This window comes from Nodosilinea nodulosa PCC 7104 (assembly GCF_000309385.1).
Taxonomy (GTDB): Bacteria; Cyanobacteriota; Cyanobacteriia; order Phormidesmidales; family Phormidesmidaceae; genus Nodosilinea; species Nodosilinea nodulosa.
Window position 1 is genome coordinate 741,047 of sequence record NZ_JH976537.1, and the last position, 112,796, is coordinate 853,842.

The 112,796-nt window shown below is 58.6% G+C and carries 100 protein-coding genes, 1 tRNA gene and 4 pseudogenes (2 of these 105 running past the window's edge); 45 read left to right on the forward strand and 60 right to left on the reverse strand.

The features are described 5' to 3' along the window. Positions 1–450: the 3' portion of a class I SAM-dependent methyltransferase gene (locus LEPTO7104_RS0103165; RefSeq protein ID WP_017297095.1), read on the forward strand. 417 nt of this gene lie to the left of the window's left edge; 450 of the gene's 867 nt are visible here — the last part of the coding sequence; the start codon falls outside the window, past its left edge; its stop codon occupies positions 448–450. A gap of 195 nt (positions 451–645) precedes the next feature. Then, on the forward strand, positions 646–2,553 hold the full coding sequence (locus LEPTO7104_RS0103170; protein ID WP_017297096.1) for a GTPase family protein: 1,908 nt from the start codon (positions 646–648) through the stop codon (positions 2,551–2,553). Here the strand turns inward: LEPTO7104_RS0103170 and LEPTO7104_RS0103175 are convergent. Both LEPTO7104_RS0103175 and LEPTO7104_RS0103180 read right to left on the reverse strand, forming a co-directional pair. Further along, the gene (locus LEPTO7104_RS0103175) at positions 2,526–2,840 is read right to left on the reverse strand and encodes a nucleotidyltransferase family protein (protein ID WP_017297097.1); all 315 of its coding nucleotides are present in this window, start codon (positions 2,838–2,840) and stop codon (positions 2,526–2,528) included. The two genes, LEPTO7104_RS0103170 and LEPTO7104_RS0103175, sit on opposite strands and share 28 nt — an antisense overlap. Continuing rightward, on the reverse strand, positions 2,840–3,250 hold the full coding sequence (locus LEPTO7104_RS0103180) for an HI0074 family nucleotidyltransferase substrate-binding subunit (RefSeq protein ID WP_017297098.1): 411 nt from the start codon (positions 3,248–3,250) through the stop codon (positions 2,840–2,842). Before LEPTO7104_RS0103180 ends, LEPTO7104_RS0103175 begins: the two co-directional genes overlap by 1 nt. A gap of 161 nt (positions 3,251–3,411) precedes the next feature. On the opposite strand from LEPTO7104_RS0103180, the gene LEPTO7104_RS0103185 reads away from it, so the two are divergent. Next, positions 3,412–3,927: an NADPH-dependent FMN reductase gene (locus tag LEPTO7104_RS0103185; RefSeq protein ID WP_017297099.1), complete on the forward strand. Its 516-nt coding sequence runs from the start codon at positions 3,412–3,414 to the stop codon at positions 3,925–3,927. 13 nt (positions 3,928–3,940) lie between these two features. Here the strand turns inward: LEPTO7104_RS0103185 and LEPTO7104_RS39845 are convergent, their stop codons facing one another. Next, positions 3,941–6,532 carry a ligase-associated DNA damage response DEXH box helicase gene (locus LEPTO7104_RS39845; RefSeq protein WP_051158470.1) on the reverse strand — a complete coding sequence of 864 codons (2,592 nt, stop codon included), beginning with the start codon at positions 6,530–6,532 and terminating at the stop codon, positions 3,941–3,943. 557 nt (positions 6,533–7,089) lie between these two features. Between LEPTO7104_RS39845 and LEPTO7104_RS39270 the strand changes: the two genes are divergently transcribed. The 3 genes from LEPTO7104_RS39270 (at position 7,090) to LEPTO7104_RS37885 (ending at position 9,738) form a co-directional block, all read left to right on the forward strand. Next, complete coding sequence (locus tag LEPTO7104_RS39270) at positions 7,090–8,802, forward strand: SUMF1/EgtB/PvdO family nonheme iron enzyme (RefSeq protein ID WP_017297101.1); 1,713 nt, start codon at positions 7,090–7,092, stop codon at positions 8,800–8,802. A 100-nt stretch (positions 8,803–8,902) separates the two neighbouring features. Further along, positions 8,903–9,316, forward strand: a complete 414-nt coding sequence (locus LEPTO7104_RS0103200; RefSeq protein ID WP_155523498.1) for a hypothetical protein — start codon at positions 8,903–8,905, stop codon at positions 9,314–9,316. Continuing rightward, positions 9,313–9,738, forward strand: coding sequence for an HNH endonuclease (locus tag LEPTO7104_RS37885; RefSeq protein ID WP_071527171.1), 426 nt, complete (start codon positions 9,313–9,315; stop codon positions 9,736–9,738). The genes LEPTO7104_RS0103200 and LEPTO7104_RS37885 overlap by 4 nt, the downstream gene beginning before the upstream one ends. Positions 9,739–9,743: 5 nt before the next feature. On the opposite strand, the gene LEPTO7104_RS0103205 is transcribed toward LEPTO7104_RS37885, so the two are convergent. Continuing rightward, the gene (locus LEPTO7104_RS0103205) at positions 9,744–10,007 is read right to left on the reverse strand and encodes a hypothetical protein (RefSeq protein WP_017297103.1); all 264 of its coding nucleotides are present in this window, start codon (positions 10,005–10,007) and stop codon (positions 9,744–9,746) included. A 24-nt stretch (positions 10,008–10,031) separates the two neighbouring features. Next, entirely contained in the window at positions 10,032–10,910 is an 879-nt protein-coding gene (locus tag LEPTO7104_RS0103210; protein WP_017297104.1) for an S-methyl-5'-thioadenosine phosphorylase, read from the reverse strand. Between the two features lie 321 nt (positions 10,911–11,231). Here LEPTO7104_RS0103210 and LEPTO7104_RS36620 point away from each other — a divergent pair, with 321 nt between their 5' ends. After that, positions 11,232–12,887, forward strand: coding sequence for an FG-GAP repeat domain-containing protein (locus LEPTO7104_RS36620; RefSeq protein WP_017297105.1), 1,656 nt, complete (start codon positions 11,232–11,234; stop codon positions 12,885–12,887). Positions 12,888–13,010: 123 nt separating this feature from the next. On the opposite strand, the gene LEPTO7104_RS0103220 is transcribed toward LEPTO7104_RS36620, so the two are convergent. From LEPTO7104_RS0103220 to mfd, 7 genes and pseudogenes are all read right to left on the reverse strand, one after another. Then, on the reverse strand, positions 13,011–13,268 hold the full coding sequence (locus tag LEPTO7104_RS0103220; RefSeq protein ID WP_017297106.1) for a hypothetical protein: 258 nt from the start codon (positions 13,266–13,268) through the stop codon (positions 13,011–13,013). Between the two features lie 13 nt (positions 13,269–13,281). After that, on the reverse strand, positions 13,282–13,494 hold the full coding sequence (locus LEPTO7104_RS37890) for a type II toxin-antitoxin system HicB family antitoxin (RefSeq protein WP_071527172.1): 213 nt from the start codon (positions 13,492–13,494) through the stop codon (positions 13,282–13,284). Continuing rightward, complete coding sequence (locus LEPTO7104_RS0103225; RefSeq protein ID WP_017297107.1) at positions 13,484–13,744, reverse strand: type II toxin-antitoxin system HicA family toxin; 261 nt, start codon at positions 13,742–13,744, stop codon at positions 13,484–13,486. The genes LEPTO7104_RS37890 and LEPTO7104_RS0103225 overlap by 11 nt, the downstream gene beginning before the upstream one ends. Continuing rightward, positions 13,741–13,992 carry a DUF4926 domain-containing protein gene (locus LEPTO7104_RS0103230; protein ID WP_017297108.1) on the reverse strand — a complete coding sequence of 84 codons (252 nt, stop codon included), beginning with the start codon at positions 13,990–13,992 and terminating at the stop codon, positions 13,741–13,743. The genes LEPTO7104_RS0103225 and LEPTO7104_RS0103230 overlap by 4 nt, the downstream gene beginning before the upstream one ends. Next, positions 13,989–14,204, reverse strand: coding sequence for a hypothetical protein (locus LEPTO7104_RS0103235; RefSeq protein WP_017297109.1), 216 nt, complete (start codon positions 14,202–14,204; stop codon positions 13,989–13,991). The genes LEPTO7104_RS0103230 and LEPTO7104_RS0103235 overlap by 4 nt, the downstream gene beginning before the upstream one ends. Further along, positions 14,185–14,448, reverse strand: a pseudogene (locus tag LEPTO7104_RS43470) (BrnT family toxin); the annotation flags it as partial. The gene LEPTO7104_RS0103235 and the pseudogene LEPTO7104_RS43470, both read right to left, overlap by 20 nt. Before the next feature lie 32 nt (positions 14,449–14,480). Continuing rightward, a complete protein-coding gene (gene mfd / locus LEPTO7104_RS0103240; RefSeq protein ID WP_026072331.1) occupies positions 14,481–18,029 on the reverse strand; it encodes a transcription-repair coupling factor in 3,549 nt (1,182 codons plus the stop codon). Positions 18,030–18,394: 365 nt separating this feature from the next. Here mfd and LEPTO7104_RS32525 point away from each other — a divergent pair, with 365 nt between their 5' ends. After that, a complete protein-coding gene (locus LEPTO7104_RS32525) occupies positions 18,395–18,994 on the forward strand; it encodes a Uma2 family endonuclease (protein WP_017297111.1) in 600 nt (199 codons plus the stop codon). A gap of 28 nt (positions 18,995–19,022) precedes the next feature. On the opposite strand, the gene ftsY is transcribed toward LEPTO7104_RS32525, so the two are convergent. The 4 genes from ftsY to mgtE form a co-directional block, all read right to left on the reverse strand. After that, on the reverse strand, positions 19,023–20,648 hold the full coding sequence (gene ftsY, locus LEPTO7104_RS0103250; protein WP_017297112.1) for a signal recognition particle-docking protein FtsY: 1,626 nt from the start codon (positions 20,646–20,648) through the stop codon (positions 19,023–19,025). Positions 20,649–20,826: 178 nt separating this feature from the next. Then, positions 20,827–21,504: a transcription antitermination factor NusB gene (gene nusB / locus LEPTO7104_RS0103255; RefSeq protein WP_040695257.1), complete on the reverse strand. Its 678-nt coding sequence runs from the start codon at positions 21,502–21,504 to the stop codon at positions 20,827–20,829. Positions 21,505–21,631: 127 nt separating this feature from the next. Beyond that, positions 21,632–22,429, reverse strand: coding sequence for a DUF502 domain-containing protein (locus tag LEPTO7104_RS0103260; protein WP_040695955.1), 798 nt, complete (start codon positions 22,427–22,429; stop codon positions 21,632–21,634). 456 nt (positions 22,430–22,885) lie between these two features. Continuing rightward, a complete protein-coding gene (gene mgtE / locus LEPTO7104_RS0103265) occupies positions 22,886–24,292 on the reverse strand; it encodes a magnesium transporter (RefSeq protein ID WP_017297115.1) in 1,407 nt (468 codons plus the stop codon). Positions 24,293–24,515: 223 nt separating this feature from the next. On the opposite strand from mgtE, the gene LEPTO7104_RS0103270 reads away from it, so the two are divergent. The 4 genes and pseudogenes from LEPTO7104_RS0103270 to cobU all read left to right on the forward strand — a co-directional run bounded on the left by LEPTO7104_RS0103270 (position 24,516) and on the right by cobU (position 27,099). Further along, positions 24,516–25,874 carry a serine/threonine protein kinase gene (locus tag LEPTO7104_RS0103270; protein ID WP_017297116.1) on the forward strand — a complete coding sequence of 453 codons (1,359 nt, stop codon included), beginning with the start codon at positions 24,516–24,518 and terminating at the stop codon, positions 25,872–25,874. 41 nt (positions 25,875–25,915) lie between these two features. Then, a pseudogene (locus tag LEPTO7104_RS43475) lies at positions 25,916–26,080 on the forward strand (Uma2 family endonuclease); the annotation flags it as partial. A 53-nt stretch (positions 26,081–26,133) separates the two neighbouring features. Beyond that, the gene (locus LEPTO7104_RS42190; RefSeq protein WP_264307689.1) at positions 26,134–26,529 is read left to right on the forward strand and encodes a Uma2 family endonuclease; all 396 of its coding nucleotides are present in this window, start codon (positions 26,134–26,136) and stop codon (positions 26,527–26,529) included. A gap of 21 nt (positions 26,530–26,550) precedes the next feature. Then, a complete protein-coding gene (cobU, locus tag LEPTO7104_RS0103280) occupies positions 26,551–27,099 on the forward strand; it encodes a bifunctional adenosylcobinamide kinase/adenosylcobinamide-phosphate guanylyltransferase (protein ID WP_017297117.1) in 549 nt (182 codons plus the stop codon). Between the two features lie 207 nt (positions 27,100–27,306). Here cobU and LEPTO7104_RS0103290 read toward each other — a convergent pair whose 3' ends face one another. Next, a complete protein-coding gene (locus LEPTO7104_RS0103290; RefSeq protein WP_017297118.1) occupies positions 27,307–28,857 on the reverse strand; it encodes a metallophosphoesterase family protein in 1,551 nt (516 codons plus the stop codon). Between the two features lie 165 nt (positions 28,858–29,022). Here LEPTO7104_RS0103290 and LEPTO7104_RS0103295 point away from each other — a divergent pair, with 165 nt between their 5' ends. Continuing rightward, the gene (locus LEPTO7104_RS0103295) at positions 29,023–29,637 is read left to right on the forward strand and encodes a class I SAM-dependent methyltransferase (RefSeq protein WP_017297119.1); all 615 of its coding nucleotides are present in this window, start codon (positions 29,023–29,025) and stop codon (positions 29,635–29,637) included. A 9-nt stretch (positions 29,638–29,646) separates the two neighbouring features. Beyond that, complete coding sequence (locus LEPTO7104_RS0103300) at positions 29,647–30,513, forward strand: DMT family transporter (protein ID WP_017297120.1); 867 nt, start codon at positions 29,647–29,649, stop codon at positions 30,511–30,513. Positions 30,514–30,544: 31 nt separating this feature from the next. Here the strand turns inward: LEPTO7104_RS0103300 and LEPTO7104_RS0103305 are convergent, their stop codons facing one another. Both LEPTO7104_RS0103305 and LEPTO7104_RS36625 read right to left on the reverse strand, forming a co-directional pair. Continuing rightward, a complete protein-coding gene (locus LEPTO7104_RS0103305; RefSeq protein ID WP_017297121.1) occupies positions 30,545–31,672 on the reverse strand; it encodes a sensor histidine kinase in 1,128 nt (375 codons plus the stop codon). Between the two features lie 74 nt (positions 31,673–31,746). Beyond that, complete coding sequence (locus tag LEPTO7104_RS36625; RefSeq protein WP_017297122.1) at positions 31,747–36,012, reverse strand: response regulator; 4,266 nt, start codon at positions 36,010–36,012, stop codon at positions 31,747–31,749. Between the two features lie 432 nt (positions 36,013–36,444). On the opposite strand from LEPTO7104_RS36625, the gene LEPTO7104_RS42195 reads away from it, so the two are divergent. The 4 genes from LEPTO7104_RS42195 (at position 36,445) to LEPTO7104_RS32545 (ending at position 38,618) form a co-directional block, all read left to right on the forward strand. Next, positions 36,445–36,573, forward strand: coding sequence for a hypothetical protein (locus LEPTO7104_RS42195; protein ID WP_017297123.1), 129 nt, complete (start codon positions 36,445–36,447; stop codon positions 36,571–36,573). 151 nt (positions 36,574–36,724) lie between these two features. Continuing rightward, entirely contained in the window at positions 36,725–37,102 is a 378-nt protein-coding gene (locus LEPTO7104_RS0103320) for a response regulator (protein WP_017297124.1), read from the forward strand. An 80-nt stretch (positions 37,103–37,182) separates the two neighbouring features. Beyond that, positions 37,183–37,425, forward strand: coding sequence for a hypothetical protein (locus tag LEPTO7104_RS0103325; RefSeq protein WP_017297125.1), 243 nt, complete (start codon positions 37,183–37,185; stop codon positions 37,423–37,425). Positions 37,426–37,511: 86 nt separating this feature from the next. Then, a complete protein-coding gene (locus tag LEPTO7104_RS32545) occupies positions 37,512–38,618 on the forward strand; it encodes a putative bifunctional diguanylate cyclase/phosphodiesterase (RefSeq protein WP_017297126.1) in 1,107 nt (368 codons plus the stop codon). A gap of 33 nt (positions 38,619–38,651) precedes the next feature. Here LEPTO7104_RS32545 and LEPTO7104_RS0103335 read toward each other — a convergent pair whose 3' ends face one another. The 4 genes from LEPTO7104_RS0103335 to LEPTO7104_RS0103355 all read right to left on the reverse strand — a co-directional run bounded on the left by LEPTO7104_RS0103335 (position 38,652) and on the right by LEPTO7104_RS0103355 (position 42,582). Beyond that, complete coding sequence (locus LEPTO7104_RS0103335) at positions 38,652–40,232, reverse strand: B12-binding domain-containing radical SAM protein (protein WP_017297127.1); 1,581 nt, start codon at positions 40,230–40,232, stop codon at positions 38,652–38,654. Positions 40,233–41,083: 851 nt separating this feature from the next. Then, the gene (locus tag LEPTO7104_RS0103345) at positions 41,084–41,866 is read right to left on the reverse strand and encodes a transglutaminase-like domain-containing protein (protein ID WP_017297129.1); all 783 of its coding nucleotides are present in this window, start codon (positions 41,864–41,866) and stop codon (positions 41,084–41,086) included. Beyond that, positions 41,857–42,027: a hypothetical protein gene (locus tag LEPTO7104_RS39850; RefSeq protein ID WP_017297130.1), complete on the reverse strand. Its 171-nt coding sequence runs from the start codon at positions 42,025–42,027 to the stop codon at positions 41,857–41,859. The genes LEPTO7104_RS0103345 and LEPTO7104_RS39850 overlap by 10 nt, the downstream gene beginning before the upstream one ends. A 63-nt stretch (positions 42,028–42,090) precedes the next feature. Then, positions 42,091–42,582, reverse strand: a complete 492-nt coding sequence (locus LEPTO7104_RS0103355) for a pentapeptide repeat-containing protein (protein WP_017297131.1) — start codon at positions 42,580–42,582, stop codon at positions 42,091–42,093. Between the two features lie 226 nt (positions 42,583–42,808). On the opposite strand from LEPTO7104_RS0103355, the gene LEPTO7104_RS0103360 reads away from it, so the two are divergent. After that, the gene (locus tag LEPTO7104_RS0103360) at positions 42,809–43,726 is read left to right on the forward strand and encodes a DDHD family phospholipase (protein WP_017297132.1); all 918 of its coding nucleotides are present in this window, start codon (positions 42,809–42,811) and stop codon (positions 43,724–43,726) included. 2 nt (positions 43,727–43,728) lie between these two features. Here the strand turns inward: LEPTO7104_RS0103360 and LEPTO7104_RS0103365 are convergent, their stop codons facing one another. Further along, positions 43,729–44,544 carry an arylamine N-acetyltransferase family protein gene (locus tag LEPTO7104_RS0103365; RefSeq protein ID WP_017297133.1) on the reverse strand — a complete coding sequence of 272 codons (816 nt, stop codon included), beginning with the start codon at positions 44,542–44,544 and terminating at the stop codon, positions 43,729–43,731. Positions 44,545–44,744: 200 nt separating this feature from the next. On the opposite strand from LEPTO7104_RS0103365, the gene cysS reads away from it, so the two are divergent. Continuing rightward, positions 44,745–46,220, forward strand: a complete 1,476-nt coding sequence (cysS, locus tag LEPTO7104_RS0103375; protein ID WP_017297135.1) for a cysteine--tRNA ligase — start codon at positions 44,745–44,747, stop codon at positions 46,218–46,220. On the opposite strand, the gene LEPTO7104_RS36630 is transcribed toward cysS, so the two are convergent. Both LEPTO7104_RS36630 and LEPTO7104_RS36635 read right to left on the reverse strand, forming a co-directional pair. Then, positions 46,217–47,050 carry a hypothetical protein gene (locus LEPTO7104_RS36630; protein ID WP_017297136.1) on the reverse strand — a complete coding sequence of 278 codons (834 nt, stop codon included), beginning with the start codon at positions 47,048–47,050 and terminating at the stop codon, positions 46,217–46,219. The genes cysS and LEPTO7104_RS36630 overlap by 4 nt on opposite strands. 43 nt (positions 47,051–47,093) lie before the next feature. Beyond that, entirely contained in the window at positions 47,094–48,572 is a 1,479-nt protein-coding gene (locus LEPTO7104_RS36635) for a zinc metalloprotease (RefSeq protein ID WP_017297137.1), read from the reverse strand. A 116-nt stretch (positions 48,573–48,688) separates the two neighbouring features. Here LEPTO7104_RS36635 and LEPTO7104_RS0103390 point away from each other — a divergent pair, with 116 nt between their 5' ends. Then, complete coding sequence (locus tag LEPTO7104_RS0103390; RefSeq protein ID WP_017297138.1) at positions 48,689–50,140, forward strand: cobyrinic acid a,c-diamide synthase CobB; 1,452 nt, start codon at positions 48,689–48,691, stop codon at positions 50,138–50,140. A 64-nt stretch (positions 50,141–50,204) separates the two neighbouring features. On the opposite strand, the gene LEPTO7104_RS39855 is transcribed toward LEPTO7104_RS0103390, so the two are convergent. After that, on the reverse strand, positions 50,205–50,378 hold the full coding sequence (locus LEPTO7104_RS39855; RefSeq protein WP_017297139.1) for a hypothetical protein: 174 nt from the start codon (positions 50,376–50,378) through the stop codon (positions 50,205–50,207). Positions 50,379–50,631: 253 nt separating this feature from the next. After that, the gene (locus tag LEPTO7104_RS0103400) at positions 50,632–51,291 is read right to left on the reverse strand and encodes a hypothetical protein (protein ID WP_155523499.1); all 660 of its coding nucleotides are present in this window, start codon (positions 51,289–51,291) and stop codon (positions 50,632–50,634) included. Positions 51,292–51,873: 582 nt separating this feature from the next. On the opposite strand from LEPTO7104_RS0103400, the gene petG reads away from it, so the two are divergent. Next, a complete protein-coding gene (gene petG / locus LEPTO7104_RS37905; RefSeq protein WP_071527173.1) occupies positions 51,874–51,987 on the forward strand; it encodes a cytochrome b6-f complex subunit V in 114 nt (37 codons plus the stop codon). A 9-nt stretch (positions 51,988–51,996) separates the two neighbouring features. Here the strand turns inward: petG and LEPTO7104_RS0103410 are convergent, their stop codons facing one another. After that, positions 51,997–53,271, reverse strand: coding sequence for an FGGY-family carbohydrate kinase (locus LEPTO7104_RS0103410; RefSeq protein ID WP_017297142.1), 1,275 nt, complete (start codon positions 53,269–53,271; stop codon positions 51,997–51,999). A gap of 17 nt (positions 53,272–53,288) precedes the next feature. Continuing rightward, positions 53,289–53,798, reverse strand: a complete 510-nt coding sequence (apcB, locus tag LEPTO7104_RS0103415; protein WP_017297143.1) for an allophycocyanin subunit beta — start codon at positions 53,796–53,798, stop codon at positions 53,289–53,291. Between the two features lie 495 nt (positions 53,799–54,293). Here apcB and glnA point away from each other — a divergent pair, with 495 nt between their 5' ends. After that, entirely contained in the window at positions 54,294–55,712 is a 1,419-nt protein-coding gene (glnA, locus tag LEPTO7104_RS0103420; protein WP_017297144.1) for a type I glutamate--ammonia ligase, read from the forward strand. Positions 55,713–56,343: 631 nt separating this feature from the next. Here the strand turns inward: glnA and LEPTO7104_RS0103425 are convergent. Then, positions 56,344–57,144 carry a helix-turn-helix domain-containing protein gene (locus LEPTO7104_RS0103425; RefSeq protein WP_017297145.1) on the reverse strand — a complete coding sequence of 267 codons (801 nt, stop codon included), beginning with the start codon at positions 57,142–57,144 and terminating at the stop codon, positions 56,344–56,346. Between the two features lie 113 nt (positions 57,145–57,257). On the opposite strand from LEPTO7104_RS0103425, the gene LEPTO7104_RS0103430 reads away from it, so the two are divergent. Beyond that, positions 57,258–57,554 (forward strand): DUF2834 domain-containing protein, encoded by a 297-nt coding sequence (locus LEPTO7104_RS0103430; protein ID WP_026072335.1) that lies wholly within the window; start codon positions 57,258–57,260, stop codon positions 57,552–57,554. A gap of 291 nt (positions 57,555–57,845) precedes the next feature. Here the strand turns inward: LEPTO7104_RS0103430 and LEPTO7104_RS0103435 are convergent, their stop codons facing one another. From LEPTO7104_RS0103435 to hetZ, 4 genes are all read right to left on the reverse strand, one after another. After that, positions 57,846–59,141 (reverse strand): acetylornithine/succinylornithine family transaminase, encoded by a 1,296-nt coding sequence (locus LEPTO7104_RS0103435; RefSeq protein WP_017297147.1) that lies wholly within the window; start codon positions 59,139–59,141, stop codon positions 57,846–57,848. 190 nt (positions 59,142–59,331) lie between these two features. After that, on the reverse strand, positions 59,332–61,626 hold the full coding sequence (locus LEPTO7104_RS0103440; protein WP_155523500.1) for a transglutaminase TgpA family protein: 2,295 nt from the start codon (positions 61,624–61,626) through the stop codon (positions 59,332–59,334). 65 nt (positions 61,627–61,691) lie between these two features. After that, positions 61,692–62,447 (reverse strand): hypothetical protein, encoded by a 756-nt coding sequence (locus tag LEPTO7104_RS36640; RefSeq protein ID WP_155523501.1) that lies wholly within the window; start codon positions 62,445–62,447, stop codon positions 61,692–61,694. 292 nt (positions 62,448–62,739) lie between these two features. Beyond that, a complete protein-coding gene (hetZ, locus tag LEPTO7104_RS0103450; RefSeq protein ID WP_422879846.1) occupies positions 62,740–63,813 on the reverse strand; it encodes a heterocyst differentiation protein HetZ in 1,074 nt (357 codons plus the stop codon). A gap of 410 nt (positions 63,814–64,223) precedes the next feature. Between hetZ and LEPTO7104_RS0103455 the strand changes: the two genes are divergently transcribed. The 3 genes and pseudogenes from LEPTO7104_RS0103455 to LEPTO7104_RS43480 all read left to right on the forward strand — a co-directional run. Continuing rightward, on the forward strand, positions 64,224–64,697 hold the full coding sequence (locus tag LEPTO7104_RS0103455; protein ID WP_026072337.1) for a hypothetical protein: 474 nt from the start codon (positions 64,224–64,226) through the stop codon (positions 64,695–64,697). A gap of 55 nt (positions 64,698–64,752) precedes the next feature. After that, positions 64,753–64,824: transfer RNA gene (locus LEPTO7104_RS0103460), tRNA-Val, on the forward strand. A 76-nt stretch (positions 64,825–64,900) separates the two neighbouring features. Then, a pseudogene (locus LEPTO7104_RS43480) lies at positions 64,901–65,121 on the forward strand (hypothetical protein); the annotation flags it as partial. A gap of 97 nt (positions 65,122–65,218) precedes the next feature. Here LEPTO7104_RS43480 and LEPTO7104_RS0103475 read toward each other — a convergent pair. After that, positions 65,219–66,727, reverse strand: a complete 1,509-nt coding sequence (locus tag LEPTO7104_RS0103475) for an amidase (protein WP_017297154.1) — start codon at positions 66,725–66,727, stop codon at positions 65,219–65,221. Positions 66,728–66,815: 88 nt separating this feature from the next. Here LEPTO7104_RS0103475 and LEPTO7104_RS0103480 point away from each other — a divergent pair, with 88 nt between their 5' ends. Then, positions 66,816–67,394 (forward strand): TetR/AcrR family transcriptional regulator, encoded by a 579-nt coding sequence (locus LEPTO7104_RS0103480; RefSeq protein ID WP_017297155.1) that lies wholly within the window; start codon positions 66,816–66,818, stop codon positions 67,392–67,394. A gap of 10 nt (positions 67,395–67,404) precedes the next feature. Here LEPTO7104_RS0103480 and LEPTO7104_RS0103485 read toward each other — a convergent pair whose 3' ends face one another. The 4 genes from LEPTO7104_RS0103485 to LEPTO7104_RS37910 all read right to left on the reverse strand — a co-directional run bounded on the left by LEPTO7104_RS0103485 (position 67,405) and on the right by LEPTO7104_RS37910 (position 70,197). Next, positions 67,405–68,319 carry a DMT family transporter gene (locus LEPTO7104_RS0103485; RefSeq protein WP_040695263.1) on the reverse strand — a complete coding sequence of 305 codons (915 nt, stop codon included), beginning with the start codon at positions 68,317–68,319 and terminating at the stop codon, positions 67,405–67,407. A gap of 178 nt (positions 68,320–68,497) precedes the next feature. Then, positions 68,498–68,911, reverse strand: coding sequence for a nuclear transport factor 2 family protein (locus tag LEPTO7104_RS0103490; protein ID WP_017297157.1), 414 nt, complete (start codon positions 68,909–68,911; stop codon positions 68,498–68,500). Then, the gene (locus LEPTO7104_RS0103495) at positions 68,890–69,756 is read right to left on the reverse strand and encodes a hypothetical protein (protein ID WP_017297158.1); all 867 of its coding nucleotides are present in this window, start codon (positions 69,754–69,756) and stop codon (positions 68,890–68,892) included. The genes LEPTO7104_RS0103490 and LEPTO7104_RS0103495 overlap by 22 nt, the downstream gene beginning before the upstream one ends. 93 nt (positions 69,757–69,849) lie before the next feature. After that, entirely contained in the window at positions 69,850–70,197 is a 348-nt protein-coding gene (locus LEPTO7104_RS37910) for a cupin domain-containing protein (RefSeq protein WP_071527174.1), read from the reverse strand. Between the two features lie 77 nt (positions 70,198–70,274). Here LEPTO7104_RS37910 and LEPTO7104_RS0103505 point away from each other — a divergent pair, with 77 nt between their 5' ends. Continuing rightward, complete coding sequence (locus LEPTO7104_RS0103505) at positions 70,275–70,901, forward strand: TetR/AcrR family transcriptional regulator (RefSeq protein ID WP_017297160.1); 627 nt, start codon at positions 70,275–70,277, stop codon at positions 70,899–70,901. A gap of 257 nt (positions 70,902–71,158) precedes the next feature. Here the strand turns inward: LEPTO7104_RS0103505 and LEPTO7104_RS0103510 are convergent, their stop codons facing one another. After that, the gene (locus tag LEPTO7104_RS0103510) at positions 71,159–71,635 is read right to left on the reverse strand and encodes an ester cyclase (RefSeq protein WP_017297161.1); all 477 of its coding nucleotides are present in this window, start codon (positions 71,633–71,635) and stop codon (positions 71,159–71,161) included. A gap of 8 nt (positions 71,636–71,643) precedes the next feature. Next, positions 71,644–72,360: a DJ-1/PfpI family protein gene (locus LEPTO7104_RS32565; protein ID WP_225886920.1), complete on the reverse strand. Its 717-nt coding sequence runs from the start codon at positions 72,358–72,360 to the stop codon at positions 71,644–71,646. 65 nt (positions 72,361–72,425) lie between these two features. Between LEPTO7104_RS32565 and LEPTO7104_RS0103520 the strand changes: the two genes are divergently transcribed. Together LEPTO7104_RS0103520 and LEPTO7104_RS43485 are read left to right on the forward strand one after the other, a co-directional pair. Next, complete coding sequence (locus LEPTO7104_RS0103520; RefSeq protein ID WP_026072338.1) at positions 72,426–73,133, forward strand: LuxR C-terminal-related transcriptional regulator; 708 nt, start codon at positions 72,426–72,428, stop codon at positions 73,131–73,133. 94 nt (positions 73,134–73,227) lie between these two features. Next, positions 73,228–74,948: pseudogene (locus LEPTO7104_RS43485) on the forward strand (IS1634 family transposase). An 85-nt stretch (positions 74,949–75,033) separates the two neighbouring features. Here LEPTO7104_RS43485 and LEPTO7104_RS0103535 read toward each other — a convergent pair. After that, positions 75,034–75,723 (reverse strand): helix-turn-helix transcriptional regulator, encoded by a 690-nt coding sequence (locus LEPTO7104_RS0103535; protein ID WP_017297163.1) that lies wholly within the window; start codon positions 75,721–75,723, stop codon positions 75,034–75,036. Positions 75,724–75,860: 137 nt separating this feature from the next. On the opposite strand from LEPTO7104_RS0103535, the gene LEPTO7104_RS32570 reads away from it, so the two are divergent. From LEPTO7104_RS32570 to LEPTO7104_RS0103550, 3 genes are all read left to right on the forward strand, one after another. Then, entirely contained in the window at positions 75,861–76,343 is a 483-nt protein-coding gene (locus LEPTO7104_RS32570) for a DUF6220 domain-containing protein (RefSeq protein ID WP_225886921.1), read from the forward strand. A gap of 56 nt (positions 76,344–76,399) precedes the next feature. Then, entirely contained in the window at positions 76,400–77,230 is an 831-nt protein-coding gene (locus LEPTO7104_RS0103545; RefSeq protein ID WP_017297166.1) for a sulfurtransferase, read from the forward strand. Positions 77,231–77,695: 465 nt separating this feature from the next. Next, positions 77,696–78,457: a helix-turn-helix transcriptional regulator gene (locus LEPTO7104_RS0103550; protein WP_017297167.1), complete on the forward strand. Its 762-nt coding sequence runs from the start codon at positions 77,696–77,698 to the stop codon at positions 78,455–78,457. A gap of 40 nt (positions 78,458–78,497) precedes the next feature. Here LEPTO7104_RS0103550 and LEPTO7104_RS0103555 read toward each other — a convergent pair whose 3' ends face one another. Together LEPTO7104_RS0103555 and LEPTO7104_RS0103560 are read right to left on the reverse strand one after the other, a co-directional pair. Beyond that, a complete protein-coding gene (locus LEPTO7104_RS0103555) occupies positions 78,498–79,127 on the reverse strand; it encodes an NAD(P)-dependent oxidoreductase (RefSeq protein WP_017297168.1) in 630 nt (209 codons plus the stop codon). Positions 79,128–79,174: 47 nt separating this feature from the next. Beyond that, complete coding sequence (locus tag LEPTO7104_RS0103560) at positions 79,175–79,591, reverse strand: nuclear transport factor 2 family protein (protein ID WP_017297169.1); 417 nt, start codon at positions 79,589–79,591, stop codon at positions 79,175–79,177. A gap of 520 nt (positions 79,592–80,111) precedes the next feature. Between LEPTO7104_RS0103560 and LEPTO7104_RS0103565 the strand changes: the two genes are divergently transcribed. Then, a complete protein-coding gene (locus LEPTO7104_RS0103565; RefSeq protein WP_017297170.1) occupies positions 80,112–83,921 on the forward strand; it encodes a hydantoinase B/oxoprolinase family protein in 3,810 nt (1,269 codons plus the stop codon). On the opposite strand, the gene LEPTO7104_RS0103570 is transcribed toward LEPTO7104_RS0103565, so the two are convergent. After that, entirely contained in the window at positions 83,918–85,435 is a 1,518-nt protein-coding gene (locus LEPTO7104_RS0103570) for an amidohydrolase family protein (protein ID WP_017297171.1), read from the reverse strand. The two genes, LEPTO7104_RS0103565 and LEPTO7104_RS0103570, sit on opposite strands and share 4 nt — an antisense overlap. A gap of 58 nt (positions 85,436–85,493) precedes the next feature. Next, positions 85,494–86,390: a DMT family transporter gene (locus LEPTO7104_RS0103575; protein WP_017297172.1), complete on the reverse strand. Its 897-nt coding sequence runs from the start codon at positions 86,388–86,390 to the stop codon at positions 85,494–85,496. 196 nt (positions 86,391–86,586) lie between these two features. Between LEPTO7104_RS0103575 and LEPTO7104_RS0103580 the strand changes: the two genes are divergently transcribed. Continuing rightward, on the forward strand, positions 86,587–87,936 hold the full coding sequence (locus LEPTO7104_RS0103580) for a trans-splicing intein-formed DNA polymerase III subunit alpha C-terminal partner DnaE-C (protein WP_017297173.1): 1,350 nt from the start codon (positions 86,587–86,589) through the stop codon (positions 87,934–87,936). A gap of 38 nt (positions 87,937–87,974) precedes the next feature. Here LEPTO7104_RS0103580 and LEPTO7104_RS0103585 read toward each other — a convergent pair whose 3' ends face one another. The 5 genes from LEPTO7104_RS0103585 to LEPTO7104_RS0103600 all read right to left on the reverse strand — a co-directional run bounded on the left by LEPTO7104_RS0103585 (position 87,975) and on the right by LEPTO7104_RS0103600 (position 92,465). Beyond that, positions 87,975–89,084, reverse strand: coding sequence for an ABC transporter substrate-binding protein (locus LEPTO7104_RS0103585; RefSeq protein ID WP_026072341.1), 1,110 nt, complete (start codon positions 89,082–89,084; stop codon positions 87,975–87,977). A gap of 120 nt (positions 89,085–89,204) precedes the next feature. After that, positions 89,205–90,269: a cytochrome P450 gene (locus LEPTO7104_RS32575; protein ID WP_017297175.1), complete on the reverse strand. Its 1,065-nt coding sequence runs from the start codon at positions 90,267–90,269 to the stop codon at positions 89,205–89,207. Further along, positions 90,270–91,619, reverse strand: a complete 1,350-nt coding sequence (locus LEPTO7104_RS32580) for an IS701 family transposase (protein ID WP_017297176.1) — start codon at positions 91,617–91,619, stop codon at positions 90,270–90,272. Between the two features lie 77 nt (positions 91,620–91,696). Beyond that, positions 91,697–92,056 (reverse strand): cytochrome P450 family protein, encoded by a 360-nt coding sequence (locus LEPTO7104_RS0103595; protein ID WP_017297177.1) that lies wholly within the window; start codon positions 92,054–92,056, stop codon positions 91,697–91,699. Positions 92,057–92,150: 94 nt separating this feature from the next. Further along, a complete protein-coding gene (locus LEPTO7104_RS0103600) occupies positions 92,151–92,465 on the reverse strand; it encodes a QcrA and Rieske domain-containing protein (protein WP_196358083.1) in 315 nt (104 codons plus the stop codon). A gap of 863 nt (positions 92,466–93,328) precedes the next feature. On the opposite strand from LEPTO7104_RS0103600, the gene LEPTO7104_RS32585 reads away from it, so the two are divergent. The 4 genes from LEPTO7104_RS32585 (at position 93,329) to LEPTO7104_RS32590 (ending at position 97,722) form a co-directional block, all read left to right on the forward strand. Then, positions 93,329–94,642: an ammonium transporter gene (locus tag LEPTO7104_RS32585; protein ID WP_277996976.1), complete on the forward strand. Its 1,314-nt coding sequence runs from the start codon at positions 93,329–93,331 to the stop codon at positions 94,640–94,642. Between the two features lie 320 nt (positions 94,643–94,962). Then, positions 94,963–95,271, forward strand: coding sequence for a hypothetical protein (locus LEPTO7104_RS0103610; protein WP_017297180.1), 309 nt, complete (start codon positions 94,963–94,965; stop codon positions 95,269–95,271). Between the two features lie 28 nt (positions 95,272–95,299). Next, positions 95,300–97,021, forward strand: coding sequence for an IS1634 family transposase (locus tag LEPTO7104_RS0103615; RefSeq protein ID WP_017297181.1), 1,722 nt, complete (start codon positions 95,300–95,302; stop codon positions 97,019–97,021). Between the two features lie 2 nt (positions 97,022–97,023). Further along, positions 97,024–97,722 (forward strand): putative bifunctional lysylphosphatidylglycerol flippase/synthetase, encoded by a 699-nt coding sequence (locus LEPTO7104_RS32590; protein ID WP_017297182.1) that lies wholly within the window; start codon positions 97,024–97,026, stop codon positions 97,720–97,722. 176 nt (positions 97,723–97,898) lie between these two features. On the opposite strand, the gene LEPTO7104_RS32595 is transcribed toward LEPTO7104_RS32590, so the two are convergent. Further along, complete coding sequence (locus tag LEPTO7104_RS32595; protein ID WP_017297183.1) at positions 97,899–99,605, reverse strand: SulP family inorganic anion transporter; 1,707 nt, start codon at positions 99,603–99,605, stop codon at positions 97,899–97,901. 961 nt (positions 99,606–100,566) lie between these two features. Between LEPTO7104_RS32595 and LEPTO7104_RS41130 the strand changes: the two genes are divergently transcribed. Continuing rightward, positions 100,567–100,806, forward strand: coding sequence for a peptidoglycan-binding domain-containing protein (locus tag LEPTO7104_RS41130; RefSeq protein ID WP_196358084.1), 240 nt, complete (start codon positions 100,567–100,569; stop codon positions 100,804–100,806). A 118-nt stretch (positions 100,807–100,924) separates the two neighbouring features. On the opposite strand, the gene LEPTO7104_RS39860 is transcribed toward LEPTO7104_RS41130, so the two are convergent. Continuing rightward, positions 100,925–101,296 carry a hypothetical protein gene (locus LEPTO7104_RS39860; protein ID WP_155523503.1) on the reverse strand — a complete coding sequence of 124 codons (372 nt, stop codon included), beginning with the start codon at positions 101,294–101,296 and terminating at the stop codon, positions 100,925–100,927. Positions 101,297–101,312: 16 nt separating this feature from the next. Continuing rightward, entirely contained in the window at positions 101,313–102,017 is a 705-nt protein-coding gene (locus LEPTO7104_RS0103635; RefSeq protein ID WP_017297185.1) for a TVP38/TMEM64 family protein, read from the reverse strand. A 216-nt stretch (positions 102,018–102,233) separates the two neighbouring features. Here LEPTO7104_RS0103635 and LEPTO7104_RS0103640 point away from each other — a divergent pair, with 216 nt between their 5' ends. Further along, positions 102,234–102,908: an HAD family hydrolase gene (locus tag LEPTO7104_RS0103640; protein WP_017297186.1), complete on the forward strand. Its 675-nt coding sequence runs from the start codon at positions 102,234–102,236 to the stop codon at positions 102,906–102,908. 46 nt (positions 102,909–102,954) lie between these two features. On the opposite strand, the gene LEPTO7104_RS0103645 is transcribed toward LEPTO7104_RS0103640, so the two are convergent. After that, positions 102,955–103,749 (reverse strand): class I SAM-dependent methyltransferase, encoded by a 795-nt coding sequence (locus LEPTO7104_RS0103645; RefSeq protein WP_017297187.1) that lies wholly within the window; start codon positions 103,747–103,749, stop codon positions 102,955–102,957. 117 nt (positions 103,750–103,866) lie between these two features. Here LEPTO7104_RS0103645 and LEPTO7104_RS0103650 point away from each other — a divergent pair, with 117 nt between their 5' ends. From LEPTO7104_RS0103650 to LEPTO7104_RS32600, 3 genes are all read left to right on the forward strand, one after another. After that, positions 103,867–104,823, forward strand: a complete 957-nt coding sequence (locus tag LEPTO7104_RS0103650) for a class I SAM-dependent methyltransferase (RefSeq protein ID WP_017297188.1) — start codon at positions 103,867–103,869, stop codon at positions 104,821–104,823. A 203-nt stretch (positions 104,824–105,026) separates the two neighbouring features. Beyond that, entirely contained in the window at positions 105,027–105,476 is a 450-nt protein-coding gene (locus tag LEPTO7104_RS0103655; protein WP_017297189.1) for an SRPBCC family protein, read from the forward strand. A 5-nt stretch (positions 105,477–105,481) separates the two neighbouring features. Further along, positions 105,482–107,554, forward strand: a complete 2,073-nt coding sequence (locus LEPTO7104_RS32600) for a hypothetical protein (RefSeq protein ID WP_017297190.1) — start codon at positions 105,482–105,484, stop codon at positions 107,552–107,554. On the opposite strand, the gene coaE is transcribed toward LEPTO7104_RS32600, so the two are convergent. The 4 genes from coaE to LEPTO7104_RS0103685 all read right to left on the reverse strand — a co-directional run. Further along, the gene (gene coaE / locus LEPTO7104_RS0103665) at positions 107,507–108,106 is read right to left on the reverse strand and encodes a dephospho-CoA kinase (protein WP_017297191.1); all 600 of its coding nucleotides are present in this window, start codon (positions 108,104–108,106) and stop codon (positions 107,507–107,509) included. The two genes, LEPTO7104_RS32600 and coaE, sit on opposite strands and share 48 nt — an antisense overlap. After that, positions 108,082–109,656 carry a uroporphyrinogen-III C-methyltransferase gene (gene cobA / locus LEPTO7104_RS0103670; protein ID WP_017297192.1) on the reverse strand — a complete coding sequence of 525 codons (1,575 nt, stop codon included), beginning with the start codon at positions 109,654–109,656 and terminating at the stop codon, positions 108,082–108,084. Before cobA ends, coaE begins: the two co-directional genes overlap by 25 nt. Positions 109,657–110,371: 715 nt before the next feature. Next, positions 110,372–111,529: a pyridoxal-phosphate-dependent aminotransferase family protein gene (locus LEPTO7104_RS0103680; protein ID WP_017297194.1), complete on the reverse strand. Its 1,158-nt coding sequence runs from the start codon at positions 111,527–111,529 to the stop codon at positions 110,372–110,374. Positions 111,530–111,663: 134 nt separating this feature from the next. Continuing rightward, positions 111,664–112,796: the 3' portion of a sensor histidine kinase gene (locus tag LEPTO7104_RS0103685; RefSeq protein WP_017297195.1), read on the reverse strand. It continues 445 nt past the right edge of the window; 1,133 of the gene's 1,578 nt are visible here — the last part of the coding sequence; the start codon falls outside the window, past its right edge — the gene reads right to left on this strand; its stop codon occupies positions 111,664–111,666.

Sequence of the window (112,796 nt, forward strand, 5' to 3'; positions counted from 1 at the left end):
GCTGACTACAAAGCTCGTGAAGCCAGTTTGGATGTGACCTTTCGCCACGGCAACGCCATGGCCACGGGACTGCCCGCCGCATCCTTCGATGTGGTGTGCGCCACGCTGCTGTTTCACGAGACGCCGCCTGCGGTGGCCAAGACCATTCTCTCTGAGGCCTTTCGGCTGCTGACGCCGGGCGGGCAAATGCTGGTGCTCGACGGCAACCAGCGGGCGCTGCGGGCCACCGACTGGCTCAGCAATATTTTTGAGGAGCCCTTCATTCGCGACTACAGCCAGGGCAATGTGGATGCCTGGCTGGGCTACGCCGGGTTTGAGAGAGTGCGCACCGAGGATGTGTTTTGGCTGAACCAGCTGAGCTATGGCCGCAAGCCGCTGCCGGTGGTGGAGCGGGGGGAGGGGAGGGGGGAGGTAGGTGTTGGCGATCTGCCGATGCCGCAGCCTGCTTAGGGCGTGGGGGCGTGGGAGAGTGCGTGGGAGCGTGGGTGTGTGGATGGGTGGGTTGTGACCCGGAGGTAGCCTGGGCAAATCCAAAACCCAAAATCCAAAATCTAAAATTTCCCCGCTTACGTTCGGTTATCTGTGCCTTAGGCTCGCGACGGCTCTGCGTACACTAAAGGCGTTGGGCGTAGGCGGGTAAAATTAATGGTGCGACTTCAACCTTGGCAGTGGGCGGTGCTGGCGCTGCCGCTGGTGGCGATCGCGGGCTTCATCATGACGGCGGCGGGGGTGCAGATTCACGCCTGGGGCCTGAACTGGATTTGGGGCGTGATTGTGGTCATGCTGGTGCTGTGGCGGGGGCTGCTGGCCCGCTGGACTCGGCCTGTCATCAAGCAAATGGAGGCGGCTCTGGAGCAGGCTCAGCAGGAGCTCGATGCGGCGATTGAGGCCGAGACTCCGATCGCCCTGCCCGTGGGTGAATCGGCGGCTACAGCTTTAGAAGACATTCTCACTGCTGCCCAGCAGGACCCCCCGGTGTGGGAAGACTGGAACCCCTTTTGGGAGCGCTGCCGCGAGGTGGTAACGGCGGTGGCCCACGCCTACCACCCCGACGTGAAGTATCCGCTGCTGAATATCTACCTGCCCGATGCCTACGGCCTGCTGCGGGGCACGGTGGATGACGTGGACCGCTGGATTGCAACCCTCACGCCCGTGCTGGGGCAGGTGACTGTGGGGCAGGCGGTGCAGGGCTACGAGGTCTACCGCCAGGTGGAACCCTCGGCCCGCAAGCTCTGGCAGGCGTGGAACTGGGCTCAGTGGCTGCTCAACCCGGCGGCGGCGGCGGCCCGCACCCTGAGCCAGCCCACCAGTGCCCTGGCCAACCAGCAGCTCTTGGGCAACTTAAACGCCCTGCTGCGAGAGGCCACCCTGCGGAATCTCTATCGCCAGGCAGTGGCCCTCTACAGCGGCCAGCTGCCCGGCATGCCCGGCCCGGCCAAACCACTCCCGACGGCCCAAACCCAAACCCTGCGGGAGATTCTTGAGCAGGCCGAGCCGGTGGATGAGGTGGCCGAAAAGCCGGTGAATATTTTGCTGGTGGGGCGCACCGGGGCGGGCAAGAGCAGCGTGATTAACACTCTGTTCAATAGCGATCGCGCCGAGGTAGACGTGCTGCCCAGCACCGACACCATCAGCACCTACCGCTGGCAGGGTGACCGGGGCGAAAGCCTCACCCTGTGGGATTCGCCCGGTTACGAGCAGGTCGATCGCACGGGCTACCGCGACCAGCTGCTCGCCTGCGCCCGCCAGGCCGACCTGCTGCTGCTGGTCACCCCCGCCCTCGACCCGGCCCTGCAAATGGATGCCGACCTGCTGCGGGATATGCGCGCAGAGGTGCCCGAGCTACCGGCGATCGCCGCTCTCACCCAGGTGGATCGGCTGCGACCCCTGCGGGAGTGGCAGCCCCCCTACGACTGGCAGTGGGGCGATCGCCCCAAAGAAACCTCCATTCGCGAGGCCACCCACTACCGCCAGGAGCAGCTGGGGGAACTGTGCGATCGCATCCTTCCCCTGGTCACCCGCGACGCCAATTTCGCAACGGAGCGCTCCGGCTGGAATGCCGATGCCCTGTCCACCGCGCTGATCGAACTCATCGACCCGGCCAAGGAGCTCCGGCTGGCGCGGTTTCTGCGCGATCGCGAGACCAAAGTCACCGCCGCCGCTCGCCTGATCGATCGCTACCGCTTGCAGATGAGCACCACCCAGGGCCTTGCCGCCTTTCTCAAAAGCCCGGTGCTGCAATTCCTCGCCACCCTCACCACCGGCACCCCCACCCTGGCCTACCTGCTGGCCGAGCAAATTCCCGTCGAGCAGCTGCCGGTGGTGCTGGGCAAGCTCCAGCTCGCCTACGACCTGTTCAAGGTGGTCGGCCCCGACACCGCCCGGCTCGATTTACTCGCCCTCTGGCCCCTGCTGCTGGAGCACAACGACCAGCCCGATCGCGCCGCCTGGGCCTTCGGCCACGCCATGGTCGAATACTGGAGCCAGGGCCTCTCGATCGCGGGCACCCGCCAGCGGGTTGAGCACTACCTGGGGCAGTACGGCAAGCGCTGAAAAATGACGATATCGATGTGCGCTTTCAGGCGCGGTTCCTCCAGGGTTTCGTAGTGCACCACGTCAAAAAAATAGGGCAGCGGCTTGTCTTCGTTGAGGCAGTCGGCCAGGGCCGCAACGGTGCGGTGGGTAACGCGATCGCCCTTGATCGCCAAATCCACGTCTGACCCCTGCTTGTAGCTGCCTTTGGCGCGGGAGCCAAACAGCACGGCAGACTCAATCGCCTCAAACTGGCCCAGAGCATCGGTAATGTGCTGCATGTCGCTGTCTAACAGGCCGTGGGGCATTAGCGATCGCCCTCCAGCTTGGCCTGAAACAGTCTGTAGAGCTCATCTAGCAAAGGAAAATATTCGGTTCTGATCTTGACTTCAACGGCGATCGCGGTTTTCTCGCTATAGGTATAGGCCATCAGGTTGCGGTCTTGCAGCGCATTTATCCAGTCGTGGCCCTGGCTGATCAGCCCCGCCTGATAGGCCTGCTTGATCACTTCCCTGGGGATTTTTGCCGTCAGCCCCTCCAGCTCTTCGTAGTCTTTCAGCAGCTTCCACGACAGCTCAAAGGCCATCTCAAAAAACTGAATCAGCCCCGCCCGCTCAACCACCGAAGGGGCTTCAATGGCGATCGCAGTGGATAGCAGCAAAAAAGTCCGCTCGAAATTAGAGAACCGCTGCACCCAGCGAATATCGGCGTCTTCCATACCGTTGCTAAGACCTGCGTTTGTAGGGTATCTCCCTTCTGCCATGCTGACGATACGTGCTCTTAGCGTCTTTAGACGGGAGATTACTATCCCCGCAGAGGATTACCGATGGTAGATTAAAGGCGCAACCTGCTATCTCCCCCTCTCATCCTTTAAGAATAATGCTCATTCTCTCTGTCAGCAGCGGCAAAAATCTTGAGCTGGCCCACGCCTTTGAAGCCGAGGCGATCGCCCAGGGCGCCTCCGTCGAGCACATGGCGCTGCCCGAACTGCACCTGCCGCTCTACGACTCGCTCAACCACGAGAGCGGCGCTGGGGACGGCCTGCTCAAGCTAGCCCAGGCGCTGAGGCGGCACAAGGGCCTGCTGATCTGCGCGCCGGAATACAACGGCTCAATTCCGCCGGTGCTGAGTAATGCGATCGCCTGGCTCTCGGTCAGCACCGAGGACTTTCGGGCGCTGTTCAACGGTCGCCCCGTGGCGCTGGCTACCCACAGCGGCGGCGGCGGGCAAAAAGTGCTGATCGCCATGCGCCTCCAGCTCTCGCACCTGGGCTGCACCGTACTGGGCCGCGAACTGCTCAGCACTTCCCAAAAAGCCGCCAACCCCGAGACTATCACCACGCTAATCCGTCAGCTGGCCGACCTTGAACTTGCCTACGGCGGCGTCACCGAATAGGATTTGCGCTCAGCTACCGCTTGTCCCACTGCTCCTTCATCCGCTGAATGCGCTCTAGCAGCGTTTCGTTAGACATGCGCGAGTTGAGCCGCTCCACCAGCAGCGGAAAGGCCAGGGGCGACGGGCGCTTGGTCTCCTTCCACACCACCGAGCGCCGATCCAATCGACTCAGGGTTTGGGTCAGGCGGTGGGTTTCGAGCTGGTCTTGCAGCACCTCCCGCTCGGCCTGCTTGAGCAGCAGGTTGTCGGGTTCATATTTGGTAAACACCTCGTAGAGCAGCGAGGTGCTGACCTGGAGCTGACTGGAGGTCTTGCGCGAGCCGGGATAGCCCTTAAACACCAGCCCCGCCACCTGGGCGACGCCGCGAAACTTGCGCTGGGTGAGTTCAGAAATGTTGAGGCTGGCGCGAATATCGTCCTCCAGGTTTTCCAAGCTAAAAAAATCGCTGGAGAAGAGATCCTTGTACGGATAGCCCTTGGGGCCAAGGATCTCAAAGCCGTAGTCGTTGACAGAAATGGTGAACGTGGCCGTCTTTTGCCTGGCAAAGCGGTAGCCCCACAGAAAACCCAGCCCCTCGTGGACAAACCGGCCCTCAAAGGGAAAGACGTAGAGATGCTGGCCCTCGCGGGTTTTGCAGCTCTCGACCAGCAGCTCGTCGGCGCGGGGCAGAGTTGAGAGCCGCTGCTGGACTTCGAGAATGGGGGCAATGCTGAGAATTTCGGCGTTAGTGGCTTCTCGCTGTGGATCCCCCCTGCCCCCCTTATTAAGGGGGGTATCGGAGGAATCTGCTACGGCGAGAGGCTGGGGGGATTTGGTCTGCGCCAGGGGCATGTTCTCCTGTTGGGGAAGATTTGTATGGCCAAATTCACCAATCACCCCCCGCACCCACTCCACCTCGCGGCGCAGGTGGTGGCTGAGGGTGTCGGAAATGGCCAGCTGACCGCCGCCCCAGGTGGGCGTTACCGTCGATTTGTGCTTGGTGCCTTTGACGTAGAGCACCATGTCCTTTAGCTGAAAATACTCCAGCTGCCGCCCGGCGAAAAAGAACACGTCCCCCTGCTTCAGCCGCGACACAAAGGATTCTTCGACGGTGCCGATCTCTTTGCGGTTGGTGTAGAGAATTTTGACCGGCGTGTTGGAGGTGATGGTGCCAATGCCAATGCGGTGGGTGCGGGCCAGCCGGGTATCGACAACCTTGCAGAGACCGTCCTCGCGCACCACTTTTTTGTAGCGGGGATAGGCCCCCAGACATTGCCCCCCGTTTTCAATGAAATCTAAAATCCACTGGTATTCTTCGTTGGTGAGGTCGGCGTAGGCGACGGTCTGCCGCAGATTGGCCAGGGTAGTTGCTGGCGCAAAGCCGTCACCGCAGGCCAGGGTGACCAGGTGCTGCACCAGCACGTCGTAGGGCTTGGGCTGGGGGCGGCGGGTTTCCATATCGCCCAGGGCCAGCCCCCGGCGAAAGGCGGAGATCTCCAGCAGCTCCAGGGCGTTGGTGGGCAAAAAGAACACTTCGGAGGTGCCCTCGGGCACGTGGGCGCTCCGCCCCGCCCGCTGGAGCAGTCGGGCCAGGTTTTTGGCGCTGCCGATCTGCACCACCCGCTCCACCGGCTGGAAGTCTACGCCCAGATCCAGCGATGAGGTGCAGACTACCCACTTAACAGCGCCCGACTTCACTCCGGCTTCGATCGCCTCCCGCTCCTTTACATCAATCGATCCGTGGTGCAGGGCAATGCGATCGGCCTCGTCTGGCAGGGCAAAATGCAGCGCCTGGTACCACCGCTCGGCCTGGTTGCGGGTGTTGGTGAAAATCAGCGTCGATTTCTCAATATCCAGCGCCTCGACCAGCGTTTCAAACATGCGCAGGCCCAGGTGCCCCGCCCAGGGAAAGGTATCCACCGACTCGGGGCGAATGCTGGTGATCACCGTATCGCGCTTCAGATCGGAGCGAACAATCACCGGCTCGCGGCCCAAACCGACGGCGGTTTGAGCGGCTTCTTCGAGGTTGCCGAGAGTAGCGGAGATGGCCCAGGTGCGGAGATTGGGCTGGAGCGATCGCAGCTGCCCCACGCACAGCTCGGCCTGGGTGCCCCGCTTCGAGCTCATCAGCTCGTGCCACTCGTCGAGGATCACCGCCTTTAGGTGGCCAAACCGTTTGGCTCCCTCTTTGTAAGACAGCATCACCGCCAGCGACTCCGGCGTGGTGATCAGAATATTCGGCATCTGCTTGAGCTGCTTGGTCTTGCGCGACGAGCTGGTGTCGCCCGTGCGCGACTCGACGGTGATGCCCCAGCCCATGGCCGCAATGGGTGCTTTGATCGCCTGCTCAATGTCCCGCGACAGGGCGCGCAGGGGAGTGATGTAGAGCAGCTGTAGCCCAGCGGTGGGGTTGGCGATCATTTCTGCGATCGCCCCCATCACCGCCGCGTAGGTTTTGCCTGAGCCGGTGGGCACCTGCACCAGTCCGCTGCGCCCCGCCAGGTAGGCCTCCCAGGTTTCGGCCTGAAAGGCTAGGGGCTGCCAGCCCTGGGCGGTGAAGTACTGCAAAATTGGGGCGAGGCGCGGGTCAGCGGTCACAGGGATCCTTGGAAAAACAGATGTCATATTTCAGTGTAAAGGGGGGATAGATGCCAGCACGACCCCAAGGAAGCCGCCGGACCGGGGCTATACCCTGTCTGTAGCAACACAGCCCCCACAACCTCAATGCCCTCGGCAGATCTGAGATATCGGCCCTGAGCCGAGGGGACAGTTATTTGAATCGGCCCAGTATTGACGCCTCAAAAAAAGAGGTCAGCAAATTTTGAGCGGCTCACTGACCCCGCAAGCTTTGCCATAGGCAGTACAGGAAAGAGCTTAAAGGCTTGAGGGAAAATAGTTATTCACAGCGTTAATGAAGCTCATTATTGAGCGCTATTCTTCTCAATTTGCTGCCCTTGACGACTGTATTAGCGAATTAGAAAGATGAATTAAAAAGCCTAGAAAATGCGCCTGCGAGGCGATGGAGCAAAGGGGGTGGGACCCCTTATGGAACCGTTAAAAATTCATATAGTAGGGCCAGTTGTGTAAGGAGTTTGACAATTCACCCAGGGCGGGAATCTTTCTGTAGGTGCCGATCATCTTAGCTATCAGGCGTGCAATCTACATTTCGGTAACTAAGGTATATGAGCAGTGCTAAGTCTATTTTTATCTCGTACCGTCGACGCACTAGTATCGACATCACGGGGCGAATTTATGACCGATTAGTGGCGCATTTTGGTGAAAACAGCGTTTTTAAAGACGTCGATTCGATTCCTTTTGGGGTCAACTTTCGCCACCATCTGGAGCAGGAGGTGAGCCACTGCCCGGTGCTGCTGGCCGTTATTGACCCCGACTGGCTGGGGGTCGCCGACGATCGCGGCAGACCCAAACTGGCCAACCCCGCCGACTGGGTGCGCATTGAAATTGAAACCGCCCTCCAGCGCGATCGCCTCGTCATTCCGGTGCTGGTGGGAGGGGCGACCCTGCCCGAGGAAAACGCGCTGCCGGAGGGACTCAAGGCCCTGGCCTACCGCCAGAGCGCCCAGGTGCGCTGCGATCCCGACTTTCACCGCGATCTCGATCGCCTGATTCACCGCATTGAGGGGGTGTTTAGCAGCCTGGCCGTGGGGGGAGGGGCGATCGCCTCGCCCAGCCCAGCCCCATCTAGCCTAATTGGTGAGTTGGCGGCCGCGCTGGCCACGGCCAACCAAACGGCCCAGTCCCCCGTGCCCACCATGGGGCGGCGGCGCTGGCTGCGCATGATGGGGTTGGGCGTGCTGGGCGGTGGCTCGGCCCTGGCGGTACACCAGCGGCTGCCCGCGCTCCAGACTTTGACCACGGGCAATGTTCCTGCCCTGCCCGAACTATCGACCCTGCCCGATCGCCTGCAAAAGGCCCTGGAGCAAGCGGAAAGCGCCATTTTATCGCCGGAGGTGGACGCCTCTGAGCTGAGCGAGCCGGAACCGGCAGCCCCTGACCCAGACCTGAAGCTAGCTGAGTCGAGCGAGCTGTACAGCTACGAGTCGGTGACGGTCGATGAATTTGGCATGGAGCGATCGCAGATTAAATTTTCTACCCCCTCCCACCAGGCGCTGCGGCTAGAGACCCCCATCGGCCCCTTGACCCTGCGCCTGGTTTCCATTGTGGGGAGCCAGTTTGTCATGGGGGCGCCCGAAACTGAACCCGGCTACGACCCCGCCCAGCCTGCGCAGGCGATCGCCAGCGTCGAGTCGTTTTGGATGAGCATTCACCCCATTACCCAGGGGCAGTGGCGGGCGGTGGCGCTGCTGCCCGCCGTGAACCTAGACCTTGACCCTAATCCGGCCTACTTTGCGGGCAGCGATCGCCCCGTAGAGCAAGTTACCTGGCACGAGGCGGTGGAATTTTGCGATCGGCTCAGCCGTTTCGCAGAAAATCGGCTCAACCAGCTAATCAAAACCTACCCGGCTCTCTCCGGACTCCAGCACTACCGCCTGCCCACCGAAGCCGAGTGGGAGTACGCCTGCCGGGCCAAAACCACCACGCCCTTCAACACGGGCCAAACCCTCACCACCAGCCTGGCCAACTACAACGGCACCCAGCCCTACCGACAGGAGCCTCCCGGCCAGTTTCGCGCCACCACCACGGCAGTTGGGGCCTTTGGCAAAGCCAACGACTTTGGCCTCTACGACATGCACGGCAACGTGCTGGAATGGTGCTCGGCTCGGCCAGACGCCCCCGATGGCGACAGCTGGCGGGTGGTGCGGGGCGGTTCGTGGCAAAGCCCTCCCCAGCAGTGCCGCTCGGCGTTTCGATCGGGCCTCAAGGCCGATACCCGCAGTAACACCGTCGGCTTTCGCATTGTGGGCGTGGGATGAGCGGTTGTGTTGAAGCCTCAGTTATCAACGGGGTTGCCTTCTCGCTTATAGGTTAGGGCATAATTGAGTTCATCTAATAATTGATGCAGATATTAAGACTATGGCTTTGCAAACTCTAACGCTACGCTTACCAGATTCAATCTATCAACGGTTGGTTGATTTAGCTCAAAAATCAGAGCGACCATTAGAAGAAGAAACGGTTAGTCTGATTAATGCTGCACTGATGACCGATGCAGAGTTAATTGCTGACATCAGCGATCGCCTAAATCAACTGGCATTGCTCACGGATGAGGAGCTATGGAATGCGGCTGCCTCTCGATCATCTAGAGACGACAATGAGTTAATGCAGGAACTGTTGGAAAAGCGCCAACGAGAGGGGTTAACCCCAGAGGAATTTGAGCAGGTGCAGACATTATCGAAACACTTTAACCACATCATGATAGTTCGAGCTAAGTCGGCGGCTCTTCTAGCTGAGCGAGGTCACGATATATCCGCACTAGCAGTTGCTCCATGAGCAAATCCAGAATTCCAGATGGACTTCGTGCCGAAATTGTTGCCCAATTTGGTTATCGCTGTGCTTACTGCCAAACTCAACAACAAATTTCGGGCGTGCGCCTGACAGTTGACCACATTGTGCCGGAATCGTTGGGAGGGACTACAAATAAGCGTAATCTTTGCTTGGCTTGCTGGGATTGCAATCTATACAAGGCTGCAAGAATTTCTGTATTCGATAATCAATCTCAGCAAAATGTTCGTCTGTTTCATCCTCAACTACAAGCCTGGTTCGATCATTTTGAGTGGAGTTCTGACGGTTCACTCGTGATTGGAAGAACCACAATAGGTGAAGTTTCAATTGCCGCACTTCGAATGAACCGTCCCGAGTTGGTGATTTCGCGTAAATTTTGGGTTGAGGGGGGGTGGCATCCTCCTGATTGATTTATTCATTTTATTAAATGACAACGAATTACCTCTTTTTCATCAGCATCAAAATCTTGCCTAAGATGAAAATGAAATCCACTTGAATATTTGCCAAGAGCAAGTTTTATAAAAGCTTTCGCTAATGTTAAATATGCTTGCTTATTCGCATACAAAACAGGAATTTTATTTTCAATAACAATTTTCATCTCTTCATCCATTTCTTCATCAAAATCAAACTCAATACTGTTCTTGGGAGAATAATCTTCGAACTCAAATTCGAACTTCATGCCAACGTCTCCTTTAGCGATATCCTAAGGAAGATACTTCTTCACCAGCAGGCTGAGCTTATCGAGCGTAGCTGCCGGGGCCTTGTCAAGCGGCGTAATGATGGCGTACTTCAGCGCCGAGTGGGCCTCCGACTCGGGCGGATTGGCGGCAACGCGGTTGACCACTTCGCGAATCACCCGCTGGGCGTTGACGGCATTCTTTTGCAGATTGCCGATCACCATTTCTACGGTGACGCTGTCGTGGTCGGGGTGCCAGCAGTCGTAGTCGGTAACCAGGGCCAGGGTGGCGTAGGCGATTTCGGCCTCGCGGGCCAGCTTGGCCTCGGGCAGGTTGGTCATGCCGATGATGGTGGCACCCCAGCTGCGGTACAGCTCCGACTCGGCCTTGGTCGAAAAGGCTGGCCCCTCCATGCAGACGTAGGTGCCGCCCCGGTGCAGATCCACATCGGGCAAGTTCAGGCTTTCGACCGCGTCGGCCAGCACCTTGGCTAAGGCTGTGCACACCGGGTCGCCAAAGGTAATGTGGGCGACCAGTCCCTCGCCAAAGAAGGTGTTGACGCGGTTGCGGGTGCGATCAATAAACTGGTCGGGCACCACCATATCCAGCGGCTTGGCGGCCTCCTTGAGCGAACCGACGGCGGAGGCGGAAATCAGGTATTCCACCCCAAGCGATTTCATTGCGTAGATGTTGGCCCGAAAGGGTAGCTCCGTGGGCATTAGGGTGTGCCCGCGTCCGTGGCGAGCCAAAAAGGCGACGCGAGTGCCGTCCAGCGTGCCCAAAATAATCGCATCGGAGGGTGCGCCAAAGGGCGTGTCGATGCGAATTTCTTCGATATCGGTGAGGGCTTCCATCTGGTAGAGGCCGCTGCCGCCGATGATGCCAATCTGTGCCTGTGCCGCCATGGTGGTTATTGTCTAGAACTGGACTGCCCTATCATAGGCTCTCGGCGGCTGGTGAGACTACAGAATAGATGGCAACTTCCGAGTTCATCGATTACTGAAACTACCGTAAATTTACAGAGTGAATAGTTCCGCAGAGTTCACGGCCTGATAGAGTACCTGCACATTAAATGGTATCTCGCCTGTGGCTCTACCAGCTCCTCAGCAGCTGTCGATTGCTTTTGGCAGAGGCTTTCGCCCTTCGTACACCGATGGACATGCACTGAGGGACATTCTGGCGATCGCGCTATTTAGGACCAGCCGCTGTTTTTAAGATAATCCTGCATGTTACCCGTAACCCTCTATGACCCGGCCACCAATCCAGCCCCGCTGGCGGCTGGATTTTTGACCTATGGCCAGCTGCCCACCTTTCCAATTTTTGTTCAGGCGTTTCCGCCCGCCAGCATCTCAGATATCACCGATATTTTCGAGGTTGCGCCGCTGGCTACAACCACTAGCAGCACCGGGGTAAATCTCAACACCAACGGTACTCTAGTGCAGATTTCTCCAGGCTACGATCCTATAACCTACTCCCTCTCCAGTGGCGTCATCAAAATTCCAACCGGGCGCTCTTTAACCCTGACGTCTGATCAGGGCTACGCCGGGTTTAGCAACTACAATATTGACCTCGACCTTGAAAATATTGATATTTCCAATACCAATCTTGACTCAGCCAGTCTAGTACCCGTCAATCCATCCTTCCCAACCTTAGACCCATCCGTGGGCTTTAGTGTCGAGTTTGATCTGGCGATCGCCTACGAGCAAAGCAACCCCAACCGGGCCGGATTTAGCTTTACCTTAATCAGTAGCGACCTCAGCAAGGGAGCCGAATTCGGCTTTAAGGAAGCTGGCCTCGACAGCGACTACATTTTTATTCAAAACGCCAACCTCAATGCGGCCAGCGAAGGGGAAAAGAGCACGGCGGCTCTAGAAATTAGCGCCACTAATCACTACAGCATTACGTTTCAGGGAGACAGCTACGCGCTGTCTGTAAACAACACGCCGCTGCTAACCGGGCTGCTTCGCGACTATAGCTTTGACCCCACCAACAGCGATCCCCCCTTTCCCGGTTCAATTAATCCCTACGAAACCCAAAACTTTCTTTTCTTTGGAGATAATACCGACCAGGGCTACGCCAACTTTACCCTGGGCAAAGTTGCCATTAATCCTCTGCCTTCACCCTTTGGCAGTTTTCCCGACTTTAATGGCGACGGCAATACCGATATTGCCTGGCGCAACCGAGCCGGTGGAAAAGTAGGCCTTTGGCTGATGAATGCGACTACCTTTGGCAGCCCAGATTTCATTGGCCCCGAAGTAGACCCAGAGTGGGATATTAAAGCGATCGGCGATCTAAACGGCGACGGCAGTGCTGACCTGGTGTGGCAAAACAAAATCACTAACCGGGCCACCGTCTGGCTCATGGATGGGATGAATCTGGTATCTGGGGAGCTGCTAGAGGATGTTGGCCCAGATTGGCAGGTAGTTGAAACCGGAGACTTCAACAACGATGGCAAGGACGATCTGGTCTGGCGAAACGCCAGTTCAGGGGACAACGCCGTCTGGTTTATGGACGGCACCAGCCGCATTTCTGGCGAATTGCTGGCTCCTGTTGTGGACTTAAATTGGGAAATCGGGGCTGTGGGAGACTTTACCAACGACGGCAATATGGACATTTTTTGGCGGCACCGCACTGCGGGCACCAATGTGTTCTGGAAGATGGATGGAACTAACCTTATTGAGGGTGTTGAAACCACGGCAGCAGCAGTCGGATGGCACGCCCAAGGCGCTGCTGATTTTAACCAGGATGGCAAATCAGACATTCTCTGGCAAAACGAATCGAGTGGAGAAAATGCTGTTTGGCTGATGGATGGCTCGACCCTCAGCAGCGGTGTACTGCTGCCTGCGGTAGATCCTACCGCCGGGTGGACACCAACCGTATAGGGCTAAGCAGAAAATAGCTAAGGCAATTTCAATACCTAAGCATTTAGGCGGATTATGACTGGGAGCGATATTCAGACAGCAGTTCATCCGGCTGAAGTGGTTGGTATCGAGCAGATGTATCGCCTAAGCCTGGATTTGGGAGCGGGTTTCGTAGACGGTTTCTAGGCAGCCTTCAAAGTCTGAGCCTTCCCAAGTTTCGGTATGGCTGAGTATAGAATCACCCGATGGATACCGGAAGTCGGTAGATTCAGCGATCTGGGGTTGGTCCTTTTGCTCGGCATGTACAAGGAAGTTGAGGAAGTCAGAGATTAGGCGGAGGCGATCGCCCGACAGTCGATCCAGGTAATGATTTATAGCCTGGCGCAGTTGACTGTTGTTCATGGTGTTTAGCTAATCATGCAAAAAGTAGCCGCCCTTTGGGTTCTGGAATAGGGCGACCCATTTCCTGTGCCGTTTCAATCCACTCTTGAATAACGGTTTCTATGTTTTTGACAGCATCTTGATAAGTCTCTCCGTCTGCGACACAGCCGGGAAGTTCAGGAACTTCAACGATAAAGGCTTCATCAACTGCGCTCCAGTAAATTATAAGTTCGTATTTAATCGACACTTTTATCTCCCAATTTATATTTCAAAATCAAGTCGCGAACTTGTTTAACTTGATAGGCCTTGGCCTTGCCCTGTTTTGGCTGAAGATTTAAGATCTCTTCAATACCTTCTTTAGAGAAAATGTGGTGACTGCCGCGTATTCGCTCGGCAAAGCCAAGGGTGCGTAGTAGTTGACAAAGCGAATCGAAGTCAATATTGGCATCAGACATTCCCAGAAGAATCTTGACCAGTAGCTTATCTCGCTGGCTCACGGTTCTCTACCCAGGCCGAAAGGCGAAGCGCTAGCTTGTTGCCGCTGTCTCACAGAAATAATTTGTGAGGCCGATACTTCAATCGTTATATTTGGCACCCCAAACCCTTCTAGGCTATAGCCGTCGTCTTCGTCGTCGGGCATGGGATAACGCTCTACCACGATAGTAATATACCCCCGCTTGAGGTGATGCTCTGGCAAATCTTCAGCTAGGGCAACCTGCGAAAAGAGCGGGTAATGGATCTTCATGGATTTGCTCCTTTCTCTAGCAAGGCTTTGTTATCTGCTTCAGAGGTCGTAAACACCTGAGCCACATCATCGTCTAAAACAACAACTTTGAGCTTTTCTACATCATTTCTAACGGCAAATCGATTGGGCTTCGCTTTTTGGTAGTCAAAGCGATATTCTGGCTGAAGATCATCTTCAGAGCTTGGCATGGGGTTAGAGGCCATTTCGTTCATAATTCTCACGCTCTGGTTGGGTGGCTAAACGGGCACTAATGATACGAATTTTGCCAGGTTGTTCACTAAAGGCAACTAGCAGCAATCGATTCCGCTGGAAATGGCCAATGATAATCTCACGCTGCTCACCAACTGAGTGGACTGGAGCCTCGAAGATTACGGCTAGAGAGTTGGCAAAGACAGTTTTGGCTTCCTCAAAACTAACACCATGCTTTCTAAAATTGCTGTCTGCTTTAGCTGGATCCTACTCAAGTTTCGTCGTAGGGTGCTCCTAGTTTAGCTAGCCAGCGGCTCTGCGATCGCCCCCTGCAAATACCCTAGCCATTCGGTCAAACTCTCCAGCTGCTTTTCGGGCTTGAGCACTCCCAGCCCGCGAACCACCACCTTGCCGCCGCTATAGACAAAGCGAGATTTCAGGTGGCTGGGCAGATTTTCGCTGATCTTCTTCCAGGCGGGTTCTTCCATGGGGGTTTCGAGCACCACGTGTTGCTTGCCCTCGGGCTTGATGCGCGAGAAGCCTGCGGCTTTGGCCACCAGCTTTAGCTCCAGCATCCGCACCAGCTGCTCGGTGGCGTGGGGGATGGGACCGTAGCGATCGCTCAAATCCGCCGCGATCTGCACCAGTTCTACCTTGCTGCTGGCGCTGGCCAGGGCGCGGTAGGCCCCCATCTTTTGCTCCAGGTCGGGGATGTAGTTGTTGGGCACAAAGGCGGTGACGTTGAGATCCACCTGGGTGTCTTCCACCTTGGGAATATCCTGGCCGCGAATTTCGGCGATCTCTTCTTCCAGCATGTCCATGTAGAGGTCAAAGCCGATCGCATCCATCTGGCCCGACTGCTCGGCCCCCAGCAAATTCCCGACGCCGCGAATTTCCATGTCGCGCATGGCCAGCTGATAGCCGGAGCCGAGCTGGGTAAATTCTTGAATGGCGCGGAGGCGCTGACGGGCCTTATCGGTGAGGGATTTTTTCGGGTAAAACAGCCAGGCGTGGGCCTGAATGCCCGCCCGGCCCACCCGACCCCTGAGCTGGTAGAGCTGGGAGAGGCCAAAGCGATGGGCGTCTTCGACCAGAATAGTATTCACTCGGGGAATATCGAGGCCCGACTCGATGATGGTGGTGCAGAGCAGCACCTCGGCATCGCCGTTGCTGAAGGTGAGCATGGTCGATTCCAGCTCGCCTTCGTCCATCTGGCCGTGGGCGATCGCGATCCGGGCCGCTGGCACCATCTCGCGGATCTTGGCGGAGGTTTCTTCAATGCCCTCGACGCGGGGCACCACGTAGAACACCTGGCCGCCCCGGTCTAACTCCTGGCGAATGGCGGTGCGAATGGCCTCCGGGTCGTGGGGCGACAGGTGGGTTTTAATCGGGCGGCGCGAGGGCGGCGGCGTGGTGATCAGGCTCATTTCGCGCACCCCAGAGAGGGCCATGTAGAGGGTGCGGGGAATGGGGGTGGCGCTGAGGGTGAGCACATCCACCTGGGTTTTGAGGGCTTTGATCCGCTCTTTTTGGTTGACGCCAAAGCGCTGTTCTTCGTCCACCACCAGCAGGCCCAGGCTTTTGAAGGATACGCCTTTGCCGAGCAGTTGGTGGGTGCCGACCACCACGTCCAGTTCGCCAGTCTTGAGCCGCTGCAGAATGTCTTTTTTCTCGCTCAGGCTGCGGAAGCGGTTGAGCAGGCCCACCTGGATTGGGTAGGGGGCAAAGCGCTCCTTCAGCGTGTGGTAGTGCTGCTGGGTGAGAATGGTGGTGGGGGCCAATAGCGCCACCTGCTGCCCTGCCGTGACGGCTTTGAAGATGGCCCGCAGAGCGACCTCGGTTTTACCAAAGCCCACGTCGCCGCAGACCAGGCGATCCATGGGGCGATCGCTTTCCATGTCGCGCTTGACATCCTGCACTGCCTTGAGCTGGTCGGGGGTGGGCTGGTAGGGGAAGGAGTCTTCCAATTCCTGCTGCCAGGGCATGTCGGCGGGGTAGGCAAAGCCCTCCATTTTGGCCCGCTGGGCGTAAAGCCTGAGCAGATCCACCGCCACCTTTTGAATCGCTTTTTTGGCCCGGCCCTTGGTTTTCTCCCAGGCGGTGCTGGTCATTTTGTTCAGCACTGGGGCCTGACCGCTGGCGGCCCGGTAGCGCGACAGCGACCCCACCTGGTCAGCGGCCACCCGCAGCAGCCCGTCGGCGTACTGAATCACCAGGTAGTCGCGGGTTTCCTGGTTGAGCACCAGGCTTTCCAGCTTGATGAACTTGCCGATGCCGTGGCTGCGGTGGACGACAAAATCCCCCGGCTTCATCTTGTTGGGGTCCACCTGTTTGGAGGCGGCCCGCCTGCGCTTACGCACGTAGCCGCCCGTCGCCAGGGTGTGCTGGCCAAAAAACTCCCGATCCGTCACCACCACAATGCGGAAGGTGGGCAGCACAAAGCCCTCCAGCTCCGCCAGGCCCGAGTATTTCACCGCCACCGGCACGTGCTGGGCGTGCAGCTTGTCGATCGCGTTGAAATCTCTGGGGTTGGGGATAAACTGGGCCGGGCAGTCGTGCTCTTGCAGCAGCGCCACGGAACGTGATGGCTGGGCAGAGGCCAGCCAGACGGCATACTTGCGCTTGCTCTCACCTCTGATCGTCTCCGCCAGCTTGCCAAACTGGTGCGGAATCGCCTGCACTGGACGGCTGGCCAGGTTTAGTCCATTGTTAGCCTCGGCAATTTCAGACAGGTGCAGGCGGGGAAAAACTTCGGCATCGCCCAGGGCATCGAGAAAGGGGCGGTGAATTTTGGGAAGCGAGAGGGTGGATGGGTGGATGGGTGGATGGGTGGATGAGTCTTCCTCTCCATCTCCCTCACCTTCCCCATCTCCCCACTCTCCACCTCTAACCTCCTGCCACTGCTCCTCCACATGCTCCAGCCAGCGATCGCTGTGGGCCTGGCACTGATCCACCTCATCCACCGCCACCAGGCTGTTTTCGGGCAGATAGTCCAGCAGGGAAGCGGGCTGCGAGAAGGCCAGCCCCAGCCAGCGGCGGGTGCCTTCCGGCAGAATGCCGCTTTCCAAACCTTCCTGAGCCGCTTCCGAAAGCAGATCATCTAATAGGCCCTGCTCCCTCAATTTTTCGATGATCACAGGGCCGTACTGGGTGGGGGTGAGCACCAGGTGGTCGATCGCATCGAGCGATCGCTGGGTGGCCGGGTCAAACTCCCGCAGCCGCTCCAGCTCGTCGCCAAACAGCTCCAGCCGCACCGGCAGCTCCGAGGCAACGGGATACACATCGATAATGTCGCCCCGCTGGGCCCACTGGCCCTCGGTTTCGACCACCGTGACTCGCTCGTAGCCCAGGGTGGCCAACCGCTGGCCCAGGGCTTTGAAGTTGATCTCCTGCTTCAGTTCCAGCCGCAGACAGTAGGGTTCCAGGGCCGAGACCGGCGGCAGGTGGGGTTGCAATGCTCGTTCTGTGGCGACGACCGCCAGTTTGCGCGTCGCCGATTCTTCGCCTTTCAGCGCCAGCAGATCGGCCAAAACCTGGAGCTGGCCCCAGGTCATTTCCGACTCCTGGTCGAAGGGGTCATAGGGGGAGGCTTCCGAGGTGGGGTAAAAGTGTACCGTGTCCCAGCCCATGGCTTCGAGCTGGGTGGCCCAGCGTCCGGCTTCTTCCAGCGTGGCGGTGATGACGACTAGAGGACGCTGCTGCGCCTGGGACAATGCCGAGGAGACTAAGCCTTTGGGCAGCCGGGCAACGCCATTTAGGACTAACAGCCCCTGCTGGTCCAGCTTGGTCAGCAATTCTCCAGCCAGAGGAGAGCGTTGCAAGGCACGGGTGATTGACGAGAAAGCCATAGGAAGCGCTACAGGGACAGAGAAAAATTAGAAGCACAAAAACCCCTCGACTTTGCAGCGGAGGGCAATTTACGAAGCGTTCGGGACGCGACTCAAAACGAGTATCCCGCTAGGAATCGCGGCGTGAAGCGGGTTGGGTGCCCCACATTTACCTATTGTAATAATGTCCACCCTATTTACCCATACCTTTGGACTGTGAGCCAGCAGCGTCCACGATTAGCCTGAAATTTAAGCCTCAACAACGGCCAACCCTTCTTCGTGAGCGGCCCTTACGGGCCGTGCCCAAAAGGTGATCGAAGTTTGGGCCATGTCTAATGCGGCAGTAGAATTAGCCTATTACCCTAGCTCTGCACCTCGGTAGCCCGATGGTTCAAACGAAATCAAATACAGCTACTTTCGCCGACTATCTAGCCTATGACGACGGCACCGATACTCGCTACGAACTGGTGCGCGGGCAGCTTGTTGCTATGACTCCGCCAGCCTGGTCGCATATCAAAATTGCTCGTTTTCTAGAAGATACCTTTCGCGCTGAGATTCGGCGGTTAGGCTACAGCTGGGACGCCATTCGCGGTGAGATTGGCCAGCGCACTGGAGAAGATGACTCTCGTCTACCCGATGTACTGGTTGCAGAGTCGGCTGCTTTAGAGGCTTTAGGCGATCGCCCAGCGGTATTAGAAGTGCCCGCAGTTTTGACCGTAGAAATTGTCAGCCGCAGCTCAGTACAGGATGACTACCTCCACAAGCTGGCAGAGTACGAGAGTTTAGGCGTGCAGGAATATTGGCTGGTAGATTACCTGGCCCTTGGCCCGGCCCGATATTTAGGGACGCCCAAGCGGCCAACAGTGTTTATCTATCGTCTCGTGGACGGAGAATATGCTGCTCCACGGCAGTGTCGCGACGCTGAGATCGTGGAATCGGCCATATTTCCAGACCTAAAGGTGACGGCCCAGGAGATATTTGGGTGATCGGGGCTACCTGTTGGCCAACCCTTAATCAACCGCTCAGCAGGGCTTCGACGAACTCGTAGCTGGAGAAGGGCCGCAGGTCTTCGATGCCCTCGCCCGCGCCAATAAAGCGAATCGGTAGGCCCAGCTGCTCGACTACGGCCAGGGCCACGCCGCCTTTGGCGGTGCCGTCGAGCTTGGTGAGCACCACGCCGCTGAGGTTGGCGGCTTCGGCAAAGACTTCGGCCTGGCGCAGGCCGTTTTGGCCCAGGGTGGCGTCGAGCACCAGCAGGGCTTCGATCTGGGCGTCGGGGGCTTTTTTGTCGACAATGCGGCGAATTTTGGCCAGCTCATCCATCAGGTTCTTTTTGTTTTGCAGGCGTCCGGCGGTATCAACCAGCAAGAGTTCGATGTTGCGGGACTGGGAGGCGGCGATCGCGTCATAGACCACCGCCGCCGGGTCGGTATTCTGCCCTGGGTTGGCGATCACCTCCACACCGCTGCGAGCCCCCCAGGTTTTGACCTGCTCCACGGCGGCGGCGCGGAAGGTGTCGGCGGCGGCAATTAGCGTGTTGTAGCCCGACTTTTTGGCGATGTGGGCCAGCTTGCCAATGGTGGTGGTTTTGCCCGCGCCGTTGACGCCGGTCATTAGCCAGATGTTGAAGCTGCCCTTTGCGGGGGTGAAGGTGAGGTTGTGGGCGTCGCCCAGGGGGGCATCGAGCATATCCCGCAGGATGGATTTCAGGTAGGCGATCGCCTGGTCGGGCGGCAGCACTTCCTCACGCATACGCCCCTGCAGCGCCTCGATTACCTTGTCGGTGGCGGCTACGCCTACATCGGCCTGGAGCAGCAGCGCCTCGATCTCCATCACCGCGTCGTCGTTGAGCGGCCCCTGGCCAACGATGGCCTTGAGCTGGTTGACCAGGCTAAGGCGGGTTTTATTCAGCCCCTGGCGCAGCTTGTTGAGCCAGGTAATTTCTTCGGCAGAGATGTCGTCGGGCCGACGGCCCTGGGCGGCGAGCACCTCCGCCGACCAGAGAAACGCTTCGTCCAGATCGATGTCGAGCAGGACGGGCTGGGTGGGAGTGGCGGCAGCGGCGATCGGTTCTGGTTCAGGCTCCGGTTCCACAATGGCGGTGGCTTCGAGCTGGGCCAGGCGCTGCTGGCGCTCGTCCTCGGCTTGAGCCCAGAAGGGTCGCGGGGCTGCGGGTTCGGGTTCGGTTGCTTTGGGTTCGGTTGTTTCAGTCTCGGGCGCTTCGGTCTCAGCCGAAGGGATATCTGCCTCAGGAGTAGCGTCTGGCGGCGGGGACTCTAGGACGGGAGCCGCGATCGCCTCAGCTTCAAGTCCCTCCCCTTCAGAGGACTCCACCGGCTCAGCGCCTTCCGCCTCGACCTCATCAACCGCTGCTTCAGCGGGGGCGGCAACCGCTTCCTCAACCTCTGCCTCAGCCGCCGACGGCTCTTCGACCTGGGCCTCGGTTTCGGCCTTCTGCTTTTGAATGTTTTGGTAGGCGGCCTTGGCCCACTTCAGGTAGTCTTCTGAGGAAAGCTGCGAGGTGGCAGGGGCAGCCGCTTCTTTGGCTGGCTCAGGGGCCTTTGTAGCCGGGGCTTTAGCGTCAGCATCGGCGCTGTTAGACTTGTCAAAACTGCGCTGAAACCAGTTGAACCCAGACATATCAGAGCTACCTTGCGGACGTTGTGACTGTTTTTAATAGTATCGTTCTCAGGGCCTAACCACCGGGTTCGCCAATCTCCACCCAAGCGCAGCCCTGGTATAGGCGATCGAGGTCTCAATCTGCGCTGCGATCTACAAACGCCTGGGCAATGCCGTCCGGCTCCCCGCCTCGCCTTCCCTAGGCCACCGGGCTGTCCAGCGCGGCCTCACTGGGCTCGATCGCGTTGGCTTCCCCTTCGCCACGGCTCACCACTCGGCGCAGCACGCCGTTGATAAATCGGAAGCCGTCGTCGTCGCTGTAGCGTTTGGCCAGCTCCACCGCCTCGTTGATGGCGACCCGGTCGGGGGTGCCCAGGTAGTTCATTTCGACCACGGCCAGGCGCAGAATGTCGCGATCGATGCGGGGCAGGCGCTTGAGATTCCAGGCCACCATCACCTCATCCAGCAGAGCATCAACGTCGCTCTGGTGTTTGACGGTGTTGCTGAGCAGCTCCAGGGCAAAAGCTTCAATCTCAGACTGGTTGCTGAGGCGAATGAACTCGGGCAGTTCGATCGCGTGGGCCAGGCGGTTGATTGCGTTCTGGGTGAGGGCGATCGCCGCTTCGACCATGCCTCGCCCCTTTTCCACATCGCTGGCGCGGGTGCCGCTGTCGACCAGGTGCTGATTACCCCGCTTCAGCTCATCGGAGGCGGTTTCGAGGGCATCTTTGGCCTCGGCGGTGAGGGTTTGAACAGCCGCCAGCAGCAGCTTCTCAAGGTCTTGGTCCGCCAGTTTGCTGGGCAGTCTACCGGGCTTCTCAGAAAGCTGGCTGAGACCCAAAAGGGCCAACTCGCGGGCCATACGGCGAGCTTGCATAGTCAATATCTCCAGAAGCGATGTAGAATCTACGCCCAAACAAAGCCTGCTCAGCGCTTGCTCCACCTCTGCTCGCGGATGCACAACACCGGGTAGGCCCAGGACTGGGCTAGAACCAGGCTATATCTTAGCAATCTTCTTCCATCGGCAAGACGGAAAGTTGCTGGGGATAGTCGGCCCGATCGGAGGCGGCTTCTGAAGCGAGTTCAGAGGGTAGTTCAGCACCGCCCTGCCCCAGGGAAATGGGAGACTGCCCCCCGTCAACCACCGCAGGAGCGCGCTCGGCGGGCACCGCCGCCGCCAGGTTGGGGCCAACAATGCCCCCCGAGAGCAGTACCTTAAAGGCATCTTCAATGGAAATCGACAGATTGACCACGTCGGTTTCGGGCACGATGGCGTACCAGCCGCTAGTGGGGTTGGGGGTGGTGGGCACAAATACGCTCAGCATCTTTGAGGTGGTGGGCGCGGCGGCGGCGGTCATGGCCCCGGTGACAAAGGCGATCGCCCAGACGCCTTTGCGGGGGTACTCCACCAGCACCACCCGGCGAAAGCGAGTGCTGGAGTCTTGAAACACCGTTTGCAGCAGCTGTTGCAGGGTTTTGTACACCGACCCGGCCAGGGGAATAGACTGCACCACCTTTTCGCCTACATCCAGCAGCCAGCGCCCAGCGATGTTGCGGGCCATCAGGCCGATGATCAAAATCGCCAGCAGCGGCACCGATAGACCAATCAGCAGGTTAATGACGTTGACCAGGACGGGGTTGAGGCCATCGAAGGGGGTGAGCTGCTTCGGAAAGCGGGTCAGCAGACGCACCACCCAGCCCGAAATCGTGATCGTCAGCCAGATGGTGGTAGCCAACGGAATGATCACCAGCAGCCCGGCGATTAGATCGTTCTTGAGGTCTTGCTTGATCTTTTGAAGCACGGAGGGCTCGGGGTGATCTGGGCTCGAAAGCGGCGAGTTATTCAGGGTAGGCGAACCGTTTAAGTCCATAATCCCAAAATGCTGGCTAGGGATGGGTGAAGCTACGAAGGCGGAACGGCGGGCTAGGCGAGTTCAAAATGAGTTTTGTACTGGAGGCAGCCAGGGAACCTGAACTGCAACGACCTAAACTATAGCGATCTAAACAATATTGTAAACATTTGTATCGAGAACCGGGGGAAAGAACAGTCCTCGCAGTCGAATCCTGACCCAAAATACGGCCTTCATTCTCCTATCCTAAAACAAATGGGTAGCGAGGCTAACATTCTGCCCCAGGGCGCATCATCAATTCTCACCACAATCCTGATGCCATGGGCATTGCCACGCCCGACCCAAACAACAGGCTAGGGGCTGTAACCGCTGATTCTGAGGTCATTGGCGATTAGTGGATGACAGCCCCTAGGTTAGCCCCAGCAGATGGCGAGCCAGGGTGAGGTAGATCAAGACGCCCAGCACGTCCACAATGGTGGTGATGAACGGAGCCGACATCAGGGCCGGGTCAAATTTGAGGGCATCAAAGAGCAGCGGCAGCGTGCCGCCCGCCGTGGAGGCCAGAATTGAAATGGCCACCAGGCTAATGCCCACGGTGAGGGCAATAGACAGATTGCCCTGGAGTATGTAGGCCCATACGGTAACCACCGCCCCCAGCATTAAGCCCAGAACGGTGCCCGCGATCGCCTCCCGCCGAATCACCGAGAGGGCGTGCTTAGAGCTAATTTCCTGAGTATTCAAGCCTCGGATGACCACCGTCGACGACTGGGCTCCCACGTTGCCGCCGCTGCCAATCAGCAGCGGGATAAAGGCCGCCAGGGCCACCACCTGCTGCAAAATATCCTGCTGACTGCGAATGACGGCGGTGGTAACCGTGTTGGTAATCAGCAAAACAGAAAGCCACACCACGCGCTTGCGGGCCACATCGAACAGGTTGGCCTGAAAATAGCTGTCGCCGCCGCTCTGCAAGCCGCCCAGGGCGTAGATGTCCTCGGTGGTCTCGGCCTCGATCACGTCGATCAGGTCGTCGACGGTGATGATGCCCACCAGGCGATCTTCGGTGTCGACCACGGGCACCGCCAGAAAGTCGTAGCGCTGCACCAGGCGGGCCACGTCTTCCTGGTCGGTGTCGGTGCGTACGGAGATCACATCGCGGGTCATCAGGTCGCCGATGGTCTGCTCGGGCTGGCCGGTGACCAGGTGCCGCAGCGAGAGAATGCCGGTCATGCGGCGGGCGGCGTCGGTGACAAACAGGTAGTAAATAGTTTCGCTGACGAAGGCGCGGCTGCGAATGTAGTCGAGGGCGCGCAGCACCGTCCAGCCCTCCTTGAGGGCCACGTACTCTGGAGTCATGATCCGCCCGGCGGTGCCCGCCTCGTAGCCCAACAGCTGGGCCGTGGCCTCGCGCTCCTGGGGGCTGAGCTGGGACAGCAGGCTGCGCACAAATTTGGCGGGCAGTTCGTCAAACAGCCTGGCCCGGTCATCGGGGGACATCTTGTCGACGATATCGAGCACGTCCTGGCGCTTGAAGTCTTCGATCAGGGCCTGCTGCACGCTGGTGTCGAGGTTTTCGTAGACTTCGATCGCCTCGCCCTTGCCCAGCAGCCGAAAGGCGATCGCCTGCATGGCCTCGGGCAGGTCTTCAATGGCCTCGGCAATATCCGCAGGCTGCACCGGCACCAAAAGCGCTTTGGCCCCTGGCAAATTTCCCTGCTCTAAGAGCACCTGTAGCTGCGATCGCACCAGCTCTTGCAGCTCCCTGCGGTCTATGGCGAGGGCACTTGGTGTGTTCTGCGTTTCGCTCAACGCCTGCATCCCGGCTACATCATTGCCTCTAGTCTAGTGGCCCCTGGTCGCCTAGAGAAGCCAAACTGTCAGGATTATTCTCTTAGCCTCAATAAACAGAGTGCCCGGGATTGCGGCTGGCCTCAATGGGCCTGGTCCCAGGGCATCGAGCGGCAGGGGTGAGTCTCCGCCAGCGGCGATCGCTGGCGGGGGGCATAATGGGACAACAGAGGCCGCTTTAGACCCCAACCCCATGGACTTTGCACGGGCCACCAACGAGATCGTCGACGGGCGCTACCGCATTCTGCAACCTTTGGGCCAGGGCAGCAGTGGCACCACCTACGCCGCCGAGGTGCTAGAAACGGGCCGCGCGATCGCCCTCAAAGAACTCTCCCTGCGCGGCCTGCAAGACTGGAAAAAGATTGAGCTATTTGAGCGCGAGGCCCGCATCCTCAAGACCCTCAGCCATCCTGCTATTCCCCAGTACATCGACTTTTTTCAGGTCGATACCGCCGACAACCGCTGGTTTTACCTGGCCCAGGACCTGGCCGAGGGTACCTCCCTGGCCGACTGGATAGAGGCGGGCCGCCGGGTCGATGAAGCCGAAGCCCGCCGCATCGCCGCCCAGGTTCTTGAAGTGCTGGTCTATCTGCACGGCCTCAGCCCGCCGGTCATTCACCGCGACATCAAGCCCCAAAACATCATTCGCCGCGACGATGGCCAGCTGTACCTGGTCGATTTTGGTGCGGTGCAGACCGTCCTTCGCGATCGCCAGGGCAGCACCGTGGTGGGCACCTACGGCTACATGGCCCCCGAGCAGTTTCGCGGCCAGGCGGTGCCCGCCACCGATTTGTACAGCCTGGGGGCAACGCTGCTGTTTTTGCTCACCCACCAGTCTCCTGCCGACCTGCCCCAGGAGCGACTGCGGATCAACTTTCGTCCCTACATCTCGGTTTCTAAATCCTTCGCCGACTGGCTCGACCAGCTGCTCGATCCCCTGGTGGAAGACCGCTTTGCCTCGGCCCAGGTGGCCCTGGCGGCCCTCACCCAGCCCGCCCCTCTGGTCCCCGCCGATTCACCGCGCCCTCTGACCCTTCGCCCTCCGGCGGGTACCCGCGTGCAGGTGCAGAAATCGCCTGGGGAACTCATCATCGACATTCCACCCCCTGGGCTGCGGAGCTCTGTGGGCCTAGTTATTATCAGCGTCTTGTGGAACGGAATTCTGGCCTATATCTCGGTCAACGTCGTTTCGTCGGGAGCCGGGTTTGCCCTGCTGGCGATCGCGCCCTTTTGGCTGACGGGCCTGGGTATGGTCGTGGGCGTAGTCAACATTATGCTGGCCAGCTTTTACCTGCGCATCGATCGCCAGCAGTTTTCCCTCACCCGCCGCCTGCTGGGGTGGACGCACCGACGCCAGGGCCATACCGCCGACCTGACCAAGGTCGAGCTGCAAACCACTTACACCAAAAGCGATCGTCCCGTGCACACCATTACCCTGCTAGAGGGCATCAACCGGCACAAATTCGGTGCCCCGCTGACAACGGACGAAAAGGCCTGGCTGGTGGACGAAATTGACGCGTTTGTGCGCCAAATCAGAGGTGATCGCCTCTAGCTGATTTACACTGAAGCCAACGCTTCTCAGGTCATTCGCCCATGGCCGCTACCACTCAAAAGCTCACCTTTGCAGACTACCTCGCCTACGACGACGGCAGCGGCACCCGCTACGAACTGGTGGATGGAGACCTGGTGTCGATGGGTATAGGCACAGGGCTACACGGCGCGATCGCAGAATTTCTAACCGAGCAGTTTAAGCTTGCGGCCCGGCAGGCCAGTCAGCCCTGGACGGCAAAAGATATGCGGATTGGGGTGCGTTGGCAAAGCCTCCCGGAGCGGGAATCGCCCCCCAGCACCCGCTGGGACACCTGCGCATTCCCGACGTGGTGCTGCTGCCGATGGAGCAGTGGGAGGCTTTGCAAGCCAAAGAAGCCGTTATTGAACTCACCGATCCACCGCCCCTGCTTGTCGTTGAAGTGGTTAGCGACTCAACTGTGGCTACCGACTACCGCGCTAAGCACAGCGAATACAGCGTTCTAGAGATTCCTGAGTACTGGATCGTTGACCCTCTGAAAGGGCAGGTGACGGTTGGTTGCTTACAGGCGGGCCGCTACGATGACGCAGTATTTACGGGTAGCGATGTGGTTCAATGTGCTGTGCTGTCAAACTTGAAGCTAACAGCGCGGCAGGTGCTTACGGCTTCCTTCACCTAGTTCGAAAAGTAGACCAAACCCTTGGCATCTAAGAATCGCATTGCTCTAGTCACCGGCCCGGCGCGATCGGGCAAAAGCGAGTGGGCCGAAACCCTTGCGGCTGAATCCGGCCAGGCTGTTATCTACGTAGCTACTTCTCAGATTGATCCCGAGGATTTGGACTGGCAAAAGCGGGTGGCGCTCCACCGCGATCGCCGCCCCGACCACTGGCAATTGCAAGAAATCCCCATCGCCCTGCCCGCCGCCATCCTCTCCGCCACCGAGCAGGACTGTCTATTGATCGACTCCCTTGGCACCTGGCTGGCCAACCTGCTGGAGCAGGACGACGACACCTGGCAAGCCACCGTTCGTTCTCTCATCAAAAGCCTGCGGCAAACCCCCAGCACCGTAATCCTGGTCTCCGAAGAAACCGGCTGGGGCGTGGTGCCCGCCTACCCCATCGGGCGGCTATTTCGCGATCGCCTCGGCTATCTCACCCGCCAGGTAGGCACCGTGGCCGACGCTCTGTACCTGGTAGTAGCCGGTTATGCCGTGGATATGAAAAAGGTGGGGGATAGGGTGGATGGGTGATGGGGTGGATGGGTGATAGGGGAGATGAGGGTGATAGGGGAGATGAGGGTGATAGGGGAGATGAGGGTGATAGGGGAGATGAGGGTGATAGGGGAGATGAGGGTGATAGGGGAGATGAGGGTGATAGGGGGGATGAGGGAGATAGGGGGATGGTCTTCCTCACCTCCCCATCTTCCCCACCTCCCTCACCTTCCCCACCTCCCCCATTCACACCACAAACCCCTCCAGCTCTTGCTCCTGCCAATCGCCTTTATATTTTTCGGCCACCAGGGGCGTGATGGTAATTTGCGGTGGGGTGCCCTGGGCAACTTCTACCCGCAGGCCAGAGTAGGGGCGCTTGAGGTGGCTGCCGTGGCCGCTGCGGCCCAGGTATAGGTGCGACTTGGCGACGGTGTGAGGCTTGCCGTCGCGGGTTTCGGTAATCGCTGGCCCTTCGGGGCGCTGTCGCCGCAGGCTATAGCCGCTGCCGCCGCAGATCACCCAGGGAATGTGGGCATCGCCGTGGCCGGTGTCCTCGGTGCGCAGGTAGTCGAGGCAGTGGGCATGGCCGTTGAGCACCAGGTCAACCAGGGGCCTACCCTGAGCCTGGGATTGCACCTCGGACAAAACCGCATCGAGCACCTGGCGCAGGTGGTAGCGCACGGCCAGGGTTTGCCCCTGCGCCCACTTGGTGCCTTCGGAAACGTAGGGCGGGTGATGAAAGAGCAGAATGCGACCGCGCGCCGAGGGGTCTTGCCAGGAGGCGATCAGGCGATCGCGCAGCCAGTCCAGCTGCTCGGTGTCTACTATGGAAACCCTGTCGCTGTTGAGCTGCTTCTCAATGTCGTAGAGCTGCTCGTCAATGGCCTCCATTTTTTCGGTGAGATCCTCTCGTTCGTCGGAGGCAGGGCTAAAGGCATTCAGCCCCGACTGGCGCAGCAGGTCGGCCTTTTTGGCTTCGAGTCGCTGTCGCTGTTGCTGTAGCTCTTGACGGCCAACCTCGGTAATAGCCAGCGGCAGCGGTTGGTTAAAGGTGTTGGAATCGAGGGCAAAAAAGTCGAGGCCGCCGTAGCGAAAGGTGTAGTAACGGTTGGGCAACCGGGTAAATTGACCGGGGCGATAGGTCAGGGCGCGGCTACCGCCCGCAGACTCGGGGTAGTGGGTGTCTAGGTGCTCGCCCAACTGGGCCTCGGGCACCGCCCGCAGATAGTCTAAAAACGCCCTGGCATAGGCATCCCCCTGGTAAGAGCCGTGCCAGCTGATATCGAGGTCGATAAAAGAGCTCAGCAGGTAGCGCAGCGGGGTTGTAATGCCCGTCAACAGGCCCAGCCAGAGGGGCAGATCGTAGTAGTCGTGATTGCCCAGCACCGGCAAAAAGGGGCGCTCAAAGACCATGCGATTGTAGTCAATTTTGCGGTAGCGATCGCCCCCCACCAGCCACTCCCGGTAGGGCTTGATAAAGTTCGAGTGGTACTGCTCGTGGGACCCCACCAGGTACACCAAATCGCCCGTATGGAGGGTGAACCGGGCCGAGTTGAGGTGGGGCACCAGCCGCTCGGCCACCCGCCGCTGGGGGCTGCTGGTGCGGTGTCGCCCGGTGCCGCTGTCGCCCAGCACCAAAAACGAAAAGCTGTCGTCCCCGGCGCCGCTATCGTCGATGACCAGGCGGGTTTGGTCGATGCCGCGATCGCGGATCACAGGGTGCTGCCACCGCACCCGCTGCTGCATTTTGCTGATTTTGGTGGCGATCGCAGGCTCAATGACAAATCTGGGAGGCATGGCTGGGCGGGCTGGGGGTCAGTGTGTAGAATAACCCTGTCCTGGCCAAGCTGTGGCGTTCTAGCCGACATAGACAACACTGCGATGCGCTCCAGGGCGGTGCGGTGCGGTGTGTAGAATAATCCTTTAGCCCATGCCCAGTGACCTGGGAAGCTGTAGCCACCTATGGGTCTTTATAACGAAAGAATTTTGCCCTACCTGATCGACCTTTCCATGGCCGGGGCGGGGCTGGGGCAGTACCGGCGGCAGGTGCTGGCTGAGGTGAGCGGCGAGGTGCTGGAAATTGGCTTTGGCACGGGCTTAAATTTGCCCTACTACCCCGACTGGGTAGAGCAGATTGTCACCGTAGACCCCAGCCCCGGGGTGCATCGCCTGGCCCAAAAACGCATTGACGCCTCGCCCATCACGGTGACCCATCGCATGGTGAGCGGCGAGGCGCTGCCGATGGCAGACGGCACCTTCGACAGCGTGGTCAGCACGTTCACCCTGTGCAGCATTCCCCAGATTGAGCAGGCCCTGGCCGAAATCTATCGGGTGCTAAAGCCCGGTGGCCGCTTCTTTTTTGTGGAGCACGGCCTCAGCGATGAACCCGATATTCAGCGGTGGCAGAACCGCCTTACCCCTCTGCAAAAGCGCATTGCCGGGGGGTGCCACCTCAACCGGGCCATGGGCCAGCTCATTGGGCAGCAGTTTGACCAGGTGGAGATAGAAGCCGCCTATGCCAACACCTTGCCCAAGGTGGCGGGATATTTTTATACAGGGGTTGCCACCAGGCGCTAGGGTCAAGCCGTGATCACCTATCTCAAACTTTTAATCACCATGGCGCTGTGGGGCGGCACCTTCATCGCCGGGCGGCTGGTGGTGCAGGACATGGGAGCTTTTGCCGCCGCCTTTTGCCGCTTTGCGATCGCCTCTTTCGCCCTGCTGCTGCTCACCTACACCCTGGAGGGCACCCTGCCGAGGCCGCCCAAAAAACTGTGGCTGCCCATTGGTCTGCTGGGGCTGACGGGCATTTTTGCCTACAACGTGTTTTTCTTTTCGGGGCTAAAGACCGTCGAGGCGGGGCGGGCGGCGCTGATCATTGCCCTCAACCCGGTGGCGATCGCCCTTGGATCGGCCCTTGTGTTCAAAGACCCCCTGGGCCGCACTAAGCTAGCGGGCATTGGCCTTTCGCTGCTCGGCGCGGCGGTGGTGATCAGCGACGGCCACCCCCTTCAACTGCTGCAAGGGGAGGTGGGCCTGGGCGAGCTGTTCATGCTGGGCTGCGTGCTCAGCTGGATGGGCTACACCCTGCTGGGCAAAGCCGTGATGGCGGAGCTGTCGCCCTTTGCGGCGACCACCTACGCCTGCGTGACCGGGGCGCTGCTGCTGCTCGGCCCCGCGATCGCTCAGGGGCTGGGGGGCGCGATCGCCACCGCCACCGCCACCACCTGGGCCGGTCTGCTCTACCTGGGCCTTTTGGGGTCGGCGGTGGGTTTTAGCTGGTACTACGACGGGCTGCGGCAGCTGGGGCCAGCGCGGGCGGGGGTGTTTATCAACCTGGTGCCGGTGTTTGCGATCGCTCTGGCGGCCCTGTTTTTACAAGAGACACCGACCTCATCGCTGCTGCTGGGCGGCAGCCTGGTCATAGCGGGCGTGGTGCTGACCAACCGCTAGCGAGCCCAAGGCCTGAATGGCCTCAACGGCCTTATCCGCCGTCGCTCGGGGGGGCCGGGAGCGTGAAATAAAAGGTGCTGCCCAGGCCCAGCTGCGACTCGGCCCAGATACGGCCCCCGTGGCACTCCACAATTTTTTGGCAGGTGGCCAGACCAATGCCGCTGCCGGGGTAGGTCTGGGCGTCGTGCAGGCGCTGAAAAGCCTCAAAAATTTGCCCCAGATGCTCAGCCGAAATCCCAATGCCGTTGTCGTGGATGCCGAATCGCCAGGCCTGGGGTTGGGGGTCTACCGAAACGGTAATCTGAGGGCGCATGTCGGGCTTGGCAAACTTGAGGGCGTTGCTGATCAGGTTTTGAAACAGCTGCATGAGCTGAACCTCGTTGCCCATCACCTTGGGCAAATCGCCGTAAATCAGCTCGGCCCCGGTGTCGGTCAGGGCGGCCTTGAGGTTGAGCATGACCTGGTCCATCAGAGCGTTCCCGTCGACTGGGGCCATTGGGGGCTGCGCCTGTCCCGCCTGGGCATAGGCCAGCCAGTCTTGAATCATCTGCTGCATGCGGCCGCTGGCTTCTAAAATGTTTTCTAGATAGGGCCGGGCGGGCGACTGCTGAATGTCGGGCCAGGCCAGGCTGATCAGCTTGGTGTAGCCCAAAATACTCTGGAGGGGCTGCTGTAAATCGTGGGAGACCACCGAGGCAAACTGCTCTAGCTCCCGGTTCGAGCGCACCAGTTCTTCGTTTTGGGCCACCAGCTGCGCCTGAAGCCGCCGCAGCTCGAGCTGGTGCGCAATGCGGGCCAGCACCTCGGCCTCCTGAAAGGGCTTGGTAATGTAGTCAGCCCCGCCAGCGGCAAAGGCCTTCACCTTATCGATGGCGTCATCGAGGGCGCTGATAAAAATTACCGGAATCGCCTCGGTGGTAGGGTCGGCCTTGAGGCGCTGGCACACCTCGTAGCCGCTCATTTCTGGCATTTTGATGTCGAGCAAGATCAGGTCGGGGGGTGCTACCTGGGCGGCTGCGATCGCCCACTGTCCGGTCAGCGCCTTGCGCACCCCCAGCTGATGCCGCCCCAGCATAGCCGACAGCAGCCGCAGGTTGTCGGGAGTATCATCCACAATCAAAATATCGCCCTTCACGCTCGCGTCGACTGGAGAGTTCATGGATTGTCTCCTACCTCTGCCTTGCCCAATGCTCTCATCCCTATTCAGCCCTACGCAATCCTTACCCTCTCAGTCTATGGATCTCGGCGTTCAACGTCCTGGTTATCTCCAGCGGCGGTGCCGTCGACCTCTGGCCGCAGACAGTCAAGAATGCGGTCAAACTCGAAGTCTCTGGCCCAGCCCGTCAGGGTTTGGCTCACGCTGGCGGGTGCTTCGGACAGCTGCCCCAGCAGCGCCACCAGGCGATCGTCAGAACCCGCTATGGCAGCCTGGGCCAGGGCCTGCTGCCACTGGGGGGGCCGGGTTTGCAGCCACCGCCTCAGTTCCGATCGCTGGATCTGAGAGCGGGCCAGCTCAGCCGCTGCTGGGCCTTCAGGGTAGCAGACTACCGAGTCAGGTGATCCGGCGTAGCGGTAGCGCACCGGCAGATAGGCGGCGATTTTTTGCAGCAGCGCCTGCATCTGAAACGGCTTGCGCACAAAGTCATCGCACCCAGCCGCCAAAATTTTGGCCCGCTCCTCCTCAAAGGGGCTGGCGGTAAGAGCAATGATGACCAGCGATGGGTCGAGGTCGAGGGCCCGAATCTGGTCAGTAGCGCCATAGCCATCCAGTCCAGGCATGCGAATATCCATCCAAATCAGGTGGGGTTGCCAGGTCTGGGCCAGCACAACTGCCTCCTGGCCGTCCGAGGCGGCCTGTACCTCAAACCCCGCTGAGGCCAGCAAACGCACCAGCAGGTAGCGATTGGCCGCATGATCTTCGACCACCAGCAGCCGCCAGGGGGGCTGACCCTCGGCCAGCCCTAAAATAGGATTGGTGTCCGGGGTCGGAAACACAGCCGATCGCTCAACTCGCTGTATGGGCAGCACAAAGGTAAAGGTCGAACCCTGGTTCAGCTCGGTTTCGAGGGTGAGTTCACCCCCCATCAGCTGTACGAACTGCTGGCTGATCGGCAGCCCCAGGCCGCTGCCCTGGTGCGATGGCCCCAGGTCGCTCTCGGAGCATTGCAGCCCCGCCGCGCTCTGCATGAACGGCTCAAACAGACGATTCATCTCCTCTGGGGCAATGCCGGGGCCGGTGTCAATGACGGCAAACTCCAGGGCGCTGTTGGCCTCTAGATGGGCAGAACCCAGCGTGGCGGGCACGGGATCTTGGCATCTTATCCGCAGCCTCACCTGCCCCTCCCGGGTGAACTTGATGGCGTTGCCCAGCAGGTTAATCAGCACCTGCCGCAACTTCCCCTCGTCGGTGGCAATAAAGGTGGGCATGGCCGGGTCGCAGTCAAACCGCAGGCTCAGCCCCTTGGCCTCGGCCTGGAGGATCAGCATGCCCTCCAGACTGGCCAGCAGATACGATAGATCAAAGGTCGTCACGTGCAGCGAAATCCGCCCGGCCTCAATTTTTGACATTTCGAGCACGTCGTTAATCAGCGCCAGCAGATGCTCGCCGCTGCGGCTGATAATGGCCAGATAGTCTTGGGCCTCGGCCTCTATCTGGCAGTCGCGCGTGATCAGCTGGGCAAAGCCAATAATGGTGTTGAGGGGCGTGCGCAGCTCATGGCTCATGTTGGCGAGAAAGGTGCTCTTGGCCCGATTGGCGGCATCGGCGGTTTCACGGGCCTGACGCAGAGCATCTTCGGCCTGCTGACGCTCTAGCTCTGCTGCGGCGCGGGCCGCAAAAATACGCAGAATTAGCTCGCGGGTATGGTCTTCAACCATGGGCTTGTCGTCAATTACGGCCAGGTGACCGATGACCTGGGAGGTCGCATCCACCAGCGGAATGCCCAAAAAGCTGGTGGCCTGAAGCTCTGCCAAATCGGTGTCGGCAGGGTAGAGGGCCTGCACCCGCTGGGGCACGTAGATGACTTCCCCGGCTACCACCCGCTCGCAGGGGGTGCCCACCAGGTCGTACTCCACGCGATCGCCCAGCTGCCCATTCTGCCAAAAGGCCAGGGCGCTGACCCGGTGTTGGTCGGTCTTGAGCCGCTGGGTCACAATGGCGTTGCGCACCTGCAAAATATCGGCCAGATAGCGCACCAGCGACTCAAAGAAATCGCGGCCCGTTTTGGCGGCGGTGCCTTCGACAATCAGCCGCAGCGACTCTTCCTGGCGCTTCACCTGGGTGAGGTCTTCGGCCACCCCCACCAGACGGTAAACTTCCCCCTGGTCGTTGCGAATGGGAAAGGCCCGCACCCGCACCCAGGCCGGGGGGCCCTGGGGGCGCACCACCCGAAACTCTTCGTCATAGCTGAAATAGGCCAGGGCGGCGGGGGTTTGGTGGCGGGGCAGGCGGCGGGCCACCCGCTCGCGGTCGTCGGGGTGCACGGTGACTAGCCAGGCGGCGGGGTGGGCGTAGAGGTGTTCGCGCCGCTGCCCCCAAATGCTCTCGTAGGCGGGCGACACGTAGCTAAACCGGCGGGGCTGGAGATCGTAGATCCAAAAGACGCTGTCGATATATTCGGCCAGCTGGCGAAATTTTTCTTCGCTCTGGCGCAGGGCTGCCTCCGCCCGTTTGCGTTCGCGCAGGGCAGCATGCTGCTCGCTAATATCGCCGGTTGAGCCCACCAGCCGAATCGGCTGTCCCCGCTCGTCCCAGAGGGCCTGCCCCCGCGAGATCACCCACTTATAGCTCTTGTCCCGGCAGCGCAGCCGGTACTCCACCTCGTAGGTGGGCAGGCTGCGCTGAATCAGGTAGGCGTGGTGAATCGCCATCACCCGGTCGTAGTCGTCGGGGTGAATCCGCGACTCCCAGCGCAGGTCGTCATCGCTGAGGTGGCCATCGCCAGAGGTGGAATCGCCGTAGCCCAGCAGCTCCCGGTAGCGCTCCGAAAAAAACGCTGTCTGGGTGCGAAAGTCAAGGTCGTAGATGCCAGCGTTGCTGCCCTGAACCGCCAGCTGCCAGCGCTCCTCGCTCTGCTGAAGCTTTGCCTTAGCCCGCTGCCGCTGCTCCTCCAGGCGATTGGTGCTAATCACCTTGCCAATGCTCTGGGCCATCAGCTCAATAATCTCTTTTTCGTGCTGCTTAAAGCCCTGGGGTCGGGGCCGACGATCGAAAAAGCAGAGGCTGCCGTAGACCTCCCCATCAACCACGATCGGAGTGCCAAGATACGATTCCAGCCGCAGCGCCAGGTACAGAGGGTGGCGCCGCAGCTCAGGATAGGAGCCAATGTGGGTAAAGTTCACCGTGCGCTGCTGCCGAATGGCCAGGCTGCAAAAGGTGTCGTCGAGGGGGCAGCGCAGGTTTAGCGCTAGCTCCGGCGAACGGGCCACCACAGCCTGAATCACGAAGTCAGATTCCTCAGTTTTGCCCACCAGCCCCCCGGTAAACCCCAGCACCTGGCAGCCGGTGTCCAGGTAGTCGTTGAGAAGCGCATCAAAGCTGTCAAACTGGGTCAGGCTGAGGCGGTGCAGCTGCTTCAGGCTCTGGCTAAAGTGGTTGAGCGCCTGGGAATTGCTGAGCAAAATTTGCTCGGCCTGTTTGCGGGCCGTAATGTCCCGGTACTGCCAGAGATGGCCCTCAATGCCGCGATCGCCCCCCAGCGGTACGTAGTCGCGCTCCAGGGTGCGGCCATCGGCCAGGGCAATTTCCTCTGCTACCACCGGACGCTGCGCTTTCCGCAACGCCTCAATGCGGTGGTTAAACGCCGCTGGGTCAACCCACAGACCGGCACTGTCCTGGGCAAAGGCCTGGCAGTTTGCTCCCACCAAAGCGTCGGGGGGCGTGGTCCAGCGAAACAGATCGCAGCAGGGCTGGTTGACCATTACCACCTGGCCAGCCAGGTTTTCTAAAATGACCCCCACCTGCAGATGCTCAATCAGCGTGGCCAGCCGCGCTGTCACCTGCTGTAGGCTGGCCTCGGCCTGACTGCGATCGCAGATTTCCTGCTGTAGCTGACGGTTTTGAGCTGCCATCTGCTGTTGCAGGTGGCGAATGGTGAGCTGGTTGGCCACCCGAGCCAGCAGCTCTTCTACCTGAAAGGGTTTGGTCAGGTAGTCGGCAGCCCCTGCGGTAAAGGCCTTAACTTTGTCGAGGGCCTCGTCGAGGGCACTGAGAAAAATAACTGGAATGGTCTCAGTGGTGGGGTCGGCCTTGAGCTGCTCACACACCGCGTAGCCATCCATCTCAGGCATGCGAATATCGAGCAAAATCAGATCGGGCTGGGTTGTCTTAACCGCCACCAGTGCCATTGCTCCGCTTCTGGCACAGCGAACCCGATAGCCCTGCTCGGCCAGAATTTGGGCCAAAAATTTCAGGTTCTCTAGCGAGTCATCTACGACCAGCAGCGTTATGCCAGCAGCAGCAGGGGTAGGCAGGAACAGGGCGGGGGCAGGGCGCACCATGGAATAAAGGCTTAGTTCGATACCAATGTAGCCAACATTCCCTATTCAGTCTGCATTTACCCAAACTATAGGTTCAAATCACACGGTCTCAACAACAAAGATGAGGAGCAGCAAAAACCAGTAACTCTTTAACGCTCGGGACAGCAGGAAGCGGGTCAATGCCGGGAAACACCGAGGCGTGAACAGCAGCAACCCTGTGACGATAGGGGCAGGGCTAGCCGCGATCGCTAACCTTGCCCCAGGAACTCCCGCCTATTTGTACAGCGCACTATTTCAGGAATATTCATATCATGAACGGCAAATGTGGCAGCATTGTGAACACTCTTTTAGGGCTTCAGCCGCCAGCCCCTTTGGCTGCGGCAAACTGGGCCTGGCTCCGGCTCCCTAACTGGTCTAGCCCGCCGCCAAAGGGGCACCCTTGAACCAGACCCAATGAGATGTTTGGTCAAGGGCGATGGACAGCGCCTAGGGCTGCAACCCAGGCGGTTTGCCCTGGCTGCCTCCGATGGGTTTGGCCCGCTGGTGGGCACCCTGAGCCAGGTTCTAAGCCGCCTGGTTTAAATCGGTTACGGGCGCGATCGCTGCTCCCAGCGGTTTAGCCAGCAGGAACCTCAACTGCCGCCGCTGAGCCCGCCCCGGGGACTCTCAGCAATCTGCCCTCTACCCGCTAGCCTATGCTCTACAGTCGGCAACCCTTCCTGGAGTTTTGACCATGACCGCCCGACGCATTTTGATTATTGACGACGAAGCCGATGTGCGAGAGATTGCCAAGGTCAGTCTAGAAATCACCCGGCAGTGGGAGGTGACCACCGCCGCGTCCGGGGACGAGGGGGTGATCCTGGCCTCGACTCACCATCCCGACGCCATTTTGCTCGACGTTGTGATGCCCAAAACTGACGGCCTGGCCACCCTGATAAAGCTCAGTGAGAATATGGACACCCGCCATATTCCAGTGATTTTGCTGACCGCTACCATTCGGCTGGCTACGCAGCAAACCTTTGTCGCCGCCGGGGCGCGGGCGGTACTGGTCAAACCCTTCGACCCCGGCCTGTTGGGAGGACAAATAGAGGCTGTGCTGGGGTGGCAGTAGGCCCGTCTCAGCCTGGTGGGTGTTCACAGAGTTGCCACATTTATTTTTTATGTTAAGGGAGATGTCTTCCTTAACGCCCCATGCTCCCCCTAATCGTCGTTGAGGATCTAATCTCAGCCTTCAAGTTCTGGAACGAGGGCATCCACGAAGGCATGCTCTACCGCAATGACTTTTACGTAATCTTGCATCAATTTGCCCTAACCGATCGTCTGGAAGCCTACCGCCGTGCCACCCAGGAAAGCAACAAAGGATTCAAGGTGTGTGTAACCGTGTCGAAGACCCACTATACGGTCTGGGTTGAGATGCGATCACAGCTGACTTGAGAGGCGGTCCCCTCCGGTGTCCAAGGTCTAAGACGTCTTCTTGCCCCCTCAACATATTCTGTTTTCTACGGTATTAAGCATCTTCCATGGCACAACCGACCCCTGCTCGATCCAGTGAAAACCCATTAGATCTGGCCGACTGCTCAAAGCATTCCTTTGACGATATCTCGCTGCTCATCTGCCACGAGCTGAGAACACCCCTCGCTTCAATTCAGGGGGCGCTCAAGCTGTTGGGGTATCAGCAGTCGGGCTCGCTGTCGGACGACGGCCAAAAGCTGCTGGCGATCGCCATCAACAACGCTGACCGCCTCACCCGCCTGGCCAATGCCCTGGAGAGTCAGCCCGCCCCGCTGCTAACGCTGCTGTCGACCGCTGAGATGGAGCTGCTTCAGCTCGAAAATGACCTGCACCAGGCGGTGCAGCAGCAGCAAATTTATCTGGCCTACCAGCCCATCGTCTCCGTGGGGCCTCAACATACTGGCCGGATTATCGGCTTTGAGGCCCTGGCGCGATGGCAGCACATCCAGCGGGGAGACATCTCTCCCGAAGTCTTTATTCCCCTGTCGGAAAAGGCTGGGCTAATCGATACCCTAGGCCTGTTTTTGCTTGAGCAAGCCTGTCAGCAGCTCCACTACTGGCAAACTCAGTTTCCTGGCCCAGTGCCTTTGAGCATGAGCGTCAATCTTTCAGCGGTGCAGCTGCTTCAGCCGCAGCTGGTCGATCGCATTCGCTGCATTCTTCAGCAAAACCACATTGCCCCCAGCAGCCTCAAGCTCGAAGTCACCGAGAGCGCCCTGATTGAAAACAAGGAGCAGGCCCTAGCGGCCCTAGTCAAGCTTCAGCAGCTGGGTATTCAGCTCTACATCGACGACTTTGGCACCGGCTACTCGTCCCTAGGGCGGCTGCAAGACCTGCCCTTCGACACCCTCAAGATCGATCGGTCCTTCATTCGCAACAAGAATTGGGCCATGAGCGAGGCCATTCTCATGCTGGCTGAGCGCCTAGAGCTAGATGTCATTGTGGAGGGGGTTGAAACCTTCGAAGACCTGATGTGCCTCAAGGATCTGGGCTACAAGAAGATGCAGGGCTACTACTTCGCCAGGCCCCTCGATAGCACCAGCGTTACAAGCCTGCTGTGGCACCAGCAGTCAAAGGACCAAGCCCCTGCCCCGGCACAGTATAGCCTGGTGTAGCCCCACTGGGTTGGCAGGGCAAAGCCCCTAGGCTTACTTGCCAGCCAGGGTTAGAGCCGGAGTCTCTACCCTGGGCGACTGCATCGGGTCGTAGCCCAGCTGCTGGCTAATTCGATGTCTGGCCAGTGCCCGGTACTCCCAAAAGTGCTCTCCAGCGGCACAGAGACCCAGATATACGTTTAGCATCTGCGGCTTATGGGTCAGGATGATCCAGAGCTGGTGCCAGAACTGTCGGCGCAGGTCGGCCCGACGAATGCCCTGGTGCCAGATGATTTGGGCGAAAAGCCGCAGCCCCTTCTTGAGGGGAAACTGCATGGTCTGCCGACGGCGCTGGGGCGAACGAATGTTGAGGCATTGCTGGAGGCAGCGTTTGAGATAGCTGCGAGGTTCGTAGAGCTGCCAGAACCCCGCCACATAGTCGTGGGCCAGTTCGGCCACCGGGCGCGTGGGAATAAAGTTCATTAGGGTGTTTTGGTCGCCAGTGGGGTGGTTGCCGTCGAGCAGGCGCTGCTCCTGCTTCAGCCGCTCCCAGAGGGCGGTGTTGGGCAGGGCTTGCAGCAGGCCCAGCATGGGCTGGGGAATGCTGGTTTGCTCGACGAAGGCCTGAATGCGATCGCCCGCCCCCGAACGTTCACCATCAAACCCCAAAATGAACCCGGCATAGATCAGCAGGCCCGCCTGGTTGATTTTTTGGCAGGCCTCGATCAGGGGGTTACGGGTGTTTTGAACTTTGCGCGTCACCTGCAAGCTGTCTTGGTCGGGGGTTTCAATTCCAAGGAAGACGGCGTAGAAGCCGGCTTCTCCCATCAGCTTTAGCAGCTCGTCGTCTTCGGCCAGGTTGACCGAGGCCTCGGTGATAAACGTGAAGGGATAGCGGTGCTGCTTCATCCAGGGAATCAGCTCGCGCAAGAAGCGCTTGACGTTGCGCTGGTTGCCAATGAAGTTGTCATCGACAATAAACAGCGAGCCGCGCCAGCCCAGGTCGTAGAGGGTTTGAAGCTCGGCCAGGGCCTGGGCTGGCTCCTTGGTGCGGGGCTTGCGCCCGTAGAGCGAAATAATGTCGCAAAACTCGCAGTTAAAGGGGCAGCCGCGCGAAAACTGCATGGCCATCATCAGGTAGGCGTCGCGCTGGAGCAGGTCATAGCGGGGTCGGGGACTCTGACTGACATCGGGCTTCTCCAGGGAGCGAAAGACGCCTTGGGTATCGCCCCGGCTGAGAGCCTCTAAGAACTGAGGCACGGTCATTTCGCCTTCGTCTAAAATCAAAAACTGAGCGCCCGCATCCAGGGCGTCCTGGGGGACCGAGGTAGGGTAGGGGCCGCCTACGGCCACCTGCTTACCCAGCCGCACAGCCTTTCGAATCAGGGCCTGAAAGTCTGGCTTTTGCACCAGCATGGCGGAGATTATAACCAGGTCGCACCAGGCCCAGTCGGCGTCGGTTTCAGGGGTGACGTTGCGATCGCGGAAGCGAATGTCCCATTCTGGCGGCAAGAGAGCCGCGACGGTAATAATCCCTAGAGGTGGAATGGTGGCCTTCAGGCCAGCCATCTCCATGAAGCGATCGTAGGACCAAAAAGACTGGGGAAATAAGGGATAGAGCAATAGTGCTTTCATATCGTTTCACGCTCGCAGCTAGGGGCAGAAAAATAGTCGCGAAAAAAGAAAAACGGCTATGAATTTCTCAGTAACATTTTGCTAAAAGTACCGAGAATAATATATGACAAATTTCGGGTTAGTGCATCTATCTTTCGGCTGTCGTTCTCGATTCAGCCAAACCAAAACAGAGGGTAGCGATCGCTACCCTCTGCCAAAATAATCCACGGTATTCAGATTCCAAAAGCGCTGCGACCCCAGTTGGATCATCTCCCCTGAACCCTGCGGTTTTAATGCGCTCAATCGTACCTTTTTGGATCTTTCTTTTTCTTTTTCTCGCTAGATTCTGCTTTGGGTTTTTTAGTTTCCTTATTGCCTTTTTTTTCCTTGCCCATTGGTTTATTCCTGGTTAAAAACTGAAAGTGAGCAGCAGCTATAGACAGCACTCCTGTCGGCTACAAAGCAGCGAATCGGGCGCGCTGCGGCCCGGATTCTGGGCCAAACGCCCGATTGATGCTCAGGCTGGAGCTTCGTCTGGGATCAGCCGGTGTTGAGAGAGTTAGCGTACCCGGACTGTATTTCTCTGCTGAGTGCTCTGGCCAAATTTATGAGGCCTAAAGGACAATTTATCAACCTAAACTGCCCTACCCTGAAAGGCTCTAGCGGCAATCAAATCTGATGCGTACTGTCTGAAAAGTTCAGGGGCACCCGATCGGCTGCCTCGCAACGTGTAGCGCCGTCGCTGGTATCTACTTATTCTAGTGTGGGTTGGCAAATTCTGGGGGGCATTTACCAACGTTAACTAATTCCCCATCAGACGCGATCGCATCAATTGAGTAAAAGACCCCATTCCGCAGGCCATCGCGGCGCAATCATGGGCTATCTCGGTCTACCCAGACCTTCATTTCAGTTAAGTTTAGGCACCCAAACTGCGTCGCCAGAGCTACATCGGCGGCATCGCGGCCGTGGGCAATGGTGATGCGGTTGCCTCGGGGCGCTGGCTGGGTGGGGTCGAAGGTGTACCAGCGATCGCCCACAAAGGCTTCAAACCAGGCGTGCAGATCCATCGGCTCTAGCTGATAGAGGTAGCCCACGACCATGCGGGCTGGAATGCTCAGGCTGCGGCACAGGGCTAGGCCTAGGTGAACAAAGTCGCGGCACACCCCCACGCGCGTTTTTTCGGTTTCCACCGCAGAGGTAGAGGCATCGCTGGTGTCGTAGCGGTACTCGATGTGGGTATGAATCCAGTGGCGAATGGCGTCTACCTGGTCGTAGGCGGATTCAATATCCCCAACAATCTCGCTGGCCAAACGGCCCAGCAAATCGGCCTGGCAGTAGCGACTGGGCAGCAGAAACTGAAGCGTGTCGGCGGGCAGATCCTGCACGGGCACAAAGGGTGCCCCAAACTGAACCTCAATGCTGTCAGTGGTTTCGGCGATCGCCGTGCTGCTGACACGCAGTTGCCCCTCGGGCACCAGTAGCCGCTGGCACTGGTTCCCGTAGCTGTCGACATAGTCGGCGATGGGAACCGGAGGGTCGAGCTGGTAGTTTTCTTGGACAATCGTTTGACCGCCGCCGCGCGGTCGCAGCATCAGAATCAGCGGAGATGGCTCGGTGGCCTCAAACAGAAGCTCGCACCCTGCATTTAGTCGCATTGGCTCCCCTGGTAGTAGTCCCATAATAGCGGCGGCCATGGGTAGCGGCGATCGCAGCGGTAAAATAGCTCCAGCCCTGGCCCAACAGCAACCCGTACACCGCTGTTGGCCCCGCCCTTTGCCAGGGCCGAGCCTTGGGCTTCAGCTCGTTTTTGAGCCATCTTTCAGGCCAAACAACTGCCCGCTGGCCGCTGCTCTAACGCCCGCTTGATGGGTGTTTTGGGCTAGGGGCAGTAGAGGGTATCGCGGGTACTGCGGCCCGTCACCGGATTGGTGCCCTTGGCCACCTCACACAGCATTTTGTTGACCTTGGGGTCGAGCAGCACGTCGGTAAAGTCGGCCCCGTCGATGGTGGTTTCGCGAAAGTCGGTGCCAAAGGCGTAGGCTCCCTCAAGGATGGCGTTGGTGAGGTTGGCCTGATAGAACCGCGCCCCGTCTAGGGTAGCCCCGCTCATGTCGGCCCCCTCCATATTGGCGCGGGCCAGGGTGGTGTCAAACAGGCGCACGCCGCGCAGGTTGGTGTGGCTCATGTCGGCATCGGCCATATCGGCGCGGGTGTAGTCGTTGCCGCGCAGGTCCTGGTTGGACCAGTCGCTCATGCGCAGGTTTTGGCGATCGTAGCTGGTGGCCTGGGCGGGGCTGCCCCAGCCGATGCAGAGGGCTAGCACCATCAGCGTGGCTACAAAAATCCGACACAGGCTGGATCGACTGACCATGGCTCCTAATCTGTTCAAGGTCTACATATCTGAGTCTACAGGCTGAACCAGAGCCAAACCAAGCCCACCGTCGATAGGTATTCGTGTTGTCAACCATTATTGTCTGGAATCTTGCGTCTGGAATCTTGCGCTTAATTCTGTAGTCATAGGTGGATGCTTGCCTTCGACGATATTGCGGGTGGGCATCCCAGGAACCCTTCGCCCCCAGCGTTAAGAACTCTTGTCTATGGCTACCGACTATGTTTTGTTTGTGCATGGCGTCAAACACCGCCAGCCTGACGAGTTTAACCGCACGGCCCAGGATCTGCTGCAGAACGTGCAGCGAACTATGGGCGATCGCGATCGCACCCTTAAGCCCATCGTGGTGTTTTGGGGCGATTTGAACGTCGGACCCCAGGCTTCCCTGAAACAGGATCTGGAGGCCTCGCCCCAGTGGCGCAAGCTGTGGCTGACCGATTTTCGGATTCAGGAAGTGCTTGAGTTTGCTGGCGATGCGGCGCTCTACCTGAGTCGCCACGTGGGGGCCCAGGTGGTGCAGCGGTTTCGGGAAATGGCGCTACCGGCGTTACAGGGGGCGCAGCCCGGCGATCGCCTCCACCTCGTCACCCACAGCCTGGGCAGCGTCATTCTTTTTGATCTGCTGTTTGCCGCCCGCTGGGATGACCCCAGGCTGGATGGCGACGCCAGCACCCATCAGACTCGTGCGATCGTCCAGCAGCTGCGAGAGGCGTTTTTTGGCCTGGGCCAGCGGCCGGGGGAGGGAATCGCTATCTCTAGTCTGCACACCCTGGGGTCGCCCATTGCCCTGTTCAGCCTGCTCTCGGTGACCGGTGACAGCACCCACGATTTGACCAAAGACATGCGATCGCTGCTGCAAAACCTCTACCACCACCGGGGCCTAAAACCCCTGCCCTGGTACAACTACATGCATCCCGGCGACCCGATCGCCTACCCCCTGCAAGGGCTGATACCCCGGCTGATGGGCAACGCCCAGCTCTATGTGCACCTGCGGGATGTGATTACCGAGCATCGCGGCCTGCCGATTACTGCCGGACGCCTGCCGCTGCTCTGGGGCAGTGATGCCCACAGCAGCTACTGGAAAAGCGACACCGTTGTTAAGACCATGGCAGCGGCGATGCGGTAGGCCTAAAACAATCGGCTGAAGTCCCTATTTTCGGGCAGCCTGAGCTGAAACGTTTCGGTCAGTACCGCTTCCAATTGTTCTGATGAGGTGAGCTGGCGCTTTTCGGTCTGCCCGCTCAGGGAGTGGGTGGCGAGCTCCGTGTTGCGCAGGCCATAGCGGCGCGCAGGGTCTACCCTGGCGGCCATCAGGCCCGTCACAAAAATAGAGTTGGGATGGGTGGAAACATGCCAGTTGCTCACCCCGTAGTCGCAGGCATACTGGGGCTGCAAATCGAACTGGTAGAGCGGTTTCCAGGCTTCGGCAATCTGCGCCTGGAGCACCCAAAATCCGTCGGCCTGCACCAGTCGAAATGGCTCGTGGGGAGTCTCCTGCTCCAGGTCAGGAATCAGCCGCAGCGGGGCGGTCAGCGTCAGTCCGCCAAAGCCCACGTCGGCAATGTAGGGTTCGCCGTCCAGATCCACTAGCAAGACCATGTGGCTGCGGGGAGTCAGGGTATCGGGGGGCAAATTCCACAGCACCCGCGCCCCCAGCCCCGTGACCGAAAAGCCCAGGGTGGTGAGCACCGATCGCAGCAGCCCGTTTTGCTCAAAGCAGTAGCCGCCGCGCCCTCCGTAAATTAGCTTTTGCACCAGCGAGGGCAAGTCTAGCTCGACCGGCTGGCCCAGAAACGAGCTGAGGTTTTCGAAGGCGATCGCCTGGGGATGGCGCAGATGAATGCCTTGCAGGGTGGCCAGGGTAGGGGTATGGCTCCCGTCGTAGCCAATCCGTTGAAAATAGGCCTCAAGATCAGCCGCATCGAGGGTAGGAGCCGATGACATAGGTTAGCTCAATCAGAAATCAATCTACAGAATTCATTATGAGATGAGTCTAGGTTCTATAGCTGCTGGAAAATCCTGGCGGAAAAGCCAGATCTGCCGCCGGGGCCATGTCGCTGAGCGCGGTGATTGCGTCGCGCCCGGTTTCGGTGTTGAATCGTTCTGTTAGCGTCCTTTTATAATGGGCATTTTGCGCCCCCGCCATGAGCGTCGTTCTCTACAACACCCTGACCCGCCAAAAAGAACCCTTTGAGCCCCTGGAGCCGGGCCGGGTAAAAATTTACTGCTGCGGCGTCACGGTGTACGACTACTCGCACCTGGGCCACGCCCGCAGCTCAATCGTGTGGGACACGGTGCGGCGCTACCTGATGTGGCGGGGCTACGCCGTCCGCTACGTGCAAAATTTCACCGACATCGATGACAAAATTCTCAATCGAGCCAAGACCGAGCATTCCTCCATGCAGACAGTGGCTGAACGCTACACCCAGGCTTATCTAGAAGATATGGTCCGCCTCAACGTGTTGGAGGCAGACGAGTACACCTACGCGACCAAAACCCTGGACGGCATTCAGCGCTTGATTGGCGAGCTGGAGCAAAAGGGCTACGCCTACCCCGCCGCTGGGGATGTCTACTACGCCGTGCGCAAGTTCGACGGCTACGGCAAACTCTCGGGCCGCAAGCTCGACGACATGCAGGCCGGGGCCAGCGGTCGGGTGGCAGCGGAGGACTCGATCAAACACGACCCCTTTGATTTTGCCCTGTGGAAGGGTGCCAAGGACGGCGAACCCTTTTGGGAGTCACCCTGGGGGCCGGGGCGACCAGGCTGGCACATCGAGTGCTCGGCCATGATTCGCGATCGCCTTGGCGACACCATTGACATCCACGTCGGCGGCAGCGATCTGGTCTTTCCCCACCACGAGAACGAGATCGCTCAGTCGGAGGCGGCCACCGGCCACCCCCTCTCCCGCTACTGGATGCACAACGGCATGGTGAACGTGGGCGGCGAGAAGATGTCGAAATCCCTCGGCAACTTTACCACCATTCGCGACCTGCTGGATGCGCCCAACGCCCCCGATCCGATGGCGGTGCGGCTGTTTTTGCTCCAGGGCAGCTACCGCAAGCCGGTGGACTTTACCGACGAGGCGATCGCCGCCGCCCAAACCAGCTGGGGTACGCTCAAAGATGGCCTGCTGTTTGGCCACCAGTACGGAGCCAAGCTGGGCTGGGCCGACGCTGAAGATTCTGCCTTTGGCGACCCTGCCGCCATGCGCATCGATCGCGACAGCGCCCCCGTGCAAGCCTTCCAAACCGCGATGGATGACGACTTCAACACCGCTGGCGGCCTGGCGGTGCTGTTTGAGCTGGCCAAGGAACTGCGCCGGGCGGGCAACCTGATTACCCACACCGGCAAGGCCGACACCGACAGCGCCACCCTGCGCCAGCAGTGGCAAACCCTGGTCTGCCTGGCTCAGGTACTCGGTTTAGAAGCTCAGCCAGAAGCGGAAGCCTCTACCGAAGGCGGACTGTCTGCCAGCGAGATCGAGGCGCTGCTGACCCAGCGGCGGGAGGCGCGGGCGGCGAAGGACTTTGCGGAGGGCGATCGCATCCGCGACCTCCTGCAAGCCTCAGGCATTACTCTGATCGACAAGCCCGGCGGCGTGACCGAATGGCATCGCTAAAGCCTCCAACCCCGAGAGCCATAGAGTGTAGATTCGACTTTTCTGAATGCCCGCTCGGCCTTGTCTAGCGATTTCATCAGCTGGGACTCGTTCTCGGGCTCATTAATGGCAATTTGGCCCAGTTCAAGACTGGCCTTAATTAGGCTAAAAACAGGACCATTCATGGGCGGCTGTCCATTGCCGCCGCGAAGCACCTTAGCCTGTTTGGCTAAATCATCGAGCAGCGGGGCAAAGTCTTTATTGGGTTTTAGTATTATCCTTGCCGCATCTTTGCGCGGAGGCGAGTCGAAAGATTCAATAATTCGGCCCGCATTTTTGGCCAATAGATATAGCTGCTTTAGCTCGCTTTTGATGCCCCCGCCAAAGTAGATGTTTGTGCCTTGGAGTAGCCCATCGTAGACAATTTGCCCTTTGAAAGGAAGCAGCACCGCTTTAACTAGCAGCGGCAGATTGCTTCGATGAATCATTTCATCAAAGCTGTCCCACAGCCCTAAAACTCCATAAACCACATCTTTATCGCTGATAAAAACGGCGTACTTTTTGAGAAAGCGCTCAATGTAAAAGGTCCCATCGATAAAGTTCTTCCACGAGGCGATAATCTTGAGCTGATCGGTCCTAAAACCCGAAGGATTTTCTTCGACGAAGCAATCAATTAGCTCTGGATGTTGATACAGCGCGTCCCGAACGGCCATCTTCTCTTCCGTTGGGCGGGTTTCAAAGACTGCTGGTTCTTCGATGTGAGGCACAAGTTTGAGCCGCTGGTTGACGTAGATTTGCAGACTCCACATCAGCTCAAAGAATAGGGCCGCATCAGCTTCAGAAAGTTTCATAGCAAAATCAGGACGATCAGCACTCCATACTGATACCACAGGTTTAAGGTAACCATTGTCGTCCTAGCGCTGTAAAAAACTCCCTGTGCTGCCGAAATAGGGTGTAGCTATAGACCGCAAAAATCCCCAGCAGGCACAGGTGGGTGAGGGTGCTGTAGGTGCCGATAATGTCGCCCGGTGTCCAGCTGTGATCGTTGATCAACCGATTCATGTCGCCATCGTCAACATCGCCCCACATGCTGCCAAAAGGAATTGACGCCTTGCCGCTCGGGACTCGCTGCCATAGCCACACCTGATCCCAAAAACAAAAGGCCGCCGCCAGTACTACCGGAAAGCGGTAGAAATCCCACCGAAAGTACTCGGGCAGCGGCAGGTAAAAGCTGACAATTAGCAGCGCCGACAGGTAAATTTCGCCGCCGATGCCGCCAAACAACAACCACATATCGAACTGGTTGGCCGACATTAGCCAGGTCATGTAGAACTGCACCACCGCCAGCAGCACCGCTAGCACCATGGGCCAGCGTTTGCCCTCGCGCCGCCCGGCCCAAAACAGCAGCCCCAGCAGAATCAGAATACCGACATAGACGAAGAACGATCGCCTCGGGTCCACGCTTGTCCACCCAATCGGTAGGGGGATAGCTCGCCGCCCGGCCAGCCAGGCGATGGTGGCATGGCCAAACTCATGGATCCAAATTTTGATACCCCGGAACAAGACATTCACAATCGGCATGGCGTTCATCAGCATTCCCGCCAGCAGCAGCAGTGGAAAAATCAGCCCGTTGCTGTAGCGGTTTTGAAACGAGAGCAGATCGGTGTCATCTGCGGCGGGCTGGGTCGGTTGGGGGTTTGACTGGAGGCGCTGCGATCGCGGCGCTGGGCTGCGGGGATACATGACTGGCGCGGCTTCCTCCGTAACCGGAACGTATGCGGGTTCGTTCTGTTCCAACTGGGCTTGTTCTAATTGGGTTTTGATGGTGGTGAAAGCCCACTTGTGCGGTTCTAGGGCGGCGCGATCGCCCCGTTTCAACAGCTCTGCCCGTCGCCTAAAATACACCGACTCCACCTGGGGCAGCGATGCTCCCACCGCTAGCCCTAGCTCCTGGTAGGCGCGGGCGATCGCAGCCGGTGCTGGTTCCCTGGGCGCAAGCGCTTCGGCAGATTCCGGCTGTTGGTCTTCTGGACCTTCTGGCTCAGCTAACCCCTGATCTTCACGGGCAGTCAAGGCAGACGACAATAGCGCAATTTCCTCGGTCCACTGTGGCTGCGGCGCCCCGGCTTGCTCTCCGTACAGCTGCAAAATGCCGATGGTGGGCACCTGCAACTTTGCGATCGCCCGCTGAGCATAGGCCACCGTGGCCGCCTGGGGCGGAGCCGGGTTGCCCGTGAACCAGAGGTGGAGGCAATAGCTCTGGCGATCGCCCCGCACCTCAATGCCTTTGGATTTAAGAGATTGGGTGAGCAGGGCTGCGATCGCCGCCGCGTCCCCATCCTTAGCCTGCTCTACCAGAGAAAGAGTCGCCATAACATTCCTAGACCCTGCCGAGGCTATACCTATTTCCCAGACTACCCAACCCCCACCGCCAACGCCCGCCTAGATAAGATAGGGACGGCAAAGGTTCACAGGTGAGGACAGCCCGATTGAACAATGCGATAGACGGAGCAATTTCTGCCGGTGGCCTGGTCATTGCCGGAGAGCGCAGCGGCGTTGGCAAAACCACCGTCACCCTGGCGCTGCTGGCGGCTCTGGCGCAAAAATCCCCCCGCGTGCAGTCGTTTAAGGTGGGGCCAGACTACATCGATCCCATGTTTCACCAGCGGGCCACGGGCCGCCCCTGCTACAACCTCGACCCCATTCTCACGTCTGAAACCTACGTGCAGCAGTGCTTTGCCCACCGCTGCCGCGATGCCGAGTTTGCCCTGGTAGAAGGCGTCATGGGCCTCTTCGATGGCGCGTCCGGTCTGTCGGATGTGGCCAGCACCGCCCATATTGCCCGCCTGCTGAATCTGCCGGTGCTGCTGGTGGTAGATTGCGGCCGCCTGTCCCGCTCCGTGCTGGCGATCATTCATGGCTACCGCACCCTCGATCCTAGGGTTCACATTGCCGGAGTGGTGCTAAACCGGGTAGGCAGCGATCGCCACCTCGACCTGCTCACCGACGCCCTCTCCAGCATCGATATCCCTATCCTTGGCGTATTGCGCCGACAGGACGCCATTTCCCTACCCGATCGCCATCTGGGCCTCGTCCCCACCGCCGAACTCCCCCACCTGCCCGAAATTTTAGATCGCCTCGCCCACCTCGGCCACACCTGCTTCAACTGGGCCGCCCTCACCCCCCTGCTGCAAACCCCACATCCCCCCGCACCCACGTCCCCCCATACACCCCCACCCCCACGCCCCCACGCCCCCACGCCCCCACGCACTACCGCCCCCAAAATCGCGATCGCCCAAGACCCCGCCTTCAGCTTCTACTACCCCGACAACCTCGACATTCTCACCACCCTGGGCGCTGAACTTGTCTCCTGGAGCCCCCTGACCGATAAACGCCTGCCCGCCGACATCGACGGCCTCTACTTCGGCGGCGGCTTTCCCGAAATGTTTGCGGCAGAACTGGCGGCAAACCAGGGCTTACTGACTCAGATCAAAACCGCTTTGCAGCAGGGGTTACCCGCCTACGCTGAGTGCGGCGGGCTGATGTATCTGGCTACCACCCTGGTCGATTTAAATGAAAAATCCTGGCCCATGGTGGGGCTTTTGCCCAACGCCGTACGCATGGGCAAACGCCTGACATTGGGCTACCGTCAGGCCACAACTCAGCAGCCCAGTCCCTTCCTGTCGCAGGGGCAATGCCTGTGGGGACACGAGTTTCACCGCTCCCAGCTAGACACCCCGCCCGCCCGTCCCCTCTACCAGCTCAAGCGCTACGGCGCTGCGCAGCCCCACGCCACCGAGGGATGGAGCCTACATAGGGTCCACGCCTCCTATCTGCATCTGCACTGGGGCGATCGCCCAGAGGTAGCCCAGGCGCTAGTGGCCGCCTGCACCCGCTACGCGCAGTCTGCACGCCCAAAAGTGGCCCCTTTTCAGCGCTAAAAAGGGGCCATTGACGCGCTATTGACTGTGCCTGAGCGCCGTCTAACTCTCATTTATCAGAATCTTAGAGGTAAATTCGGCTGCGCAGGGTAGAGGCTTGAATGTGGCGCTGGGCAGTCCAGCGATCGCGGCTAGCAGCCTTAAGCTCCTGGCTGCCGGGCATAAAGCCACCGCCCAGGGCGTCGCTCATGTGCACAAGCTGTTCTGTGGTCCAGGTTTTGCTGGCTTGATTGTTCATATGACCTCCTTTGAATACATATGAATACTAACAAAACCGTATTTTCATATACCAAACATGTCGTTTATGTTTTTCATGAGAAGATTTGATGGAGAATCTTCCCTGGGGATGAGGCCACGCTTGGCCAGGCGAAATCATGCCTTTGGCCAAAACGCTAACCGCCTTCCTGGCATCAGAAAAGCGGTTGGCGGTTATGTTTCCAATTATCTAACTCAGGCGGCCAAGCCAGACCTAGGCTGGGCTCAAAGCAGACCTAATCACCAAAGCTAGAAATTAAAGTCTTGGCCGACTCGATCGCTGTGGAAAGCAGAGTAGCGTGCTCGGTTAGGGCGGCGGCTCCCGCTGCGGGGTCAGCCGAGTCTAGGGCGGTGGTGTCGGTTGACAGCAGAGCTAGGGCACCAGAGACATCCTCAAAGGCCTTTTGCAGCTCATCAAACTTGGTGCCCAGCTGGGTATCAATGGCCTCTTTGAGCTGATCGGGGGCTTCGGCCAGGGTTGTCTTAAACTTGGCCGTGTCGGCAACCAGAGCGTCAAAGGATGCCGAGGCAGTATCTAGCGCTGTCTTTGAGCTTTCGATTTTGGGGTCTAGGGCGGTAGCGGTGGCAGCGGTTGGGGAGGCCGCTGCTTTGCTGAGCTGCTTGGCCAGATCTTTAGTGACTGACTTCAGGGGTTTGACCGCCTCGGAAAACGAATCTTCCAGCGCGTCTGAGTAGTCATCTAAAACAGACTCCACAAACTCTTGGGCCGCCTCGGTCATCTTGAGATCCATGGTTTCGCTCAGGCTGCCCTTAGGCCCAGCCAGGGCTTGGGAAGAGGCTCCAGGCCCGCCCCAACAGATTAGAGTGACGACCAAAACCCCAGCCACCATCGCCTTTAACGCTCGACCAGTGAATTGATGCAGATGAGTCAGCATGAAACTGTTCCTAAAAAATCTAAAGAATCACGAAACTTAAACCGCTAGCTAAGGAGCCAGTGCCTAGCTTGCTCAGGCAGCAGAGGACCAGGACGACCCTGCAACAGCATCGCCGGAGGGCCGCTACCCAGCGCGATCGCCCCCAGCCGCAACACAAAAATTCACAGAAGATAGACCCCAATCTCACCCTGATGATCCGCGGCAAAATCTCTGTATACAGTCCACAAGAACTGTACACAATCGCTCTGGCTTTTTCAATCACTGCACAAAAATCAAAAGACTCTCTAAAGAGTTTGAGGGGCGAGTACCCAGACCTTTGGCACATTGACTTGAGCTTTGGGGACTTGAGCTTTGGGAACTTGGCCGCCATGATTCTTGGCTACGCCCGATCGCTTTTTGCTTGGCATCCGGCAGATATAGCCATAGTCACTGAGGTTAGAAAATCCAGAGACGCTTGAATGTTTTGAGGGAAATTTCTTAACCAGACTGGCTACAGCTATACATCGGCTGAAAGCCTTAGGCCAGGCCCAGATTAGTGCTATGGTGAGACTATAAGTTTTTGTTGAGATTAGGAGTTGAGCCGTGGTTGAGCCGTTACTTAGTGGCATTGTTCTAGGGTTTATTCCTGTTACTCTGGCTGGCCTGTTTGTTGCCGCCTACATGCAGTACCGCCGGGGTAATGAGCTGGGCCTGTAGGCCAGTTAGTTAGCCTAGAGCTAAGTAAGCACTTCCCACAGCCGCCTCAACCGAGGCGGCATTTTTAATGGGCACTGGCATTAGCCCGGCTCGTAGCTGTCGCCAGGTTTCGTTGGCGGCACCCCCTCCCGCCGTATAGATCTGCCGCAGCGGCGAGGCTCCTAGCTCAGCCAGCAGAGTGTAACCTCGCTGCTCGATGCGGGCTATGCCCACCAGCAGACCGTGTAAAAATTCTGCATCACCCTCTGGCCGGGGGGTGATGCGAGGGGCTAACTCCGGATCGTTGATGGGGAAGCGCTCCCCCGGCTGGGTCAGGGGGTAGTAGTCCAGGTCGGTGGGAGCAGCAGGATCGATCTGCTGGCTTAAGGCAGCTAGAGCATCCCGGTCAAAGAATTTTTCGAGCACGGCACCGCCGGTATTTGAAGCGCCGCCCACCAGCCAGAGGTGGCCCAAGCGGTGGCTGTAAATGCCGTACTCCATTGCATCAATGCGGCGATCGCTGAGCAGCTTAATCACCAGAGTTGACCCAAGCGAGGTCACACCATCTCCGGGAGCGCTGGCTCCGCTGGCCAAAAACGCCGCAATGCTGTCGGTGGTGCCCGCCACCACCTGACACTGGGGCGACAGGCCAAACTGCTGGGCGATCGCCGCCGTCACTAGCCCCACCACCTGTCCTGGCGCCAGCACCTGAGGCAGCATGGCGCTCCAGGGCTGCCCCTGCATCGCTGGCGGATAGCACAGATCACCGACGTCGTAGCCGAGTTTGAGGCTGTTGTGGTAGTCGCTCAGCCCCCACTGACCGTGGAGCTGGGCGCTAAGCCAGTCGGCCTGGTGCAGCAGGTAAGCGGCCCGCTGCCAACGTTCTGGGGGCAATGTCTGGTGCCACCACACCAGCTTGGCCAGGCTAGAGGTAGCGCTGGCGGCGGGGCTGTGGAGCGGGGCGAGGGTTTTTACCCGATCCAGCGCATCTGGGCAGGGGTGGTTGTAGAGCAGCGGCGGGGTGAGGGCAGAGCCGGTGCGATCGCACAACACCACAGTGCCCGACGTGCCATCGATGGCGATGCGACCAATCTGGGGGGCGATCGCCCCAGGCAGCGCCCCCAGCAGCTCAAACAGAGCTTGCTGCCAGTTTCCAGGGGCAGGCAGGTCGGGGTACCCCTGGCGATACTCCCAACAGAGATGCCGCTGCGGATCGACCACAGCGGCACGCACCCCAGAGGTGCCAAAGTCTATGCCCAAAGCCACGGGGAGAGCCGCCACGCAGTCATCGTCGCTACGGATCACGATCCCTGAAGCCCTGTCTAGATGCTGATTTCGCTCAGGGAGCGGGTGATGTGGTCAAAGGGATAATCGACCACAGAGGGATCGGCAACCCCGGCCTCTTGCACCTTGGCCTTGACCAGGTCCTTCATGATGTTGATGCCGATTACCGTGGGGGCAATGGGCACCCCCAGGGAGTTGTAGGTTTCGCGCAGCCCCGTCAGCACGCGCTCGTCGAGCACATCGGGGTTGCCCGCCACCAGGGCATAGCTGCTGTAGCGCAGGTAGTAGTCCATATCGCGCAGGCAGGCGGCGTAACGGCGGGTGGTGTAGGCATTGCCGCCGGGGCGAATTAGCTCGGGCACTTGGGCAAACAACATTACGCCAGCCTCTTTGACAATGCCAGCGGCGTTGGCGCTAATGATCGCCGCTGCCTTGATGCGATCGAGGCCGCTGTCAAAGTAAGACTTAATAGAGTCGAGGGCGTTGGTATCGAAATAGCGCCCGGTGTTGTCGTAGGTCCTGATCAGCGTGGTGACAGCGTCCCGCATAGGTGGTTTCTCCCAACTCTCACTTGGCAAACAGCATTTAATAAACGGTTGCAGGCCTGGCTGGCCCGCCCCTGGCCAGAGGCTCTAACCTCTACAGTTACCAGGTTTTATACTCGAAAGAGTCTACCACGCAGGCTTGGCCCCTGCGCCGCCCCGCCCCGCCAGAGGTAGGGCTTTATGAGTGAATTGTTACAAAACATCATGGTCTACCCCTGAGCTTTTGCTGGCTTTCCCCGAAAAAAAGTAGTAGCCGATACAAAATGGGCTAACCCCTCTCCCTAGGATGATTCAGATGAGTTGATGCCTGTGATACTTGCAGGGAAGGTATGTCTATGCAGGTAAAGCAGTTCTATCTATGGCCTGAGCGGCAAAGCTCTGCCCATGGAAGGGAAGGCCTGAAGAGGCTAAGGCATCATTCACGCTGAGTTAAATCGGTTTCCCCGACAGTTTGAACGCTACGAGTATTGAACGCTAAACGAGGCTAAGGAGTAGTTCATGGCAACCCCAGCAGACATCCTGAAACGCATTGAGGATGAAGGCATTGAGTTAATTGACCTCAAATTTATTGACATGCCGGGTATCTGGCAGCACCTCACCCTACACAAAAGCCAGATCGACGAAAGCAGCTTTACCGATGGGGTAGCCTTCGACGGCTCCAGTATTCGCGGCTGGAAGGCCATCAACGAGTCGGACATGATGATGGTGCCCGACCCCGCCACCGCCTGGCTCGACCCCTTCATGGCCGAGCCCACTCTGAGCATGATCTGCACCATCAAAGAGCCCCGCACCGGCGAGCTCTACTCCCGCTGCCCGCGCGCGATCGCCACTAAAGCGATCGAGTACCTCAAAACCACTGGCCTGGGCGACACCGCCTTCTTTGGCCCCGAAGCCGAGTTCTTCATCTTCGATGACGTGCGCTTCGACCAAAACGAGCACTCCGCCTACTACTACGTCGATAGCGTAGAAGGCCGCTGGAACACCGGGCGGGAAGAAGTTGGCGGCAACCTGGCCTATAAGCCCCGCTACAAAGAGGGCTACTTCCCCGTCGCCCCCACCGACACCTCCCAGGACATGCGCAGCGAAATGCTGCTGACCATGGCCCGCCTGGGGGTGCCGATCGAGAAGCACCACCACGAAGTGGCTACCGGCGGCCAGTGCGAGCTGGGCATCCGCTTCGGTGAGCTGATCGAAGCTGCCGACTGGCTGATGATCTACAAGTACTGCATCAAGAACGTCGCCAAGAAGTGGGGCAAAACCGTCACCTTCATGCCCAAGCCCCTGTTTAACGACAACGGCTCGGGTATGCACACCCACCAGTCAATCTGGAACAACGGCGAACCCACCTTTGCTGGCGACCAGTACGCCGGTCTGAGCCAAAATGCCCTGTACTACATTGGTGGCATTCTCAAGCACGCTCCCGCCCTGCTGGCCCTGACCAACCCCACCACCAACTCCTACAAGCGTCTGGTGCCTGGGTTCGAGGCTCCGGTAAACCTGGCCTACTCCCAGGGCAACCGCTCCGCTTCGGTGCGCATTCCCCTCTCGGGCGACAACCCCAAGGCCAAGCGTCTAGAGTTCCGCTGCCCCGATGCCACCTCCAACCCCTATCTGGCCTTTGCCGCTATGCTCTGCGCCGGTATCGACGGCATCAAGAACCAGATTCACCCCGGCGACCCGCTGGATGTAGACATCTACGACCTCAGCCCCGAAGAGCTGGCTAAGATTCCCTCGACCCCTGGCTCGCTGCTGGATGCCCTCAAGGCTCTGGAAGCCGACCACGAGTTCTTGACCAGCACTGGCGTGTTTACCGAAGACTTCATCAGCAACTGGATCGAGTACAAGCTCGACAACGAAGTCAACCCTATGCGCCTGCGCCCCCACCCCTACGAACTGGCTCTCTACTACGATTGCTAGAGAAAGTAAGCTAGCTCTCGTCTAGCAAGGTAAGTAAAAACTCAAGAGGCTGGGGGTTAAACCTCGGCCTCTTTTTATGTTTATTGTGTTTATTATTAAGGCAATAAAACTCCAGTTTTTTTAAAAAAATCCTGTACGTTAAGAACATCGATCGCCAAGGCTAGAGCTAAGCTGCCAGGCATTACAAATTGGCCTTTACGGAATCGGGGTTTGCAATTCGGATTCGTTATAAGAGCTGCTTCTAAAGTTTCCTAATCCTGGTGACTGACAAAACCCTTGAAATTCTTATGCTGGCGTAGGTTGGGTTAGCGTTAGCATAACCCAACAAAACCGTTACTGGTGTTGGGGTTTCTCCTCTGAAGATGCTACTTCGCTCAACACCAACCTACATCAGAATTTTTGTGAGTCAATCAGGTCCTAACCTTTCTGGCTCTAATGGTTTATCAGGCTTAAATCTATAGGTTGGGCAAAGCGCTAAAAGCTTACGGCTGTTGGGTTTCACTTCGTTCCACCTAACCTACAAAATCCCCTTTTTTTGATGTGATAAAGCAATAGCTATAGGTAAACAAGACAATATTTATCTTTGCTATTACGCCTCGTTATTTGGCTTTAGCTTAGCAACTCGAATCATCTATTGAACCTGGGCTTTAAGTACTGCATGGGTGGCCTCATCGGCGGCAAATAAATGCTCCACTCGCAACGATGCCAGGGTAATGTCTTGCGGTGTGCCGAAGGTCGTAAACATGCTAAAAAATGCCAGTTCACCATACTCAGTTGCGTAGCGCGTTGTCAGCACTGGAACTGTAGGGTGCGACCAGTTTGTGTGCAAGTTCTTGCTACCCAAACGACTGTGCAGCATGGCTTCAAACGCATCTACCTTAGGTGTTAGGGCGGGCTGCACTGAGGCCTCGTGCCGCAAGTGGGCCAGTAGGGTGGGGCCGACTTCCTCTAAATTGACAATCGGTTTGGCAAACCCCTGGGGGTGAGCCAGCATGTCTAGCAAATTGATTGGCACATCGCCCGGTAGATCAGCGGCTCCTGGCATTAGCGCAGCGGCCAGCCATTGGCCCCCCCGGTTTAAGCGCAGCAAATTCCAGTGCTCGTCGATGACCAGCGCGGGCATGGGGTCGTGGGCAAACAGCAGTTGTTCTAGGGCCGAGTTGATCTGCTCTAGGGCCGGGTCATCCAGCCGCGCGGCGGTGTAAATCGGTGCGTAGCCCGCCTGCAACATGACCTCATTGCGCAATATCAGCGGGGCGTCTAGCTCTTGCAGCCAGGCCGCCAGCAGCTCGCGGCTGGGTTTGGCCCGGCCACTTTCGACAAAACTTACGTGCCGCTGAGACACCCCCAGGCGCAGCGACAGCTCGAGTTGACTCAGCCGCTGAGCCTTCCGCACCTGGCGCAGGGTGCCCGTCAAAGTTGGAGTTGACATGGCGATCGCTGGAGTTGACCACGACCCAGAGACAATTTGATTACCTCTGAGGTAATTGCAGGTATGAGGTAGACGCTAAATACTGAACGTACCATCCTTAGAGAGGTTTCGCCATGCGTAGTTTAATCGTTGTTATTTTGCTCTTGTTCGGTGCCCTCAGCGCCGTGGCCCTCTGGCAGCACGGGTACTGGGGTATTCTCGCGCCCCACTTTCAAAGCTTTGGTGCAGGCCAAGTCTTTGCCGATCTAGTGATTGCGCTAAGCCTCGTCATGGTTTGGATGTGGCGCGATGCTAGGGCAACCGGGCGCAATCCGTGGCCTTGGATCGTTGCGACCCTGGCTACAGGCTCATTTGGGCCATTGTTCTACCTGCTCACCCGCAAATCGGCAGAGGCCGAAAAAGCTGGGTGATATAGCTGTGGCCAATGGGCTTAGGACAGTAGCGATCGCCAATGCGAAGGCTGGGGCAGCGCATCGGCGTATAGCTATCGCATGAGAGCTACCTGTGAAGTGTTCTAACCTTTCTGGCTCTAGCTATACCCAGCGATCGCGCTACCCTTACCCACATCCATCAAAACTGCATCCATCCAAAACCGTCGCTGGCTGCGACTTTTCTCAGCCAACCACGGTTTGAAAGTTAAATCGCGAAAGTGAGATCGCGGTGAGCGGAGCGCCCTAACACCTCATCGGGCAATTCAGACATTACTGAGCATGCTCCCGCTTCACCAGCAGCGCCACGGCTTTTTCTATGGCCATGAGCGCCTGCTGCACCTCATCGGCGCTTACATTCAGCGGCGGCACAAAGCGCACCACCTGCGGCCCGGCGGGCACCAGCAGCAGACCTTCATCCATCGCGGCTTTGACAATATCCACCGACTTGATCGTCGAGTCGGGCTGAAGCACCAGGCCGTTGATCAAACCCCAGCCGCGCACCTGCTCTACCAGGTCGGGGTACTGCTGCACCAGCCGCTGTAGGCCAAACCGCAGCTGTTCGCCGCGCTGCTTGACGTTGCCCAGCAGGTTTTCGGCCTCCAGGGTTTCGCACACCGTGAGACCTACCTTGCAGGCAAAGGGATTGCCGCCAAAGGTGCTGGCGTGGTCGCCTGGCTCAAACACAGCGCAGGCAGCTTTACACAGCATGGCCCCAATCGGGATGCCGCCGCCCAGCCCCTTGGCCGAGGTGAAAATGTCGGGCTCTATACCCAGGTTCTCGAACCCCCAGAGGGTGCCGGTGCGGCCTACCCCCACCTGCACCTCATCGAGAATCAGCAGAATGCCCTTTTCGTCGCAAAGCTGGCGAATGCGCTGGAAGTAGGGGGCATCCCCTGGGCAGACGCCCCCTTCGCCCTGGAGGGCTTCGAGCATGATGGCGGCGACCTGGGGTGTCTCGGCATCCAGTTCGGCGACTAGCGACTCCAGGGCCGCGATGTCGTTGTAGGGTACGTAGGCAAACCCCGGCATCAGCGGGTCAAAGTTTTTTTGGTACTTGGGCTGGCCCGTGGCGGTGACGGTGGCCAGGGTGCGCCCGTGGAAGCTGGCCTGAGCGGTGATGATTAAAGGATTGTTGATGCCCCGCCGGGTGTGGGCGTACTTGCGGGCCAGCTTAATCGCTCCCTCGTTGGCCTCGGCCCCGGAGTTGCAGAAAAAGACGCGATCGCAGCAGGAATGCTCCACCAGCCAGTGGGCCAGCGCCCCCTGCTCGGGAATGTAGTAGAGGTTTGAGACGTGGTGCAGGGTTTGAATCTGCTTGCTGACCGCCTCGACCATAGCCGGGTGGGCGTGGCCCAGGGTGCAGGTGGCAATACCGGCCACAAAGTCGAGGTAGCGACGGCCCTGGTCATCCCACACAAAACTGCCTCGGCCCTTGGTTAGCGCGATCGGGAAGCGCCCGTAGGTGGTCATCACGTCGGCATCAAACTGGGCCGGGGAGAAGGCGGCACCGCCGTTGGTGGCAACGTTGAACGACTTGAGGGAGTTTTGGACGAGGGTTTTGAGCATTGCGGTGGGGAGTGGGGGAGTAGGGATTGGATGGGTAGGTGGGTGATGGCAGATCAAGGAATTGCACGGGTCATTGGTTTACCGACAACCCTGACTCACCTACTCTTACCCAATGGACTGAGCCTAATGGATCGAGCATAGCGGAAACCTCAAGAAAATCAATGATTGCCCTGAACCAATCGACCTCGATTTAGCGGCGGGCGAGCCGCTGCCGCTGGGGGCGGTTTTGCCGGATGGTGCGCAGTTTTTCGCTCAGATAGGGCAGGTTTTGGGGTTCACCGCCGTAGCGCCAGCGCACGTAGGCGTGGGTGATTTCGTTGGCGGCCTGGGCGGTCTGGGCCTTGGTCTGCTGGTAGAGGCGCTGACCGTACTCGATGGGGGTCTCGAAGGGAGTTTTGCCGTGGCCCTGCTGGGCAAACCAGGTCAGCATTTGCTGATATAGGCGCTCTGTGGGGTCAAGCTGGCGCAGCCGTCGGTAGCGCCAGCCCCGGCGCAGCCCCAAAAAGGCCAGCCAGGCCAAAAACCCCAGGAGGGTGGCGATCGCAATGCCCAGCATAATGCCGATCCAGCCTAGATTTAGCAGCGCCGTGAAGGTGCGAATCAGGTAGGCCAGCCCGTCGCCCAGCAGCGTGATCAGGCCGTCGATCAGGCCCACCAGGGGAGAGGGCAGCCAGCCCGCGATCCAGCTCCAAAACCGCCGCACCAGGCTAAAGGCCTCGTACTCTTTCAAGCTGGGAGGAATGATCTCATGGCCAGGAATGGGGTCGAAGCCAAACCAGCCGTACTGGGGAAAGTAGACTTCGGCGATGGCGTAGGCATCGGTATTGCGCACCACGTAAAACCCGGTGAAGGGGTTGAAGTCGCCTTCGCCAAACCCGGCCACCAGGCGGGCGGGAATGTCGATCGATCGCAGCATGATCGTCAGCACGGTGGCGAAGTGGTCTGGGTAGCCCCCTTCGGTGCTAAACAAAAAGCTTTCGACCAGGTCCTGGTCGGGGGTAAAAAAGGGCAGCTCGGGCTGAATGGTATAGCGCTGCTTGAGGGTTTGGGTCAGGTAGAGGGCCTTTTCGTAGTTGTCGGTGAGGGGGGTAGGGGCGGTGGCCAGCAGTTCCTGGGTTTTGGCGCGCACGGGTTCGAGAATTTCCTGGGGCACCTGGAGATAGTGGGAGCGAATGCCGGGGGCGTAGAGGGTGCCTGCGGCCCGCAGCTGGGTGCGATCGCGGTAGGGCACCCGCGACACCGCCGAATAGGTCATGCCCTCCTGCAAAATCACCGGCGACCGGAGGCTGCCCTCGGCATCGATGGCCACCTCGCGGGTGGGGAAGTACAGCTCCTTGGCCTGGTACATGGCCGGAATCAGGTTCGGCAGCTCGCTGACCAGGGTGTAGGTCTGCACCACGTCGCGGTAGCGGCCCAGGTGCGGGTTCACAGGCAAAAAGGTCTGGGCCGAAAACCGCGATCGCTGTAGCGTCTGGGTCTCGTCGTTGCGGGAGATATCCCAGCCCTGGCCCGTGTAAGTGTCAAAGGCCAGCACCCGCCAAAAGCCCGGCGCCTGCGACCTGACCCGCATCACCACCTGGGGCGTCATGGTGCCGCGCAGGTTCTGGTTCATGCGCTGGTTAAAGCCGTAGTAGGAGATCATATCGACCACCCCCGGCCCGGTGGTTTTTCCCTGCCCCTGGATAGCCCCGGCCCCGCCGCCCTGGTCAAACCCTTCGCCGTCGTCGCTGCCTTTATTGCGGTAGGCCGGGTTGAGAATGTCTTCCCCCGAAAAATCGCCCGGCGTGTCAATCACCGAGCTAACCGGAAAATTCTGGATCTGGTACCCCGGCAGCCGGGGCAAAAACAAGAAGATCAGCAGCCCCAGGCCCACGATCAGCGCCACCAAACCCACCAGCCGCCTCAGGGTAGGCCGCAGCCTGCCCCCGGCCCAACCCGACGACCCCAGCCCCAGCCGCGACTGATAGTCCAGCCCCAGCACCGGAATGGCCATCGCCAAAAACATCAGCAGCAGCGGCGCAAAGGCCAGGGTTTGGCTAATGGTGGCGGCCACGCCCAGCAAAATCAGGCCAATCATCATCGAGTAGCCCAGATCTTTGCGGCGCGGCAGATCAAAGCTGTGCAGCACCTGCAGCTGTACCAGCAGCTCCGCCAGCACGATGCGGGTATCCCCCGGTTCCGCTATGAGCCGGGCAAAAAAGGCCGCCATCGCCATCAGCATGCCAATGGCAATGAAAAACTTGATGGCGATGTTGCGATCGCGGCGACGCTGCCAGCTAAAGGCCGCACCCACGGCGCTGAGGGGTATCGCCAGCAAATTCAGCCACGAAGCGGCGGTGACCCCAGCAGCAGCCACCACCACCGAGCAAATTCCCAGGGTTACCAGCCCCTGCACCAGCACTCGCAACAGCAGCGAGTCTTCAATTTCGTCGGGGGAAATGGGCCTGGCTAAAGGGGAAGAGGCCAGCCAGCGGAAAGCAACCATGGCGACAAGTGGGTAGGTCGCCTCCATGCTAACCGCTGCACCAGCCCCTGCCCAGAACCGCTCAGCTAGGCGGCAATCATCACCTGAAAGCTGAGGGGTGCAATCTGCTCCTGCCCCAGGCTGATGTCCAGCCGGTGCACGGCGCCGGGCTGCGTCGCTAGCCGCAGCACCAGATCCCCAGGGGTAGAGCGCTCCGAGCCAATCGTCTCAGCCAGGTTAGTGAGCACCAGACTGCCCCCCGTCGGCAGCACCGCTCTTATCTCTAGTTGGGCCTCTAGTTGGGCTTCAGGGGCGCTGTAGGTGGCCTGCACCGTCATCGCGCCAGAGGCGGTCAGCCAGGTCTGCTCCTGGGTGGGGGCAGTCGCCGACACCGTCAGCGACAGGGCCTCGAAAATGCCCTGGGCCGCCAGCATAGCCAGGGCCATCTGCTGCTGGGTTGAAGCCGTAGCGTAGTCTACCTGGGCCAGAGTCTGGGATTGGGCCGAGCGGTAGGCAGGGCGAGCCACCAGCCCAGCAATGTATTCCAGGGTTTGGGGCTGGTCGGGAAACAGCGACTCCACGGCAGCCACCAGCCGTCGACCGGTCTGGCGGATATCGTCGGCCACCTGCTGGCACTGGTTTAGCAAGTCGGCCAGAACATCTTCAGGCAGCCCAGCGGGAACCGAGAGGGTCTTGAGGTGGTCTAACCAAACGGAGGCGGCACCGGAGCGGAGGGCGTCGGGATACTCCTGCAGGCCCTTCTCCCAGGGAAACAGGGGCGGGCGGTGGACAATTTCCTGCCGCAGGCGGCGCTTCAAAAGGGCTTCAAAATGGGGTTGCACAGTGGATAGGTCTCCAGAGTCAAAGACAGGGGTGTAGGTGGCGTTGCTCGCGTCGTCATTTGAAGCCAGTGGCGCTGGGGTAGATGGTTCAAAACCAGGGTAGACCGGGGAATTAGGCAGGCGTTCTGCCTCCTCTGGCTCAGCGTCAACAGCCGGGGAAAAGTGAGGTCCTGATGGCGAGTTGTCCCCCGAAAGCGGCTCTAGCAAAAGCTTTAACAAGAGGTCTTCGGGGATATCTGAATCTCTATTCATGGCCTGCTGTAGTCTGTCCGGATGGATGTTTGACGGATAACTAAATGTTACGAATCTCCCAGGCGTGCTCTAGCAGCTTAGTCCACTGCTTTTGAAACTGGGTGGTGGTCATGCCCAAAATTTTAGCGGCTTCGCCGTCAGCTATGCCCTGCTGCTTCAGGTTCAGCAGTTTGCCCTGCTTGGCGCTGAGGGTGTTTTGCAGCTGCTGCCACTGCTGGGCCGTCAATCCCAGGTTGGTCTCCAGGCCGGCCTCTAGCCACTCGTGCACCAGCTCCCAGTGGTGGGAGAGGGCAAAGCGCAAAAGATGGTACTTAAAGCGCTGCTGGAGGTAGTCGCGCTGGCGGGGGGTGAGGTTGAGCAGCGACTCGATTTCCTGGGTGGGCAGGTCGAGCAGCCTGAGGGTAAAGTAGTCGGCGCACTCGTCCTGGTTGCGCTCCTTGAGGTAGGCCAGCAGCTCCTCTACGACGCGCCCGCGCAGCGAATTCTCGGGCAGATCGTCGGCCTGGGCAATCATTTCCTCGCGCACCCGCTGGTGGGAGGCAGCGGGGCGCAGGTCGTCGCCGTCGCCGCCGTAGTCGGTGGCCTGCTCGATATCGATGGCGACTTCGGGGGGCTGCTGCTTAGAGAAGGTCTGAGCCCGCAGGATAATCAGCTGCTGGCTGCGCCGACCGGGCAGCGGAATGCGCCGCTTGCCGTAGCGCTCTGAGAAGGCCATGAACTCGGCCAGCTCGATAAGGGTGCGGGGCTGGTAGCGATCGCTGAGCTGGTTCTCGCGCCGAAAGGCATTCAGCGCCTCTACATAGAAGCCCTGCAAAAAGTCTTCAATCAGCGCCAGTCGCGCCTGATAGCTGGTTTGCACCTGGGGCGGCGTAATGTAGCGGTAGACGATGGCGCTGAGGGTGCTGTGCAACTCGACTCTGCCCTGGCGCGACCCCAGACTGTAGTACTTCATGCACTGGTCTAGTCGATGCTTGCCCAGGGATCTGGCCCAGGACTCCACATCGCCCGACGCCTGGATGCGATCGCTCTCGCTGCAAATGCGCTGCACCTCCTGGGCCAGGCGCTGAGCCATAGCCCGACAGCCAGCCTCGGAGGCGCTTGTCCCCGTTTTCAAATCTTGGTAGAAAAGCTGACTAAGCGAATCCACACTCAATGCACAGATACCCTGATTCAATCTGGCTATCCTCAAAAAGCTACACAGTCTCGTGAAGCGATATTCAGGTGGTTGATACGTGGTGGATGCGCCCGCTGCAACTCTGGAATAGGCGATCGCCCTGGGCTAACCCATTCCTGTAGACTCCAATTGACCCAAAAAAGTTCGGAACTGGTAGATATGGGCCGAGGGTTGCAAGCTACTCAGCAGTTTAACATCTGTCCGTAATTTTATGGATGCGGGGCGACGCACCCCCCTGCGCTAAAGTGGTGCTAGATCGGGCCTGGCAGGCTCCCTTGCGCCCTGGCCCCTCAGGCCCAGCCCCAGGGTTAATATTTGGGCTGGCCCGCAAAAATCACTCGGTACCCGCTATGGATCTCGACGCCCAAATTATCTCCCTCCAGCAAAACGCCCCCAACGATGGCGTGACCGCCAATGCTATCACTACCATTGGGCCTACCCTAAAGGCGATCGCAAGTCAGCTCAAGCATGAGCAGTACTACGTGCTGCAAACCCTAGAGCAGGGCTGGATGATGACCACCCTCAGCAACCGCAACCAGCCCGATACCCAAAAGAATATTGTCTACGCCTACCCTACTCTGCAAGATGCCGCTACCAGCCAGGCGACGGTCAAAGATCCTCAGGTGATGGCGCTGCCAGTTCCTGTGGTACACATCCTGTTTCAGCTGCTAGCCATGCAGCCCATCGACAGTCTGATCTTCTTTGAAACCCCTGGGCAAATTGGCCAGGGCGTCGAAATTCGCCGCCAGGATATGCAGGCTCTAATCCAGGCTCAGCTTCAGCAGACCCAGCAAACTAGCCCCATCCCCCCCGACATGGCATAGCTCAAGAATTTTCTGCCGAACTCACACTGGGGATATGATATCTTAGGAGACCAACGGGCGATTAGCACAGTGGTAGCGCGCTTCCTTCACACGGAAGAGGTCACTGGTTCGAAACCAGTATCGCCCATACCTTCGCCGCCGCAGCGGCAAAATTACGCTCTGCGGCTCTTTCATCCTGCTGGTAACCGCTGCGGAGGCAACCTATGACTGTTAGGCAACGTCACGCCTGCTTTACGACGGAGGACTATCTAGAAATCGAGCGCATTAGCTCCATCAAGCACGAGTACTTGATGGGGCAGTTGGTCGCCATGGCGGGGACAGTAAGGCCCATGTGATTATTTTTGACCGGGGCGATAAATTTGCAGCCTACAAAACCATTCCAGAGCTGGAAGAGTATGTGCTGATCCACCAAAGGCAGGTTTTGAGACAGGCGCAGACCTGATGCTGTGGGCCTGATTTACACCTGTTTGGGATCAATCCCTAGTGCCCGCAGGCGTTCGGCTAAATAGCTTGCCCGCTCCTCAGCTGGTTGACTTGCTAGATGCCGACTCGCAATAGTTGGACGGGGCTCGAAAGTCACCGATAATTTCGTCAAGCTGCTGGGCGATCGCCAGCAATTCCATTTCTCGCCAGCGCTGACCGATGATTTGCATGCCAATGGGTAATCCAGTTGAGGTTTGCCCAATGGGAATTACAACCGCTGGATGCCCTGTAGCGTTGAACGGGACAAGATAGGCTCCCGATGCCATTGAATAGGGCACGGTGTAATTATCTACTTGAATTGCAGCACCTCGATCGCAATGGGGGAATGCAGGCGTCATTGCCACCGGACAAAGCCAGGCATCCCATTGAGCCAGTTCTTGATCCATTTGAGCCGTTAACCGATCTCGCTCCGTGAGAGTTTCAAAATAACCTTTTAATGTTGGATTTAAGGAAATCGGTAATCCAATGCTAGCCAGATTGCCGAGGCTGCGAAAAGCGCGATCGCCTTGAGTACTGTCTCGAAACAGAAAAGCTAGATGCTTCTGAATATCGCTTCCTGTCAAGGACTGGGCATAAATCAAGTTGTAGGCTGCAAGCCTGTAATAGTTTCGCCATGCAACCGGAAAATCAAAATTGGGAACCCACTTTTCAACCCTGACTCCGGCTTCGGTCAGATTCGTGGCAGCCGACTGCATTGCTAATTTAATGTCTGCCGCAACGGGGTAGGGTGACCACTCATCTACCCAGGCAATCCGTCGGCTCTGAAGGGGGCGATCCGTTGGTTGGTCGAGCAATACGGGAGGAATATCGGGCTGAGAGACATCTGCGCCTGCAATGATTTGCAGACAAATGATTAAATCTTGAACTGAACGCGCCAGTCCTCCTACGGTCAACATCTGGCGCATACAGCGAGGGGAGCCTGGAGTTTCAGGAATATGCCCAATCGTGGGAACTCGGCGATCGGTAGGCTTCAAGCCATAGATGCCGCAAAAGTGAGCAGGTTGGCGAATCGAACCGCCAAAGTCAGAGCAGAGATCGAGGGGAGATAGCCCTGCCGCGATCGCGGCCGCACTGCCGCTGGAAGTGCCACCAGGGGTGTAGCCTAAATTCCAGGGATTATTGACACGAGGGAAGACATCGTTAAGCCCCTGATAGCCGCCTGCCAAATCGCCCACATTGGTCTTTCCCAGGATGATAGCGCCTGCTGCCCGAAGCCGACTGACCGCAACGGCATCGAGTTGAGGCAGGTAGTTTTTAAGGGACGTAGAGCCTGCGGTGGTTCGCAAACCTTCTGTCTCAAACAGGTCTTTAATCGTGATCGGAACACCATGCAGCGGACCCCAATTTTCGCCGTTTGCTAACGCTTCATCCGCTTGAGTTGCTCTGGCACGGGCATTGCTCTCATCTAAAGTGCAGATGGCATTTAGCGTGGGGTTATGTCTGTCAATCTGGGCTAGATGAGCATCTAGGACTTCAACGGCAGAGACGGTGCGATCGCGAATCATCTGCGCCAGTTCGTGGGCGGGTCGAAACACCAGATCACTCATGGATTTTCCCTTTCAACGCCAGAGCTATCCCTTGCTAAAGTTAATTATATTCACTTTTAGTTAAAGGTGTTAACTAAGTTATTTCGCGATGGGTCGTCCGCCAAAAGAAAAATCGCTATCCCGGCAGGATGTGATTGCCGCCGCCATCCGCTGCATCGACGAGGAGGGCGCCGATGCCCTGGGAGTGAGCCGGGTGGCGCGATCCCTGGGCATCAAGCCCCCGGCAATCTACAAGCATCTGGAAAGCGGAGCCGCTCTCCAGCAGGAGACGGCCATTGAACTGTGGCGGCAGTACCTGGCGGACTGTGAGCAGGTGATGGGCGATCGCCCCACCACGCCCGATCTGCTGAAACAGCTCGGCCACTTCACCCGCGACTTTGCCAAAGCCCACCCCGCCCGCTATCAGGTGATGATGCAGGTGCAGCTTCATCCCGATGATCCGCAAGCGGGAGCCGTGATTCGCGATTTGCTGGGCTTTTTGCACCGGGCCTTGAGCGCCTACGACCTGACCGAAACGCAGCTCATTGACGTGATGCGCATGTTCAATGCGGCAACCTATGGATTCATTGCGATCGAGCAGAAGGGACTGATGACGCTGGAGCGATCGCTCGATGAGAGCTACGACGCGATGCTGGAGGCGCTGATTGGGGCGATCGCCCACAGGTGAAGGAGTCTGCTTACGGTTCCTTCCTTTGAATTGGGCCAGGCAGCGACAGCAGCAATATGCCCGAGATAATCAAGGTCGCTCCGATCAGGCTGAGGAGTGGAAACGCTTCCTTGAGTAGAAGCACGGCAATGATGGCGGCAAAAATGGGTGTGAGCAGGTTCAATGTTGTGGTCACGACCGGCGAAAGATGCTTCGCGGCATAGCTGTAGCACAGGGTTGGCACAACAGTTGATACCGTTCCCAAACTCAGCGCAATCCAAACCGTGTTTGACTGCTGAATATGGCTGATCCACTGGGGCGAAGCGGCTCCAGCAAGTCCCCCGACCACGACGGAACCCAGCATAAATGTCACAAACGTCACCGCGATCGGATTCAAGCTGGTTTTGTAGCCAGCGTAATACTTGAATAATGAGGCATAGCCGAGGGTGACACAGGCGGAAAGAAAGGCAAAAAACAAGCCGATTAAATATGTTGATTGCCCAGCGCTCCCCTGGAGCTTGGGCCAGACAAACAGCAGTAGGCCCAGGAAGGCGATCGCCGCCCCGCCCCCTTCCCGCAGGGCCACGGGCTGCCTTAGAGCCGCTTTGACCGCCAGCCCAATCAGAGGCGACAGCCCAACAATCAGCACCACATCGCTCACGGGGGCAAGCTGAAAAGCCCGCACCGCAAACAAGTAGTAAAACACCATCAGGCTCGACAGGCTCAGCCCCATGCGGGTGCGCATCAGGGCAAAAACCTGGGTTCTGAGTGACGCATTGATCGCGAGAACTGGCAGGGTGATTAAAAGCGCCACCAGCAACCGAATCGCCAGGACTTCTAAGGTGGAAAACCCCGGCATGAGCTTGATGAACGTGCCTGTGAGCCCCCACCCCAGGGCGGCTAAACAGCCCGATAGGAGGGCAGAGGTGCGTGACGGTAAAGGCATGGTGCTGCTTAGCGAATGGCCATTAACCGGAATGGTCAAGTGTGAGGGGCGATCGGGGTCAATTATCCCTTTTATTCTCTGTGATTTGTGGGGTGGCGTCGGGTGGCGTCACGTCGTTTGATGCAGGGATACCCGATGATGCCCTAGCCGCCGATTCTGCCAGGGCAGGACGTTCCGTTTAGGAGGATTCAGCGATCGCACTGACGCTGCCCCCGACAATTTGCCAACCCTTTTCCCCTTTGCGCCAGACCCGGGTGTAGCAGTAGTTTCCGGCGAAGGCATCGCCTAGAAACTCGCCTTTCAAGTAAATTTTGGCGGTGGCAAAGGCAAAGTGTTCGCTCCAAACGCGAATGTTTAGTGATTTGGGCACTAATTCATGAAACCGGGTGCCTCCGGTGCGGTGCAGTTCGAGATCCATCGCTTTGGTAGCCAGATCGCCGGTTGGCCCGACAAACAGTAAATCATCGTCAACCAGCGCATCTAGCTCGGCCACATTGGAGGCAAGCATGGCTGCGTAAAGACGCGCTTCCTGGTCGCGAATGTGGGCTTCAATGTCGGTATTGATGGGGCTTAATGGGGTGCTGGTGTCCACGGTTGCTGTCTCCACCCAAGTTTTTGCTTTGCCAATGAAGTATCTACCTGGGGCATGTGAATGTCTACTAATTCGGTTGTTTCTTGTACCAGAGCTTCCAGCTGAGTGACTGCGACAGGAGCCTCCTGGTGGAATAGCCCTTCAAGGCGAGTTGAGAGGTTTGCGGGGGCGATCGCCATCTGCTCAACAAAGTGCCCCATCCGCTTGAACTGAAAGGTCGAGAAATACAGGCGGTTCAGGCCAGACAAGACCCCCAGAATGTTCTGAGCCGACTCCACCAAAATCTGGTGATACCAGAGGGTGGTATCCCGTCGCGCCAGCTTTTTCCCCATGCCCCATACCGGGACAAACTTCAGGTAATGCTCCACCATCCTCTGCGCCAGTCCATCGGGGTAGTTGGCAAGGCGCGCCTGCCACTGCTGAATCAGCGGTTCGCCATAGATGGCGATGCCGTTCAGGGTACCACTCATCCCTTTAATGATGGGAGATGTAATGTCGAATGCTTCCAAAATGCTGGCAATTTCTCGCTCCCACTGGGCAATGGTCGCATGGGCAAACTGGCACTCTACCCCGCCGATGCAGAGGGTTTCGCCAAAGGCTCCTTCGGCGCGATCGCCCAGAATTTCAGCTAATTTTGCCCCCGGATTTTGCTGCCGTGCCTGGTCCAACTCCGATTCAGTAGGCAACTCATCATAGTAGAACATCACGTCGCAGTCGGAATACTCGTCGCACAGCCCTTCCGCCACTGAACCCGTCACCATCACGGCTCTAGTTTTTGGGTTGGCAATATACGGTTCGACGTTGCGTTTGACCAAATCCAGCAGATATTGGCTTCTATTTGTCATAGCTAATTCTGGGTTTTTGCAAAATATTTGTTGCAAATTAAGCAGGAAGTCTGCGCTATCTTCAGAGCTAAGACAAGCTCAGGCATGGTATTTCTACCCTTCAGCAGCTGAGTCAAATATTCCCATTTTACCAAGTCGAATTGTGATGATTTCGGCATCGGTGACTGCCCTATGAACCCCCTGCTGAGTGTGAGCGGGCGTTATCCAGAACGTCTCGGCAGGACAGGTGACCCCACCCGTTTCTACGACCCCACTCAGCACGTAGACATACTCATCACAGGGATGGGTGTGGAGAGGAATTGTTGTTCCCGCTTTAAGTTTCAGCAGATGAATAGAGCCTTCTGGAACCGGCTCTGCCAGTGGCAAAATTTGAACGCCGGGGAACTGTTCCAGCGTTAACCACTGACCAGAATGGGTTTGAATAAAGGCTTGTTCTGGCATACCGTGTTCCCCATGATAAGATGATTGAAGCGAGTGAATAATATTCACTCCCGGAGTGTAGCATATTCCTTGGCGGCATGGATAAACCTTTGAACTCTCTACAACCTCGCTACGATGTCACTGGTCGATATACGGCCCTGCTGCAAGCGGGGGAAGTTCTACTGTGCAAGGGGTATGACAGCGCTCAGCCTCAGCAGATTGCTAAAACCGCCGGGGTATCAACGGGTCTGTTTTATCGGCATTTCAAGAATAAGCAGGAACTGCTGACGGCGATTATGGTACGTCATCTGGGGATTTTACATGACCAAATTAAGCAGGCACTAGAACCCTATGCTGACCCAGTTGAAGATTTGCGCCAAGTCATGGAGTTGACTCTGCGCTATTTTCAGGCCCATGAAGGGCTGATCAAACTCTTTTTTATGCAGGTCGGTTACGGGGACGCGATCGCAAGTGAACATCTGCAAGCGGCACGGCAAACTTACCGAGATATTTTGGCCTCAATTATCCAGGCAGGAATTGCTAAGGGAATTTTTATCGCGATGGATGATTTTGATGTTCAGCTAGCTATTAATGGCTTTATTGGCACTATTAACTGGTCTCTTTATGATCTGCTGATTGTTAAGCAAGAACGTATTGAGCTGGATGCATTGGCAAATCGACTGTCAATGTTTTTGCTTCGAGGTTTAGGTCACGCATTGGGGTAAAACAGTTCATTGCTTTGACTACTTTTTGACTGCCTTATTTAGAGGTGAGTAGAACGCCTTAATTATCGTAGGGTGCGTCATCGCTTGGCGTGACGCACCAGGCCCAGATCTCGCGGTGCGTTGGGCTTTGCCACAACACACCCTACAGCAACGTTTAATTAGGGCTACCTACTTATCGACTTGGTTGACTGACAAAACCCTTGAAACCCTTAGGCTGCCGTAGGTTTTGTTGGGTTACGCTAAAGCCAACAAAACCGTTACTTTCTATGCATGCTGGTTAATAGCTTAGCAATAGCGCCTTTTAGAAGATGGGGCAACAGCTGCGGTCCCGGCAGAAAGACAATCCCCAACTGCTGCATGAGTCCCAGGGCATCGCCCTGGCCCCAGTGCTCCACAATTTGGCCATCCTTAATCCGATCGATGTGCATGATGGACAGGCGAATGGACTGGCCGGTGGGCGGAAGTCCCTGAAAGCTTCCCAAGTGAGTGGCGGTAAACGTTCCGCAGGTCACTACTTTGTCTTCGGACACAATCACCTGATCAAAGCTGTGTTTCCCTTGACTAAAGGCCGTGTAAAAAGACAAGCCGAACTGCTTGAATTGTTCCTTATCTAGCGGCTCGGGCATTCCCGCTAAGTGGGCGACAAAACCCGGCGCTAACAGATCTACCGCCTGCTCGATCTGGCGATCGTCGAAAGCCTGGTAGAACTGAAGCACAATATCCTGGTTAGTCATGGATTACATCATTTAGCTGAGCTGCTGTAGCCTGGGTTTGCGCCCAGAAGGCATCTACCAAAGGTTATTCCAGCTTGGAGCAAGGCTTGCACAACCTCCTTGCCTGCGGTTTCAGGGGTGCCCGCATCAAACGGCGGGTCAGGGGTGTATTCCATCATTAGCTGAGTCATTTTAGCGATCTGCTCGCCGCAGAGCATACTCAAAAGCGCCAGCCCAAAATCGATGCCCGAGGTAACGCCAGCGCCAGTGATGCGGTTCCGATCAATCACCACCCGCTGGGGCACTACTTCTACACCAAGGGCGGCGAGATAATCGCGAAAAGCCCAGTGGCAGGTGGCTTTGTAGCCCTGCAATAGCCCCGCTGTCGCTAGAATCATCGAGCCGGTGCAAACGCTGGTGACGTATTGAGCAGTGGCACTCTGCTGCTTGAGAAAATGCAGAATTTCTGGGTCTTTCATCACCTCCACTTGCCCCATACCGCCGCCGGGAACGCAGATTACATCCAAAAGCGGACAATTCTCCAGGGTGGCAGTGGGTGTCAGGGGGATTCCTTCGTTGCTAACAATGGGATTCAGGGTCTTCCAAATTAGATGGATGTGGGTATTGGGCGGGAAGTCCAGCACCTGATACGCCCCCATCACGTCTAATTGAATCACGCCAGGATAGATGAGAAAACCGATTTGAATGGGGTCCATTTTTTGCAGTTGTCTGAAATCGCTGAGCATGGAACGATTGTAGAAACCCCACTTAGTCCTGAATAGTCCTCAACTGGGTACTCTTTTGGCAATTTATGGTGAATTCTCTGCATTCATTGTTTCAGAGCATCGCAACGGCCCCCACCGAGCAGGCGCTGCGGCATCGCGTAATGGATGGCCTCAGCGACCCGTTTGGGGTGCAGCGCTGGGGCATTTACCTGCTGGATGAACGCCAGAACTTAGCCGGATTCGATGTCGTGGGCGTTTCCGATGCCTTTGTCGAGCGCTACGAGAAATTTGGCCGAGCGGTCGATCCAGTGATGCGCTACGTGATGGAAAACCATGCCCCAGCCCATGAAGAATTGGTAGTACCGCAGGGCCAGTGGAAGCACACCGATCTCTATCAATGGTGCTGTTCGCAATACGATCATGAGCACATCATGACCGGGCCGATTGTGGGCCGGGGGCAGCTGATCGGGACGATTCACTTTGCCCGTGTGGGTGAGACTCCGGCGTTTAGCGCAGTGGATTTGGCGAATCTGGGGGCGGTGTGCAGCCACGTTTCGGCCTCTCTGGCAGAGCTGCGGCGATCGCCCGCCTCACCCAATTTCCTCACAGAACGGCTCACTCCCCGCGAGCGACAAATTGCTACCTTGGTCGCGCAAGGCTTGACCAATGCTGAAATTGGCGCAGAGCTGTGGATTACACAAAACTCGGTCAAACAGGCCTTAAAGCGAATGTTTCGCAAGCTGGAGGTGTCGGCTCGAACCGAAATGGTGGCGAAGCTGCAAGATTTTGTTTAAGAAACATCGGTATGAATGTTCAAACGTTTGAACGTTTATGCTCACGGTTCGCTCATTTTTAAATGAGGTCAGCCAATTGGGTTAGGTTTGGGCTATGGATACCCCCCTAACCGTTATCACCGAACGGGTTGACGATATTCCCCTGTTGCTGGCCCAACTGCAGCGGATGGACGTGCAACCCCTGCTCGACGACTACTTTCCGACCCATGGGAACTGGCAGGGGCTCAGCTTAGGCCATGTGGTGATAGTTTGGCTGAGCCACATTTTGTCCCAAGCGGATCACCGGTTAAACCCCGTGCAGGCCTGGGTAGAGCGACATCAGGAAACCTTGCAACAGGGCTTGCAGCAACCGGTTCGCGCCCTTGACCTGAGTGACGACCGCCTAGAAAGCGTGTTGCGATATCTCAGTGATGATGCCCAATGGGCGTTGTTTGAACCGGCGTTGAATCAGCGTCAGATTCAGGTGTATGACCTGCACCCCAAACGGCTGCGTCTGGATAGTACCAGCGTCAGCGGGGATTGGACGGTCAATGAGTCAGGGCTGTTCCAATATGGCCATAGCAAAGACCATCGCCCCGACCTGCCCCAACTGAAGCTGATGCTGGCGACGCTAGATCCGCTGGGGCTACCGATAGCGACCGAGATTGTCTCCGGGCAGCGCGCCGACGACCCGCTCTACATTCCGGCCATCGGGCAGGTGCGTCAGACCCTCAGTCAGTCTGGGTTGCTCTACGTGGGTGACAGCAAGATGGCCAGTCTAGCGACCCGTTGCTTTCTCCAGGCCACAGGCGATTACTATCTCTGTCCGCTCGGTGGGACTCAACTCAAGGCGGAGGCGATGCAGGCCTACCTAGACCCAGTGGAGCAAGGGGCCGTTGAGTTGCAGGAGATTCACTACGACTATGCCGACGGTCACACCGCGCTGATTGCCCGAGGCTATGAGCAGACCCAGACCCGCACAGGAGAATGGGACGGACACACCTGGACGTGGTCAGAGCGGCAATTGGTCGTGTACTCCTTGGCTTATGCTCAATCCGCCCAGCAGGCCTTCCAAGCTCGACTTGAGCACGCCCAGACGGCCTAGCGGCGCTCAACCAATCGGGGCGCGGCCAGAAAGCCTTTCCCGATGAGGTCGCCTTAGCGCAAGCCGCCGAGGCGATTCTCACCCGCTACCGGGTCAAGGCCTACGTTCAACTCACCTACTCACAACAGGTGGAGCAACACGCTGTGCGTCGCTACCGGGACCGCCCGGCTCGGATGGTGGAGCACCGTCGATTCCAGGTGAATGGCACCCTAGAAACTGAGGCCATCAACCAGCAGATGCAAACCTTGGGCTGGCGGGTCTATGTCACCAATCATCCCGCAGCGGCATTATCGTTGCCTCAAGCCGTGACGGTCTACCGCCAAGAATATCTGGTGGAGCACAGCTTTAGCCGACTCAAAGGGCATCCCCTCTCCCTCTCCCCGATGTACTTACAGCGTGAAGACCATATCAAGGGATTAATTCGCTTACTCTCGATGGGGTTGCGGCTGTTAACGCTGGTGGAGTTTCAGATGCGTCAAGCCTTAGCTGGTCACCAAGAAACCCTCTCAGGGCTATATATCGGTAATCCCAAGCGGGCGACGGCACGTCCGACAGCCGAATTACTGTTGGCCAGTTTTCGCGACATTACTCTAGTCATGGTGAATGCACGAGGGCAGACCTATGCCCATCTGACGGAGCTGACGCCTTTACAGCAGCAGATCTTAAAGGCTCTCAACTTCCCGGTAAGTATTTACACCCTGCTGGGGCCCGTATCTGACGAACCACCTTAGAAATGAGCGAACCGGGAGTTTATGGGAGACCTGTCTTAATCAGACTAGCTATAGCTACAGCGGCCAAAATATAGCGGCTAGAGGGTTAACCCAGCGCGATACTGCCGGAAAGTTTGGCCACCATTTCCGCCCGCGATGACACATTCAGCTTACGAAAGATGCGCTTCAGGGCTTGCTTCACGGTATTCTCCGTAATCCACAGTTCGGCGCCGATCGCTCTGTTGGTCAGCCCTTGGGCGACGAGTTCCACAATCTGGGTTTCCCGTGGCGTCAGGTTGTCGGTGCCCAGGCTGGCTGGGGTGGATGGCGATCGCACCACGGTCAATCGACTCGAAAAATGCAGGCACAGGGCGCTGAGATCGGCCAGATTGTCGGCATTGAAAGGGGCATCGGCGCGATCGCGGGTAAAAGCCAGCCCCCCGGTCAACTTTCCATGGGTGACAATCGGCCCCACCATCACATGGGCATGATCGGCCCGAGGACAAAGGGTTTGCCAGACGCCGGGAGGCAAAACCACCTCATCGTGTACCGCCGTATGGCGCTGCACCAGATAGCGCAGCACCGGATTGTGCTCCAGCGACAGCGCCAGCCGCATTAACTTGGGCATGGTGTCGTTGATGGCCGGAAACTCATCTAAAAAACTCAGTTTCCAGCGACGGGCCGAGAAGTAGTCGCCCAAATGAGCCATCACAGATTCGCGCAGCTCGTCTTCGTGTTGGGCCTGGGCGATCGCCCGAAACAGGCTCTGCAAAGAAATGTCTGTGCAATGGGTCATTGAAGTCACCAACCGCTGAGGCAAAGTGTACCCGATTGAGGTCTATTCGTCAGAAGGGAAGACCTTTAACTTGGGATTTGTGCTGGAAGCCTGTTGCCTTTGCGCCCTTTATAGCAATCTTTGATTGCTCCTTCCCAATGGTTTTGACATCCCCTTCACCCAACTCGAATGCTGACCCAATTCCTGAGACAACTCCACCTTTGGCGAGATCCGCCGCCATCGGGTTTTATGCCCTAGCGGTCCTGTTTAACCTGTGCCTGGTAGCGCAACTCGTCACCGTGGGGCTAGCGGTTTTTTACGACCCTGCCTGGTGGAACGCTCACGTTTGGCTAGTTCGTAGCTACAGCGGCCTTTCTCTGATTTTGCTGTTATGGGTTTACTGGCAGCCGTTCCCCCCACGAACCCGAACTCTGACCCTGAGTTTTCCGGTAGTGCTGGGGCTTCAGTTTCTCACCATTCACCTGCAAACCCCGCTGCCCCTACCGCTAGCGGTGATGCACCCCCTGCTTGGATTCGCGCTGTTTACTGCATCAACCACCCTCGTACACCGGGTTTGGCACCTTGTGTCGATCCCTTCCGAAACCCGTGAACCCCAGCCGAAAACCCCCAATCCCCTTTAGCCCCCCAGGCTAAACAGCCCTTTTACTCCCCCTCCCCCCCATCCCCCCATCCCCCCATGATCCCCTACGCCCATCCCGAAGCCCTAGTCGATACCCAATGGCTGTCCGACCATCTTCACGATCCAACTCTGCGAATTCTGGAAGTGGATATGAGCCCTGAACCCTATCAGAACAATCACATCCCAGGAGCGGTGTTTTGGAATATTTTGAAGGATGTGTTTCAGCCCGATCTGCGGATTAATTTTGAGCCGGATGCGATCGCATCCCTCCTCTCCCGCTCCGGCATTGCCAACGAAACCACCGTCATCGCCTACGGCAGCTACCCTGGCACCGGAGCCTGGATATTCTGGTTTCTCAACGTCATTGGTCACCAGAATGTTCGCGTGCTCAATGGCGGCCATCAGAAATGGCTGGCAGAAGGACGTCCGGTTGCCTCAAAATTCGCCACGGTTTCCCCTAGGTCGCATCAGCCCAGGCTGTTGAACATGGACTTGCGGGCGACGAAAGATGAGGTTCTGGCTGCCATCAATGACCCTCAGCGAGTACTTTTAGATGTCCGCACGCTGCCGGAATACGTGGGGGAGGTGTTTCTCATGGAGCCTCCTAAAAACGGCGAACGGGCCGGGCACATTCCGGGGGCGGTGCATCTAGAACACACCCTCACTCTGAATGAAGACGGCACGTTCAAATCTGTCGAAGAGTTGCAGACTCTCTTCAGCAGCCAGGGTATTGCCCCCGAAAAAGAAGTGTTTCCTTACTGCGCTGTGGGCGGGCGATCGGCCTATATGTGGTTTGTTTTGAAGCATCTGTTGGGCTATGCCAACGTGCGCAATTACGACGGTTCCTGGAACGAGTGGAGCCGACTTGCCGATACTCCGATCGCCTAGAGCAAAATCGCGTTTGAGCTCCAAACTCTACGTCAAACTGAGCGGGGCTCTTGCCCGTTTTTGCTGACCCGCTGGTCTGATGGACTGACAAAAGTCTGATGCAGTTTTGATGTAGGTTGGTGTTGAGCGAAGCGTTCGCGTTGGCGCAGCCGCCCCTGTGGGGCTAGCGTCTCTAGGGGAGAAAACCCAACACCAGTAACGGTTTTGTTGGCTTACGCTAACGCTAGCCCAACCTACTAAAGCTGGCACGTTGGGCTCCCTGGGTTTTGGGGCGGCGGGCTGATTTGGGCAGAATACTGCAAATTTTGCTGAATGGAAGCAGCTTCCGCGACCTAAATGCAAGATTCTGCTCTATGAAACTAGACAATGCATCAAGGAAAGCATCGCTGGTGCATTCGATTGATGGTCTAGGGTTATTGTTATAAAATTAGGCGCAGATCTAATCAAATATTGTCTAAAAATTTCATGATTAATCGGCACGAAGACACTTTAGCTATACTGGTCAAAAATATTGGGGTGGATCTCCATCATCATCATGCAGTTCAGCTTGTTATCAGTTTAGACAAGCCCTACAAGGCAGTCTTGGATAATCAAGAATTTGAATCTATTCGAGGATTCTTGATTGATTCTGATGTTCCCCATGCGTGTCAGTCAGCAAACGCTACTGTCTTGGTAATTAGCGTTGATGCAACCTCCACAAAAGGCGGACTGCTGAAACAGCAATTATCGAAAAACAAATTTTTGCTGATTGACAAGGTTTTTTCTGTTTGTGAAATCGATCGCTTCTCGGCAAGCTATTGGAATTATTGCCATAATGCCACCGCTGAATTTGATCCTCTCCATCTTATTTGCAGTCTCTATGATAGGCAAAGCAATATTATTTCATTCGATCAAAGATCGTTGGCTGCGATCGCTTTTATCAACCAAAATATTGGCAAGACGATTCAGGTAACTGATATTGCGCGGCACGTTGATTTATCTGAGGGTCGCTTACGACATCTATTTTCAGAGCAAATCGGTATTCCGATCACATCCTACATTCTGTGGGCTCGGATTAAAGTTGCTTTAAAGGAAATGCTAAACCCAGGCGTAACCCTGGCGAATGCTGCCCATCGTGCTAACTTTTCAGATCATGCCCATTTTACTCGAACCTTCAGGCGAATGTTTGGAATTTCACCTTCGCTGCTGTTGAAGCATAGCCAATTTCTTCAAGTTTTTGACCTGTAAGACGGCAAGATGAGTTTTTGTTGTACCTGAATCTGAGGGATTAATATGTCAGAAGCAGGGTTTGATTAACGTACTGCATTTCAGAAACTTCATTCAGCATAAAGTCGGCTACATCAGCACGAGAGATATTACCTGCCTTAACTCCACTCAAATTGGTCAGGATACGATACTTTCCAGTGCGTGCTCCATTGGTCAGAAATCCAGGGCGAATTATTTCCCAATCCAAGCCCGATTGGCGGACGATTGCTTCCTGCCTGTCTTTGTCTTCATACCCTGTTTTAAGTAATAGCGGGTTAATGATTTTATCATAGAAGAATCCACCGTGACCTCGACTGTCCCCCGCCCCGATGCCAGTGACGCAGAGAAGTCGACGACAGGGCGACTTTTTCATCGCTTCGATTACTGTTTTTGTGCCTTCTGAGTAAATGGATACGGGTTTGCGAGTTGGTTTGATGCCAATGGTGATACATACTGCATCCTGCCCATTCACGTTTTGCTCAATCACGCTTTTGTCGAGGATGCCTCCCTTAATAACATTGAGATGTTCGTCATTAATTTCTAGAAGCTCGGGATTTCGGGCAATTAGAGTAACGTCATGCCCGGCTTGAAGTGCCTGTTGCAAAAGCTCGAAGCCTACTCCTCGAGTGGCACCAATCAATAGTAGTTTCATGCTTTGAGTCAATCCTTGGGATGCTGGTCAGTATTTTATGAGCTAGCTCATGCCTGAAACTGAGCCAATAGTGGAAAACTCGGATCGACATCGACTTGGCGTGAAGCGAGATACCATTTTCCGTCTTTTTTTACCGCTCTATCGGTTACAAAGGCGCTGCCAAATCGGAGCAGATCTTCCCGATTGAATACTAGGAGATAGGACTCCATGATAGCTTCTGAACTATCGCCTCGAATAATAGCGTTTGTAGTACAGTGTCTCCTGCCACGGGCAAAGGTATCTAGCATTGCATAAAAGCCTTGTTGCAGCTGTTCCTTGCCGATCGCAGTCCCCCAAAAACCTTGAACACTACCGTCTTCCGCAAAAATAGCGAGGTAATTTTCGACATCTTCTTTGTCGAGGGCCATTTCAAAGCGTGCTGCTAGTTCCATGACTTCAAGTTTGTCTGACGCTGTCAGGTTCATGGTTCATCCCTTGCTGAGATATGACTGTTGTTCCGATGAAAACGACTGTATTTAGGCTGTTTCTATGTCGCTGAGCAAGAATAGCATCGATGAATTCAGTAAAGCTTGAATAAAACGGCTACTGTTCCAATTGTCCTTTTACGTCCAGCAGTTTTTACAGCAGCTATCGCCTGTAGACTATTCTGCTGACAAGTGTTTCGGTGATTTCAGCCACAGTCAGGAACCACCAGCGTAATACCTGTGCAGAGTCGAGCCAACCAGAAACTCATTGCCTGAAAGCCCCCTCTTACAGGGAAAGTTAGTCTTCTAGAACTTTCCAAGACTATGCTGGCGTTCTACCCCTAGAGAGCCAGTCCTTTAAGACGGCAAAAACAATTCTGATGAACTGATGAAGGCACTCAACGGCTCTGGAGACGCATGGACAGCCTCCCGCGCTACATTGGCCTTTAGATACTGCCCCGGGCATCGATAGCTGGCCGAGACTGCACCACGGGCGATGTAGCAACTGCACCTTAACGTTATGACTCAACCCTCTGCGCCCCAGCCCCGCTGGCAGTTTTGGATCGATCGCGGTGGCACCTTCACCGACATCGTCGCCCGCCGTCCCGATGGTCAGCTCCAGGTTCACAAGCTGCTGTCCGAGAACCCTGGCCGCTACGAGGACGCGCCAATTCAGGGCATTCGCGAAATTCTGGGGCTGGCGGTGCAGGAGCCGATCCCCGCCGATCGCATTGAAGTGGTGAAAATGGGCACCACCGTCGCCACCAATGCACTGCTGGAGCGGCGCGGCGATCGCACCCTGCTCCTGATTACCCAGGGCTTCGGCGATGCCCTCCGCATCGGCTACCAGAACCGGCCCGACATTTTTGCCCGCCACATCCAGCGGCCCGCAATGCTCTACGAACGTGCGATCGAAGTGCCCGAACGCTACAGCGCCCAGGGCGAAGAATTGCTGGCGGTGGATGAGTCAGGAGACTGGGTAGATGCCCTTCAGCAGGCCTTTGATCAAGGGATTCGCAGCGTTGCGATCGCCTTTCTCCATGCCTACCGCTACCCCGGCCACGAGCAGCAGGTCGCCGCGATCGCCCGGCGCATCGGCTTCAGCCAAATTTCCGTCTCCCACCAGGTCAGCCCCCTGATGAAGCTCGTCAGCCGAGGCGACACGACCGTGGTGGATGCCTACTTGTCGCCGATTTTGCGCCGCTATGTAGAGCAGGTGGCTGCGGAGCTGGAAGGAGATAGGGGAGATGGAGGAGATAGGGCAGATGGAGGAGATAGGGGAGATGGAGGAGATAGGGAAGCCATCGCCCCCCCACCTTCCCCATCCTCCCCACCTCCCTCACCCACCCCATCACCCCATCACCCCATCACCCCATCACCCCATCACCCCCCCACCCCCCCACCCCGCCTCATGTTCATGCAGTCCAACGGCGGCCTCACCGACGCCCATCGCTTCCAAGGCAAGGACAGCATCCTCTCCGGGCCAGCGGGGGGCATCGTCGGAGCGGTGAAGACCTGCGCCAGCGCGGGCTTTCACAAAATCATCGGTTTCGACATGGGCGGCACCTCCACCGATGTCTCCCACTACAACGGCGAGGGCGGGGCTGGCGACTACGAGCGCACCTTTGAAACCGAGGTGGCCGGGGTGCGGCTGCGGGCGCCGATGATGGCAATCCACACCGTCGCGGCAGGGGGCGGTTCGGTATTGGCCTTTGATGGGGCGCGCTACCGGGTGGGGCCAGAGTCGGCGGGGGCGTACCCCGGCCCGGCCTGCTATCGGCGCGGGGGGCTGCTCACCGTTACCGACTGCAATGTGATGGTGGGCAAGCTCCAGCCGGAGTTTTTTCCGGCGGTGTTTGGCCCCGAGGGCGATCTGCCGCTGGACCCGGCGGCGGTGAAAGCGGGGTTTGGGATGCTGGCCCAGCGGGTGGCCGAGCAAACTGCCGTGGCGCAGTCGCCGGAGGAAGTGGCGGCGGGGTTTCTGGCGATCGCGATCGAGAAAATGGCCAGCGCCATCAAAAAAATCTCCATCCAGCGTGGCTACGACGTCAGCGAGTACACCCTGTGCAGCTTCGGCGGTGCGGGCGGCCAGCACGCCTGCCTGATCGCCGAAACCCTGGGCATGGGCCAGATTTTTCTGCATCCGCTGGCGGGGGTGCTGTCGGCCTACGGCATTGGCCTGGCGGACCTGCGCGTTCTCAAGGAAAAGGCGATCGAAGCTGCCCTGACCGACGACACCGTGGCGCTGCTCAAAACTGAATGCTCTGCTTTGGAATCTTCAGGACGGCAGGAGATGATTGACCAGGGCGTGGCTCCCGACCAGATCACCACGCTGCACAAGGTGCACCTGCGCTACAGCGGCACCGACCTGGCCCTGATTATCCCCTTTGGCTCCCAGGCCGAGATGCAGGCCCAGTTCGAGCAGACCTACCAGCAGCGCTACGGCTTTACCATGGCAGGCAAAGCCCTGGTGGTAGAGGCGATTTCGGTCGAAACCATTGGCCACACCGCCGATATTGCCGAGCCTCAGATCGCCGAGCAGCGGCAGGTTCCCCTGGCTCCCGTCGCCACCACATCCATCTACACCAAGGGCGAATGGCGCGATACCCCCGTCTACCAGCGGGGCGATCTGCTGCCGGGAGACCACATTTCCGGCCCGGCGCTGATCATTGAGCCCACCGGCACCAACGTGATTGAACCGGGCTGGTCGGCCCAACTGACGCCGCAAAACCATTTGGTTCTGAACCGGGTGGCGGTAGCCGAGGTTGCCGCAGGCACCAGCGAAGCCAGCGCCAGTCCCGACCCGGTGAAGCTGGAAATCTTCAACAACCTGTTTCGCTCCATCGCCGAAGAGATGGGCATTACCCTGCAAAACACCAGCTACTCGGTCAACATCAAAGAGCGGCTCGACTTTTCCTGCGCCCTGTTCGACCAAAACGGGCAGCTGGTGGCCAATGCCCCCCACATTCCGGTGCACCTGGGCTCCATGGGCGAAAGCGTGCTCAGCCTGATCAAGGCCCAGGGCCAGCGCCTCGCCCCCGGCGATGTCTACATGTCGAACAACCCCTACAACGGCGGCACCCACCTGCCCGATATCACTGTCATCACCCCGGTGTTTCTGCCAGGCCAGCCCCGGCCCCAGTTTTACGTGGCCTCGCGGGGGCACCACGCCGATATTGGCGGCATTACCCCCGGCTCCATGCCGCCCCACAGCACCTCGATTCAGCAGGAAGGAGTATTGATCGACAACGTCAAGCTGGTGGAAGGGGGCAGATTGCGGGAAGCCGACGTCACCGCCCTGCTGCAATCTGGCCCCTACCCGGCCCGCAACATCGACCAGAACCTGGCCGATCTCTGCGCCCAGATTGCGGCCAACGAGCGGGGCGGGCAGGAACTGCGTCGGATGGCCGACCACTACGGCTTGCCCCAGGTGCAGGCCTACATGCAGCACATCCAGGACAACGCCGAGGAGGCGGTGCGCCAGGTGATCGACGTGCTCTCGGACGGGGCTTTCACCTACCCCACCGACGATGGCAGCCAGATTCAGGTGAGCATTGCCATTGACCCAAACGCGCGATCGGCCCGCATCGACTTCAGCGGCACCTCCCCTCAGCAGGCCACCAACTTCAACGCTCCCCTGGCGGTGTGCAAAGCGGTGGTGCTCTACGTCTTTCGCACCCTGGTGGCCGACGATATTCCGCTCAATGCCGGGTGCCTGAAGCCGTTGGAGATTGTGGTGCCGGAGGGTTGCCTGCTCAACCCCCGCTATCCGGCGGCGGTGGTGGCGGGCAATGTGGAAACCTCCCAGGCGATCGCCAACGCCCTCTACGGCGCTCTTGGAGTGATGGCCGCCAGCCAGGGCACCATGAACAACTTCACCTTTGGCAGCGATCGCTACCAGTACTACGAAACCATCTGCGGCGGCTCCGGGGCTGGCCCCGACTTCGACGGCACCGATGCCGTGCAGACCCACATGACCAACTCCCGCCTCACCGACCCGGAGGTGCTGGAATGGCGCTTTCCGGTGCTGGTGGAAACCTTCGCGGTGCGGCCCCACAGCGGCGGGGCAGGCCAGCATTCCGGCGGCAGCGGCGTGATTCGCCGCATCCGCTTCCGGGAACCGATGACCGCCGCGATTCTGTCGGGCCATCGCCAGATCTCTCCCTTTGGCTTGCAGGGAGGGCAGCCCGGTAAGCCAGGGCTAAACCAGGTGATGCGGGCCAGTGGCGAGGTAGAAACCCTGGCCGGTAAGGCCGAAGTGGCGATGCAGCCCGGCGATGTGTTTGCGATCGAAACCCCCGGCGGCGGCGGTTTTGGGCCTCTAGCCTAGGTCCGAGAGTTGAACGCTGCATAGGGCGTGAGGGGCGGCATCTCCCAGCGAGAATACCAGTCCGCCAGGTAGGGTTTCAGCTCGGCGACCAGGGCGCGGTAGGACTCGCGGCTGGGCTGGGCATCGAGTTGGGCGGCAGTTTCCTGGCCGATCGCCTCCAAATCAAACCCCGTCGGCTGGCCCGATCGCAGCACCACCCTGCCCCCAACCAGCACCGTGTCCACGTCCATGGCCTTGGCCCGCATCAGCATCAGGTGGAGCGGGTTGATGTCCGGGGCGACCCAGGGCCAGGTGATGCGATCGCACTTCACCAGCACCACATCGGCCTGGTAGCCCGGTGCCAGCTTGCCGATGCGCTGGGCCTGCCCCATCAGCCGGGCGCCGCCCGTGGTCGCGATCGCAAAAATGTCTTCGTAGCTGGGGGTTGGGGAGCCCAGCTCGGGGGTGCGGTGGAGCCGGGCCGCCAGCCGCATTTCGGCAAACATATCCTCGTCATCGCCCAGGGTGTTGCCGTCCATGCCCAGCCCTACCGTTACCCCACCCGCCAGCATGGCGCTGAGGGGCGCAATCCCGGACCTCAGCCGCAGGTTGGAGCTGGGGTTGTGGCTCACCGCCGCTCCGGTCTCAGCCAAAATTTCGATATCCGCCTCGGTCAGCCAGACGCCGTGGGCCATGGAAAAGCGGGGGCTGAGCACGCCCAGGTCCTTCAGGTGGGCCACCACCGATTTGCCGTAGAAGCGGGGGCCGATCAGCTTTTCGGGCAGAGATTCTAGCGCGTGGGTCTGCATCTGGGTGCCCAGGCGCTCGGCGGCGTCGGCCATTTGCACCAGCAGCTCATCGCCCACCCACTGCGGCCCCGGCGGGCCAAACCAAACATTGATGTGGAAATGGGCCTGATACGCTTTGACCAAATCGGTCATCAGCGACAGGTAGTCGGCCTGGGCCAAGGGTTGGGTCAAGGGCACTAGCTCAGTCAGCTGCTGCCGTAACCCACTGGGCAGAGCAGAGAGAAAGGCCTGATCTTCTTCGTGCACCAGATAGCTCTGATAGTTGGCCCCCGGGTTGAGGGCTACCCGCATACCGGCTTGCTCGTAGGCCTGTAGGCGGGCGTTGAGGTCGTCAAAACAGGCCGCAGGACTTCCTGAGATTCGAGCCACATCGACCACTGAAGTGACGCCGCTCTGCAACAGTTGAGCAATGCTCAGCAATGTTTTAAGCCTGGTATCTTGGCCTCTCGCCCCTAGATTGGCCAGCAGCCACAGCTCCAGAAAGTCATCCTCAACGCCCTGGAGGGAATTGGGCACCCCGTTGCTGTGGTGGTGGGCGTTGACCAGCCCCGGCATGACCGCAAACTGCTCAGAGCCCAGGGTTTTGGCCTGGGGGTACTGGGCTTGCAGGGTATCCCAGGCACCGACGGCCAGAATGGTGTCGTTTTGAATGGCGATCGCCCCATCAGTCAAAGTCTCGTCGCCCGTAAACACCCAGCGGCCTCGAATCAAGCGGATATCAGTCATGGGAATGTTCGCCCTCGTGTGGTCATGTATCAGATTAATGGAGGTGTATTGGCGGCGGCTAGCGGCGATCGGGTGCGGCGGATTTATGGTCTGGGGGGGTGCCGGTAGGAACGTTCGCCCTTGGGTATCTCAGCACCAGGGCGATGCCCCCGAGCACGGCCACCGAGGCCAGCCCTAGCCGCAGCGTCATCGGCTCGTTGAGCAGGAAAATGGCGGCGATCGCGGCCAAAATCGGCACGCACAGCTGCACGATCGCTGCCTGAGTTGCCGCTAAGCCCGGCAGGGCGTTGTACCAGAGAGCATAGCCCACCCCGGAAGTGAGGGCGCCGGAGGCGATCGCGTAGCCCACCCCGGCGCTGTCCAGAGACAGCCTGGGCAACAGCAGCAGGCTCAGCCCCAGGGCGATGGGCACAGCCCGCAAAAAGTTGCCCGCCGTGGCCTGGGTGGGGTTGCTCACCCCCTTGCCCAGCAGCGAATAGACCCCCCAGGCCGCCCCAGCGCCCAGCATCAGCAGCGAGCCCAGCAGCGGCGGCCTGGCCAGCCCCGGCAGCAGCAGCCCCACCAGCCCCACCAGGGCCAGAAACATTCCTGCAACCTGAACCCGGCTCAGCCGCTCGCCTCGCCCCAGACCGTAGCCGATCATGGTGATTTGCACCGCCCCAAACAGCAGCAGGGCACCCACCCCAGCGGGCAGCGAAACGTAGGCGGCAGAAAAGCTGGCGGCATAGGCAAACAGCGCGATCGCCGCCGCCCAGCTGCCAGAGCTGACAGCGGTTCCCCCCCGCAGGGCAACGATCAGCCCCAGGGCCAGCGCCCCGGCCACCAGGCGAATCGACGTAAAGCTGGCCGCATCAATGGCGGTTTGCTGAAAGGCCATGCGGCACAGTAGCGAATTGCCGGCAAAGGCCAGCATCGCCAGGGCCGTCAGCAGCCAGGGGTGGGGGGAAGCCAGCATAGGTCAGAGGTAGCCTAGAGAATACGGATCTGAGCCTGGGGGAGGACAGGTGCCAGGGCCTCAACTGCGCTAGTATAATCGCCACCAGCAGGGGATACTGACTCCAGCCGAGCAGGCGGCTCAGCTGCGGGCGCTGGGCCAGAGGCCCAAGCTAGGCCCTGGGGTCTGGGTAGAGCAGTGTATAGCGAGGTCAGTTGTGGTCAAAATCATCAGTCGTCAATCTTTGGGGGTGCAGCCCGTCTACGACATTGGCGTGGCCCGCGACCACAACTTCTTGCTGGCCGATGGTCAGGTGGCCTCCAACTGCTTCAACAAGTCCCACTCCACGGCCTACGGGTTTGTCACCTTTCAGACCGCCTACCTGAAGGCCAACTACCCCGTGGAGTACATGGCGGCGCTGCTGACCTCCAACAGCGGCGACCAGGACAAGGTGCAGATGCACATCGGCAACTGCATCGCCATGGGTATTGAGGTGCTGCCGCCGGATATCAACCGATCGCTGGTTGACTTCACCCCCGAGGGCCAGAGCATTTTGTTCGGCCTCTCGGCGGTGCGCAACGTCGGACTGGGGGCGATCGAGTGCATTCTCAAGAACCGCGAGGCGGAGGGGCCGTTTACGTCGCTGGCGGAGCTGTGCGATCGCGTCGATCTCCACTCCGTAAACCGCCGCGCCCTGGAATCGCTGATTCTCTCCGGTGCCCTCGACCCCATCGACCCCAACCGCCACCAGCTAATGCAGGATCTAGAGCTGGTAATCGACTGGGCCCAGAGCCGCGCCAAGGATCGCGAGATTGGCCAGGGCAACCTGTTCGACATGATGCTGGGCGGCGATACCCAGGCCGCCTCCCCCACCAGCGGCTACGAAACCGCCCCCAAAGCGCCCCCGGTGGCCGACTTTGAGTCCCAGGAAAAGCTGCGCCAGGAAAAAGAGCTGCTGGGCTTCTATATCTCCGACCACCCGCTCAAGTCGGTGCAGCGATCGGCGCGGGTGCTGGCCCCGATTAACCTGGCGGAGCTGCACGAGCAGCCCGATAACGTCACCCTGAGCGCGATCGTGATCCTGGCCAGCGTCAAGCCGGTGGTGACCAAAAAGGGAGACAGGATGGCGATCGTCCAGCTCGAAGACCTCACCGGCCAGGCCGAGGCCGTCGTCTTTCCCAAATCCTTTGAGCGCATTGGCCAGCACATCGTCGCCGACAAGCGGCTGATGGTCTGGGGCAAGGTCGATCGCCGCGACGATCGCGTCCAGTTCATCATCGACGATGCCGAACCCGTCGAAGACGTGCGCATGGTGATGGTAGAACTCGACCCGCGCCTGGCGGGCGACATCGAGCAGCAGCACCGCCTCCGCAACGTAATTCGCAGCAACCAGGGCGACGACCCCAAGTACGCCCGCGTGCCCGTGATTGCCGTGATTGGGGCCAACCAGCAGCGCCAGTTTGTGCGCCTGGGGGCGCAGTTTCGGGTCAAAGACCCCGAGGCGGCGGTAACGGCCCTGATGAACGCCAACTTCCAGGCCAGGGCCACGCCGCTGATCAGCGCGTGAGCATTTGTGGGAGAGAAATCGGGTTTCTTAGTCCGCTGCTAAGCACTGGTCAATTCAGTCCAGTAGCGATCGAACAGATCGGAGGCGGCCTGATCTAGCGGGGCAATGCCTTCGCAGTTGGCCAATACCGACTCGGGCGGAAACAGGGTTTTGCTGTTCTGAAGTTCGGCGGGCAGCAGGTTAAAGGCCGAACGGCTGGGGGTGGCAAAGCGCAGTCGCTCGACGGCAAAGGCGGCGTTTTCGGGCTGCATCATAAAGTTCAGCCAGGCGTAGGCCGCCTCTGGGTTGGGGGCGTCTTTGGGAATCACCATCGTATCGGTCCAGAGGGAGGTGCCCGAACTGGGGATGATGTACTGGAGGTGGGGGTGCTGGGCGGGCAGCGTGTTGCCCAGGTGGGAGTAGGTCATGCAGAGGTCGAGATCGCCTGCGATCAGCTGGTCTTCCCAGCCAAAGCTGGAAAATTGGGCGATCGCCGGTTTCAGCTCCTGCAATCGCTTAAACGCCGCCTCAATGTGCTGCGGGTTGGTCGTGTTGTAGGAATAGCCCAGCGAAGCCAGGGTCGCCCCCAGGGTTTCGCGCACGTCGTCAAGCAGGGTCAGCCTGCCTGTCAGGGCCGCTTGCTGCTCCCACAGATAGGCCCAGTCGGTGGGGGGCGGGTTGAGTTTGGTGCTGTCGTAGATCAGCCCGGTGGTGCCCCAGCTGAGGGGAATGCTGTGGGCATTGTTGGGGTCATAGATAGGGCTTCGCCAGGGATCGCGCAGATCGTCCAGGCTTTTGAGCTGGGTGTGATCGAGGGACAGCAGCAGCCCCAGCCCAGCCATTTGCTGCACCATGTAGTCCGAGGGGTACAGAATGCTGAACTGCTGACCGCCCCCGGCCTGCATTTTGGTCAGCATGGTCTCGTTCGAGTCGTAGGTCTGCACCTCAACGGGCGTGCCTGTGGCCTGGGTAAAGCGATCGAAGACCTCATCGTCAACGTAGTCGGCCCAGGTGTAAATGTGGAGCGGCCTGGCTGAGCCGCCGGAGTTAGCCTTTGGGCTGTCGCCAGGGGGGCGGCAGTTCGCTACGGCTACCGCTGCCCCAGCGGCGGCGGACAGGCGCAAGAAGCGCCGCCGAGAAAGGTGAGACGGGCGAGGTCTGGGGGGCATGGTTGCTCAGGCGCACTATTCACTAGTGACGACGAAATTAATGACGAATTTTAGTCTAAATCGTGGGGATATGGCAGGTGGTGTTTATAGCAGATGGGCCAGAGCTGGTGGAGGCCAAAGCTAGACCTCCACCAGCTCTGGCACCGATCGCCTGCCCCGGTACACCATATCCACCCCGCCCTTCATGCTGAGGGTAACGCTGCGCCGCTGGGGCAGCACGGGCGCATCGCTGGCCAGCTCTAGTTCGCAGTCTTGCAGCAGGGTCGCCAGCACAATCGTCATTTCGTACATGGCCAGGGCCGCCCCGACACAGCGGCGCGCCCCAGAGCCAAAGGGCATAAATTCAAAGGGGCCGTACTGGCGCTCTAAAAACCGCTCGGGGCGAAACTGGTCGGGGTTGGGGTAGAGGTCGGGCCGGTGGTGCAGCAGGTAAATGGAGCCCACTATAACCGTGCCGGGGCTGAGATCATGGCTCTGAAGGGTAATGGGCTGCTCGACCCGGCGCGGAAAGGTCAGCATGGCGACCGGGTAAATGCGCAGGGTTTCGTTACACACGGCGTTCAGGTAGGGTAGCCTGGTCAGGGCCACCGGGTCGTCTGAATCCAACGTCTGGCGTTCTGCCTGGAGTTCTGCGCGCAATCGCGCCTGAATCTCGGGCTGGCGGTGTACCCAGTAGAGGCTCCAGGCGATCGCCGTCGCCGTTGTTTCGTGGCCCGCCACCAGCAGGGTGATCAGCTCGTCGCGCAGCTCCTGGTCGCTGAGGCCCTGGCCATCGCCGTCACGGGCCGCCAGCAGCAGCGAAAGAATGTCGCTGCGATCGCCGTTCGGGCTGGCCCGCCGGTCGCTAATTTCGCCAAAAATGAGGGCATCGATCTGCTCAGACAGCACGTTGAGGCTGTGGCCGGGGCTCCAGGCGCCGTAGTCTTTGCGCAGCAGCGGAAAAAAGAGCAGCGCTGAGCCCAGGGGGCCGCTGGCCAGGTCGAGCCGCTGGGCTAGCAGCTGTCCCAGACGCTGGGCGCGCTCCCCCGGTTGCAGGCCAAACACCGCCTGCAAAATAATCTGCATCGAGATGTGCTGGGTTAGCTCGCGGGCCTTGAAGGGTTGCCCCGGCGTTAGGGTGGCGATCGCCTCGCGGGTAATGGTGCGAATCAGCTCGCCGTAGACCTTCAACTCGACTTTAGCCAATCAGAAAGAGGCTGCGAGCAGTTGAATCAACTGTTCGCGCTCTGCCTCTAGGGATAATGCCGGATCAGGGCTGGGAGCCAGTCGGGGAACTACCCGAGCGCGCCACAGAGCAGTTCGCACCGCCCACAATAAATCAGAGAAGGTGATTTCCGGCTTGGCATACCAAGCGGTGGTGTGGGGCACCAGTGGGGTGAAGGCATGGAGACGGTTGGCTATCAAGCAGACCAAGGAGAAGAGCGCAAACAGCACTGGGGTGGTGCGAGTGGTGGCGGCTTTCGACCACTGGCGTTGGGATTGCACGCCTAGATGGGCACGGGCTTCTTCAAAGGTCACTTCCAGGCTCCAGCGAGCGACGTAGAGTTCGACAATCTGAGGTGGGCTGAGCAAGAGGCTGGTGGAGAACAAGGCGGTGGGGGGTGGACTCCGGTGGGGGTCAATGACCAACACCCACCGTAAGGGCAAGGGGGGATAGCCATCGACATCCCACACCGCCGTACCGGTAACCAATTGCCGCAGAGCATGGTGGCCCCCATACCAGGGCAGAATGTGAAAGGGTCCCGACTCAACGCTGAGACGTTCCAGGTGGTGTTGCATCGACGGCAGGCGCACCCCTTTGGTGCGGGGACGACCGGGATAGCGTGGCGGCATCGTGGGGGCAAACTCATAGAGATTGGCTTTCCAGGGCAATCGAGCCACTAACGCCACCCCGTGGCGGCGGCAGGCCCAGCCAAACTTGGCATGCCCATAGCCCCCATCCCCGACGCACACCCAGTAGCGCTTTAACCACCGACTCACCACCCGCACCATGACGATGGCCCAGTCCAAACTACTGCGGTAAGCCCGCTTGCCCCGTGGGGTCGCTTCAGACGGCACCATCAAGCTGAAAAACGGCAGTGCCCACACCCGAGGCGACCACGGCAGGCGCACCAACACTTGCATCACTTGCCACCGCACCCCACTGCTTTTGACCGTGTGAGTGCGACTTGATTTCACCCCATCGCGGTAGATGCCCAACCCCCAAATTCGGTGGCCCCACCGACGCTCTAAGGTTTCATCAATCCCAATCACCACCGTTTCGGTGCCGACGAATGCCAGCATAATCAGGCTCAAAAGCGTCTGCGCGGCAGCCAACCCGCTCCAGCCCACCCGACTCAACATCCGGTAATACTTCCCATACTGCTGCGTTTGTCCTAGGCCCATCACCTGCAAGACCCGACTGACCGTGCGATGGCCCTGACATAAGATTGCTCCCACCAGCATGGTTTGCGCCTTCTGCCAACTGCGCTGTTGGGCGAACACCCCTCGAAACGGAGCCAACACGTCCGCAATCTCGTTGGGTAGACTCAGCATGAGTTTAATGACATAACACTGGAGCTAAGCCTACCGGGTTGGTCCGGCTCGGCTCCAGTTTCTTCATCTTTTGCTCTCTAGCCCTTTACGCTAATGGCTAAAGTCGAGTTCAATCGCTCGCCGTGAAAGGGCGGCATCACCAGCTGCCGCCGCTGCCGGTGCTGGATTCCGCTCAGCAGCATCAGCGAGTTATGACCCAGCAGGTGCATCAAAATTTGGTTGTACTCTCCCGGCGCGCTCAGCTCTTTGCCATCGTGAGTAAGCACGTATTTGAGGCTGTCGGGCTGGCTGAGAAAAACCCATTTGGCCAGGGTGCCCTGCGCCTCAAAAATATCGCCGCACTGGCGATAGTGGGTTTCCATGTAATCGAGGGGGTTAAAGATCCAGTTGTAGAGCTGCACCAAACTGGGAGACGTGGCTTGGGGGATGGTCGTCATGGGGGCCGGGTGGGAGAGTTGTTCTAGCTTACGACACCCCATCAGGTTCCCCCCAGCCCGACTGCCCCAGCTGCTCGGGGCGTTCAACGTGGCTCTAGGCGCTGACCCTGGTAGACTGCCCCCTGGAGTGCTGCTCCCCACGGTCATCATTGCCCTCGTGCTCACCGCGCTCTAGCTCGTCGTCGGCTGCGAGCAGATAGCGAGCCTCAGCCGCTTGGCCAGAGGTTTGGCCAGGGATTTGACCAGAGGCCGAGTTGCCCACCCGGGCAACCAGGAGATTGCCATTTTCCACCCGCGTGGAGAAGGTGGGTAGATCGGAGCGGGCGGGGCCAGCCAAAACTTTGCCTCCGGCCGCAAACCGCGCCCCGTGGCAGGAAACAGCTGGGCAGCAGCCCAGCCACCGAACCAAGGCCTATCCACTATAAAAAGATTCTGCGATCCATAACTAATGCAGCGTCAGCCCTAATTCTTAGGGCTGACGCTGCACTAGTACTCTGAGGCAGAAGTTTAGGGACTATTTCTGCAAGCCAGAGAGCTGGGGAGCTGAGGAGCTGGGGAGGCTGGGAAAATTGATGCACGCATGGTCGATCGCACTAGTGGACACATCACCCATTTAGTCATGAGCAAAGGACCTTTTTGGCATCATCAGGATGTGGCAGTGCCCATTTCAGTGATCGGACAGATCGGGGAGCATTACATTGATTTGACCGTGGATAAATAGGCGATCGCAGATCTAACCCACAATTCCAGCGCGTCAATTTCACACAGCTGGCTGTCAATGCCAGGAGGTTAGCCACAGCGCAATTTTTCTCGACCGGAGCCGGAGAAGACAAGTAGATTGCCGACATTGTTGTGCAGATATATTTCTGGCCAGCGAGAGGAATTTCAAGCCTCAGCGATTGGCTGAGATATCGAGTGTACTGCAGAGGAATTGAGGTATGACATAGACATAGTTCATCTACTCACGCTCGAAGTTAGATTAATCCTGTGGGCAAATTATTCTTCTGTCCATATACTCTTGTTTGCTGGGAAAATAAGCATCCTATTTACGCGCAATAAATCGCTCTTATTATCAGACATTTTATTGGACATTTTTCGCTGAAAAAAGATTAAAAACTTTGATATTGTGACTCGATATACAGTAATTCGGATGCCCTGCAAAATAATGTAATTTCATTCTAGATAAACGTTTTTCAAGAAAGTTTTGTCTAGAAAACCTAAACAATTCTGCTGGTATTCTCTATGTCTGCCGTGCTTTTTTCTGTTTCGGTAATGTCTTGTGATCTGGCTCAGGTTGGTGCTAGTGCTATTAGCTCAGGCGATACTACCTGGATGCTAATAGCTACAGGCTTAGTTCTGCTGATGACCCCTGGACTGGCTTTTTTCTACGGAGGGCTGGTTCGATCGGGCAACGTGCTCAACACGATGATGATGAGCCTGGTTGCCATGGCGATGATTGGCGTCACCTGGTGTTTATGGGGATATAGCCTGGCCTTTGATGTCAACATCGATGCCAACCATCCCTTTGGACAGGGTATTCAGGCCTATATCGGGGGGTTAAACTGGCTATTTCTCAATCATGTAACGGCTACAGAACCCGACCCAATTGGGTATGCGCCGACTATTCCCCATCAGTTGTTTATGGCCTATCAACTGACCTTTGCGATTATTACCCCGGCTTTAATTGCGGGCGCTATCGTTGAAAGGATGAGCTTTAAGGCTTACTTTTGGTTTCTGCTGCTGTGGTCCACGTTTCTATACCCTCCCCTGGCCCACTGGGTCTGGGGTAAAGGCTGGATTGGGGCCAGGGGAGTGCTCGACTTTGCTGGCGGTACCGTGGTTCATATTAGCTCTGGCGTTGCCGCTGTTGTCGCTGCCTACGTCATTGGCCCCCGGCGAAACTTTACCTCCCAGTCCCATACCCCCCACAACGTTCCCTTTGTGCTGCTGGGCATCGGGCTGCTCTGGTTTGGTTGGTTTGGGTTTAACGGGGGCAGCGCCCTGGCCTCAGGGCCTTTGGCCACGGTGGCTTTGGTCAACACCTTAATCGCCACCTCGGCGGCGGGGCTAACCTGGCTGCTGGTGGAATGGATACTGAAGGGTAAGCCTACGGCGATTGGGATTGCCAGCGGATTTCTGGCGGGCCTAGTTGGGATCACCCCGGCAGCTGGGTTTGTGCTGCCCTTAGGAGCAATTTTAATTGGGTCACTTACCTCGGTCGGCTGCTTTTATGCCGTTACGCTGCGAGCCAAATTAAAGTTTGATGATTCTCTGGATACTTTCCCAATCCATGGCGTTGGCGGTACGTTGGGCGCGCTCCTAACCGGTATTTTTGCTACGAAGCAAGCCAACGATGCTGGCAGTGATGGCCTATTGTTTGGCCATCCAGAACTGGTGCTGACGCAGCTGGTAGGCGTAGCGGCTACCTACATATTTGTAGGGGTGGGTACCTTTGTGCTCCTAAAGCTTTTGGCTATGGTTATGCCCCTGAGAGTTGAGTCGGATACAGAGCTGAAAGGGTTAGATGTGCCTGAACATGGGGAGGAAGCCTATGGGGTAGATTTAGGATCCCAAACGGGTTTTTAGGTTTGCTGAGGTCCTAAGGCAGAAATCTCTAAACCTAGTCGAGGAGCAGGCAGTGCCTGGGCTGGGTTTGCTGCGATCGCATCGCTATAGCAATAGTCACGTTGGTTAGGATATCCAGAAATCCTGTGGACGTTCAAACGTTTGAACGTCCATAGGCGACATGTCTCAACCAGACAGGCTACAGCCATAGCATGGGCTAAGCCCCATGGCGTTTCCTAAGCCTGAAACCTGTTGAGGGATGGGCCAGCTTGTCTAGACGGGAGGTGAATTTTTGGCTCCATGCCTTACAGAGTGAGAGACGCTATGGTGGCTGATGCATTATGAGCAGAAAAAAGCTGCGCTATCCGGCAGCCCGCTACCTGCCGCTGTTCGTGGGCATCGTCTTGGCGGCGATCGCCGTGGGTGCCATAGTCCATCAGCTTCAGGATTATAGCTACCAGGATATTGTCAACAGTCTGCGATCGCTGCCCGCCGCCCAGGTAAGACAGGCGATCGCCTGCACTGGGCTGGGCTACCTGGCCATGACCGGCTACGACACCCTGGGCTTTGTGCATCTCCGTCAGCGGCTAGCCTACGGCAAGATTGCCCTCACCGCGTTTATTACTCACGGTTCGCTCATTTTTAAATGAGGTCAGCCAATTGGGATAGGTTAGGGCTATGGATACCCCCCTAACCGTTATCACCGAACGGGTTGACGATATTCCCCTGTTGCTGGCCCAACTGCAGCGGATGGACGTGCAACCCCTGCTCGACGACTACTTTCCGACCCATGGGAACTGGCAGGGGCTCAGCTTAGGCCATGTGGTGATAGTTTGGCTGAGCCACATTTTGTCCCAAGCGGATCACCGGTTAAACCCCGTGCAGGCCTGGGTAGAGCGACATCAGGAAACCTTGCAACAGGGCTTGCAGCAACCGGTTCGCGCCCTTGACCTGAGTGACGACCGCCTAGAAAGCGTGTTGCGATATCTCAGTGATGATGCCCAATGGGCGTTGTTTGAACCGGCGTTGAATCAGCGTCAGATTCAGGTGTATGACCTGCACCCCAAACGGCTGCGTCTGGATAGTACCAGCGTCAGCGGGGATTGGACGGTCAATGAGTCAGGGCTGTTCCAATATGGCCATAGCAAAGACCATCGCCCCGACCTGCCCCAACTGAAGCTGATGCTGGCGACGCTAGATCCGCTGGGGCTACCGATAGCGACCGAGATTGTCTCCGGGCAGCGCGCCGACGACCCGCTCTACATTCCGGCCATCGGGCAGGTGCGTCAGACCCTCAGTCAGTCTGGGTTGCTCTACGTGGGTGACAGCAAGATGGCCAGTCTAGCGACCCGTTGCTTTCTCCAGGCCACAGGCGATTACTATCTCTGTCCGCTCGGTGGGACTCAACTCAAGGCGGAGGCGATGCAGGCCTACCTAGACCCAGTGGAGCAAGGGGCCGTTGAGTTGCAGGAGATTCACTACGACTATGCCGACGGTCACACCGCGCTGATTGCCCGAGGCTATGAGCAGACCCAGACCCGCACAGGAGAATGGGACGGACACACCTGGACGTGGTCAGAGCGGCAATTGGTCGTGTACTCCTTGGCTTATGCTCAATCCGCCCAGCAGGCCTTCCAAGCTCGACTTGAGCACGCCCAGACGGCCTTAGCGGCGCTCAACCAATCGGGGCGCGGCCAGAAAGCCTTTCCCGATGAGGTCGCCTTAGCGCAAGCCGCCGAGGCGATTCTCACCCGCTACCGGGTCAAGGCCTACGTTCAACTCACCTACTCACAACAGGTGGAGCAACACGCTGTGCGTCGCTACCGGGACCGCCCGGCTCGGATGGTGGAGCACCGTCGATTCCAGGTGAATGGCACCCTAGAAACTGAGGCCATCAACCAGCAGATGCAAACCTTGGGCTGGCGGGTCTATGTCACCAATCATCCCGCAGCGGCATTATCGTTGCCTCAAGCCGTGACGGTCTACCGCCAAGAATATCTGGTGGAGCACAGCTTTAGCCGACTCAAAGGGCATCCCCTCTCCCTCTCCCCGATGTACTTACAGCGTGAAGACCATATCAAGGGATTAATTCGCTTACTCTCGATGGGGTTGCGGCTGTTAACGCTGGTGGAGTTTCAGATGCGTCAAGCCTTAGCTGGTCACCAAGAAACCCTCTCAGGGCTATATATCGGTAATCCCAAGCGGGCGACGGCACGTCCGACAGCCGAATTACTGTTGGCCAGTTTTCGCGACATTACTCTAGTCATGGTGAATGCACGAGGGCAGACCTATGCCCATCTGACGGAGCTGACGCCTTTACAGCAGCAGATCTTAAAGGCTCTCAACTTCCCGGTAAGTATTTACACCCTGCTGGGGCCCGTATCTGACGAACCACCTTAGAAATGAGCGAACCGGGAGTTATTAGCTGTGCTTTTACCAACACCATTGGTTTCGCCCTGCTCACGGGCAGCGCCATTCGCTATCGGTTCTACTCAAATTGGGGAATTTCTGCGATCGCGATCGCCCAAATCATTGCTTTTACCAACCTTAGCTTTTGGCTCGGGCTGCTGGCCGTAGGGGGTGTCTCGTTTCTGGCGGCCCCCTTTCAGATTCCAGCTCAGCTGCACCTGCCGTTTCACTCGACCTACGGGTTGGGGCTGATATTTGCAGTTTTGATTGCGCTCTATCTAACCGCGAGTGGCACCCTTCGCGGAACGCTGACCCTCAAAACGCAACCGCTACGGCTGCCTAAATTCAACATCGCCCTGGCCCAAATTGTGGTTTCGAGCCTCGACTGGAGCCTAGCCGCCGCCACCCTCTACAGCCTGCTGCCGCAGACGCCTGGGCTAACCTTTCTCGCCTTCCTGAAGATTTACCTCCTGGCCATGGCGGCAGGGGTTTTAAGCAACGTGCCGGGCGGCTTGGGGGTGTTTGAAACCGTGGTGATTTTGCTGCTATCGGCTCAATTTTCGCCCGCTGCTGTTTTAGCCTCGCTGCTGGCCTATCGCGGGATTTATTATTTTTTGCCGCTGACAGGAGCGATCTTGCTTCTGGGCATCCACGAGGTCTCTAAACAACTCCAGCGCAGCCGTCAATCCTAGCGCCGGTCAGGGGGCGCGCTTTAGCTGGGGAACTGGCCGCTGGCACCCCCTCAATCGCCGTAAGGATTTGACTAGCGACATAGGAACAACCGAAAACCTCCAATTACCTCATACAACCTTTGGGCATCCACAGTCTGGATACCGCCACGTCATACCCTGGGCCGCGATGCAGTAGGTCAAGACTGAACCCCATGAAACGCGGCTAGGGCCTCTTCCAGATGATTAAAAAAGTGATGGGCGCCGATTATAGCCGATAGACCATCCTGGTCAAATTGATCTTTCACGTCAGGCAACAGACCCGACACCACAAACGCCACATGCTGGGCTGACAGCGCTTTAACCACCTCACGCAGGGTCAGGGAAGCCGAGTAGTCGATTTCAGTAATGGCGCGGGCCTCCAGAATGAACCAATTTATAGGGGATGCCGCGCTTTTGACCAGGGTTTGAACCTCCTCTGAGAAGAAGGTGGCATTGGCATAAAACAAATCTCGACTGAATCGGTAAATAATCAGTCCAGGGGCTGAAACCGCTCCTCGACTCACCGGCATAGCCTGCCAAAGGCGCTGGTCGCTGGGGATGATAATGGCAGAGTGGGGCCTGTAGCTATGGCGCACATGCAGGATTAGAGACAATGTGATAGCTAACAAAATGCCAGCTTCAACCCCAATCAATACGACCGTCAAGGCCGTAATCACCGCCAGGTAAAACTCCTCCCGATGAGTCTTGAAGATCGATCGCATTCCCTCCAGGTCAATTAATTTCAGCCCAATTAGAAACACGATGGCGGATAGAACGACATTGGGGAGATAGCTGATCGGTCGAGTCAAAAACACAATCACCATCAGCACCACGACCACCGTTACCAGCTGCGCGACCTGGCTGCGCCCCCCGGCTGTATCGACGATTTCGGTCTTGGTGGGGCTGCCGTTGACCACAAAAGTTCCGGTCAACCCCGCCGCCAGATTGGCCGCCGCCAGGCCTTGCAGGTCAATGTTCTCCTGAAAGGCCTCGGTGTAGCGAAAGGCATAGGCCCGCGAGGTAGCGGCACTCTGGGCGATAATCACCAGACAGCAGGATAGGGCGATGCTCAATATCTGCGGGGTGGCATGCAGGGAAACGGCTGGCCATCCTAACGAGGGCAATCCGCTGGGAATCGCTCCCACCACCGTCACGCCATGGTGGGCAAAGTCAAATCGCCAGCTGGCGAGAATCGCCCCCACGACGGCGAGTAACGCGCCCGGAAATTTGGGAGCCAGCCGATTGCAGAGCAGGATGGTGATCAGGGTGATGGCGGCAACCAGCAGAGTCAAGGGGGTAGCGTGGGGCAATCCAGCCAGAAAACGGCTAATTTGCTGAACCGGGCTATGCCCTCCGTCGCTGAGGTCTATCAACCCGGGCAGTTGCCCAACGGCCACCTGAATGCCCACCCCGGTTAAAAACCCGACGAGAACGGTGCGGGAGAGAAAGTCGGCCAAAAACCCCAGCCGAAACAGTCGGGCCAGCAGCAAAAATCCTGCCGCCAGTATCGCCACCAGCTGGGCCAGGGCTAAATAGTCAGCACTATTCGGTGACGCCAATGGAGACAGACCCGCCGCTAAAATGGCCGCCGTTGCAGAGTCGGCGGCCACGACGAGATGACGGGAAGACCCCAATAGGGCAAATACCAGGGCTGGCAGCAGCAGGGTATAGAGGCCAGTGGCGATCGGGGTGCCAGCAATCTTCGTATATCCCATCACCTCGGGAATGCCAATGGCCGCCAGCACAATACCCGCCATAATGTTGCTGCCCAGGGCCGCAGGCGTGAAGGGAAGAATGCCCTGGAGCAGTGGCCATTGAAAATTAGCGAAAGCGGCGGCAGATCTCTGGTTTCGGGATTTTTTCATGGGTGATGTAGAAGTCCTCGTGGAACAAGCTTACAGCTCGGCAAGCGGCCGCCCCCCTCCTATCCCAGCTGCGGCTAACCCCTGACCATTGAAGCAGAATGAGATCAGAGGCAGGGCAGTTGATAGGTTGTGTCGCGAGGCCTGGAATTAACCGGCCTTAAGAAATTGATAGGTCTTAGCTATGACGCCAGCAGTAGAGAGATTACCGCAAGACCGCGATCGCACCGTCCACTGGAAACGTTAGGGGCCGGATCTGAGCGATCGGCACTGGGGCACGGTAAGGGAAGACTACAGCGCCACCGGGGCCGCTTAGGGTTTATTTTCCCCACGACTAGGCGCGGCCCACCAGACGAGCTGGACAGGTCTATTAGCGAATTTGATCAGGAGTAGGCCTGTCTAGCTGTAGCGGTCTGGATCAAAAGCAAATAATACTGAATCAGCACCATCCGAGGTCTTTGAAACGGTGGTGATTTTGCCGCTATCGGCCCCACTATCACCCGCAGCTATTCTGGCCTTTCTACCGGCCTAGATACAATTAGACATACAACTGACATGACATTGGCATACCATTAGCCTAATGTGATAGCCAAGATTTAAGAGTCATACATCCCTTCGGTGGTCTCTATCGCAACCTATCCTGCTTCGCCACAGTTGGCTATCAATCGCTCCAGATTGTATCCATCATAGGCAATGCAATAGAAACTATGGACTCTTTGAATCCCACCGTTGTTATTTGGGAACATCCATGATGAATCATCCAAATCGCGCCACTCGCTGGCTAACTTTATCTCTACTGGGGTTAGCCTCCACAGCTACAGTTTTGGCCGGTGGGGTTGCCGCTAGGGCAGCCGCTCTGCCCAACCATACGGCTATACCCACTATGGCCGCGCCTACGCAAACCCATCCTATGGCTGCACCTATGCAAAGCGCTAGGCCGGCGGTTTCACCTACGACAGAAGCCATGGCTTCCTTGAGCCATTACTCACCTCAAACCGCTCCAACCCTCAGAGTAGGTAGCCATGGCCAGGCGGTTAAAGATGTTCAGGCCAAACTAGAACAGGAGAAACTCTATACTGCCAGCATTGATGGTGTGTATGGTTCAAATACTCAGCAAGCGGTGAAAACCTTCCAGCGAAATCATCACTTGACCCCAGATGGCATCATCGGTCATCGAACCTGGGCTGCTCTCGTTAACAGCTAACCAATCTGGGTGTAGACCTCAGCCCGATGCTGTCGCTAGGACCATACTCTTGGTGACAGCATTTACCGTTCTTCCTCGTCTTCGAGATCTATTGACTAAATGCTTTCCTGAAAGCAGCTCAGCTTTTGCAGCACCTCATTTGCTTTAAATTCACTTGTAAAACCAACAATAATGAAATTACTAATTGGCCATCCCCCAAATTTGTACGCTTGGCCAGTGAGTTAATTTTGAAATCAAACAGAACCAAAAACCATTGTTCTAAGAACTGGCTTGAATCAAACTGAAAATCAACGAAATTCTGATGGTTAACCATAAGCGCCAGAAACATAACCAGGCGCTTGACCAGGGGCTTCATCTCACGTCCACGCTCGCGCCTGTTTGCTGAGCTCATTTTTGCCCCTAGCACCGATTTGACCTTAGCAACTGAACTACTTTTTAAGCTATCAGGCCGAGAGCCAGAATTGCCAGTGGTCAAAAATTCGGTCAGCAATCAGGGGTCTTGCCAATCAGGAGTCTTGCTCTGATGCCCCGTCAGAAGGCTCAGGCCTCAGTGCCCTGCGAGTGAGACTGGTGGTATACCAGGCGGCGGAGATCGCCAGTGCGGCCCCACCGCCCTGTAGGGCCAGTTTTTCGGTGGTTATTCCGCCCTGAAACAGCGTCAGGCCGAAGGACCCCAGGTAGACATACAGCGTGATCACCGGCAGCATGCCCACCCAGGAGAAAAAGCAGTACTGCCAGAAATTCACCCTGGTGCAGCTAAAGCCGTAGTTGAGCAGGTTAGACGGCACCAGGGGGGACAGCCGCATGAGCAGCAAAATTTTCCAGCCCTTCCGGCCCACGGCATCATCCAAACGACCAAAGGTGGGATTTTTTTCGATCCAGCGCTTGATTCGATCGCGCGCCAGCCTGCGCCCCACCCAAAAGCAGGCGATCGCCCCCAGGAGATCTGCGATCGAAGCCACCGCAATGCCCTTGAAGCCGAAGGCGGCCCCGGCCACCAAAATCAGCACAATGTTGGGCAAACCAAGCACGGTCGCCAGCACGTACAGCGCTACAAAGGCTGGAATGGCGCGATTGCCCAGTGTTGACAGCCAGTTGTAGGTGCCTGCAAACCAGTCCTCGAGTGGCAGCTGGCTGCCCAGCACCACCAGCCCGACGGCGGTTAGGGCAAAAAGCCAAAGCCTGCGGCTCCGCAAAAACGCTAGATTCATTCCCCTGGGGTTCCACGCCAATGGATGCAGACGCAGGATTGCCTCAGCGTAGCCGCGATCGCCGCTTTTGGTATCTACCCTAGGAGGCGTACGGCCTCAGGGTGTTGGCGGCCATCTACCCGACGCCCGACCCATGCCCGGCGGTAGACTCATCCCGTGGCAGATGTGCCCAGGGGGCCGCCGTGCCAGCATGGGGGCACTTTAAAGAGAGATGGCATGACCCTAGACGGCGTTGTTTTAGATATTGATGGCACCTTAGTTTTGAGCAATGATATCCATGCCCAGGCCTGGATTGAGTCCTTTGCCAGCCACGGCTACGAGGTGTCCTTGGAGCAGGTGCGCCCGCTGATGGGCATGGGCGGCGATCAGCTGATGACAAAGCTGTTTGCCGAACTCAATGAAGCAGAAAACCCCGGCAAGGCGATCGCCAGCGACCACACAGAGCTTGTCTTGAAAAAATACCGCCCGCAGCTCCAGCCCACTCGCGGGGCGCGGGAGCTGGTGGAGAAGCTGATGACCACCGGACTGCATGTGATAGTCGCCACCTCCGCCAGCGATCGCGAGCTGGCCGTCATGCTAAAGGTGGCCGATGTAGAGGATTTGCTGACTGAGACCACCTCTTCTAGCGATGCCGAAAACTCTAAGCCCGCCCCCGATATTGTTCTGGCGGCGCTGCAAAAGGCCGAGCTGGCCCCCGATCGCGTGGTGATGCTGGCCGACACCCCCTACGATATTGAGGCGGCTGGTCAGGCCGGGGTCGGCGTCATTGCCCTGCGCTGCGGCGGCTTTAGCGATGAAGATCTGGCGGGGGCGATCGCCATCTACGACGACCCCGCCGACTTGCTCCACCACTACAGCCAATCCCCCCTGGGGCAAACCGCCAGGGTTTAACATCTCAGGGTGCGTTTTAGGATGCGCTAGATCGAGCTAGATCGCGTCAGATTGCATCGTCCGCATCGTCCACCCTTTCGCTCAGGTAGAGGTTGGTCACATACTTCAGCGTCACCGTGTCGTCGCTGGCCGCCCAGGCCCGGTGCCAGGCAGCCATGGCGTCTAAGAATTGCGCGTGGGCCCTGCCCTCCCTGGGAATGTACGATGCGCTCAGCGATCGCCCCACCACTTCGGGCAGCGTCAGGGTCTGGCCATAGGCAAAGGCAAGGTGCCGCACAGCGGAAAAGTCGGGGTGCTGCTCCACCGCGTCGATGGCCTGGGTGTGGTCGTGGTGGTCGATGGTGCGGCTGGCGGCGGTCTGCACAATCTGGCGGTAGGCTCCCGTTCTGGGGTCGTCTAAATCCCAGTCATTCCACATCAGGGCCACCCGTCCGCCCGGCGGCAAAATGCGGCTAAACTCCGCCAGAGCTAGCGGTGGGTTAAACCAGTGAAACGATTGACAGCAGGTCACCACGTCCACCGAGCCGTCGGCCAGCCCGGTTTGCTCGGCGGTGCCCGATAAAAAACTCACTCGGGGGTGGGGATCGGCGGCCTCGCGCATGGCCGCATTGGGCTCCAGGGCAATCACCCCGGCCCCCTGCGCTCCCAGCAGTCGGCTCGAAATGCCGGTGCCCGCCCCCACGTCGACCACCACCAGCGAGCGGGGGTCGCCCAGGTCGGCCAGAATGGCCGCGATCGCCTCCTGGGGGTAGCTGGGCCGGTAGCGGGCATAGTCCTGGGCGCGGTCAGAAAAGCGGCCCAGGGGGTTTAGGGTATGGAGTGGTAGAGCATTGCTAGCCATAGAACTATCACCAGCGCTAACCCGACATCCTACCGTAGCTGGTGACGCCGTGGGTGACTCTATCAGGGCCTGCCGCGAATCCGTTACAGTAGGCAACGACACCGAACTGCGCAAGCCATGACCACGACCAAACTCAAGCCCGACTGGGCTGGCGATGATCTGCTCTCTCGGCTGGTCAACCGCGCCATTCAAACTCCGGTTCTCTACGCGCTGATGAAGCGTCAGGCTCGCCGGGTGCTGATTCAAACCGCCGAGAAAAATGGCGTGGCCTGGCGGCAAACCTGCGTCGATCTCGACACCCCTGCCCTGCGCCAGCGGTTGGATGAGCTCACCAATCCAGCCGTGGTTTACCCCGACTACTATCAGGTGCCTTTCCACGCCTACAGCGAGGGCAACCTCTGCTGGCAGGCCGCCTTTGAGGCCGCCCCCGCCACCTACGCTATGGCCCTGCGCGTATGGCCCCAGGAGAATCTGTCCTGGCAAGAGGCCCAGGCCCGCCTGCGCCAGAGTTTTCTAAACGTGCTCGACCAGTACGGCCCCGCCCAGGTCCATGACATTCTCGATGTGGGCTGCTCGGTGGGCATCTCGACCATGGCTATCCATCGCCACTACGCCCAGAAAAACGCCCCAACAAACCCGGTGCGCACCGTGGGCCTCGACCTGTCGCCCTACATGCTGGCGGTGGCTCAATTCCAGGATACCCAGCACGAAATTGCCCAGTGGGTGCATGGGGCAGCAGAATCTACCGGCTTCCCCGATGCGTCGTTTGATGTGGTGACAATGCAGTTTGTCACCCACGAACTGCCGCGCCAGGCCGGGCGGGCTATTTTTGCCGAGGCCCTGCGGCTGCTGCGCCCCGGCGGCGCCCTGGCCATAGTCGACAACAACCCCCAGTCGCCTGTAATTCAAGCGCTGCCGCCGGTGCTGTTTACCCTGATGAAAAGCACCGAACCCTGGAGCGACGATTACTACACCTTTGATCTGGAAATGGCCCTGACTGAGGTGGGGTTTGAGCCGCCCGTGACGGTGCCCAGCGACCCCCGCCACCGCACCCTGGTGGCCCGCAAAGGATGAGGGAGTCGGGGTGTGCCCGGTGCAACCCCTGTGGCAACGACAAAACGGTGGAGACAAAGTGTGTCCGAAGAAATACGGGTAGAATAAGCTCAGTGCTGGCGGGGAGTACCGCACTGGCGCTGAGCTTGCGATCGCAACTGTCTTTTGCAATGGCCTTCGCAGCTCGCCATCGGCACAGCCTTAATTAGCGGCAGGGGTACACCATGGGTGAATGGCTCGATCACAGCGTTTTGGTAGATGTCGATGTGCCGGTAGAAACGTCCTGGGATTTGTGGTCTGACCTGGAGCAAATGCCCCGCTGGATGAAGTGGATTGACTCGGTTAAAATCTCCGAGGCCGACCCCGAAATTTCTGAGTGGAAGCTGGCCTCGCGGGGGCTGGAGTTTACCTGGCGCTCCAAAATCACCAACCTGGTCACCCACCAAATTATTCAGTGGGAGGCGATCGACGGCCTGCCCAACCGGGGGGCCATTCGCTTTTACGGCAAAGACGGCCAGTCCACCGTCAAACTCACCGTGTCCTACTCGGTGCCCGCCGTCATCAAATGGATGGATGGGCTGTTTTTGGGGCGCCTGGTGGAGGCCACCCTGCAAGACGACCTCAATCGTTTCCGCGACTACGCCATGGCGGCCAAGCAGTCCCCCTCGGCCTAGGGGCTATGGGCCTCACGGTAGAACAGCCGCCCTCCCCGGCGCTGGTGGAAGGGTTTTATCGCAGCTGGCAGGGGTTGACCGATGCCCTGGGCGCCCTGCCTGGGGAGCAGCGCCGTCACTACGCCACGCTGCTGCTGGCCCGCCTGATTGCCGTGGCGGCGCTGCAGCAGCGGGGCTACCTGGGCGGCGATGAATGGTACCTGCACAACCAGTTTGGCCAGAGCCAGCAGCGCGGGCCGGATGGGTTCTTTGCCCAGGTGCTGCGACCCCTGTGCCAGCAGGGCTTTACTCTGCCTGTGGAGGAACGTACCCCGGCCCTGAACCAGCGGTTTGGAGCGCTGCCTTTTTTGCCCATGGGGCCGTTTCGGTTTGCGGAGTTAGACCAGCGCTGGGGCCATATTCCCCTGCCCGATGCGGCCTTTGAGCCAGCCCTGCACTGGCTGGCCGACCTGGCGGCGGCGGCCCCCGCCGGGCTGGATGCGGCCCTGGGGATACTGCTGGAGCAGGCCGTCAACGGCCAGGGTGGGGCCGCCGCCGCCACGCCCGAGCCGCTGCTGGGGGCGCTGGGCGATCGCACCATTCACGCTGTCCTGCTCGACCGGGCTGAGGTCGTCACCGGGCGCCGCTACAGCTCCACCGAGGGATTGCTGAGCGCACTCTCCCCCGGTGATGCTGGCCGTCTTTTAGGCGAGCTGGGCCAGCTCACCCTGCTTGACCCCGCCTGCGGCTCGGGGCGGCTTTTGGTGATGGCCCTCAATCAGCTGCTGGATTTGGCTCAGGGGCTGCGCGCGATCGCCCTTCAGCATTCGGCCCAAACTGTCCCCGACTGGGCCAGGGCGTCCTCCCCTGGGTCCACCCTGGGCCTCTACCACCACCTGGTGAGCAACGCCCTCTACGGCCTCGACCTGTGGCCTCCGGCGGTAGAGCTGGTGCGACTGCGGCTGTGGCTCCAGGGAGTGCAGCACACCCATCGCCCGGCGGAACTCACCACCCTGCCCGACCTAACGCTGACCATCCTCCAGGGCAATGCCCTAGTCGGCCTGGTGCGGGTCGATGACGAGCGCTTCGACCAGGTGCAGCCCCGGCGCGGGGCAAAGACCAAACCCCCCGAGACCGCAGCCCCGCTCCAGGGCAACCTGCTCCAGCCGCTGCTGGCCGACAGCTACCAGTCGGTGCTGGCCGAGCGCCAGGTGCGACTGGAGCACTACCGCAGCCAGACCCAGCTGCTGGCCGAGGTGGGCAGCGTGCCCGCCTACGCCCAGGCTGACTTTTTGCGCGATCGCCTCGACGAACTCAACACCATTGCCCACAGCAAGCTCACCCACCTGCTGTGGAGCGAGGGCAGCCAGCAGCTGGGCCTGCGGGTGCCCGATCCGGTCGGCACCCGCCCCACCCGCCCCCTCAGCCAGGCGGATGTCGAGGCCGTTCGCCCCTTTCACTGGGGGTTTTACTTTCACCAGCGCCTGCGCGACCAGGGCGGCTTTGATATTGTGCTCAGCCACTTTCCCCACGGTGCCGTAGAAGCTACCCGACAGGGGTTCATAGAGCGCTACGCCGCCCTTCTAGAGCACAAAAACGTGGCCCCCTCGACCTTTCTGCACAACCACCAAACGGTGCTCACCATCGACCCCGACCTCGCCCAAACCTGGGCCGAGTACCGGGGCCAGTTTGCCTGGCTGAGTCAGTACCTGCGCCGCTCCGATTACTACCCCCACAGCCGGGGCGGCAGCCAGAGCCGCCTCTACTGGTCACGCCTGTTTCTAGAGCGCAGCCTGCAACTGCTGCGACCCGGCGGCCGCTGCGGGGTATTGCTCGACCCCTTCTGGGCCCAGGGCAACAGCGCCGACCTGCGCCACTGGCTGCTGCGGGAGACCGATCTGGCGACCGTGCTCGATCTGTCGAATCACCAGGGGCTGTGGCCGGGTGCGCCCGCTCGTACCACCCTCTGTGCCCTCTGGCTAAAACGCCCGGGACCAACCCAGGGCAGCCCCTACAGCGCCTACGCCAGGCCCGCCAGCGCCCTCACCTCCCTAGCCCTGGAGGGGGTGCTGCAACGCCTCCTCCACGCGGCGAAATAGGGCGGGCAAGTCGGCGGAGTTGTCGATTACCACATCGGCTCTGGCCACCTTTTCAGCCAGGGGCATCTGGCTCTGAATGCGGGCGTCGGCCTGGGCCGGGCTGAGGTGGTTGCGATCCATCAAGCGCTGGCGCTGGCGCTCTAGGGGGCAGGCCACCACCCAAGTTTCGATTACCTGATCGGTCAGGTTGGCCTCAAACAGCAGCGGAATGACCTGCACCACGACTGGGGCTTCGGCCAGCTTGGCCATGGCGGCCTCAAAGCACTGACGCACCACGGGGTGAATCTGCTGCTCTAGCCAGGTCTTTTCGGCGGGCTGGTTAAAAACAATGTCTCCCAGTCTGGCTCGGTCTAGCGTGCCATCGCCCCGGACGAGGGCTGCTCCGTAGCGGTCGGCGATCGCCCCCAGCACCACCGACCCCGGCTCCACCGCCTGACGAGCGTAGATGTCGGCGTCCAAAACAGGCAGCCGGTGCCGCCGCGCTAGGTAGTCTGCCACCGTCGATTTGCCGGTGGCGATGCCCCCGGTTAGCCCGATGATGCGCTGGCCCATGCGGCGATCGCCTCCGTCAGTCCGTCCAGGGTGTACTCCGCTGGTTCAATATCCACCCGGCCCAGCAGCTCGCGGCAGCTATCTGAGGTTTTGGGGCCAATGGAGGCGATCGCCACCCCCGCCAGTGCTTCCCGCCAGCCCGCTCCCAGGCCCTGCTCCAAAAGCTGGACCGTGTGGGTCACCGTCTTAGAACTGGCGAAGGTAATCACATCTACCTGCCCCTTTTTGAGGGCATCCAAAGCGCTGGGGGCAGGAGCCGCTGGACAGCCCGACTCGTAGGCCGCCACCTCCACCACCTCGGCCCCGGCGGCGGAAAACTCCTGCACCAGCACTTCCCGCCCGCCGCTCTCCACGCGGGGAAACAGCAGCCGCTGGCCCGCCACGGCTTCGGGAAAGTGCTCCACCAAAGAATCGGCCACAAAGTCGGGCGGTATAAAGTCGGGCACCAGCCCTCGCTTTTTCAGCACCGCCGCCGTTTTGCGGCCCACCACGGCAATTTTGAGCGAGCTGAGGGCACGCAGATCCTTCCCCTGGTCCAGCAGGCGATCGACAAAGAAATTCACGGCATTGGCCGAGGAGAGAATCAGCCAGTGAAAGGTGGACAGGGCTGCGATCGCCCCATCCAGCCCGGCCCAGCTCGACGGCGATCGAATCTCCAGGGCCGGAAAATCGACCACCGTGGCCCCGCGATCGCTCAGCAGATCGGCAAAGGCACTGGATTGTTCGGCGGCGCGGGTGATCAGGATGGTCTTTTGAGAGAGGGGGAGAGAGTGATGGGGTGATGGGGTGATGGAATTTTGAATTTTGAATTTTGAATTTTGAATTGGTTGCGCCCCCAAATACCGGCGCAGGCGCACGACTTCGCCAAACACAATTACACAGGGCGACAGCGTTTCGCCGCGAGTCACCTGGCAAATGGTGAGCAGGTTGCCTTCCCACACCTGCTGCTGCAGGTGCCCGCCCCAGCGAATGACGGCCACAGGCATGTCGCCCCGGCAGCCGTTTTGGCGCAGGCGCTGTACGATCTCCTCCAGGTGGCGGCTGCCCATCAGCACCACCAGGGTTTTGAGGTGGGCCAGGGTGGGCCAGTCGAGCAGGTCGGGGTTGTGGGCGGTAACGACGCCAAAGCCGTGACTCCACACCGGGTCGGTGAGGGGAATGCCCGCCAGCAGCGGGGCCGCCAGCGCCGACGAAACGCCGGGCACGACTTCGACCGGGCAGCCCGCCTCGCGCAGAGCCTGGATTTCGGCGGCGGTGCGGCCAAAGATAAACGGGTCGCCGCTTTTGAGCCGCACGACCTGGCGACCGGCCAGGGCCAGCTTGACCAAGAGCTGAGTGATTTCGGCCTGGGGAGGGCTGGGCTGGCCGCCGCGTTTGCCGACATCGATGCGATCGCACCCCCTGGGCAGCAGGTTCAACAACGCCTCGTCCACCAGCGCGTCGTACACCAGGCACTCGGCCCGCTGCAACAGCTCGTACCCCCGCACGGTGAGGTAGTCGAGGGCACCAGGGCCAGCTCCAACGATATAGACAGTCCCTGGCTGAGTCATGATAAAAAAAACTACTTACGCACAAAGTTAACTGCCAGCGTAGACTGCTGGCCAAATAGTTAGAGAGCCATCCTCAATCAGTATCTAAACCTGTGAGATATAAGGACTCAAACTCTTCAGCGGCAGTTGAGTCAATCTTATAAAGCGCTCGAATAATCGCCAATACCGTCTCAGAGCTAGGGTCACGTAGCCCATTGGCCGATCGAAACACGTTAGACGAACCAATACCCATCACGGTTGCAAGCTTGCCCTGGCTAATCTCGTATTTTTCTAGGACCGTCTTTAGCACTTTTCCGGCTCTACCCATGCGGCTTTTAAGCAGAAAGCTCAAGCTCAAATCTATGAAGACACCAAAGCTGTAAGTACCCAGGAGCTAATTGAATATTTTCACCAAGCCTCCCACTCGGGCACTGTTGGCGATTGGTGGACAGCGATCGCTCGTTGGCCTTTCATCGTTAGCTAAACGATGGCCCGACGCCAGACAAATCTAAACCAGATTTATCTGGCTTTCACTTGTCTGGCGACTCCTTGCTGCATTGAGGAAGGCTAACAGCGATCATCTTTCGCAGCAACGGATAGCTAAACGACCTAGGGCATTTCATCGATTCTTGCTACGATCCTTATCCCATAGGCATTGCCACGCCCGACCCAAAAAACAGGCTAGGGGCTGTAACCGCTGATTCTTAGACTATTGGCGATTAATTGATGGCAACCCCTAGCGCAGCACCGCACCCAGCGCCTGTAAAAGGGTATCCACATTCTCGGGCTGGCTGTTGTAGCCCATGAGGCCAATGCGCCACACTTTGCCGCCCAGTTCGCCCAGGCCGCCGCCAACCTCGATATTGTAGTCGGCCATCAGCTGACGGCTGACGGCTTTGGCATCGACTCCATCGGGCACGCGGACGGTGGTGAGGGTAGGCAGCCGCAGCGATTCTTCCACATGGCAGGATAGGCCAAGGTCGGCTAACCCAGCCCAGAAGTAGGCGGCGGTGTGCTGGTGTCGCTGCCAGCGGGCCTCAAGGCCTTCTTCAGCCAGCAGGCGCAGGGCCTCGCGCAGGGCGTAGGTAAGGTTTACCGGGGCGGTGTGATGGTAGACGCGCTCGGGTCCCCAGTACTTGCGCAGCAGGTTGGCATCCAGGTACCAGTTAGCGACGGGCTGGCGGCGGCGGGCCAGCTTGGCCTCGGCGCGGAGGCTCATCGTAAAAGGGGAAATGCCCGGGGCGCAGCTGAGCCCTTTTTGGCTACAGCTGTAGGCCAAATCCACCTGCCAGTCATCGAGAAATATTGGCACGCCCCCCATGCTGGTGACGGTATCGACCAGCAGCAAACAGTCGTGGGCGGCGCAGGCAGCCCCTACCCCTTCTAGCGGTTGGCGAACACCCGTTGAGGTTTCGGCGTGGACGATCGCCAGCACCGCCGGACGATGCTGCTCTAGGGCAGCGGTAATTTCCTCAAGGGTAAAGGCCTCGCCCCAGGGCCGGTTAATCGTGACCACGTCGGCCCCATAGCGCTGGGCCATATCCACCAGGCGGTGGCCAAAGTAGCCCTTGACGGCCACCAGAACGCGATCGCCCGGCTCAATGGCGTTAGCGATTGTGGCTTCCATCGCCGCCGACCCCGTGCCAGCTACCGCATAGGTAAGGGGGTTGGTGGTCTGCCAGGTATAGCGCAGCAGATCTTGCACCTCATCCATCATTGCCAGGTAGGCCGCATCCAGATGGCCGATGGGCTGATGGTTCATAGCCGCGATTACGGAGGGATCGGCGTTGGAGGGCCCCGGCCCCAGCAGTAGTCGCTCGGGCACAACCAGGGGATCTAGGGAAGCGGGCGGAGCAAGCCGGGTAGCGGGGGTGGGGGATAGGGTGGTTACCATGGGTTATACCGAAAATGGACGGTGAAAAAAGAGCGCTAGTCGGGCAGACTGGCTAGTTTCATTCTCCTATGGAAGCGGGTTTTAGTAGTGCTAGGCACAAATAAGCGCAATGTTGTGGTTCAAGTCTAGCGGCTCTAGTCGTAGGTCGTTGCGCTAGCGTCGAGTGCTGGCAGATCTTCGTTAGAGGAAACTCGCAGCCACACCACAAACAGTGTTCCAGGATGGGCAGCATAGGCCGCCGCCTCGGGCGGCAGCCACGGAGTCCCCTGCACCGGGCTAATCAGGTCAATATGTCCCCCCATGCCCTGCACTAAGCCGTGGACAATGGCCAGGCCCAGCCCGGTGCCGGGAATATCGCCCTCGGCCTGTACGCCGCGAAAATAGCGGTTGAACAGCTGGGGCTGATCGCCCAGGGGAATGCCCCAGCCAGTATCTCCCACGGCAATGCCCTGGAAAACCCGCCCATTTAACTGCTGCTCTAGCCCGGCGGTCACCCAAACCAGCGCTCCGGGAGAAGCGTATTTCAGCGCGTTGTCGATCAGGTTGTGAAGGACTTCACCCAGGGCAGCCGAGTCCAGCCAGACATCGGGCAGGGAGTCGGGAATATGGTGGACCAGATACAGGCCCCGCTCCTGGGCCAGGGGCAGCGTAGACTGCACCAGCGGTATGGCCACCGCGGCGATCGCACCGGGTTTTACCGTTAGCGATCGCCCTAGACCATGGCCCTGGGCAGGGGCGATCGCCAGCTTGCCCGCAGCCCCTGCTCGGTAATTCGCAGAATCTGAGCCATCAGACACCGCCGCCGCATCGGCCCCTATCCCAGGCAGCAGCAGTCCCCCCACCGAAGGAACAGTGGGCTGGGCCAGGATTTCATCGGCGGTAGCCACTGCGTCGTCAAAGTTCTGGGCCAAATCTTGCAGCCGCCGACTTTCGCGCACAATGCCCTCAGCAATGGGGCGGTTGGTATCTTCCGGCGGCAGGCGCTTGACCATCAGCTTGCCAAAGGTTTGCAGCGCCGTCAGCGGATTGCGAAACTGGTGCAGCAGGTCGTGGAACGTTTCGGACTGGTCCGACTGATTGAGCTGGCGCTGGTTGAGCTGGCGCTGGAGCCACTGGCTGCGCTGATCCATCACGCAGGCGATCGCCAGGGTGCTGGCCACCTGCTCGGCCTGCTGATAGTCGTCCGCCGTCCAGGGTCGGGCCTCGCGGGTGCTCACCATCATGCCCAGCACAATCCCCTCGTGGGCCAGGGGCAGCACCAGCGGGT

Bases quoted from the DNA above. Each gene is read 5' to 3' on its own strand.
- LEPTO7104_RS0103170 (WP_017297096.1), top strand. From the start codon at position 646: ATGGTGCGACTTCAACCTTGGCAGTGGGCGGTGCTGGCGCTGCCGCTG.
- LEPTO7104_RS0103175 (WP_017297097.1), bottom strand. From the start codon at position 2,840: ATGCCCCACGGCCTGTTAGACAGCGACATGCAGCACATTACCGATGCT.
- LEPTO7104_RS0103180 (WP_017297098.1), bottom strand. From the start codon at position 3,250: ATGGAAGACGCCGATATTCGCTGGGTGCAGCGGTTCTCTAATTTCGAG.
- LEPTO7104_RS0103185 (WP_017297099.1), top strand. From the start codon at position 3,412: ATGCTCATTCTCTCTGTCAGCAGCGGCAAAAATCTTGAGCTGGCCCAC.
- LEPTO7104_RS39845 (WP_051158470.1), bottom strand. From the start codon at position 6,532: ATGACATCTGTTTTTCCAAGGATCCCTGTGACCGCTGACCCGCGCCTC.
- LEPTO7104_RS39270 (WP_017297101.1), top strand. From the start codon at position 7,090: ATGAGCAGTGCTAAGTCTATTTTTATCTCGTACCGTCGACGCACTAGT.
- LEPTO7104_RS0103200 (WP_155523498.1), top strand. From the start codon at position 8,903: ATGGCTTTGCAAACTCTAACGCTACGCTTACCAGATTCAATCTATCAA.
- LEPTO7104_RS37885 (WP_071527171.1), top strand. From the start codon at position 9,313: ATGAGCAAATCCAGAATTCCAGATGGACTTCGTGCCGAAATTGTTGCC.
- LEPTO7104_RS0103205 (WP_017297103.1), bottom strand. From the start codon at position 10,007: ATGAAGTTCGAATTTGAGTTCGAAGATTATTCTCCCAAGAACAGTATT.
- LEPTO7104_RS0103210 (WP_017297104.1), bottom strand. From the start codon at position 10,910: ATGGCGGCACAGGCACAGATTGGCATCATCGGCGGCAGCGGCCTCTAC.
- LEPTO7104_RS36620 (WP_017297105.1), top strand. From the start codon at position 11,232: ATGTTACCCGTAACCCTCTATGACCCGGCCACCAATCCAGCCCCGCTG.
- LEPTO7104_RS0103220 (WP_017297106.1), bottom strand. From the start codon at position 13,268: ATGAACAACAGTCAACTGCGCCAGGCTATAAATCATTACCTGGATCGA.
- LEPTO7104_RS0103230 (WP_017297108.1), bottom strand. From the start codon at position 13,992: ATGAAGATCCATTACCCGCTCTTTTCGCAGGTTGCCCTAGCTGAAGAT.
- LEPTO7104_RS0103235 (WP_017297109.1), bottom strand. From the start codon at position 14,204: ATGAACGAAATGGCCTCTAACCCCATGCCAAGCTCTGAAGATGATCTT.
- mfd (WP_026072331.1), bottom strand. From the start codon at position 18,029: ATGGCTTTCTCGTCAATCACCCGTGCCTTGCAACGCTCTCCTCTGGCT.
- LEPTO7104_RS32525 (WP_017297111.1), top strand. From the start codon at position 18,395: ATGGTTCAAACGAAATCAAATACAGCTACTTTCGCCGACTATCTAGCC.
- ftsY (WP_017297112.1), bottom strand. From the start codon at position 20,648: ATGTCTGGGTTCAACTGGTTTCAGCGCAGTTTTGACAAGTCTAACAGC.
- nusB (WP_040695257.1), bottom strand. From the start codon at position 21,504: ATGCAAGCTCGCCGTATGGCCCGCGAGTTGGCCCTTTTGGGTCTCAGC.
- mgtE (WP_017297115.1), bottom strand. From the start codon at position 24,292: ATGCAGGCGTTGAGCGAAACGCAGAACACACCAAGTGCCCTCGCCATA.
- LEPTO7104_RS0103270 (WP_017297116.1), top strand. From the start codon at position 24,516: ATGGACTTTGCACGGGCCACCAACGAGATCGTCGACGGGCGCTACCGC.
- LEPTO7104_RS0103290 (WP_017297118.1), bottom strand. From the start codon at position 28,857: ATGCCTCCCAGATTTGTCATTGAGCCTGCGATCGCCACCAAAATCAGC.
- LEPTO7104_RS0103295 (WP_017297119.1), top strand. From the start codon at position 29,023: ATGGGTCTTTATAACGAAAGAATTTTGCCCTACCTGATCGACCTTTCC.
- LEPTO7104_RS0103305 (WP_017297121.1), bottom strand. From the start codon at position 31,672: ATGAACTCTCCAGTCGACGCGAGCGTGAAGGGCGATATTTTGATTGTG.
- LEPTO7104_RS36625 (WP_017297122.1), bottom strand. From the start codon at position 36,012: ATGGTGCGCCCTGCCCCCGCCCTGTTCCTGCCTACCCCTGCTGCTGCT.
- LEPTO7104_RS42195 (WP_017297123.1), top strand. From the start codon at position 36,445: ATGAGATGTTTGGTCAAGGGCGATGGACAGCGCCTAGGGCTGCAACCC.
- LEPTO7104_RS0103320 (WP_017297124.1), top strand. From the start codon at position 36,725: ATGACCGCCCGACGCATTTTGATTATTGACGACGAAGCCGATGTGCGA.
- LEPTO7104_RS0103325 (WP_017297125.1), top strand. From the start codon at position 37,183: ATGCTCCCCCTAATCGTCGTTGAGGATCTAATCTCAGCCTTCAAGTTC.
- LEPTO7104_RS32545 (WP_017297126.1), top strand. From the start codon at position 37,512: ATGGCACAACCGACCCCTGCTCGATCCAGTGAAAACCCATTAGATCTG.
- LEPTO7104_RS0103335 (WP_017297127.1), bottom strand. From the start codon at position 40,232: ATGAAAGCACTATTGCTCTATCCCTTATTTCCCCAGTCTTTTTGGTCC.
- LEPTO7104_RS0103345 (WP_017297129.1), bottom strand. From the start codon at position 41,866: ATGCGACTAAATGCAGGGTGCGAGCTTCTGTTTGAGGCCACCGAGCCA.
- LEPTO7104_RS39850 (WP_017297130.1), bottom strand. From the start codon at position 42,027: ATGGCTCAAAAACGAGCTGAAGCCCAAGGCTCGGCCCTGGCAAAGGGC.
- LEPTO7104_RS0103355 (WP_017297131.1), bottom strand. From the start codon at position 42,582: ATGGTCAGTCGATCCAGCCTGTGTCGGATTTTTGTAGCCACGCTGATG.
- LEPTO7104_RS0103360 (WP_017297132.1), top strand. From the start codon at position 42,809: ATGGCTACCGACTATGTTTTGTTTGTGCATGGCGTCAAACACCGCCAG.
- LEPTO7104_RS0103365 (WP_017297133.1), bottom strand. From the start codon at position 44,544: ATGTCATCGGCTCCTACCCTCGATGCGGCTGATCTTGAGGCCTATTTT.
- cysS (WP_017297135.1), top strand. From the start codon at position 44,745: ATGAGCGTCGTTCTCTACAACACCCTGACCCGCCAAAAAGAACCCTTT.
- LEPTO7104_RS36630 (WP_017297136.1), bottom strand. From the start codon at position 47,050: ATGAAACTTTCTGAAGCTGATGCGGCCCTATTCTTTGAGCTGATGTGG.
- LEPTO7104_RS36635 (WP_017297137.1), bottom strand. From the start codon at position 48,572: ATGGCGACTCTTTCTCTGGTAGAGCAGGCTAAGGATGGGGACGCGGCG.
- LEPTO7104_RS39855 (WP_017297139.1), bottom strand. From the start codon at position 50,378: ATGAACAATCAAGCCAGCAAAACCTGGACCACAGAACAGCTTGTGCAC.
- LEPTO7104_RS0103400 (WP_155523499.1), bottom strand. From the start codon at position 51,291: ATGCTGACTCATCTGCATCAATTCACTGGTCGAGCGTTAAAGGCGATG.
- apcB (WP_017297143.1), bottom strand. From the start codon at position 53,798: ATGCGGGACGCTGTCACCACGCTGATCAGGACCTACGACAACACCGGG.
- glnA (WP_017297144.1), top strand. From the start codon at position 54,294: ATGGCAACCCCAGCAGACATCCTGAAACGCATTGAGGATGAAGGCATT.
- LEPTO7104_RS0103425 (WP_017297145.1), bottom strand. From the start codon at position 57,144: ATGTCAACTCCAACTTTGACGGGCACCCTGCGCCAGGTGCGGAAGGCT.
- LEPTO7104_RS0103430 (WP_026072335.1), top strand. From the start codon at position 57,258: ATGCGTAGTTTAATCGTTGTTATTTTGCTCTTGTTCGGTGCCCTCAGC.
- LEPTO7104_RS0103435 (WP_017297147.1), bottom strand. From the start codon at position 59,141: ATGCTCAAAACCCTCGTCCAAAACTCCCTCAAGTCGTTCAACGTTGCC.
- LEPTO7104_RS0103440 (WP_155523500.1), bottom strand. From the start codon at position 61,626: ATGGTTGCTTTCCGCTGGCTGGCCTCTTCCCCTTTAGCCAGGCCCATT.
- LEPTO7104_RS0103455 (WP_026072337.1), top strand. From the start codon at position 64,224: ATGGATCTCGACGCCCAAATTATCTCCCTCCAGCAAAACGCCCCCAAC.
- LEPTO7104_RS0103475 (WP_017297154.1), bottom strand. From the start codon at position 66,727: ATGAGTGATCTGGTGTTTCGACCCGCCCACGAACTGGCGCAGATGATT.
- LEPTO7104_RS0103480 (WP_017297155.1), top strand. From the start codon at position 66,816: ATGGGTCGTCCGCCAAAAGAAAAATCGCTATCCCGGCAGGATGTGATT.
- LEPTO7104_RS0103485 (WP_040695263.1), bottom strand. From the start codon at position 68,319: ATGCCTTTACCGTCACGCACCTCTGCCCTCCTATCGGGCTGTTTAGCC.
- LEPTO7104_RS0103495 (WP_017297158.1), bottom strand. From the start codon at position 69,756: ATGACAAATAGAAGCCAATATCTGCTGGATTTGGTCAAACGCAACGTC.
- LEPTO7104_RS37910 (WP_071527174.1), bottom strand. From the start codon at position 70,197: ATGCCAGAACAAGCCTTTATTCAAACCCATTCTGGTCAGTGGTTAACG.
- LEPTO7104_RS0103505 (WP_017297160.1), top strand. From the start codon at position 70,275: ATGGATAAACCTTTGAACTCTCTACAACCTCGCTACGATGTCACTGGT.
- LEPTO7104_RS0103510 (WP_017297161.1), bottom strand. From the start codon at position 71,635: ATGACTAACCAGGATATTGTGCTTCAGTTCTACCAGGCTTTCGACGAT.
- LEPTO7104_RS32565 (WP_225886920.1), bottom strand. From the start codon at position 72,360: ATGCTCAGCGATTTCAGACAACTGCAAAAAATGGACCCCATTCAAATC.
- LEPTO7104_RS0103520 (WP_026072338.1), top strand. From the start codon at position 72,426: ATGGTGAATTCTCTGCATTCATTGTTTCAGAGCATCGCAACGGCCCCC.
- LEPTO7104_RS0103535 (WP_017297163.1), bottom strand. From the start codon at position 75,723: ATGACCCATTGCACAGACATTTCTTTGCAGAGCCTGTTTCGGGCGATC.
- LEPTO7104_RS32570 (WP_225886921.1), top strand. From the start codon at position 75,861: ATGGTTTTGACATCCCCTTCACCCAACTCGAATGCTGACCCAATTCCT.
- LEPTO7104_RS0103545 (WP_017297166.1), top strand. From the start codon at position 76,400: ATGATCCCCTACGCCCATCCCGAAGCCCTAGTCGATACCCAATGGCTG.
- LEPTO7104_RS0103550 (WP_017297167.1), top strand. From the start codon at position 77,696: ATGATTAATCGGCACGAAGACACTTTAGCTATACTGGTCAAAAATATT.
- LEPTO7104_RS0103555 (WP_017297168.1), bottom strand. From the start codon at position 79,127: ATGAAACTACTATTGATTGGTGCCACTCGAGGAGTAGGCTTCGAGCTT.
- LEPTO7104_RS0103560 (WP_017297169.1), bottom strand. From the start codon at position 79,591: ATGAACCTGACAGCGTCAGACAAACTTGAAGTCATGGAACTAGCAGCA.
- LEPTO7104_RS0103565 (WP_017297170.1), top strand. From the start codon at position 80,112: ATGACTCAACCCTCTGCGCCCCAGCCCCGCTGGCAGTTTTGGATCGAT.
- LEPTO7104_RS0103570 (WP_017297171.1), bottom strand. From the start codon at position 85,435: ATGACTGATATCCGCTTGATTCGAGGCCGCTGGGTGTTTACGGGCGAC.
- LEPTO7104_RS0103575 (WP_017297172.1), bottom strand. From the start codon at position 86,390: ATGCTGGCTTCCCCCCACCCCTGGCTGCTGACGGCCCTGGCGATGCTG.
- LEPTO7104_RS0103585 (WP_026072341.1), bottom strand. From the start codon at position 89,084: ATGCCCCCCAGACCTCGCCCGTCTCACCTTTCTCGGCGGCGCTTCTTG.
- LEPTO7104_RS32580 (WP_017297176.1), bottom strand. From the start codon at position 91,619: ATGCTGAGTCTACCCAACGAGATTGCGGACGTGTTGGCTCCGTTTCGA.
- LEPTO7104_RS0103595 (WP_017297177.1), bottom strand. From the start codon at position 92,056: ATGACGACCATCCCCCAAGCCACGTCTCCCAGTTTGGTGCAGCTCTAC.
- LEPTO7104_RS32585 (WP_277996976.1), top strand. From the start codon at position 93,329: ATGTCTTGTGATCTGGCTCAGGTTGGTGCTAGTGCTATTAGCTCAGGC.
- LEPTO7104_RS0103610 (WP_017297180.1), top strand. From the start codon at position 94,963: ATGAGCAGAAAAAAGCTGCGCTATCCGGCAGCCCGCTACCTGCCGCTG.
- LEPTO7104_RS0103615 (WP_017297181.1), top strand. From the start codon at position 95,300: ATGGATACCCCCCTAACCGTTATCACCGAACGGGTTGACGATATTCCC.
- LEPTO7104_RS32590 (WP_017297182.1), top strand. From the start codon at position 97,024: ATGAGCGAACCGGGAGTTATTAGCTGTGCTTTTACCAACACCATTGGT.
- LEPTO7104_RS32595 (WP_017297183.1), bottom strand. From the start codon at position 99,605: ATGAAAAAATCCCGAAACCAGAGATCTGCCGCCGCTTTCGCTAATTTT.
- LEPTO7104_RS41130 (WP_196358084.1), top strand. From the start codon at position 100,567: ATGGCTTCCTTGAGCCATTACTCACCTCAAACCGCTCCAACCCTCAGA.
- LEPTO7104_RS0103635 (WP_017297185.1), bottom strand. From the start codon at position 102,017: ATGAATCTAGCGTTTTTGCGGAGCCGCAGGCTTTGGCTTTTTGCCCTA.
- LEPTO7104_RS0103640 (WP_017297186.1), top strand. From the start codon at position 102,234: ATGACCCTAGACGGCGTTGTTTTAGATATTGATGGCACCTTAGTTTTG.
- LEPTO7104_RS0103645 (WP_017297187.1), bottom strand. From the start codon at position 103,749: ATGGCTAGCAATGCTCTACCACTCCATACCCTAAACCCCCTGGGCCGC.
- LEPTO7104_RS0103650 (WP_017297188.1), top strand. From the start codon at position 103,867: ATGACCACGACCAAACTCAAGCCCGACTGGGCTGGCGATGATCTGCTC.
- LEPTO7104_RS0103655 (WP_017297189.1), top strand. From the start codon at position 105,027: ATGGGTGAATGGCTCGATCACAGCGTTTTGGTAGATGTCGATGTGCCG.
- LEPTO7104_RS32600 (WP_017297190.1), top strand. From the start codon at position 105,482: ATGGGCCTCACGGTAGAACAGCCGCCCTCCCCGGCGCTGGTGGAAGGG.
- coaE (WP_017297191.1), bottom strand. From the start codon at position 108,106: ATGGGCCAGCGCATCATCGGGCTAACCGGGGGCATCGCCACCGGCAAA.
- cobA (WP_017297192.1), bottom strand. From the start codon at position 109,656: ATGACTCAGCCAGGGACTGTCTATATCGTTGGAGCTGGCCCTGGTGCC.
- LEPTO7104_RS0103680 (WP_017297194.1), bottom strand. From the start codon at position 111,529: ATGGTAACCACCCTATCCCCCACCCCCGCTACCCGGCTTGCTCCGCCC.